The following is an 81,793-nucleotide window of genomic DNA, read 5'->3' as shown; positions in this document are numbered from 1 at the left end:
GCAGAGAAATCGGAACAAGTCTTCTGTAGCTGAACTCCACATACTGCGGAAACAGGAACACCCGCCCCGCTAACGCCGGCGGGTGTTTCTGTGCCCCGTAATCCATGCAAAGAATACAAGGGTAGGTATATGAGACGCGCAAAAATTGTGGCTACGTTTGGCCCGGCAATTTCCAGCTATGAAAACACCCTGGCTGTGCTGGAAGCCGGTGTAGACGTCGCCCGCATGAACATGAGCCAGGCGACTACACCGTGCACGACGACACCTACGAGAACGTTCGGAAGGCAGCAGCCGAGCTGACCAGGGCTGTGGCCATCATGGCTGACCTGCAGGGTCCAAGATCCGCCTGGGCCGGTTCGTTGACGGTCCGCACGCCTTGGCCGTGGGCGACATCTTCACCATCACCACCGAGGACGTTCCCGGCACCCAGGAAATCTGCTCCACCACCCTGAAGAGCCTCACCGAGGACGTCAAGGTAGGGGACGCGCTGCTGATCGACGACGGCAAGGTGGCACTGCGCGCCATTGAGGTTGACAACGTCAAGGTGGTTACCGAGGTGACCGTCGGCGGCATGGTGTCCAACAACAAGGGCATCAACCTTCCCGGCGTCGCCATCAACGTTCCCGCCCTGAGCGAAAAGGATGAGGACGACCTCCGCTGGGCGATGCGCCGCGGCGTGGACCTGGTGGCCCTCTCCTTCGTCCGCGACGCGTCCGACATCAAGCGCGTGCACGAGATCATGGACGAGGAAGGCCGCCGCGTGCCGGTCATCGCCAAGATCGAAAAGCCGCAGGCTGTCGAGCAGCTGCCCGAGATCATCGACGCGTTCGATGCCATCATGGTGGCCCGTGGCGACCTCGGTGTGGAGCTTCCGCTGGAGGAAGTGCCGATCGTGCAGAAGCGCGCCATTGAGCTGGCACGCCGCTGGGCCAAGCCGAGCGCGCACACGTTCTGCCATTACCCAGGAGTGCCGGGGGCAGTCGGGCTTGGGTTCACCTCCGAGGAGAACGTCAGTCATCTAGAGAGCGGTATTGGAAGTTGCGGAAGCGCGCGTGCCCTGTGCCAGCCACGTACAGGGCTGGTCGAAGGCTGAGGAGCTCGTCGGCTGTGTTCGTGTTGAATCCGGTCACGTCGTAACGGAGGCCGTGTCTGGTCCATGTGGTTCCGTCGGTGCTGTAGTACTGGGTCACGATGTGTTCGTCGTTCACGATACGGAGATGAACGACATTCGTGGATGGTGCGGGTTCCTGCCAATAGGGAACTGGCCGGCCTGCCCGGTAGCTTGTCATGCGGTCACCGTCGTGGCCCATGCCGCAGAACAGGCGGTCGCTGTAGTAGAGCAGTAAGCCGGCCTGTGCGCCGCCTAGTAGTTCCATCTCGACGCTGATTTCATAGCGCCGGTCGCCGACGATGCAGGTCAGGGGTGAGCTGTCCGATGGGCTGGTTCCGCGGGCCTGGAGAACGAGCCCATCGTCCAGCGAGGCACGGAGATACTCGTCCTTTGATGGTGCGTGGAAGGACCACTGGATACCGAAGCGCTCCTCCGTGAAGTCGTCGGATAGAGGGATTCCGTGGGACCGCTCCCCTGATGGTTCAGTAGGCGCAGGCAAGGGCCTTGAGAGGTCGCTTCCGGCTGCCCGGGGCCAGCCGTCGTCGTCCCATTCGATGGGCTCCAGGAGCGTCTGCCGGCCCAGGGTCGTGAAGCCGTTTTCGTATCCGTGGTAGATGCTCCACCACTGTCCGTTTGGCCCTTCAAACAAGGTGGCGTGGCCCTTGCTCCACCATGGCTCGCTGGCGTCCCAGGTGCGGATGATCGGGTTGGCCGGGCAATCCTCCCACGGTCCGTGGACTGATCGTGAGCGGGCGACGGTGACCATGTGCCCTGTTGGAGGACCCGCAGTGCCGCCGACTGCCGTCGTGAGGTAGAACCAATCTGCTCGGCGGGTGAGTTTGGGTCCCTCGAGGGCATAGGCTTCCGTAACCCAGTCATCGGGGTAACGCCAGCCGTCGTACACATGCTCCACTGGACCGTCCGTGGCGAGACCGTCGGCGCTCAACCGTACACGGCTGACGCCACTGAGGAATAGGTAGCGGTGCCCGTCCTCGCCCACGACATGTCCGGGATCAATATGCCCGGCTATCCCAAGGTTGATTGGTTCACTCCATGGGCCCTGCATGCTTTCGGCATGGATGACGTAGATCTGCGGTGGTGCTGATGGATCCGGGGAAACGGCTGTCGGAATGATCGGGACGTAGATAAAGTACCGGCCGTCGACTTTGCACATGTCAACTGCAAAGACGTTTCCGATGGGTTCCGGCAGGGCGGGGCCCAGCGGTTTCCAGTTGAGCAGGTCCCGCGAGTGCCAGATGATGAGGCCGGGTGTCGATTCGAAGGAGGAGAACGTCAGGTAGTAGTCGTTTCCGTCTCGCAGAATTGCCGGGTCTGGATGGTCTCCGGCGAAGACAGGGTTGATAAATGTCCCGTTGCCAAGATCGGCTTTGCGCTGGCCCTCAATCCCCCTTGCCGACCTGACGGTGCTCGTGGCTTTTAATTCGGTGCTCATACGGTGGCCTTTCCTTTTGCCAAATATTTTCTTGAAAAGTGCAGTCTCGTCTCGTCCAAGGTCGGTTGCGACAGGTTCTGCCGCCGACACCATTCCTCTGGCTGCCATGACACCTCCCCCGGGCAGCGTCCTCTGGTAGGCGGCGAGTCACATCAACAGCGGTTATCTGATCGGAGTCGCCGCGCCATAAGCGTCAGGGCTTCGTTTACAGGCGCAAAATCTTTGGAGAGGTTCAGGAAGCCATGGAGGACTCCGCGCACCATGATCTGCTTGATGTCGACGCCGGCGGCGGCAAGCGAGGCGCTGAACGCCTCACCGGACGCACGTAAGTCGTCGTATTCTGCATTGAGTACCAGTGTTGGCCCCAACCCTGTTAGGTCGGCACCCCCGGGCATGGCGTACGGGGAATCTTGCGGGCCCGTATCACCCAAATAGTTCTCCCTCGTGGAGCGGTGAAATTCCGGAGGTATTTTCAGGCAAGGCGGCAACTCCGCGCGTGCAGCCTGGAGCGATTTCGACGGGGCCGGGAGGTCAAAGTGCACGTTTGGATATACCAGTATTAGGTGCTCGGGCAGCCAGTCATCTTCGTCCCGGAGGCGCAATGCCGCGGATGCGGCCAGGTGGCCGCCGGCGCTGGCGCCTCCCAGAGAGACGGAACGAATGCCCAGATACTCCAGATTGTTTCGGACCCAGTGAACAGCCGCGACCACATCGTCCAGGGGGATGGGGTAAGTGATCCCGTCAACGGCGAGCCTGTAGTCCACGCTCACCACCACTGCTCCTGCACGGGCGGCTAATTCCCTGGCCGTCCAGTCCGCTTCGTTCATGTCGAGGTCGCCGAACTTGAAAGCGCCCCCGTGGACCCACACAAACCCTGTGCGACGCGCCGATGGCTCATCGTCAGGCCAGTAGATCCGGACCGGGACCGGGCCATGCGGCCCCGGAATGCTTACCTCATCAGTAGCCACCTGGGGCGGCTGCGTGGCATCAGGATATGCATCGAACGCATGCAAACGGGCGAGCAATTCGGGGTCTTCCAAGGCCTGCGCTATTGAGGGGATCCCGTTCAGCAGCGGGAGACGGGAGGCGATCTCCGGGTGAAAAGGCACTCAATTTCCTTTCGTCAGCGGGCTTAAGGCCGCAGAATTTCGTATGTCCCGCAGCGGCACTGGTTCCGCCCGAACCGGATCACGGCAGTTGCGTCTTGAATGGCAACGCCGGGATGCCGGCTTCGTTGCAGAGGTCGACCTGATAGTAGCTAGTCCATGCAAAGCTCAGTTCTGACCCGGGAGGTACGGGGGCGGTGAGTAGCAGCCGGTTGGAGGATACTGCCACTTCGTGGACCGGTATGTTTTCCCCCTGAGGTGATCGAATCTCCAATGGGAGGGGATTCCCGCCCCAGGTGAGTTCTTCTACATTATGGAACGTGATTTCTACGCCGGTGTCGGTTCGTTTGGCACTGTCGAGGGCGGGAGCGTCAGCAGTGACTGTTTGTCCATAGACATGGCGCTGTGCGAGCAAGGCGAGGCGGGTCCCTACCGGTTTCTTATTTTTGGGGTGGATGTCGCGTTCGGCACCGGCGTCCGACGTGCTGGCCATCCAGACCTGATCTATTGTGTCCGCGACTTTTGCTTGCTGCTCACGGATAACGGGCACGTGGTTGGCGTCACCGTAGGGCGAGCCGCCGAAGGGTGCGAGCTGGGTTATCAGAAAGGGAAGATCCGGTGTTTCCCACGCCTCCCGCCAGCTATCGATCGTGCTCGCCAAGACGGCTGAATAGAGGTCGGGGTGGGGTTTGTCGGACTCGCCTTGATACCAGATCACCCCTTGGACGGGGTAGGGGGCGATCCGGCTCACCATCGTTCCGAACAGCCCGCCTGGCCGGTTGGGGTGCAGCGTACCCATCGTGGGCATCTGCTTGGCAATGAAGACGGGAATCAGCTCCCGCTCTTCTTCTTCGCTCATCCCATCGCGCATAACGCGGTACAACACGGCGTCCGCGAAGGGGTCGGTCCTGTCGCTCATCTTGTGGGCCCGGAAAAGCTCGGCCTCCTCGTCTGGATCAAACTGCGTGAGGCCGCGTTCATAGTCCTCTATCCATGCTGATCCGGGGCCTTCCGCAAGTTTCTCCGGATCTGTCCACGTGCAGGCGGGTGTACCACCCCAATTGCAGCCCACGATGCCAACGGGTACCTGGAGTGCTTTCTGCAGTTGTTCTGCGAAGTAGTAGCCCACGGCAGAAAAGTAGCGAAGGTCCTCCGGTGTGCAGGTCCGCCACTTACCGAAAAGTTTGTAGTCGTGCTCGTTTTCCTGTCCCGCATAGGAGAGTTTGGGAACGTCGAAGAATCGGATGTCCGGGTTCATTGGGCCCGTAAACACCTGTTCGCGGTCCGCGTCGAACTCAAGATTGAATTCCATGTTCGACTGTCCTCCTGCGACCCATACCTCGCCGATCGCGACGTCATGGATCTCTAGGCTCTCCATGCCGTCGGACAGGGTAAGGGTCAGGCCTCGGGCTGCCTCTTGGCCGTCCAGCCGGAGCACCCAATTACCGTCCCGGTCCGTTTTGGTGCTGCCGGAGGTGAGAGCGCCAAGGGTAGCGACTACGTTGGCACTGGGCTGGCCGGTCCCCCAGATGAGGAGCGGACGACGGCGTTGCAATACCATGTGGTCTTGAAAAATTTGTGCTGCCTGCATAGGGCTACATTTGACTTTCTGGGGATCGGAACCCCTGAGGGCCGCCGTCTCCGTAGGAGGGCGGGGTGGAACTTATTCGAACATGTCGGCCATCTGTCTTCTCCACGCACTGTCGAAGCTGGACCCCGTCCTGTCGTAACCAAAGAACGTCACCGTCGGTGGTCGTGGCGTCAACAGTTCCCCGGGCGAAGAGCTTGTCCCTGTCGTAAATGTCGACGACCAAGCCCTCAAGCCGGGTCCAGTCGTCAGCCGGTTGCCAGGGGGTGTTTCCATCCATCAGATTGGGCGTTACGGGGATTCCAAGTGCGTCAGCTCTTGATGCCACCGGCGTATCCCTGCATCAGCTTCTTCTGCGCAAAGGCGTAGAAGGCCAGCACGGGTGCCATGGCGATCAGCACCACTGCGAAGCTGAGGTTCCACTGTGAGACGAGGCTGCCCACGAAGTTATAGACGACCACCGGCAAGGTCATGTAGGGGGAACCGTTGAGGAAGATGACGGCTGTGAAAAAGTCATTCCAGACAAGGAGCCCGGACAGTATGGCAACCGTGCCGGTGGCAGGGCCCATGAGAGGGAAAATTACCCGCGTGAAGATCTGGAAGCGGCTGGCGCCGTCCAGCGTGGCAGCCTCCTCGTAGTCTCTTGGCAGCCGGCGGAAGAACCCGGAGTAGAGGAACACGGAAAAAGGCATGGTCATGGCCGTGTAAATGACGATCATTCCCCAGGGGCTGCCGACGAGTCCCAGGCTGCGTGCTCCGATATAGAGCGGGAGGATCCCGAGCTGGGTTGGCAGGACGATCGCAATAAGGAAAATTCTGAAGATCCTGTCGGAGAGCTTCCGGGTGCTGCGGGCGAAGACGTATGCTGCGGCAGAAGAGAGCGCGATGAGCAGGAGTACGGTGCCGGTGGTAATAACCAGGCTGCTGAACAAACCCTGGTACACATTGCCGGACTGGCTGCCGGCGGGTGAGAGGAGCTGGATGAAATTGTCGAGTGTCGGGGCCGGGGGAAAGGAAAAAGCCGACGTGGTAACGACTTGGTCAGTCGTTTTCAGAGCGGTGCTGATCAAAATCCAGAAGGGAAGCAGGAGAATAATGGCAGCACAAACTACGAGGACTTCTCTGAAGAGCGACCATTTAGTATAGCGATGCATTTTAGTCTTCCCTAACTGCACGGTCACGCGCGACGAATTGCTGGATGAGGGCGAGAATCAGGATAAAGACCGTCAGGACGAGTGCCGCGGCTGCGCCTAAACCGAATCCTCCATAGATAAATGTCTGTGAATACACCTGGGTCGCCAGTGTCTGGGTCGCATCCCCTGGCCCACCGCCGGTCAAGGTCAAGACCTCGTCGAAAACGGTGAGCCCTTGGATGAGGGTCAGTACCGTTGCGATGGTTACCGATGGCTGGATGGTGGGAAGCGTGATGTTTCTGAACGTTTGCCATATTCCAGCTCCGTCCAGGGCTGCGGCTTCTTCCAATTCCACCGGTACCGTGGCGAGACCGGCCAAATAGATCACCATGACAAATCCGATGCTCCGCCACACCATGACGGCCAAAATACACCACAGCGCCAGGGCGGGGTTGGCCAGCCAGTCCTGCTTCAGACTTCCCAACCCCATGGAGTTCAGAAATTGGTTGAGCGGTCCGTCGTAAGCGAAGATAAATTTCCAGATGAACGAGACAGCGACTGAACTTAGGACCACGGGCATAAAAATCAGGGCGCGCAGAAAGTAGCGGCACTTCAGCGTGCGGTTCAGCGCCAAGGCGAACGATAACCCGAGGAGGTTGGTGAAGACCACAAAACCTGCGGCCAACAACAACGTATTGCGCACGGAGCCCAGGAGTGCCTGGTCGCGGAACACGTGGATGAAGTTGTCGAACCCAACAAAGTTGAAATCGCCCAGTCCGGTCCAGTCGGTAAAGGCGTAGAACGCTCCCACCGCCGTCGTCAGGTAGGTGACGACGAGCGTCAGGGCGACGGCTGGAAGTGCCCACCACCAGCGGCCGAAACCGACCCCGGCCGTACCCGTCCGCTTGGCTGCGATGGGTTCGTCAGCGTTGGTTTCAGGGGGTTTTAGTGTTCCGTTGGTAATAGTCACTGTCTTATCTTCCTTGTTCTTGCGTGAGGTGGGAGGTGCCGGCCAAATGATCTTGGCCGGCACCTGTCCGTTAGTTGCCCCAGGCTGCGTCCATGTCCTTCAACACGTCGTCCGGCGATTTCTGTCCGGTAATCATGGCCGTGATGCCCTTCCCGAGGCTGTCGTAAACCTTTCCGGAAGGCCACTCGTTGTACCCCAGCGGGCGGACGGTGTCTTGCTTATAGAAGTCGGCAATTGGCGCGTAACCTGATGGCAGCTGGTAGTCGCCGAGGTTGACGGGAATCGCGCCCAGACCCTTCGCCAAGCCTTCAGCGCCTTCTTTTGTCGTCAGGGACTTGAGGAACTTTTTCACGAGGTTCGGGCTCTTGGTCTTGGCGTTGCCCGCCAGGGCAAGCTCGGACGTGGTGCCCAGGTATGTCTGTGATGCACCCGGGGCCGGCATGGGAAGGATCACAGGATTTACGGCACCCTTTGTGGCGTTGGCGATAGCCGTGGTGGCCGCGCCTGGTGCGAAGAATCCGAGCGCCTTGCCCTGGCCCATCCCGCTGTTCAAGGCATCGAAACCTGCCCCGGCTGCACCCTCCTGGAAGCATCCCGCATCAAACATCTGCTTGACGCCTCCGACAGCTTGCTGCCAACCTTTGTCCCCCGCGAACGTTGTCTTTCCCGCGATACGGTCAGCATTCCACTCAGGGTTGGGGCCGTAGACCGTTGACGAGGCGAGTGCCATGGTGAGGATTCCAGGGTTTCCGGGGACGGTGCCCGCCAGTGCCGTGAGAGTCACGCCCTTATCACGGGCGACAGTGCACTGTTTCAGTAAATCATCGAAGGAGGACGTCGCATCCAGCTTCACGCCGATTTCTTGTGCCTTGGCTTGATTGAAAATCAGGCCGGCCGGCATGTTGGCAACGGGAACTGCATACACTTTGTCGTTGTATTTGAAGAGCTTCTCAATGCTTTTTGGAAGCGTTGTGCTGAACTCGGGGTCGTTGAGCTCCAGAAGGAGGTTTGCTTTCGCGAAGCCGGTCATGGATCCGGTTTGGCCTTGTCCCGAGAATATGCTCAGGACATCAGCCGCGCTTCCGCCTTGCAGCTGGGTCGTGATTGTCTGCGGCGCGGTCTCCGTGGGCAGCTTGACCAGTTCAATTTTGGTTCCCGGGTTGGCTTTCTCGAAGTTTGCAGCAGCATCCTGGAAGAAGGTGTCCGTGGGGTTGATCTGGGAAAAGGCAAATTTGATTGTCTGGGGTTCGTTCTCCGGGGAAGCTGTTTGGCTCGAACTTCCACAGCCGGACAAGACAATGGTTGCTGCGACGGCCGTCGCTCCGACTGCGAGCCATCCCCGCGGGGAGTTGGACACGAATGACATGGGTAACCTTTCAAGACATCGTTGTCGAGGGGCGACCTCGCGGAAACGCAAGCCCTCTGTGGTTCAGCAGCTCGTTTCGATGGAGCGCTTTTCTAGTAAATCCAAGTAGACCCAAGATCGCCGGGCCCGTCCACGCGACTTTGCTTATGGTCCTCATTGACGGAAATGATGGGACGGCTCGGCCAGAACTCATGGTGAGGCCGTCCTCGATCAGAAGGCCGGGAGCCGGAGCCCCACGGGCCTTATCATCAGCGTTCGCGGGACTACGACGGCGCCCTTTGCTGCCTACGTCGAAGCGGACAACATCCCGTTGAGCGGAATTCGCTCCCTCGACAGGCCTTGACACGGCTGATCGGAGGGACCGGTGGCGCGGGCTGAACAGTTCGGTCTCAATGGTGCTGCCGGCGACGAAGTCGTTGTTTCAGGAACTCCTGGGTACCCACAGACTTTGGGTCCGGTATGGGAACGGGGTGGCCCGGAGGGTAGTTCCTTGGCTCGGCTCGGTGTCCCGCGCCCCGCTGCCGGGGCCTTTCTCCCGCTGCCACCGCCCAAGGGGGAGGTGTTACCCGAGGGGGTTGAGCCGGGATGCTATCCGGTTCAAGGCCTCATCAACCGGTGCCAGTGCTTTTGGCAGATTCAAGAACCCGTGGAAAACTCCCCGGATCATGACCTGTTCGACGTCAACACCGGCGGCCGCGAGGGAGGCGCTGAAAGCCTCACCGGAGGCCCGCAGATCGTCGTATTCTGCGTTCAGCACAAGTGTTGGACCCAGCCGGTCCAACGCTGCTGCGCCTGGGGTTGCATAGCCTGGCGGGTTTGACCTGACAGCCCCCAGATAGTGGTCCCAGGCTGATTCGAACATCTGCCCTGAGGGGCGCATGGCTGGAACGATCTCCCTCAGTGCACGGGTAAGTGACGCGGAAGGGGCAGGGAGATCCGGGTGCATGAAGGGGTAGGCCAGAACCAGATTCTCCGGAGTCCAGCCGTCCTCGTCTTGGAGACGCAAGGTTGCGCCGGTGGCCAGGTTGGCACCTGCACTCGCGCCGCCGATTGAGACAGCATCAATGCCCAAATCCTCAGCATTTGCCCTGACCCAGCGTACGGCTGCCGTCACGTCGTCCAGGGGAACCGGGTAACTGATGCCGTTCCCTGCCAGGCGATAGTCGACGCTGATAATTACAGCGGATGCACGGTGGGCAAGCTCGCGGGCGGTCCAGTCCGCTTCATGCATGTCCAAATCACCAAACATGAAGGCACCGCCGTGCATCCAGACAAATGCGCGCCGCTTCTGCCCCGGTTCGCCAGGGTGGGAGTAAATGCGTACCGGAATAGTGCCGTGGGGTCCGGGAAGCAGCACGTCCCTGGTCGGAACCATGGGGGGCAGTGACGCATCGGGGTAGGCCCCGAACTCCTCCAGTTTGGCCCGCATTTCGGGGTTTGAGATGGCGTCGTCCAGGGATGGTATTCCGGCTAGAAGCGGGAGCCTGGATTCAATGTCGGGGTGAAGCGGCATGGATGTTCCTCAGTTGTGTCGTGGCGTGTGGGGTAAGGGCACCCATTTGTCATTGGGTTAGCCGCAGGACGTGGTGGGCGGTGTCGTCCAGTCCACCGCCGACGTAAATATCGAATTCGCCGGCCTCGACGAGGTATGAGCCTTCGTTGTCCCAGAATCCCAGGTCTTCCCAGCCCAGGGAGAACTCGAGGGTCTTGGTCTGGCCGGGGTCGAGGCTGGTGCGGGTGAACGCCCGCAGCCGCCGTACCGGCTGGGCCAGCGATGCAGTTCGGTCATGGATGAAGAGGAGTGTAACTTCGTCTCCGGTTCGGTTGCCGGTGTTGGTCAGCTGGATTTTCAGCGATACCTTCTTCCCGCTGTGCAGAGCCTCCAGGGGTAGCTCGTCCGTGGCCAGCTGGAGCTGGCCGTAGCTGAAGGTTGTGTAGCTCAGGCCGTGGCCAAAGGAAAACTGCGGCCCGAGCGGAAGGTCTTTGTACTTCGACGTGAAGACGTCACCCAAGTTGTCCGGCCCCATCAGCCCCACATCAATGTCGCCCTCATCGAGGGTCGCCGAAATGCTTGCGGGGCGCCCGGTATTTTCGTGGTCGTAGTAAATGGGGACCTGACCCGATGACCGCGGGAAGCTCATGGGAAGGCGGCCACCGGGGTTTGCTGCTCCGGTGAGAGTCCTGGCTACGGCAGCGGGCCCTTCCAGACCGAGATGCCAGGCTTCCAAGACAGAGGGTGCCAGGTCGATCCAGGCGCTGGTGACCAGGGGTCGGCCGTTGAACAGTATGACAGCGAAGGGCTTGCCGGTGCCGGCGATCGCGGCGATGAGTGCTTCCTGTCCTCCAGGGAGCCTTAGGTCGCTGCGGGAGCTTGCCTCCCCCGTCAGGGCGCTGGGTTCACCGGCAGCAACGATCACGACATCGTGCTCGGCTGCTGCTGCAACTGCCGCGTCGAGGAGGGCCGGATCCGATTGGAAGAAGGGACTGCCCTCCATCACCGTTACCGACCAGTCGGGGCACTCAGCGCGGATAGCCTCTGCAAGGGTTCCGGCAGGCTCGGCGAATGACTGCACCCATGCTCCCAGATGGTCCGAGCTCGCCGCATAGGGGCCGACGAGGAGGACGCGTTTCGGTGCCGGATCCAGGGGAAGCAGCGCATCCTCGTTTTTGAGCAGCACGATGCTTTTTTCGGCAGCGTGGCGGGCGGCTGCCCTGCTTTGACCGGACGGGGCGAAAATTTCCAACGCCTCGTCGCGATATGGATTGCTGAACAAGCCAAGTGAGTGCTTAAGTCGTAGGACCCTGCGCACAGCATCGTCGACTCGTTGAAGGGGAACCTCAGCGGGACTGAGTGGTGTGTTGCCATCAGCGTCGACAACGTTGCCGCCCATTTCGACGTCGAGTCCAGCGCGGAAGGATTGGCCGAGGCCGTCGGCAATATCAGTTGCCACCCCGTGGGCCATGAGGTTTTGGACGCCATCGGCATCCCCGACCACCACACCTTCAAAGCCCCATTCTTCTTTCAGGATCTTCGTCAACAGGTCTTCGTTCACGTGTGCCGGCCTCCCGGAAACTGTGTTGAAGGCCGCCATAACACTCGCCGCGCCCGCATCTACTGCGGCCCGGAAGGGTTCCAGATATACGTTTCGGAGCCGCTGGACGGACACATCCACGGTGTTGTAATCCCGTCCACCCTCAGCCTGGCCGTAGGCCACAAAATGTTTGGCACAGGCAAGAATGGAATTGTCGTCGGCAAGTGAGTCCCCTTGATAGCCGCGGATCTTTGCGGCCCCGAAGACGCTGTTCAGCCGGGTATCCTCCCCAAATCCTTCCACAACGCGGCCCCACCGGGGGTCGCGCGAGACGTCGATCATCGGGGAGAAGGTCCAGTTGACGCCGCCGGAGGCGGCTTCCATTGCCGAAATCCGGGCGTCCGTCTCGGCTATACCGGGTTCAAAGCTCGCAGCCTGCGCCAGCGGCACCGGGAAGGTGGTGCGTTGGCCATGGATCACGTCCAATCCGATGAGCAGCGGAATACCATGCGGCGTCTCCTCCACGGCCGCGCGTTGGAGTTCGTTGGCGGCGGCGGCGCTCCGGGGCCAAAAAACACCTCCGATGCCCGCGCGCACCAGTTCCTTGGCCTCTTCAAGCCGCGGGCGGTAGCCGATCTGGAGCTGGGCGAGCTTCTGCTCCCAGGTCATGGATGCGAGGAGCCTTTCGACGACTGCTTCGCGGGATTCGACGTCGTCGTCCCGTTCCGCTGTCTTTGAACCCGTAGCCATTCATTCCTCCTGCGTTGTTTCCTACACAAAAATTCGTGCTGCCGGTAGGGCGTGCCAGGGTGGACAAGTGCAGCACAGCAGCTTGGCACCATGGCTGGTCTCCCCTGCCGGTTCTATTAAGAAAGGAGGTCGAGTCGCCACGCGTTACCAGGTATCCGGCGCCAGTGACGGCCGGCGCAAATCCAACCTACCGGCAGCAGCAAGACACTGGCAGTGCCTGCATGATCAGCAAAGTGAATGCACCTCATCCGGACTTCGAATGGATGCTGGCTATGAGCCGGCGCACGGGTGGCAGCCGCCTGTATTCCCTGGCGGTCTGCGGTCACCACAGGCTGGCCCTGGATTGCGGGCCCGGTCTTCCCCTGCTGCTGGGAAGGCGCAGTCTCCCTGTGCCCAAAAGCGCCTTGCAGCCATCGTCCGAGGGCCCGGTAGGGGGGAAATTCCAGCCGGTTACTTTGTCGGGTCCGCCTCGGACAGCCGCTGCTCGGGCATAAAGACGGACAACAAAACGCCGGCTCCGAAGATGCAGGCCAGGAGGGCGAAGACGGGAAGGAATGCGTTTGAGTAAATGACTGAAACACCAGCCTGCAGTTCTGCCGGCAAGCCGGCGACTGTTACAGGATCAGTGATGGCTGTAACCGGGAGGTTGAGCTGGTTGGCAGAAGCGCCCTGGGCCAGTTGCGCGGCGAAAAGACCGCCGAAAACAGCGGTGCCCACTGTCACCCCGAGTTCGCGCAGGTAGCCCAAGGATGCAGTCACTCCGCCCACCATCGACTGCGGCATGGCGTTCTGTGCAGCGACCACTGTCAGTTGCATAAAGCTGCCCACGGCCAGACCCAAAACTGCCAGCAGGACTCCCACGACCACCAAAGGGGTGTCCGGATGCAGCAAACGAAGGCAGACGGCCACAGCCCCCGCCAGGGCCGAACCGGCGAGCGGGAATACCTTGTACCGGCCTGTGCGGGTAACAAGCAACCCACTGAGGTTGCTCGATGCCATCAAGCCCAGCACCAAGGGAAGCAGGATGAGCCCTGCCGCCGAGGCCGACGTCGCGTAAACCATCTGGACGTAGCTGGGCAGGTAAGCCACCACGCTGAAGAGTCCGGCACCGACGACGAGGCCCAAGCCTGCAGCATTGACTACCGGCCAGCGCCGAAACATTCCCATCGGTATCAATGGATGCCTGGAACGCACTTCAACCACCACAAAGAAAACAGCGGACACAGCTGTGACGGCTCCGAAAACCAGGAGCAGCTCCGACTGCGCGCCCGTTTCGGTCGATAGGGAAACAAGTGCCACCAACGAACACGTGAAGATGACCATCAGCACGGCGCCGGGCCAGTCAATGCCACCGCTGCCGCGGACCGTACGCAGGCGTCGTAGCGAGAACGCCATAGCCAGCGCCAGCAGGCCAACGGGAAGGTTGATCCAAAACACCCAACGCCAGCCCACGGTGTCGGTGATCGCACCGCCAACCAAAGGACTGACAACGGTAGCGATGCCAAAGACCGAACCAAGCGGTCCCAGGTACTTCGGTCTTTGCCTCGGCGGCACCAGGTCGGCGATGATGGCTGCGGGCAGCACGGCAAGCCCTGCCCCGCCAAGACCCTGGACAGCGCGGAAGATCGAGAGCTGGACCATGTCCTGGGCGAAACCGCACAGGATGGAGGCGCCGAGGAACACCACCAGCGCGACCATCATCATGGGCGCCCGTCCGAACCGGTCGCCCAGCCGGCCGTAGACCGGCATGCCGATGGTCATGGCCAGGGTGTAGGCGGTGACGATCCATGCCATGTGGCTGGCTCCGTCAAGCTCCCCCACCACCGCGGGCAGCGCCGTGGCAACGATCGTATGGTCCAAGGCGCCCAGCAACACAATAATCAGCAGCGCAGCGTATGTACGGCCGATGCGGACGGCCGGGAAACCCGCGGCGTTCTTTCCAGATCCGTTGGAAGCATCCTGGACGTGGGGAATATCAGTTTGGAACAAGTTTGAACGGCGCACCGCGACCTCGCTTAGGCAGAGCCGGAAGACCGGCTCGACACCGGCCAGGTGCGCGTCCGGGGGAACGTCCACCCCGCACGACGGGCCCTTTAAAGCCCCAGCGTCCCCATGACGCTACCACTGCGGAAACGCCCGGGGTCAACGTAAGGGGCATCGTAAATACCGATGAGCCACATACCGCAGAACTATTTCCATCGAGCTCCGAAAACACCGTTTACTGGACAAAACTCAACGAAGAGGAGAGCTCCCGATGGCACAGATCATCCCTGCTTCCACTGATCAATCGCAGGAAACACGTCCTGACAACGCGGCATGGTTCCGGTACGTCCTGGGCCAATACCCCACAGGCGTCACGCTCATCACCGCAACCCCCGATGGTGGTGATGACCCGGTAGGAATGGTGGTGGGAACCTTTAGTTCGGTGTCCCTGGACCCCCCGCTGGTGTCCTTTATGCCCGATGTGCGTTCCACCAGTTGGCCCAAGATCCGCGCGGCCGGATCATTCTGCGCCAACATTCTGACTGCCGGTCAGCAGGATGTCTGCAGGGCGTTCTCCAGAAAGGCCGCAGACCGCTTTACCGCCAACAGTTGGGCAGACACCCCTTCGGGCAGCCCTCGACTGGACGGAGCCGCCGCCTGGGTGGACTGCGAGATTGTGGATGTAATCCGCGCCGGCGATCATGACATTGTGATCGGCAGGGTCAACGCCTTGGGCGTCGGTTCATCGAAGGAACTTCCACTGCTGTTTCTCCGCGGAGGCTACGGCTCCTTCAGCATTCCGTCGATTTTTTCCCCGGCCACTGCGCTCACCCGACACGTAAAAGCTGCCGACGCCGCGCGCCCGGAGATTGAGTCTCTCGCTCAGGAGCTCAGGCTCGAGGTCCTCGTCAGTGGCGTGGTGGATGATTCCGTTGTGGTGCTGACCGCGGCAGGTGTTGACAGCTCTCCGGGCGGTTCACCGTCCCGGGTCGGCGTGTCCTTTGGCCTCGCCGCCCCTCTGGCTCCCCTTCATGTTGCCTGGGCCGGAGAAGGGGCCGAAGCGCGCTGGATCGCCAACGCTCGGGAAGTGGTCGGAGATATTGATCCGGATCTTGCCCACGCTGAACTTGCCAACGTCCGGCGGGCAGGTTACGCGGTTTCCGTGGACGTGGGGGCAGCCGCGGAGTTTGAACGGATGGTGCAGGTCCCCAGTGATACGGCCGCCCCGGACCTCAGCGGGGTTCTTCCCAAGCTGCTCGCGCACATGGCCGCATCAGGCCCTCCTTCCATCGATGACCCGTCAGGAGTCACTTCGCTCCACGCGCCCGTTTTCGACCCGGAAGGACGTGTGGCAGTAACCCTGACTCTCAACGGCTTCTCGGGTTCCGAGACTGCACTACACATTGCTGATTGCCGGGACCGCTTGTTGGCGGCCGCTCGCGCGATCACCAAGGAAATAGGAGGTCACTCCCCCATCTAGCCAGAGGACGCGGCCAAGCAGCATGTTGACCCCGACTGTGATCTGGCCCATAATTAGGATCAGTATTCTAATTCGTGTTCGGGTCGATGGCGCCTTCGGGAGTCTGCATCCGACGACTCTGGAGGCGACTCATGGTCAACTTGTTGACAGCCGATCTCAATTTGCTGGTGGCATTGGACGCCCTGCTTGCCGAGCGCAACGTGACAAGGGCAGGAGCCCGGATCGGGATCAGTCAGCCCGCCATGAGTTCTTCCCTGCAGCGGCTCCGCCGACAGTTCGACGACGATTTATTGACGCGGGTAGGTTCGGTTTACGAGCTGACTCCGCTGGGACAGGTCCTCAAAGATGACGTGGCGGATATCCTGCGCCTGGTGGAACGCACCTTCGACGCGCAGGCAGTTTTTGATCCGGCTTCCTCCACGAGGAGCTTCCGCGTAGTCACTTCCGACTACTGCCTGACGGTGCTCTCACAGACGCTGATGTCCATGCTGCAGGAGGAAGCTCCCTCGGTGCAGGTTCACTTTGATGCGGTTACCCCGCCGGCGGTGGAGCGCATCAAGGACACGCTTCAGGCCTCGGATCTCATGCTCATCCCCAAGGGGCATTTCTCTGGCTTTCCGCACACCGAGCTGTTCACGGACAACTGGGTATGCGTCAGCGGAGCTGACTCGCCACAGCGGGATCTGACGATCGAAGAATTGAGGGCCGCACGCTGGGTACGGCTTTTCGGAGCCGAATCGGATTCAACGCTGGCGGACCGCAAGGTCAATGACCTTCAGCTCGGCGAACGGACAGACGTCATTGTCGACACGTTCGTCATGCTCCCCTTCGCCGTTGCCGGGACGGACAGGCTGGCCCTTGTACAGGAACGCCTGGCCCGCAAATTCGCCGATGTCGCAGGGGTCCGCATCATGCAGCTGCCGATCAACCTACCCACCCTCGTGGAGTGTGCCTGGTGGCACCCGTCCAAGTCCGCGGATCCAGGGCACCAGTGGTTCCGCCGCCTCGTCGCCAAGGCGGCAGCCCAGCTCGAACCAGATATTCAACGAACCCTTCTTCACACCAACTGAACCGGAACCCACGCTGCCACAAGCTGACGCGGCCGAACCGGTTCCGCACCAACCCATCCCAGGAGTTTTCATGCATTTTTCCCTGTTCCTCACTTCCCGTTCCCGCGGCCCGGAAGAAGACCGCCCGGTCATGGAAGCCATGGTCGAGCACGCCACAGATGCCGAGCAAAAAGGCTTCGACGCCGTCTTCCTCCCCGACCACCACTTCACCGGCTATGCACCACCGGCCAGTGATCCCTTCGTGTTCGCCGCATACCTCGCCGGCAGGCTGGAGCGGATGCACTTCGGTTTCTCGGTCCAGACCCTCGCCCTGCACCACCCGGTGCGGTTTGCAGAGCGGCTGGCCCTGCTGGACCAGCTGACTGACGGCAAACTCCTCGTGGGCGTGGGCAGCGGCACCACCCCGGAAGAAATGATTGGCTTCGGCGTCAAATACCAGGACAGTTCCCGCCTCGCCAACGAAAACCTCGAAATCGCCGAAAGGCTGTGGGCGAAAAAGCCGGGCGACGAGCCGGTCATCTTCGACAACGGCCACTACAGCGGCGCGGTGGTCTCACGGATCGTTCCGACGCCCTACACCAGGCCCGAACCACGGGTCATGTCCGTCGCCGCCCGACCCACCAGCGTGGAGCGGGCGGCCAAGAAGGCCCAGCCGGCTTTCATCCTCGGCTTCACCCCGCCAGTGATTGACAGCGGAAACGCATATGAGCAGGTGAAAAAGAATTTCGCCACCTACCGCACCGCCCTGGAGGCCGCCGGCCATTCAGACGAAACAGTTGCAGCGGCCTTGGAATGGACCACACACTCCTACCAGCACGTTCACATCGCCGAAACAGACGAGCAGGCAGCCGCCGAAATGGACATCATTTTGGAGCAATACCAGGAAACCGTCGAACATGAGTACGCGGCTAACAAGGCTGCCGAAGCCATCAGTGGTGTGGATCTTCGCCCCACACCGGATGCGCGGACAGAGGGCTACAAAGGGACGTGGTGCCTTTACGGCAGCCCCGAAACAGTCGCAGCTGAATTGCAGAAATACGCGGACCTCGGCATCGGCAATGTGCTCATGGCCTTCATGGGCGGTCCACTGACTGAAGAGCGCCGCCGCTTCACCCGGCAATCCATGCAGTTGTTTTCTGAACGGGTCCTCCCCCTGATGGCAGCCGCGGGTGAAACCGCAGAAGCCGAAAAGGCGGCAGTACTGTGACGAGGGGCCCGGCAGCGGAGGCTTCCACGGCCGGAGAGGAAGTCGGCAGTACCGAGTTTTCCGGGGCGGAGCTGACTGGAGGGCTCAATGGCTGGAGCACCACGGCGAGCCCGGACCTCGGGGTTGCGGAGATGGTTCTGCTCGACGGTCCCCTGGGAATCGTCAGTAAAGCCATGGACGAGCGGGACACCTCCCTCATGATGCCCTCCGGCACCGCACTCGGGGCCACCTGGAACCTCGACCTGGTAACCGAGATTGGTGAGCTGATCGGACAACAGGGGCTGGAACGAGGCGTATCGGCGATCTTGGGACCAAACCTGAACCTGCCCCGTTCACCACTGACCGGGCGCGGCTTCGAGATGTTTTCTGAAGACCCCTACCTGACAGGTGTACTCGGTGCAGCCTGGGTCAACGGGCTGCAATCCCAGGGCGTTGGTTCCTGCACGAAGCACGTCGTCGCGAATGACACAGAGACGGAACGACGGCGGATGAACTCCAAAGTCGACCCCGTGTCGCTGCGCGAAACATACCTGCGCCCCTTCGAAGCCACTGTCCGCCAGGCGAATCCATGGATGCTGATGATGGCATACAACCGGGTGAACGGAACGCACTGTTCCCAGCACGGAGAACTGATCGGCATCCTCAAGGACGAATGGAAGTACGACGGGGTCGTCGTGTCTGACTGGTACGGCGTGGACAGTACCGTAGCTGCCGCCCGCGCCGGGCTGGATCTGGAAATGCCGGGACCTGCAACGTTCCTCGGCACCCGTTTCGCTGATGCTGTTGCCGAAGGTACTGTCCCCGAATCACGGCTGCACGACGCGGTGAAACGCGTTACCCGGCTTGCCGAACGAACGGGACGGCGCACCGGTTGGCATGCCCCTGTCCCTGCCCGCCTCCGCACCCCAAGCGAGCAGCGGGACCTGCTGGCACGGGCCGCGGCTGAATCCTTCGTGCTCCTGGAGAACAGGGACGAGGTGCTTCCCCTGAACCCTTCAACGCTCCGGACACTGGCCATCGTGGGCCCGAATGCAACCAAACCCTGCTTCCAAGGCGGGACGTTTGCCACCGTCCGACCGGAAGGGGAACTGGTGACACCACTGGAAGCCCTCCGGAGTGCCTTTGGTCCAGATGTTGAGGTTCTCTACGAGCCTGGAACCAGAAGCTCATCGCCGCAGCCGCTGACAGAAATCGGATCCACCACCCCAGACGGCACACCAGGTGTTCTCTTGGAGATTCTTCCTCCCGCCTCGGCCGAAACCGAGGAAATTCTCTACCGTGAGGTCAGGCAGGCCTCCTCGTTCGTATGGTTTGGTCCTGTTCCCGGCCTCGGCGCCGGCGTCCCCGGCCGGGCCAGGATCACCGCCCGGCTGCGGCTGTCTGCTGCCGGGCGGTGGCAGCTGGGCGCCGGCGGTACCGGTTTGACATCCCTTCGCGTCGACGGGAAAGGGGTCCTGGACGTTCCACCGCCGGCCCCTGATGACGTGATGGGCGTCGTAGCCCGCGCCGAAACCCAACAGGTCGTCCTTGACCTGCCGGCCGGCGACATCGAGGTGGTCGTCGAAATGGCCTTCGAACCGGGCAGGGTCCAGGCCATCACCGCTGTTGCAGCTCCCGAAAGCACGCACGACCCTCTGGAAAAAGCCGTAGACCTGGCTGCACGTGCTGATGCCGTTGTGGTGATCGTCGGGGACGAGCAGAGCTCGTCAAGGGAAAGCGCTGACCGGACGACCGCGGCACTTGAACCATCGGCCGACCGGCTGGTTGAAGCAGTGGCTAACGTCAATCCGGAGACTGTCGTGGTGGTGAATGCATCACGGGCGGTACTGCTTCCATGGGCCGACAAAGTCAAAGCCCTGCTGATGGCCTGGTTCCCAGGCCAGGAATTCGGGCGGGCCCTTGCATCCGTACTCACCGGTAACGCGGCACCCACGGGGAGGCTCCCTGTGACGTTCCCCCAACGGAACGAGGACATTCCTGGCTGGGGAACAAGCCTGGACGCCGACCTGACATTGGACTATTCCGCAGGCGAACCCATCGGGTACCGGCATTTCCAGGCATCCCGGCAGGCGCCTCGTTACCCCTTCGGCTACGGACTTGGATACTCCCGGTTCGAAGTGCTCGAAGCCGCCGTTGCTGCCGCGGATCCCAGGGTTAGTGGGCCCGAGGAGGGCGTCAGTGGCGTCGCGGCCCACGTGATACTGAGCAACAGCGGTGACACCCCAGGCCGGGACGTGGTGCAAATCTACGGCAGGGCTGACGGAGAGCCGGAATCGCGGCTCATGGGATTCGCTGCCGTGCACCTCGAACCCGGACAACAGCGGGAAGTCCAGATTGCAGTTGATCCATTCGGATTCCGCCGCTGGAACACCGCAACCTCATCCTGGACGGTGCCCAAGGGGGATTGGGAGCTGCGCGTCGCCCGCCATGCCGCTGATCCTGGCATCCTTTGTAGGATCAGGTTGTGACGCCAGCAGAAACCACGCATCGGGAGCCGAAGCAGGCCAGGAGCCGTCAATCGTTTGAGAAAACGATCGAGGCGGCCCTGGCACTGCTCCAGGAATACGGCAGCGATGAATTTACCCTCGCCGATGTCAGCACCCGGGCAGGAGTTTCGATCGGTTCCATCTACGCACGTTTCGAAGGCAAGGACGAACTGCTCCGGGTGGCTCACGGGCGGAAGATGGACGACATCGACGCCGTCACCGAGCATTTGTTCAAGTCATTGCCCCGGCATCCTGAGGCAGGCCTTCGCTCCGTTGCCCGGGAGGCCATAGATCAGATCATCGAGGTTCTGTGCCGCTACGCAGACATCCTCCGGCCCTTCATGCTGCGTGGATCCAACGACGAAACACTCTCCCAGCGCGGTACCGCTTCCTATGGTGCACTTGCCGATCACTTCACCACGGTTCTGCGACAATGGCCAGGAGAAGATCTAGAGCAGGCGGACATCGACTGGTGCTTCAACGTTGTCTACAGCGTCGTCGCCCGCCGGCTCGGTTTGGGCAGCACCGTCGAAGGCAGCGGCAACCTGCCCTGGCCAGAAATAGCAGCGAATCTGGCGGGTATGGTGGCCTCATACCTCCACGCTTCCCTGCAACAATCCAACTGATCTCTTACTCGCCATCCATACCGTCGATACCGCCTATCAACAAACTCGCCTTCCGGCAGGTGCCGACTCTGGGCATAGTTGAACCAGCAAAGCGTGGCACGAGTTCGTAGGAGATCAAGAGATGCAGGTACGGGTCAGTCCGGGGTCAGTAGCGTTGGACGAGCCGGATGACTGCAGCAGCTTCAAGCTGTTGTTGGCGAAGGAAGCCCGAACAAACCTGCCCGCCCTCCTCCAGACTGCTTCGGCCGGAAAGCTCGACCACGAGGACGTCCTCGTCTCAGTCGACTGGATCAGGAGTGAGTGCACCGGCCGCATCGGCATGGGCTGGAACTATCGCTTTGCCAACATGCTTGTGTACGCCGCCGGAAAGGGCTGGCTCAGTGATGACGGCACGCATGTACGGGCCCACATCGAGACAGACTCCGGGGAACCAGCGGACTCGTAGCCTAAGAGCGGTGGTGCGCAAACTACCGTGAAGCGCCGTATGCCGGGGGCGTTAATTCTCAGTGTGGTCTCTGCTGCTTATTGCTGGTTCACCTAATAAGTTTTGATTTGACGACGAATTTCATCCAGCGTGTCAAAGATCCGTGCAGTCTCGTCCAGGCTGTGGAGAGCGTGTTCGCGTTTACCATCAAGGATTGCCGCAGTCACCTCGCGGAGCATTGGTACGTAGGCGTTCCCCTCCCGCTTGGTCTGAAAGGTCTCAGTCGTCTCACCCGTTTCGATACTGAAACGGTGCACCGTGAACTGCGATGCGAACCAGAACCCTGCGTCCATCGTGATCCAACCCGTAGTTCCCGACAGAGATGCTGACTGGTCCAGGAAGTTAACCATGGAACTGGCGCCATGGGCGAAAGTTCCACTGCGATAGTCGAGCGTGAAGTTTGCACTCACATCAATCCCGTTTTCGCGCCTTAGGCCGGCTGCCGTGATCGTTGACGGGGTACCAAGGAACATGTGACTAAGGGTTACGGGGTAGATGCCCTGGTCCAGCAATGAGCTACCCCCGGGCTTCCAGCGGCTTGAGTCATCTTCAGGGAATGGCGCGCCGAAGGAAGCCCTAATACCCCGGACCTCGCCGATCGCTCCGCCACCGATGACTTCCTGAAGCCGGAGGTAGAGGGGATTGAATTTCATCCACATCGCCTCCATCAAAAAAACTCCCGACTTCGCGGCGATTCCGGCAAGTTCCCTGACCTCAACCGCGTTCAATCCCATCGGTTTCTCGCACAAGACGTGGCGGCCCCGGGAGAGGGCCTCGCGGGCATACTCAAAATGGGTTACCTGTGGCGTGCCGATGTAAACAGCATCAATGTCAGAGTCGAGCATGCTGAGGTAGTCATCACCATGAGCGGGGATGCTGAAAGTCCGGGCAAATTTTTGGGCAGTTTCCGCATGGCGGCTGGAGACAGCGGCGATGGTTGCGTTGCTGACCAAGGAGAGGTCCGCGGCGACCTGCTGAGAAATCCCGCCCGTCCCGGCAATGCCCCACCGCAACCGTGTTTGCAAAGAAATAGGCCTCGGGCCCGATGAGCCAGGCCTGGGAGCCGGACTTATGCCACCGACCGCATCCAGGGGCGGTGTTCCCGTGCCGCTGCTGCCACAGCCGCTGGATGACCCTTCACTACGGTGCATAAGAATGGCCCTTCTTCATTGATTTGGGATGCCCCGCAAGCGAGGTAGCCGGCGGACCAGCCTCCACCACACGGACGTGTGGAAAGGGCCGACGGAATGATGCCCTCGGCCCTTGGCTACCGGTCCGTGCCTTGAAGCCAGTCCCCCCGGAGATCGTCCCGGATTTCGGAGCCGGGGTTGTCACCACAACCTTCTCTGTTAGTACATCTCGCGCGGAAGACATGGCGGCGCTGAAGTCAGGCAGCAGTTTCAGGCCATGTTCTTCATCCGCACAGGGTTGTCCGGGACCGGTTACCGCCCGCCGGCCCGGGACAATGCGGGAGCATATGCGAGGACCAACAGGTTCTGTGAAGCGTCCGGATGGGGAAAGCAGGTGTGGATCATTCCACTTTCCGGGCATAGAAGCGGTCCGTGGCGTGGCTCCTCGTCAAGGAGCTTCGTCTAGTGAATCGATCAGTTTCAGACCGCGCTGTGCCCACTCTATTTCCGTCTGCGCGCGGGCGATCAAGCCCTCATAAGTGAAGATCTTGTAAGCGGTAGTGCGCTGCCGGTCCGACTCCGGCGTCTTGGCGAGGCGCTTACTTAGCATCACATTGGTGCCGGTCCGCAGTTCGTTGATCATGGCCGCCCACTGCTCCCGGCGGAGGGTGTGGTAGTCGATGTGGGCCTGCATGTGTGCCCGCGCAGCCTTCGGGTCGGCCAGCTCGAGGTACGCCGCCTTCAGATGCACCGGATCCCGCTCCCGGGAGTATTCCAGCGGGGTGTTCATCCACTCGCGGAGTGCTGCGATGCCTGCTGCAGTTATCCGATACTGCGTCTTCCTGCTGTTCGGGCCCCAAGGTATTTCCTCCCCGGTTAGAAGCCCGTCCCTCTCCATCCGCCTCAACTCGGGGTAAATCTGCGAATCAGGTGCATGCCATACATAGGCGACGGAAGATTCAAAGCGTTTGGACAGGTCATAGCCCGTCATGGGTTCCACTGTCAACAGCGCCAGCAACGCATACCGAAGACTCACACAACCTCTTTCACTCCGACTGTTGCCAATAACTATATCGATAGATATTCTGTGACCCACAATACTAACTATCGTGATAGTTATTTCGGCTTGCTGTCTCCTCTGCCCGGTTTGCGGTAGTGCAGCTGAAGCCCTTTTACATCTAAGGAAAACCATGACGGCTGTCAGCGCCCAAAGTTCCACAACGAATAAGGTCCTCGGTTACCCCCTGAATGTCTGGTACGTCGCCGCATGGGACAAGGAAGTCACACGCAACCCCCTGTCGCGTAAAGTCGCCGGCCGCCCCCTGGCGCTTTACCGCACTGAGGACGGCAAGGCCGCGGCACTTGCCGACGCCTGCTGGCACAGGCTCGCACCGCTATCCCTCGGCAAGACGGTCGGCAAGGATGGCATCCAGTGTCCGTACCACGGCATCGTGTACAACTCAGCCGGACGCTGCGTCTCCATGCCGGCCCAGGAAACCATCAACCCAAGCGCTACTGTTCCATCCTTTCCCGTGGTGGAGCGCTACCGCTACGTCTGGGTCTGGCTCGGGGACCCAACATTGGCTGACCCTGACCTGGTTCCCGACATGCACCAGCTGGATTCTCCTCAGTGGGCAGGGGACGGTGAAACGATCTACGCACCGTGCAACTTCCAGCTGGTGCTGGACAACCTTATGGACCTCACGCACGAGGAATTCATCCACTCCTCTTCCATCGGACAGGATGAGCTGAGCGAGTCTGAATTCGTGGTTACACACGACGACCACACCGTCACCGTCACACGCTGGATGTTCAACATCGACGCACCGCCGTTCTGGCTTAAGAACATGCGGGACAAATTTCCGGGTTTCGAAGGGAAGGTGGATCGCTGGCAAATCATCACCTATCGATCCCCATCAGTTATCAACATCGACGTAGGAGTGGCCAAAGCCGGCACAGGAGCCTTTGAGGGCGACAGAAGCCAGGGAGTCAACGGATTCGTCATGAATGCCATCACACCGGAAAGCGATAAGTCCTGCCACTACTTCTGGGCTTTCATGCGGAACTACCGCCTGGACAGCCAGCTGATTACCACTCAGCTGCGGCAGGGCGTCCATGGCGTGTTCGGGGAGGATGAAGCAATGCTCACGGCCCAACAGGCTGCCATCGATGCCAACCCCGACTACGAGTTCTACAACCTGAACATCGACGCAGGCGGCATGTGGGTTCGCCGCCTGATCGAGCGCCAGCTCGAATCCGAAGGCCGTCTCGTCCCCCTCGCCTAACGCGAGGCAGGCAAGAATTGAACAGGTGAAATAGACATGGCAGCAACAAACACAGAGGTCTGGCAATACGGGACGGTTGTTGAGGTGGGCAGCGTCGCTACCAACATCCAGCGGATTGTGCTCGCGCCGGAGCTCCCTGTAAACGCGGAACCTGGTTCACATATCGACGTGAGGGTCCGCATCGACGGCCGTGAAGACAGGCGATCCTACTCGGTCGTGGAGTCAAACGAGGGTGGCAGGCGCCTCGCTATCAGCGTCCTGAAGACGCCTCTGTCCCGCGGCGGCTCGATTTTTATGCACACCCTTCAGCCCGGGGACCAACTGGAGATCACACAACCGTTGCAAAACTTCCCACTTCGGGTAGGAGCTGCGCGGTACATCCTGCTGGCCGGAGGTATTGGCATCACCGCCATGATTAACATGGCAAGGATCCTGAAAAACCTGCGTCTGGACTACACCCTTGTATACGCTGGCCGCAGCCGTGCCGCGATGGCGTATTTGGACGAGCTGCAGCAACTCCATGGTGAGAATCTGGTTGTTCATGTCGACGATGAGGGAACACCCCTGAATGTAAGGCAGCTCGTCGCCAGCGCCACGACCGACACTGAGCTGTACATGTGCGGCCCGATCCGGCTTATGGACGCCGTCCGCCGTGCCTGGACCGAAGCCAGACTCAACTACCCCAACCTGCGCTATGAAACCTTCGGCAACAGCGGCTGGTACCAGCCTGAAGAATTCATCGTCAAGGTCCCCACATTAGGACTGGAAATCAGAGTGGGACAGGACAACTCCATGCTTGAAGCCTTAGAGGATGCCGGTGCGGACATGATGTTCGGCTGCCGCAAGGGCGAATGCGGACTCTGCGAGGTCCGGATCCTCGAGCTTGACGGCACCATAGACCACCGGGACGTCTTCTACAGCACTCGCCAGCAGACCGCCACTACGAAGATGGCCTGCTGCGTTTCCCGCGCCGTTACCTCGAAAAATCTCCTCACAAGCGATCCGCCCACCGCTCCAGCGGTAGTGACCATAGCAGTCCCCTGACGCAAGGATGGCTCGATAGCAGGCCGGGCAGAGGCCTATGCTCCACCCGTGCCTTCCCGTAGCCGCCTTCGCCAGAGATCTCATCGAGGGCCATCGTCGAATCGGGCTAGTTGACGGCAAAAACTTTGATCGCCGCCAGAAAGTCGTCCCGGCAGGGCATGCCCATACAAGACGGCCGGTCAACTCGTGCTGACCTTTTCTTTGGAGAGAAGCCTGGTACTCAGGCTGGCAGGACGAGGGTTGCGTCGCCGGTGGGGACCACGTATCGGGTACGTGTGTGTCAGCACTTTCAGACCAGAACGTCCCCTGCACGTGAGGCGGCTTGGCCTAAAAACGCTGGTGTTCGAGAGCCTCGCGGCGTTTCCTGGCGGAGCGGCCGGAACGGTGCCGCTGTGCGAACGTGGTTGCGGCTGGGAAATCTCTCCGAACCAGGGTTGCGACGAATAAAAACGAGTTCTCCGCCGGTGTGCACAACCAGGCAATGAAACGTGGAGAGACCCGTTCTGGGTTCCAAAATCTGAATCAACAATGAGGATCCTTGCATCTCAGTCCATCGCGAACGACTGCCTTTACCATCCACGGCGCGTATGGCCGCTATAGAAAAAGTCGTCTTCCCCTGGATATCTGAGGTGTCGCACTGTGGTTACAGGACCTGCACCAATCAGACCGCAGCCAGTAACCAAAAGGACTTCACCGTGGAAACTCCCCTCTCCCATCTTGCCCACCTCGAGATCACCACCCCGGACGTCGAAGCGTCGGCACGGTTCTACGAGGAAAAGTTCGGCATGCGCATCATCGACCGAGTGGACGGCAACGTCTACCTGCGCTGCTGGGGCGACTACTACCGCTACAGCCTGGTAATCACCGAAGGCCCCGAAGCGTCCCTGGGCCGGATGGCCTGGCGCACCAACTCCCAGGCAGCCCTCGAAGCCGCAGCCCAGCGCGTTGAAACGACCGGCGTGCAGGGCACCTGGACCGCCGGCGGCCACGGCTACGGCAAGGCCTACGAATTCACCGGCCCCTACGGCCACCACATGCGCCTCTTCTACGACGTGGAAAAATTCGTGGCCGAACCCGGCTTCGAATCCACCTACCCGGACCGCCCGGAACGCCGCAGCAGCCACGCCGCCGCCCCCCGCTTCCTGGACCACGTCACCGTAGCGTCCTCCGACGTCCGCGGCTTCGCCAAGTGGTACAACGAAGCCCTGGGCTTCCGCGTCATGGCCTTCACCGACCTGGACGAAGCACCCATCACCGTGTTCTCCGTCCTCACCACCAACGAAAAGTCCCACGACCTCGGCGTTGTCCTGGACACCTCCAAGCGCGCCGGCCGCGTCAACCACATCGCCTTCTGGGTAGATTCGCACGAGGATCTGCTCCGCACCGCGGATGTGCTCATGGAAAACGGGACCCCGATGGAATACGGCCCCTCCATCCACGGCATCGGCGAGCAGAACTTCCTCTACTTCCGCGACCCCTCCGGCCTGCGCGTGGAGCTCAACTCCGGCGGCTACCGGAACTACGTCCCGGACTGGGAAGCCAACACCTGGAAGCCGTCCGAAGGTTCGAACAACTTCTACAAGAACGGCGCCATGCCGCACTCCATGACCGAATCCTTCCCGCCCGCCGAGGGCTTCACCGCCACCGAAGAAGGCGCATCACCGGAAATGAAGGAAGCGCTCCTGAACCCGTACGCCAAGCAGGGCCGGGGCTGAGGACACCATGGCCGAGACGCACTACGCACTGGTCCGCTTCCAGGAAGCCGGCGACAGCAAGGCCCACGCGGGCCTGCTGGTCGAGGACCGGGTCCTGCCGCTGGACGGGGACATCAACTCCCTGATCGAGCACTGGGACACCACCGAACCCCAACTGGACAGCCTGGCCGCCTCGGCGGGCGAGGACACCGGCCTGGCGCGTGCCGCCGTCGAGATCCTTGCTCCGGTGGAGCCCGCGCAGGTCCTGCAGACCGGGGCGAACTACCGCAAGCACGTGATCGATCTTGCCGCAGCCCACCGCGAACCCGGCGAGGACGAGGAGGAAGTGCGCGCCAAGACCGCCGCCATGATGGACAAGCGCGCAGGTCAGGGCACGCCGTACTTCTTCATCGGCCTTCCGACGGTGATCGCCTCCGCCACGGACGACCTCACCCTGCCGTCCTACTCCACGTCCCATGACTGGGAGCTGGAACTGGCGGCGGTGATCGGAAAGACGGCGTTCCGGGTCACCCCGGAGGAGGCCCTGGAGTACGTCTTCGGCTACACCATGGTCAATGACATCACCACCCGCGAATACGTTTTCCGCAAGGATATGCCCGCCATCGGTTCGGACTGGTACCGCGCCAAGAACGCCCCGGGCTTCCTGCCCACCGGGCCGCTGCTGGTGCCCGCCAAGTTCTTCGGCGACCCGCAGGACGTCCAGGTCACCCTGAAGCTCAACGGCCAGTCCATGCAGGACGAGTCCACGCAGGACATGATCTTCGGTGTGGCCAAGCTGGTCAGCGAAGCGTCGCAGATCATGCCCCTGCGCCCCGGCGACCTGGTGCTCACCGGCAGCCCTGCAGGCAACGGCCAGCACTGGGGCCGCCTGCTCCAGGACGGGGACGTTATGGAGGGCACCATCACGGGCCTGGGCACCCAACTCATCCACTGCAAGGACGAAACCACAAGAGAAGGCGTCCGGTGACCACCCAGGACACTGCATTGACCACCGGCACCGGGGAATCAACTGATTCCCCGGTCATCCGGCGTGAAGACCCGCTCGGCAGCATCCGGGCCATGGCGCAGGCACACAACAACTGGGGCCGCTGGGGCCAGGACGACGTCCTGGGCACCCTGAACTACATCGACGCCGGCAAGCGAATTGAAGCCGCGGCACTGGTGAAGACGGGCGAGGCGTTCTCGCTGTCCCAGCCGTTCGACACCAACGGCCCGCAGAAGGGCTGGCGCCGCCGCACCAACCCCGTCCACACCATGACGGACACCGGGGTGGACGCCGAACGCGGCAACCAGGGCTTCCCGCACGGCATCGGAGGCGCGGACGACTTCATCGCCATGCCACTGCAGTGCTCCACCCAGTGGGACGGCCTGGGCCACATCTTCGACCAGGGCAAGGCCTGGAACGGCCGCGCCGCCGGCGACGTGGTCACCTCGGAGGGCGACCTGGTGACCGGCATCGAGACCGCCGCCGCCAAGATCGTCACGCGCGGCGTGCTGCTCGACGTCGGCCGGGCGCTCGGCCCCGAACTGGGAAGGAACGACGGCGAACTGCCGGACGGATTCGCCATCACCCCGGAACACCTCCAGCGGACCATCGACCTCCAGGGCCCCAGCTCAATAGTGGGCCGCGGTGACATCGTGATAATCCGCACCGGCCAGTACACGCGGGTCCGCCGCGACGGCTGGGGAGACTACGCCGGCGGGTCGGCCCCGGGGCTGTCCTTCACTACTGCACCCTGGCTGCACCGCAACGAAATCGCCGGAATCGCCACCGACACCTGGGGTTTCGAGGTCCGTCCGAACGAATTCGACGCCGCCTTCCAGCCCCTGCACCAGATCGCGATCCCCAACCTTGGCCTGTTCCTGGGCGAGATGTGGGACCCGGACGGGCTGGCCGAGGCATGCGCGGCGGACGGCAGGTACGACTTCCTGCTCACCGCAGCCCCGCTCCCGATCACCGGGGCAGTCGGATCACCCGTCAACCCGATCGCCGTCCGATGAAGGAGCCAGCATGAGCATCGATTCTGTTCACGTCGCCACCGTTGACGTCCACGCCCACATCCTGCTTCCGGCCCTGCAGCAGCTCGTGGCCGAGGCGGATCCCGACGGCTTCGGCGCCCAGCAGGCCCTGGAACTGCGGCGCAACGGGCCGGAGTCCATGGCAGCGTCGGGCAGGATGATCAAGGAACGCTGGCCCCAGCTGACGGACCTGGATCGCCGGCTCGCAGACATGGACGCCCAAGGGGTGGACGTTCAGCTGGTCTCCCCGTCGCCGTCGCACTTCTACTACTTCGCAGGGGAAGAGCTGGCCCTCAAACTGGCGAAGGCCGCCAACCAAGCGGTGCGGGAGTTTGTGGACCGCGCGCCGGAGCGGCTCAACGGCCTGGGCCTGGTCCCGCTCCAGCACCCCGCCCTGATGGTGGAAACCCTGGAGCACGCCGTGCTGGAATGCGGACTGCTCGGCGTCGAAATCGGCTCGTTCGCCGCCACCCCCGGGGATCCCGGGCGCAGCACCGTGGAACTGTCCGATCCCCGGCTGGAACCGTTCTGGGGCCGCGCCGAGGAACTGGGCGCCCTGGTGTTCCTGCACCCGTTCGGCTGCTCGCTGGACGAGCGGCTGGACCGCTTCTACCTAGCCAACACCGTTTCCCAGCCCGCCGAAAATGCGGTGGCCCTGTCCCACCTGATCTTCAGCGGCGTCCTGGACCGCCACCCGGAGCTCAAGGTTGTGGCAGCGCACGGCGGCGGCTATCTTCCCACCACCCTGGGCCGCTCGGACCACGCGTGGAAGGTCCGGCCCGAGGCACACGGCTGCGCCCAGCCGCCGTCGTCCTACCTGAAGAAGCTCTATTTCGACTCGCTCGTCCACAGCCCCGCTGAACTGCAGGCTCTCGTGGCCGCCGCTGGTCCGGAGCAGGTGATGCTCGGCTCGGACTACCCGTTCGACATGGGCTCGGACCTCCCGGTGGACGAGGTGCAGGCCGCCGGGCTCCCGGCCGACGACGAAACCCGGGTTTTGGGCGGCAACGCCCGCACGCTGGGTATCACCGCGGCAGCCGCCCTGGCTGCCCGACGCAACGCTTAAGGAACACGTACATGGTCAAGATTGCCCGGTGGAATCGCGACGGCGGGACGCTGTCCGGCTTTGTGGACGGCGGAAACTGCTTTGCCCTGCCGGCAGGGCAGTCCGTCCAGACGCTGCTTGATGCCGGACTCGAGGAGACGCTGGCACTTGCCGGTGAGGTCATTGGTTCCGCTGTTGCCGTTCCGTTGGGGGGTGTGCGCCTGCTCGCCCCGCTGGTGCCCGCTACCATCCGGGACTTCGTGGCGTTCGAGGAACACGTCGAAGGCGTGCGGAAGAGCATCGACGGTGTGGCGGGCGTGGTGCCGGAATGGTACGAGGCGCCCACCTTCTATTTCACTAACCCGCATACGGTGACGGGCACCGGTGAGGTGATCGGGATTCCGGCGGCTTGCGTGGACCTGGACTTTGAAACGGAGATGGCTGCCGTCGTCGGACGTGTTCCCGGCAGCGACGGGCGGAACCTGGGCGCGGAGGAGGCTCACCGGCACATCTTCGGCTACACGGTGCTCAATGACTGGTCGGCGCGGGACCTGCAGCGCCGGGAGATGAAGGTCAGCCTGGGCCCGTGCAAGGGCAAGGATTTCGCCAATACGCTGGGCCCGTGGATTGTCACGGCGGACGAGTTCGAGGACCGGCATGACGCCGAGGGGTTCCTGCCGATCTCGATGGCTGTCGAAGTCAACGGGGAAGCGATCGGCCAGGACCTGCTCTCCAACATGGGCTGGCCGTTCGCAGAGCTGGTGGCCTATGCCTCGCAGGACTCGGTGGTGCGGCCAGGAGACGTGCTGGGCTCCGGCACCTGCGGCAGCGGCTGCCTGGCCGAACTCTGGGGACGCAACGGCGCCCAGACTCCCCCGCCGCTGAAAACCGGAGACGTGGTGAAGATGACAGTGGAAGGGATCGGAACCATCGAGAACACGGTGGGCGCCCGGCGCGAGGCCGTGACCCGGGTTCCCGCCCGGACCCGTCCGCGCAACCGGGTCGCCGCTGCTGCTCCGTCCGGAACCTAGGGTGGTTTCCCTCCAGCTCGAGGGCCGGACGGTAGTGGTGTGTCGTCCGGTTGAACCACATGGATTGCCGACGAGAAACCAGGACCGAGCTACACGCTGCTGTGTCTTGGTGTGCTCGGCAAGCTCACGCAAGGAAGCCTGACTAGCTGGTCAACGAACAGCGACGGCAGTCTGAATCAAGTATTTATCCTGGAGACTCGTTGCAAAATACAGCTCGCATGACAGATGTCGCTGCCGCAGCATACGTCTCGGTGGCGACCGTTTCCAACGTTCTCCGCAATCCGGACATTGTCGCTCCCCACACCCGCCTGAAGGTGTGGGACGCCATCCGGGCCTTGGAATATTCGCCGAGTCCTCAGGTGACACCTCTCTCTAAGTCGAAGCAGGGGACGAGCCGTCGCAAACGCGATACTGCGGCTACGACGGGGGAAGCAAAGCGGCGACCTACCAAGGCGAAATCGATTGCGCACATCAACCCATACTTCACTCCAGATCAGGCGGCCCAAATTCGTGCCGCACTTCAGGCCGTTGGTCCGGGGGAGGGTTATGTCTCCCTGTCTGATTTAGTGGTGGCGGCGACTATGGAGGAAGTCAAGCGATTGCAACAGAAGTACAACGGGGGACGGAGTTGGCCGGGCGTACCTGCCGGCATGATTCGTCGCGGTCGCCCTACCCGTGGCCAAGAAGCCGTACGCGAGGACTTGCCGTAACCGTGTAAAAGGTAATGCCGAACGGGAGTTCCGAGCGATCAGATGAGGTACACCCGAACCTGACGTCAAGGCGTCTGATAAGGGCAGACGTCGCCTAGGCCGGGGGCTTAAGACTTGTTCTACGGAGCCCGCGAGTCACAACAGATGACATCACCACCGCACACCCCAAGCAGACCTCAATCGGTCCAGGTTCCTTGGATTATGTCGACGTATCTCAAGGCACGCACCTTGGTTTCGTCTCCCTCTGACTGTCAGGGTGGGGTCTGAGAAGCTCACGAGCAGGTGTCAATAATGCGGAAATCATCATCATTCTGACGCCATTCCGCGAAGTAGGAACTCGAATGCTAGGTGTGCTTTGACGGGGAAATCGGATGCGAGGGGCTGTCGTCAGGCGTCGGCGAGGCGGGCCAGAAGTTCAGCGTCGTGGACCAGGACGTATTTGAGCCCCTCGTCGATAGTTCGACGCCGCGATACGTTCTGACTTCCGGGGCCCGGTTCGTTGTCCTGGCGGTACTCTTTGCCGGGGTTTTGCCGTGAGTGATCCGGGCCCTCGCGTGCCGGATCTGGTCTCTTCGTGGCCATACCTAATGGTAGGTCAGCCTCTCTGCTGACTACGGGTTCGCGGGGGCGTAGCCTGTCCTCGTGGCCAGCATCATTACCCGCGTCCGTTGGGATGGGACTCCTGCTTTCTCGGTGCGGTGGCGGGACTACAGGTCCGGTCATCAACGCCGTCTGACCGTGAGGTCGGAGCAGGAAGCCCTCGACCTTCTGCGCTACCTGAATGACAACGGGCAGATGCCGAAGTCATCTGAGCCTGCGGGCCCGCTGGGGAAACAGGGCGGTCCCACCGTCGCGGAAGTTGTTCAGGAACATATCGACTTGCTGGTGCGTCCCTCCCCCGGGACTATCGGCACGTATCAGCGGATTCTCGACCTGCGAATTCGGAACACGATCGGTCAGATACCGGTTGACGAGTTCGGGTACCGGGACGTCACGCGTTGGGTCAAAGGCCTTGCCGTCGACGGTGTCGCACCGAAAAGCATCAAGAACATGCATGGGCTGCTCTCGGCTGCAATGAAGACCGCCCAGTTGCTCGGGTACATCTCCCGGAATCCCTGCCGGGGCGTCCCCCTCCCTACAGTTGAAAGGGCAGAGGACGATGCTCTGTTCCTCTCCCATGCCGAGTTCAGCTTGCTCGCTGGATGCATGCACGCTCAGTACAAGACTTTGGTGCAATTCCTGGTCATGACGGGGGCCAGGTTCGGGGAGGCAACCGCACTCAAGGTCGCCGATATCGATCTGCTCTCTAAACCGCCGACCGCTCGCATCAACAAAGCGTGGAAACGCGACGGGCAATCCCGCTATTACCTGGGCCCGACCAAAACCAGGGCAGGAAAGCGCAGTGCCGGGCTCAATCCCGCCCTGGTAGACCTGCTCATTCCTTTAGTGGCAGACCGGCCGGGCAGCGAGCTGCTGTTCACAACGCCGGACGGCCAGCGAATCGCTCACAAACCCTTCTGGCAACACCACTGGGTGCCAGCTGTCGACGCTGCACAAGCGCAGGGCCTGGCGAAGTCCCCGCGAATCCACGACTTGCGGCACACCCATGCCTCCTGGCTTATCCAAGACGGTGGGATTTCCCTTTTCGCCTTATCAAGACGTTTGGGTCATGCATCCGTTCGGACTACCGAGCAGGTGTACGGACATCTCATGCCTCAGGCGCTGCAGGATGGCGCCGACGCGACCGAACGGTCCGTCAGAGGCCTCATGCTCTAACTCTGGGTGGTCCATTTTTGGTCTGCTCTACCGAGCCCGGCGCTATTCCCTGCTTAAGGCGACTCCGCGTCAAGGTCGCCTCCGCACGCGGATGGCGGACCCTACTCCAGCCTCGGGAACAATCTGTGGGAATTCCTCGGAGGAGGTATCTTCGCGGCAGTTAGCCCCCAGATTTCCGAGTGCGGAAGACACTATTGGTATGAGTGGGCTTCCCTGGAGCCCACACGTCAGTAGCGCACTATGATGGATTTATCCGACATGGAAGTGTGATTGACGTGAAGAGAATCCAGGACGCGCAGGAACTTGGCGAGCAGGTGAAAAGTCACCGGCTCCATGCCGGCCTGTCACAGGAAATACTTGCCCGTACCACCGGTATCAGCCGTTCAACCCTCATTGATCTCGAGCAGGGCAGGAACGTCTCCATCAGCACTGCGCTGAAGGTTCTCGCGCAGCTGGGAACCGGGCTGGCCATTGAGGAGGCCCCCCGGGATCCGCAACTTTACTGGACCGCGGAAACCGCAGCCCGTGAGATCAGACGGGAGCTGCGCAACGGCGATCCGGATTTCGCCATGCGGGTACTGTCCATGGCCGCCAGCTATTTCGACCATCTCAATTCCACTGACCGCCGGCAGTTCCTTCGCGCCCGGCCCGCGTCGACCGGTCGCAAGCGCTGGGATGCCCTGCTGGCCAGGACTTTCGCCTACAAGTGCCACCAGCACGGACTGAAAGAGCCGGACTGGACAAGTACTCCCCCGCTGGAGTCTAAATGGTATGCCACCCCCCGCAAGCACGTCTCCCCTGCCTGGAAGCAACGAATGGCAGAACGGACACCCGTTGAATTCGCCGAAGCGAACATCGTCTTCGATGCCGCGAACCTGGCCGCAGCATGAGAGCAGGACGCCGCGCATTTTACGGGTCGGATGACATCCGGGAGCTTCTCGTAGAACTGTCCCGCCGACTCCATGCCGGGGGCGCGGGCGCCGATATCTATCTCGTCGGCGGTGCGGCGATCGCCATCGAGTTCGACTCCCGACGCTCTACAACAGACATCGATGCCGTGTACCAACCGGAGCAGACGGTGCAGGACGTAGCCACGGACATGGCACAAGAAATGGGCTTGGACCCGCGGTGGCTGAACAACGCCGCCCGGGCCTACATCCCGGACGGACAGGACACGGAAGCGGCCGAAGTGACGATCGCCGACAACCTCGTGCTGCGCGTCGCCTCACCACGGTTCCTCCTAGCCATGAAGCTCGCGGCCGGGCGGGACCGTGACATCCCCGATATCGCGGTGCTCTGCCGCGCACTGGACATTCGCACCGCCGAAGCGGCGGTAGACATAGCCGTTGAGCTTTACGGTGAGCACTCAATGCAACTCAGTAACCGCGACGACTTGCTCCTCGTCGCCCAAGAAGCCCTGGACAGCACCAACAACTGAACCTCGCCCCGACCGACTATCCCGAGCTACAACCCGTATGAACAGTAGCTTCGGGCATCAGCTGCCTCCGATGAGGCAGGCGCCCAGCTTTACAGAATCTTTATTATCGGCTTTTGAGTGGGACGAGTAGAAGTAGATGAGAGAACTGGTCCCGCAGTGCCTTCGGCTGTTTGTGCAGGTCAAACGGGTGCAGTGCGACATCCGCGCCGATCAACATGAATGAGTCGATGTGCAGGATGCTGCGACGCAGCAACGTAGTCTCTCATTAGATGAGAGATTTCGCGTACAGTTTGGTCTGTGAGTATCGAACCTGGGCGGATTCCGGCCTTTCTGACCAACGTGAATGTCGGGCTGCTGCGGGCCGAGGATCGCGTTTTCGAGGCGATGCTGGATGGCTGGCGTGCGCAGATGCTGGCGCGCGGCCTGTCGACGTCGTACATCAAGAGCTCCTGCGGGACGGTCCAGCGGTTCCAGGAGCACGCCAACGAGTATCCGTGGAGGTGGTCGGCGCATCACGTGGACGAATTCCTCGCGGACCGGCGCAGCTCGGAGAAAGGCTTGGCGTTATCAACCCTGAGGGCCAATTCCGGAGCCATCAGGGCGTTCTGCTCCTACCTGACGGACGGACGCTACGGCTGGGCGTCGTTCTGCGAACGGGTCTTTTCCGACATCCCGGTGCAGGTCGTCTTTGAGTGGAACTCACCCCGGCACACGACGGACGATGCCGTGCCGGCACGGCGCCGGGCGTTCACGCGGACGGAACTGCAGTCGTTCTTTGACGCCGCCGACGACCTGGTCGACGCCGAATTCGCCAAGGGTTCAAAGCGCTGGCTGCCGGCACTGAGGGACTCGACGGCATTCAAGGTCGCCTACGCCTACGGACTGCGTCGGCGGGAACTGGTAATGCTCGAGTACGTCGATTTCGGCCCCAACCCGCACGTCGAACAGTTCGGCCGCTTCGGGGCGCTCCAGGTGCGCTGGGCCAAGGGAACCAAGGGCTCAGGCCCCCGCCGCCGCACCGTTCTGACCGTCCCGGAATTCGACTGGGTAGTGGGGCTCCTTGAGGACTGGCTCTCCCCTGACGGCCGCAAACGATTCCCTACCGCTGACCGGTCCGCCAGCCTCTGGCCATCGGAGCGCTCCGGCTCGACTGTTCACCGCAACTTCGACCGTTCTTTCCAGCGGGTGCGGAAAATCGCCGGGCTCCCGGAAGAACTGACCCTGCACACGCTGAGGCACTCGTATGTCACGCATCTGATCGAGGCCGGCTACGACCCCCTGTTCATCCAGCAGCAGGTCGGGCACAGCTACTCCTCCACCACGGCCCTCTATACTTCCGTGTCGGCGGACTTTAAACAGAAGACTATCCAGAAAATGATCGCCCAGCGGCTACGCAAGGGCGACGGCGAGGGGAACAGCCATGGCTGAACAGCGACGGATCGGCTACCGCTGGAACCTCCGGCAGCTGATGGCCCAACGAAACCTCTGGAAGACTACCGAGCTGCTGCCCCTGCTCAAGGCCCGGGGCATCAACCTCTCCAACGCCCAGGTCCACCGCCTCGTCACCGGAACACCCGAGCGCATTCCCGCCCAGACCTTCGCAGCACTCTGCGACATCCTCGAATGCACGCCTAACGACCTATTTGAACCCTTCGTGCAGATGCGCGCCGCCAAGACCGCCAATGCCCCGAAGCGGCCAGAAGACCTCGGCATCACACCCGGAGCGCCGATCGCCCGCCGGATCCGAGTGCTGCCGCCGGACGAAGATGACTAGACCCCGTAAAGCCGGCGACTCCCAAAAATGGCCGGAAGCCTGTGGGCGCTGCGCCGAACACCACAAGATCGCGGTCCGTTGGCCCGACGGCGGAATCTGCGGCTACTGCTACCAGCAAGCCAAACGAACCCGCGGCACCTGCGCCTGCGGCCACGAAGGCGTGCTACCTGGCCGCGTCGACAGCCTGCCGGCGTGCCGGAGATGCTCCGGCGTCCGCCTCAACGTCGACTGCATCGGATGCGGCAAAGAAGACGAACTCCATTCCGGCAGCCGGTGCTGGTCATGCATCCTTGCCCTGACCGTTGACCGGATCCTCAGCCCGCCGGACAACCAGCCGCCCTCCCCCGAACTCCAGGCAGTCGGCACCGCTCTGAAGTCCATGAAACGCGCCAACAGCGGCCTCACCTGGATCCAGCAGCCACACGTCACCGAGTTCCTCCAACAACTCGCCACCGAGCCTGTGATCACCCACGCCCGCCTTGACGAACTACCGGCATCGCGCACCCGCGAATATGTCCGCGGACTACTCGTTGAACACAATGCACTACCGCGACGCGATGAACTCAGCGCTAGGTTCAGCGACTGGGCCGAGCAAGCCCTCGACCGGATCACCAGCCCGAGCCACCGCGAAATCACCCGCCGATACATCCGTTGGCACCACCAGCGCCGCATGAACCAGATGGACGAAGTTACCCGAGGAACGTTCCTGCGGGCCAAACAGGCAGTTACCGTCGCCATCGAACTGCAGAACTGGCTTAGCGATCAAGGAACCGAACTCGCCGAAGTGAACCAGGCGCACCTGGACCGATGGCAGGCAGAAGGCCCGACGACACGAAGCATCGCCTCACGGTTCCTCGACTGGGCAATCAGGACCAACCTCATCGACCCGTCCCTGAAACTGCAGCCCCACCGCCGCGGCACCAGTCGGCGGCTCGACGCCGCAGCTCAGTCCGAGCTCGTTGCCAACCTCAGCCAGAGGGCCGAGATCAACCCGAGAGACCGCGCAGCAGCGATCCTCGTCCTGGTCTTCGGCCAGCAAGTCTCCGACATCGTCCAACTAACCTGGGACAAAGTCACCGTGACGGAGGAACTCGTCACCATCACCCTCGGAACCGTCGAAATCGCACTTACGTCGCCGATCGATGAGCCTTGGCGCGAACTCGTAGCCGCGCCAACCCATCACCAGACAGCAGCGCATCCCAACAGCAACTGGGTATTTCGCGGCGGCTCACCCGGCCGGCACATCCAAGCATCAACCCTCACTCAACGGCTGAGCACTGCCTTCAGCAGTCGGGCGGCCAGGCTCGGAACCCTCCACGAACTCACCAAACTCGCCCCCGTGGCAATCATCGCCGAAGCCCTCGGCTACTCCCCGGCAACAATCGATCGCCATGCCCTGGCATCCTCGGCAAACTACATGGAATACATAGAGACTCTTCGCAAGGTGAGTGCACGCTAGAGCAAACGGTCACATCATGACCGATATCTGCGGCGGCTATAGATCACCATTGCAACGCCAACCAGAACGTTGAATAAAGGGGATAAGTACTGCCACCAGTTTTTCGGAGGATCAGACAGAACGAAAAGAACGTTGGCAACGGCCAGGACCAGCAGGACAAGACCAATCCAAAAGAAGGCCCTCCACAGCTTGAGGTCCGCTCTTCTACCCGCTTCGTCCCAATCCATACGGATAGTGACTCATGATTCCGTCAGCATGGAAACCCTACAAAACCCAAAAGGCAACTCGTCCCACATCAAGACGTCCCGCTACCAGTCAAGAATGGGCGGGGGAGGGCCGGTAGAAGGGGCTGTTTCCCGGCATAGTGCGTGACGTTTTCCCGACAGACACGGGAAGTCAGAACTGCTTAGCCAGCGCCCGGTTCACGGCCGGGATGTCCAGAAGGGCCGGGTCGAATGGTTCGGCAGATCCGGTTATGTCGGCCACCCATGCAGCGTGTTCGGCGTGATCAGGATGCGATGGATCGGCCAAGGCATCCATGATGTCCTCGTAACCCGGCAAACCTCCGGAGTCTTCCAGCGGGCCGCGCCGGGCGCCGTCGATCAGGCGGGCCGATGGACTGTTTCCGTCTGCGGGCCGGCGGGAAACGAGCTCGAGCCGGTGAAGCCAGCTGTCACCGAAGTCGTACTCGTAGAACGCCTCGCCCGACCCCAGCGCGAGCAGCTGATCCAGGGAGCAATCCTCCTCAGGCCTGTCGCCGGGTTCTTCACACTGCTGCCTTGGAAGCCACTGCGGGACTTCCGGGAAGTCGCCGTCGACCGGCTGCAGCGGCGCGAACGGGTCGCTTGTTACAAACCTGTGCAGGTGCGCGTCCTCCCAGCCAAATGCTGCCTGCAGGACCTGATGTACCTGACCTAAAGTCAGGGAGCCCCGGAGCTCGAATCGACGCCAAATCTCAGGCACACTGTCGACCAGCGCCACACGAACCTCCAGGACGAAGTCCTGTCCCATACCCGTCCCGGTCTCAAATTTGTCCATGGCCCCCATTTTTACAGGCCCCACGGCCCCGCCTGTAAAAGGCAGGACCCCTTCCCCAGCCTCGGCCGTTAACTTGACGAAAGCTTTGTTTGAAAGGCCCATTTCCTAGGCGGTGGATGCGTCAGGGCTGGGCTTAGTGAGTTCTGACGTTTCGGTGCGATGGTGCTAGCCGAGCAGCCCAAGATACTTGGGTCGACATTTCATTGCATGGATGATTTCCTCGCGTCCATCGTCCCAGACCAGCACCACGAGCTCCAGCAGCCGGCTATGGGTGTCAAAACCGAGGCGGAGGAATCTGCGCGGGTCGTCATCGTCCAAGGGGACTGATATCAGCGGCCACGTTGCTGCCTCGATTATGTCAGCGGAGTTGATCCCGTGCTTTTGTGCGGAGCGGCGGACGATCACGCCGCGTGCGACCAAGCGGCCAGGGCGGCGCGGATCGCTTCGGAACGGTTGAGGTGCTCGCGCTCGGCCCGCGCCATCACCGCCGCAAGCTCGTCAACCGTCAGGCGTACGGGAATGACTTGAGACGCTTCCGCGCCCCGGGCAGGGCGCCCCATCCGCGCCTTCAGCTCTTCAAGGTCGTAACCGGCTTCGGCTTCCTCGACCCACCCGTCAATTTCGGCTTCAGAGACCGTCCGTCCGTTCATCTTGCGTTCCATGCAGATAATCGTAATACGATTCTGTGTCGGTGACCAGAAAATCGGGTTGACTGTGCAATCGGCTGGTATCTGAAGTGAGGCGGCGACTTCGCAACGCATGTCACCCTCCCTCACACTGCGGCTTGGCCCGCGATTACGGAATCAGCAGGGAAACGGTCTACCAGTACCTCCGTCAAGCAGCGTTGAAGTAACACCCTCCACTCCCCGCGTTTCCAGCCAACCCCAAGGTTTACCCTGCAGGGTTGTTCATGGAACTTCGGCCAACCGCTATTTGGCCGGAGTTTCGCCAATTCCAGGGCCTTCGGCCAACGCCGGCATCGCCTTACTACCCGCGGGCACGGTGTCACCGTTTGAACGGCGGGACGGAGGCCTCTTCATCGCTGAGGTTGAAGCAGAGAAGACTTCATCCGATCAAGGAGATCAGCAGTCCAAGAGCGCGTTCCAGACGGTCAGTCTGACCCCGAATGGATGAACAGCGCCTCTCCCCTATCTGCGCCACCACGACTTGACGAAATATCCACTATCGGCTCTTGAAATTGGCTGGGGGAGTGTTGGTTCAAGGCTTTCTGGGCTGCCCTTGAGGTTCGTGACGAGCGGCTTCTGCCGTATGTCGGCATCCGTGGCACTCGTGGATTCTCCAGCACTGATCCGTTGTGAGCCGGAGTCCACTGATTGGCCCAGGCTGGCGACTCGGGCTGCCGGAAGCAACGTTGAGTCAGTTCCTACTGCGGAGTAACATTCCGGGTCTTTCGGCTCTAACGTGAAGCGCCGCGCCAGGTGGACGTTGGAATCGTGCATTCCATACTGTTCAACCTGCCCGCCGCGTATCGGAGGCAGGTGCCGTGAGAGAGGCTTACTGCCCGGCGTGCGGCGCGCCGGTCATCACCAGGACCCTAGAGAAGCACACCGTGGATGAGGGGCTCGAACTCGTGGAGGTTCCACACCGGTGCAGCTGCCCCACGTGCCTTTATTACCAGGGGCCGTTTCCGTATGGCGCCTTTAGGGCACGGGACCACCAGGAGTAGCCGGCCGCTCTATTCTTGACGCATGGAGACCTGTCGGCTGGCATAAACGAACGGCGCTGAGGTAAAGAGCTTGATGCAGCTGACACCGAGGAGGCCGTGTCCGTTGCCGATGAGTTCGACAGTCGCCACGGCAGCAGCAGTACTACCCCGTGGATTCTGCGTAGCGGCGGGAGCTCGGCTGCTGTGGAGCGGACACGCTAAAGCGGCAGAGGCCCCCAAATAGGTCCCTCTGCCGCGCAGAAACACCCACTGCAAGGGCAGTTCCTGGCTCATCTTAACCAACGGATCTGACAAGCAGAAGACCCCGAGTCCTTGGGGGGTGGCTCGGGGTCTTGCTGGCTTCTCCAGACACCGGTAATAGGTGCCGTACTCGGCCTCAATCAGGTTACCGCTGAGTACCCTCTTCAGCAACATGCATATTTCGTACGATGTACCTCCGGGTGCGGTGCCCTTGCGGGCTGGATATGGAGCCTCCGCGGAGGCAAATGGATCCCACCACGGGGTGGAAGCGCAGGCTCCTGTGGGCTGACAGTGAATGGGGACCTTTCCCCTATTTGACCCTTCCCACGACCGGGGTGGCATTTGTAAATATTGAGCCAATCTTAATGGTTTGTCCCCGTGCACCTTGATGTGTGCCTTCGAGGATGAGTCCGCGGCTCCCATTCGGGGCCGGTGGATGACTCTGGAAGGAAGACATGGCGCCCGCGGCACTGCCTGCGTTAAAGATTGTGGTGCTGGTTCCGGCCTACAACGAGGAAGGATCCATTGGCGCGACCCTAGAGGGCGTCATGGGTCAGTCCCGTCCGGCGGATCTTGTCGTGGTGATCCCCAACGGCTGCAGCGACGGGACCGCGGAGCGGGCCCGGCAGTTCCCGGTCACCGTGCTGGAACTCCCCCGCTTGGAGCACCGCAAGTCTGAGGCGTTGAACCGGGCGTGGCGCGAATTCGCGTACGACGCCGACGTGGTGGTCTGTCTGGACGCGGACACTGTTCTTCCGCCCAATGCCCTGGCAGCGTGGGAGCGCGAATTCCAAGGTCGGCGCGGTGCCCGGCTGGGCGGGTCGTCGTCGAAATTCACCATGCAGGACCCCGGATTGCTGAGCCGGCTGCAGAAAGCCGAGTTCGCGACTTGGACGGATACATCTTTGCGGCGGGGCCGCACCAGCGTCCTGGCCGGGACTGGCTGCGCGATCAACAACGCCGTCCTGCGGCAGATCGCGTCCCGGGACGACCGGGAAGGACCGTGGGTCTACACCTCCCAGGTGGAGGACTTTGAGCTGACCTACCGGATCCGGGAACAGGGTTACATCTGCCAGGTCTCCCCTGACGTGCGCGCCTACACGGATTCGATGAAGACGCTCAAGGCCCTGTGGGGTCAGCGGATGAAGTGGCAGGTTGGCACCGTCGAGGATCTCTTAGATCTGGGGCTGAACCGGCTAACTCTGCGTGACTGGGGGCAGCAGGCGATGGGCCTGCTCGGGGTTTTCCTGAAGCTGTTGTGGCTCGCCGTGATCGTCGGCGCCTTGTCTTTGGGGGTCTTCCACGTCGTGCTCTTCTGGTGGCTGGTCCCGATCCTGTTCGTGACCCTGGACATCAAACGCGCGCTGCGGATCCCGCACCGCGACTGGAAGGACGTCGCTCTCGCTGCGACCTTCTTTCCGCAGGAACTTTTTATGTGGCTGCGCTCCGGGTGGTTCCTTGCCTCCTGGTGGGCCGTTGCCGCCAGCAAAGTCACCCGGCGGCGTGTTGACCGTTGGGAAGCCCAATACACAGCAGAGGAAATCAACTGATCATGTACGGAATGAACACAGCAGTCCCGGCCAGCGGCGCCGCCCTGGCCTACACCGGCTTGAACGTCGGCGCCGGACTGCTCACCGCCCTGGGCATCATGCTGATCGGCGTGGCACTGCTTGCCCTGGTCCGCCGCGGCGGCAAGGTACGCCCATAGAGCTGGGGCAGACGCCATGAGTCCGGTGGCGCGTTGCAGCAGAGAGACGCTGCTGTAACGCCCCCTCAGCTGCCGTTGTCAGTCCGCAGGTTTTTGATTCTGCATGCTGGCGGACCTGTCGCGAAGCACCTGCTGCACCAAGTCCCAGCCACGAAACCTCAAGGGAAATATGAACGAGATCAGCAGCACACCATACCGGCTTACCGTCCCCGCGGAGATGCCTGTCCCGCCGCAGCGCGGGAATGCCGGCCGACCTCTGGTGGACAAATCCGTATTGGACCGGTTGCGGGAGGATCTGGACAATGACACGGGCCTGGTCACTGCGTTCATCGCCGATTATGCTCTGTACCTTCCACGGCGGATCCAGCGGCTGCGGGCAGCGCTGGTCACGGGGAACTTTGACGATGCCGTGGACGCGGTCCTCAGCCTTAAATCCTCCAGCCTGATGGTCGGCGCGACGCAGCTGGCCGGCCTGGCCGTGGACCTGGAATCCCGGATCCACGTGAACGCAAGACCGGACCCCGCAGTGACACTGCTCCGTGCGGCCGATATCTTCCTTGGGCCGATCAGTGACTGCGGCAGACACACCCTCAACTGGCTCATGTCCTACTCCCTCACGGAACCACCACGGGCCGATTCGCGGGGGTGGGCCGCTGGCTAGCACGCGGTTTCAACCTCGGCGTCCGTTTTTCTTCAGGGCGTGCGCCGGGCTTGCAGTGCGGACTTGAATGCTGCGGCCGAGGCGGCGCTGCTGTTGATCCGCCAGTCAGTTTCCTTCTGTATATGGAACCAGACGAAGCCCATCACATCAGGTTGCGCGGCCAGGTAGGAGATCAGTTGCGTGTTCCACGCCGCCTTGTCCCCGCCAGCTTCACTGGATGCGGTCTCGGCGATGAGGATGGGAAGCCCCGGTGCCAGGGAACGAAGCTGGGCGATTCCCGGTGCGAAGAGATCCTGCGGCGAAATCCATGTGCTCCAGGAAGCGGAGGTTCCCCAGTTGTAGCCGTCCAAAGCGACGACGTCGACATAACCGGCCCCCGGATAGAGACCGGCGAGGTCCGTCGATCCGTAATACGGGACGTTCGGGCTCCATACCCAGGACACGTTGGTCGCGCCCTGCGCCGAGACCAGGTCGTGAACATGCCGCCACGCCCTGACATAGTCTCCGGGCTGGTTGCCGTTGACGCTTTCGGCCCACGGGTACCAGTCACCGTTCATTTCGTGGGCGAACCGCAACTGGACAGGGTAACCCCAGGACGCCAGTGCCTGCCCCCATTGGATAATGTGCGCATCGAAGTCCCCTGCGGTGATTCTGTTCAGCGCGTACGCGGGTTGATTGGCGTCCCCGCCCCAAGCCCAGGGCTCCCAGGTGACCAGAGGAACGGCTCCACGGGCACGGATCGCGTTCATCTCGGCAATGGGCGTGGGCTGGAGGAAGTCCTCATAGAACAACACGCTCGAGGGGGCCTCCCCGGCCAGCACGGAGACATCATCCAACTCGGTACTGGCCAGTGGACCACCGGGGGTCGCGACCCCGAAACGGAGCCTGGCCGTACTGACGCCCGGCACCGCAGGTGCCGCCGGAGCGGCGACCGTGAACGCTGCCGAAGCCTGCACGGACGAGGTTTTCGCGGTCACCGTGACTTTGCCGGTAGCGGTTGCGGGGATGGTGGCCGGGGCGCTGAACGCCCCGGATGCCGTCGTTTTCAAGGCAAACGTAGCGGACCCTACGATCAGTGTTCCCGTGGTGGAGGCTTTGAAGCCGCTGCCGGTCACCGTGATCGAGGAGCCGGCCGGCCCCGTCGCCGGGCTCAGGGTAATCTGCGCGGTGGCCGCCTGCGCGGCCGCGGGCTGGACCACCGTCATGGCCAGCGCCAGACCCAGACCTGCCGCAATGGCGGTCAGGTATGTCTTTATGGATTTCAACACGGCGATCGTTCCCCAGAATCGTCATGGCAGCAACGTTTGCTGTCGGCCAGATGCGCCGGGCGGCACATGCCTGATCGTAAAGGTCCTGCGCTGAGGTTGATCAGGACTTGATCGAATGCTGCGGGAAAACTGTGCCTCTCCCCGGAGTCTAGGCCGGCGGCACCCGTCTTGCCGGTCATCGTCTGGAACCGAGCGCACCGTTGGCGACGCCATTCATCACCGGGCTTTGCCGCGCCGGCTACGGAAAATGTGAAACCCAGGCAAACCACCTCTTCCTGTATCGGCGTAAAGTTGAACTCGGCCGGCGACGGACGGCCGGCTGGCGTCCCCCACGTCAGCGGCCCAGTTTCCGTCGTCGGTCCGCTACGCGTGGCAAAGCTTCATTGAACCGGGCCATAAGCGTGAACGAGATACTCCTGCGTCGCAGCTTTAGGTTGACGAAAGTTCAACTTGCGGCGTTTGGATTCCGCTCCCCCAGGTGACGAAACGTCCAGCACCGGGGGGTGAGCTGGGTTCCCGTTCAAGTGACGTCTGGTCGCCGCAGATGTTCCTCGAGCAGTACCCCGGTTAGTTCCGCGCAGGAGTGGAGCTGGCGAAATAGGGGCAGGCGGAACATAGCGATCACGTGATCAACGGGCGAGGAACCCAAGAGTGCCATACGCGAGATGCTGGATGGATCGGGAAAGACTTTTCGAGCGGCAGCCGAGTGGGTCACACCCTGAATTTCGACCAGCATCGGCAACCTGGCGCCTTGGCCCATGGTGGAGATGGCTTCAAGGGCTGCGTTGGCTACGTCAATGCCGACGTAAGCTCCTTGCTTCCAGCGCAAGTGAAGGATTCCACCGGACAACTCCATCGTGCCTTTGCCCTTGATGTCCAGCTTGCTAATACCGTCCCCTCTCGCGAAAGCCAAACTATTTTTGACCGTGTGACCCAATGGCCTCACCCTGCCCTAAGGCCCGGTGGATCTCCTAGGTGTTCTGGTTGTCTCTTTGCGACGCTGTCAGTCGGGCGGAAGTTCCGGCGTCCCGGCTTATTTGCTCGGGTAGTTGTGGATTCTGCTCCCGCTGCCACGTGTGCGGGCGCTTCTCAAGGTGCTGCGGCCAGGTTTCCGAGGGTGACGTGCAGGGTCTGCGGTGTTGATCCGCGCTGCACCACGATGTCGACCTGCTGTCCGGGGTCCTGTTTCCTGAGTGCCACGAGCAGGTCTGTAACGTTTCCGATCTGCGTTTGGGCGAATTTGGTGATGATGTCGCCTGCTTTCATGCCGGCATTGTCCGCTGGGCTGCCTTGGGAAACGTTGACGATCAATGCTCCGGCAGTGGCGGGCAGAGAGAACCGTTGAGCTAGTTGCGGTGTGATGTCGGTGGGGACGACACCGAGTGCTGCGTGTTTCACCGCTCCGCTGGCCAGGAGTTGGTCGGCAACGCTGGTAACCGTGGACGATGGCGTCACAAACCCGATGGCAACTGCTCCGGAGCTGGGTGGCAGGTACGCCTCGGACAGTCCGATGACCTGTCCGGTTGAGTCTGCTACTGCGCCGCCGGAGTTACCGGGAGAAATGGGGGCATCGGTTTGCAGTAGGTCGATGGCGCCGTGCGGTGATTCCTTGGAAGGCGGCATATTCCGGTGCAGGCTGGATACGATTCCTGCGGTGACTGTTTCCTCCAACCCTAAGGGGCTTCCGATCACGACGGTCATAGAGCCCACTTCCGGATCGGAAGAAGCGAATTTGGCTGCCGGAAGGCCATTACGGTCGACCTTGATTACGCCAACGTCCGTGACGTCGTCCACGCCTAGGACGGTACCTTGGGACTGGGAGCCGTCGGCGAACTGGACCTGAACGTTCTTGAAGGGCTGTTTTTGCTCGTTCTCAACGACGTGGGCGTCGGTGACGATGGATCCGTCGCTGTGGTAGATGACTCCGCTGCCGAGGCCTATATTTGTGCGGATCGTCACGACTGACGGTTCGACTTCCTTGACCACGCCCGGAACCGCTGGCAGTCCCCCACCTACGACCGGGGCAGCCACCGAAGCGGAAACCGTCGGTGATGCTGCGGGGGGACTGGATGTTGGCGCGGGATTCCCGGTGCACCCAGCCAGAGCGAGTGCTGCTGCCGTGACTGCAGCTGCCGGGTACATCCTGAAGTATTTCATGGGGTTACTCCTTTTTGAAAGCCCCCAAGGAAGCGGGGCCCTTGCGCCTCTGAAACTGTTCCGCCCCGCACCGTCCTGACTGGTGAGCTGGTGAGAAGCGTTCCTGCCCCGTCCGCCTCGCTTTTCCGGGTGGCCGGGAACAACTATCGCACCGTGGTTTTATTCAACCGCACTAATTGCGTAAACGCAACGGTCACCCGTCTAACCCCCAGGATGAAATCTCCCCGCTCGCAAGGCGGTGGAAGTTGCTTTTCTGTGGTTCGCATCTTGGTGAGTGCTTGTTGGGGGGGTGCTCGGCGCTCCGCGGCGCCGCGGTCGATGAGTCCTTTATGGGCTGACTGGTACAGGCCTTTAGGGTTAGCTGGATGGGCTTGGTGATGGAATGTATGGCCGGTACTGGTCAAAGGTTCCGTTCTGGATGGGCACGTTGATTGTGGCCTGTTGCCCTTTCACTGTTACCTGTAGATCGGTGCGGGCGCCGGGCGGCTCCTGCGTGCTGTTGAAGATCAGAGGTGACTGGTCAAACTCGACGTGTCCCAGAGCGGGGATCTTGACTGGATGTTGTTCATCGGAGTCGGCAAGGACCATTTGTATGTCTGTAGCGGTGGTGTTGAAGATCGTTCCCAGGACGCGTCCGGGTTCGTTTTGGCCGGACGTCACGATCAGGACGCTCCGCAATTGCAGTCCCGAGAAATTTAGGTCCGCGCCGAGGGCAATCGGGTCGCGGTCTCCTTCAGAGGGGTTGTAGCAGCCGGTCAACACAGCCGCTGATATCGCCAGGGCCGGGATCAAGTGGAAGGACTTTGTGATGCTATGGGCGGGTTTCATGGGAGGTCCTTATCGTGGTGCTGTGAATTGATCGGCTGATCAAACCTGAAGCCGCAGGCGCAACTGTAGGTGATGACAACGTCGTGGACGGGGCTGGTGTGGCTTTCCCCAAGGGGTCCCTGGCGCGAGGTCGTCATTGGCTCACCGCAGTGGGTGTGTGTTGTGAGCATCCGTAGAAGCTGTGGATCGGTGGACATTGCTTTGACGCCTTCCGGCACCCGGCGTTGTTTCATGACTCCTCACGGCCTGTTTTGATCTCGTCGCCGGTAGTGAATTTTGTATTCATAGTGGTCTCTCTTCGTGAGGTGTCGGTGGTGGGTGCCGCCCCTCATTGACCGGTAGAGCCTGGCCTGTCAAGCAGTCGATCGTCTAATTACGCCTGGGGGAAAGCACGGGCTCGCCCGTTCTCCGGTCAGCTGTCTCGTCCTCGAGATGCCAGCGCCCGTCATGGCATCCAAATAGTGTTTGATGCCTGCTGATGATTCCGTGACCAGCCCGTACAGCCGATGGAAGTCGTCGTCGTGGTTCTCTGTGCTCATGGTCCCTAACCCAAAAGGTATGGCTGCAGATTCGGCACCGGTCTCATCTCAGGCTGCGCTCGTGGCGGGAACCGGCTCGGTGGATTTTTGCCAGGGCCACCGGCCGGTGATTTCCAACTCCAGGGAGAAGCTTAGGAATGTCCGGATGACAACGATCACGGCCAGGACTCCGACACTGGTAAAAGTGGACGTCACGGCCACGGTGCGGATGATGTCAGCGGCGACGAGGAGTTCAAGGCCAAGAAGGATGGACCGTCCGAGCAACTGCCGGTATTCCCGGTAGAGCGACCGGTTTGGGGGACGGCTGCCTTCTCCGAGGTTTCGGCGGCGTATGGCCAGCGGCACCGAGACCACGGCGCCGACGACCATGACCGCCACTCCGGCGAAGTCCAGGTACCGCCCGGTGGTTTCAATAATGAGTCGCAATCCACGTCTGTCTCCCTGCAAGCCGCGTATCGCCCGTCATCCCGACAGGCCGCAGCCTTTTCGACTGGTCCTGAAAAGTCTGTTCCCTAGTGAAGGGGCCTTCACGTCAGTCTGACGCATCACTTGCGAACAAGCAATGAACTGTCAGAGCCCTGATCACTCCTCTGCAGGATTGTTGCGCTCCTGTAACCGTGCACGGCATCGGCACTAGGAACGGGGCGATAAAGTTATTTGCTAATTGGTAACTATTCGAAAAGTGTCATCCTCAACCGCGGCGGCGTTTCGACCGCCTCCTGGCATGCCCGGGCAGGGCTTAATAGGCTTACCTCTGGCGTGCGGCACGAACGAAGGAAGTCCTGCATGCTGATCAAAGAGACTCTGTGGAGAAACGCCGCGGCCTTCATCGCCGCCGGCGTTATTGGCGGCTTCCTGGTCGCCAGGCTCCTGGCCCCGGCCGCGGCGTTGAGTTCGACGGCGGCAGGGGCATCTATTAGGTTCTTTGATCAACTCCCCTCGAACCTGGACCTGGAGCCGCCGTCCAGGACATCCCAGGTCCTGGCGAAAGACGGGTCGGTCATCGCCACTTTTTACGCCCAGAACCGGGCTCCGGTGAACCTGGAACAGATGTCACCGTTCATCCGCGACGGGATCGTGGCGATCGAGGACGCCCGTTTCTACGACCACGGCGGGGTCGACCCCGCCGGTATCCTCCGCGCGCTCTACGTGAACGCCCGGGGCGGAAGGCAGGGCGCATCGACAATCACCCAGCAGTACATCAAGAACGTCCTCATCCTGTCACCAGCAACCGGCGGCAGCAGCCCAGACGTCGCCACGACCGACGCCTCCCGAAGCATCGGCGACAAGCTTCGGGAAATGAAGCTTGCCATCGGGCTTGAGGAGAAATACTCCAAAGACCAGATCCTGCAGGGTTACCTGAACCTCGTCTATTTTGGCAACGGGGCCTACGGCGTTCAGGCGGCAGCGAAATCATATTTCGGAGTGCCCGCCAACGCGCTGACCCTTTCCCAGGCGGCAGCACTGGCAGGGGTGGTGAACAGGCCGGCTTACTACGATCCCCTCACACAGCCAGACCATGTGGTGGCCCGCCGGAATGAAGTTCTGGACAAAATGCTTCAGCAGGGATATATCTCCCCCACGCAGCACGACGAGGCTACGGCATCACCCTTGGCCCTGGACGTCCAGCACACCCCACAGGGCTGCGCCGCTGCGACCGCACCCTATTTCTGTGACTACATCCAACGGCTGATCCTCAACGATCCCGCCTTCGGTACAGACGAGGCAGCCCGGCACAAGCTCCTCTACCAAGGCGGACTGACCATCCGCACCACGCTGGACCCGGACCTGCAAAAGACCGCCCAGGAACAGGTAAATGCCTCACTGCCGGCAACAGACCCCCTGCAACGCGGCGCCGCCCTTGTCAGCGTTGAGCCCGGCACCGGCAAAATCCTGACCATGGCCCAAAACACCATCTACGACCCGACCCCAGGACCTGGACACTACACGGGCAACCTCACCCTTCCCGAAAAGGACAGCAACGGCAATCCGCTTCACGGAGCGGGCGGCTTCCAGATCGGCTCCACCATGAAACCGTTCGTGTTCGCTGAGTGGCTCAACTCCGGCCGGTCCATGGCTACAAAACTGGACGGCTCGGTCCGCATCTACAAAGCCGACTATCCGTGGAAAAACAGCTGCGGCACGACAACGGGCTCCTACGATCCAGCCCTGGGCCAAACTCCCCTGCCCAACGACGACCCCTACCACTACTACCGAATGAGTGTACTTCAGGGCCTGTACCACTCAATCAACACCATCACGTTCCAGTCGGCGGCCCGGTTGGACTTCTGCAACATCCAAAAAATGACCACGACGGCCGGAATCAAGAACGGCCACACCAACAAGCCCTACGACCTCTCCAGCATCGCGAGCCTTATCGGTACCCAGGACGTCGCACCACTGGACATGGCGAACGCTTATGCCACGTTCGCCGCAAATGGAGTCCACTGCAACCCGATAGCACTGGAATCGGCCACCGGCCCCGACGGCCGCGACTATCCGATGCCGGCAGCCGACTGCCGGCGGACCATCGAGTCGGACGTCGCCGCAGGCGTCACCTATGCCCTCAAACCCGTGCTCACCAAGGGCTCCGGCTACAACATTCCCGTGGGCAAGGAACAGGATATCTTCGCCAAAACCGGGACCACCGATGGCCACACCCAGACATGGACGGTAGGGGCTACCACGGGCATCTCGACCGCCTCCTGGTTCGGCAGCTACAAGGGATTCGGACCAAAGTGGGCGAACGAGAACATCACCATCAACGGAACGTACTACACCGGACTGGACGGGGCTAACATCGCCGGCACGCAATGGGCCCACCTGATGAACGCGGCAGCCCCGCAATACCCGGGGCACCGGTTCCCTGCACCGCCGCCATCAATGTTGCGCTGAAGCCTGATGTGGGCAGCACCCAGAACGACTGGGGCGACAGGGCCCGGCGAAAAGGTCCTAGTCAACGCCTTCGGTGACCTGAGGATAGGGAACGGCGGGATCCACGAGTGCCTGCACCCCTCCGGGGACGAAACGCACGTGAACGCCATGTTCCTGCGTGGCTGCCGATTGTTCCAGCACCGGCGATACTGTCGCGGTGAAGGCAGGATCCTTGTCGGATAGGTACGCGACGTACGATTCCGGCAGCCGGGACAGAAGATCATGGCGGTCCACATTGCCTGAAGGCCCGGACACGTCACCAGGCTTAGCAGGGACACGCTCCGCCAGGGCCCGCCTGCCAAGGACGTTGCCCAGGACAGCGCCGTAGAGCAGATGGGCGGCCAACATCGTCAGCGCCCTGCCGGTCTTGTCCCGGTGTGCAGGGGGCAGTATTCCCATCGCCGGCAGCCAACCCTCGTACCCCACCACCCACACAAATACACCGTAGGCTATGCCCGCGGCCCGGGTGGACTGCTTCCTGCGTGCCACGGCATAAAGACATCCACCGGCCACTCCATACCCAAAATGGGCAAGGACAGCAGCGGCATCCCTGAGCGGAAGCGGAAACCGGGGAAAGAACTTATCGATGATCTTCCGTGGAGGCTCGTAATTCATCACGCCGGTGACGTCGGCGGCAACGAGCAGAGCGCTCATCGCGGCCGTAGCGACCAGCCCCGCCAAACCGCCGCCGACAACAGTTTCGGAAGTTAGTTCACTGCGATGGGTATCCATTCCTTCATAGAACCGTGATATTTGTGTAAACGCAAGCAAGCTCCTAACTAGACTTGCTTTCCCCATCCACTGCAGCTGACAACTTGAGTCGCGTTGGATACGGCAAACTTTAGAAGTCAACGCGCTTGCGCGGGTTGCGAAACCCTGCCCCGACAGCCCATTATCGGAATTTTTCCCGGAGAGAGGGGTTGCGGGAGACAGTCGGGTCATTGCGGACCGGCAACTGTTGCGCTACACTTCCTATCACGTCCGCTGAAAGCCCGAGGAGAGATACAGGTGAAAACAGCGCGCCTTTGGGCGGCAGTGACCCTGTTGCATTCCTGGCCAGGGGTAAGGGAGGACTTGCCCGAATGCGGCGCTGCGGCGGCCCTGAGTCGAAAGGATGCACCGTGAGACCTTTGGAAGTGGTCAGGGCAGCATATGGTACCGCGGAGCTTCTGGCTCCTGGAGCGGCGGAATGCTTTTTCATCGCACGCGCCCCCGATGCCCACGGCCGCACGTTCATCCGTGTCCTGGGGGAACGGCACCTGTTGCAGGCCACCGCCACTGCCATCTTCGGCGGTGGGGCTCCCCTGCACTGGATCAGTGCCGGGGCCGATGCCCTTCATGCCTTGACGATGTTGGGCCTGGCCGCGGTAGACCGGCGACGGCGGCACGCCGCGGTCGCCAATGCGTGCATCGCCTTGGCGTTCGCCGCCGGGGAACTTCGATCAGGGACCCCCAGACGCCGTCCGCAGCTAGACGGGCACCGCGCCGGCATTACCGGGCAGGCGGCGGGCGACGATCGAGTAGATGCGCCGGTCAGCGGCGCGAGTCATACAAGGATGGGACCATGACTACTGATCCAAGCAGTGGCGAAGGGGGCGGCTTCTTCACCAGGTTCACCTCCAGGACGGCAAAGGTTCTGGGCCACGCCTGGATCTTCGCTGCGGCCGTCGCTGTTCTGGTGCTGTGGGCCTGCACCGGGCCACTGCTGGGTTTCTCCAATACCTGGCAGCTGGTGATCAACACGGGCACGACGATCGTGACGTTTTTGATGGTGTTCATCATCCAGAACACGCAGAACCGGGACTCCGCGGCGTTGCACCTCAAACTTGATGCCATAATGCACGAGCTTCGGGTCACCAACTCCAAACTCTACGAAGCTGAAGACGAGGGCGAAGACGAAATCGAGCGTCAGCGCAAGCACATCGAAGCACAATCCGAAGAGCCGCCCGGCAAAGAAGAGCGGCACGTCAACCAGGAGAACAAAAACGAGAAGAAATGAGTACCCGCCATGGCCAGCGATTACGACGAAGTCCGCCCTGAGGTAAAAGAGTCCCAGGAAAGTTCCTTGGAGGCGCTCCGGACAGAAAGCACCCCTGACGCACGCAGCGTCGTGAGGGAACTCGACGAGGCCGACACCGTCGACGGAGTCGACCTGCCCGGCGACTTCATCGCCGAAGAGCTCATCGTGGAAGTCGTCCCCCAAAAGAAGGATGAATTCGTCTGCTCCTCCTGCTTCCTGGTCCACCACCGGTCCCGGCTGGCCAAGGAGAAAGACGGACACGTCTACTGCATTGAATGCGAGGGATGAAGCAGTGACGGTCCTGAGAGCACCTGACCACAGCCATGGGACCTTCGGGGGCCTGGGCCTGCCACCCCAGCAGCTTGATCAATCCGTCCAATGAGCGGCGGTCATGGGCCTGTCGAGCAGAGCGGACGAAAACGTTTCCACTTAGGCGATGGCAAAAGGGTATCCACAGGCCGGTTCCTGGTTCTTCATGCGGTGTCGCTAAGCCTTTTCCTGGCCGGTATGTCCTCGTTTGTACTGACCCTTGGGGACGTGCTGAACGGCAGCGGGCTCGCCAGCGTCGACGGACCTCTGACTGACTGGTTTATCCATCACCGCACGGGTACAGCCACACTTGTGCTGGCCGGATTCGCTTTCGTTTTCGGACCCGCGGCGCTTCCCGTGATCACTTTAGTAGCCGTCGTTGCGTGGGCCTTGGTGACCCGTCGTCTGTGGCGCCCTATATTGCTGGCCGGGGCGATGATCACCGGGGTGGTCCTCACGGAGGTCATCGCCCACATGGTGGGACGCCCCCGGCCCCCGGCCGAATATATGATGCTCGGCGCCGACGCCACATCATCCTTTCCCTCCGGACACGTCGTGGGTGCCTCGAATTTCCTGCTCGTCGGGGCCTATCTGGTCTTCTCACGTTCCTCCCGCAGAACCGCCCTGATCGCTGCTTTCGGTGCCGCTGCCGTTGGCCTGACAGTGGAGGCAGCAAGCCGTATCTACCTTGGCTACCACTAGTTCACCGACACGGTAGCCTCCGCTTCCCTCTCCACCGTTCTCCTCGCAGTCGTGATCCTGCTGGACGTTACCCAGGGTGTGCGGCCAGGTCCCGAACCCACAGAGTGAACTCTCCCTGGGCGCTAATCCACACTTACCGGCCGCCGGAACGCCTACGGGAGGTGACCCGGACGGTCCTGTGGTTCCGAGCGCTTCTCGGCTGCCTGGACAAGGAGCCTCGCCGGGTGGCACAGGATCTCAGGGACCGGGAGAACGCTGCGGCGGGGCGAAATGCAGTTTGTCAGTGGAAACAGGTGAAGGTGCCGGGCCGACAACAAGCCTTCCCGGAACTCCCACTGCCCCAACTGAAGTGCTTGGGGAGCCCAGACCTGCTTAGGTCCTGTCTACGGCAGGGCCCTCCCGGAAGCTGTATATTCCCCGGAGATCGGCGTCCGCGCCGGATTTCTTCTTCCTCCTGCCGCGCAGTTTGTCGCTCTTCTTTGTGTCCCTCGGCGGCAACTGGATAGTTACTTGGGCCTTGAAGCCGCCTTGCAATTCCCTGCCCCGCTCTGTCTCGGCATCGAACTCGGCTCCGAAAAGCAGTGAAACATTCAGAATCCACAGCCACAGCAGCATGATGACTACGCCTCCGATGGCGCCATAGGTCTTGTTGTAATTGCCGAAGTTGGCGATGTAGGCCAGCACGAAGGCCACCAGCGCGATGAAGGACCCCGTGCTCAACCAGCGGAACCGAGGCTGGCGCACGTTTGGGGTGACGTAGTAAAGCACCGCGACGATGACGATAGCCAGCAAGATAATGACTGGCCACTGAGCAATATTCCACATGGCCAGGAACAGGCCGCCAAGACCCAGCAGACGGCCCGCGGCCTCGGCTACAGGGCCACTGAGAACGAGCGGGGCCGCGAGCATCGCAACGATAACCACGGCAAGAATCGTTACGCCCAGCATCGTGGCCCGGAACCTGATCAAGCCCCTGCCCTCGTCGACTTCATAGATCCGGTTCATGGCACGAGCGAAAGCGCTCACGTAGCCCGAAGCGGTCCAGAAGGCCCCTGCGGTGCCGATCGCGAGGGTGAAGCCTGCGGTCTGTGATGTTGTCAGTTCCTCAATCGGCCCGCGAATCACGTTCACTGTGGAGCCGGGGGCAATGCCGCGCAGAATATCGAGAAGCGCCGGAGTGGTCCCATCTGCCTGACCGACGATACCCAGCAGAGAAACCATGGCAAGCAGCGCCGGGAAAAGAGACAGCACAGCGTAGTAGGTCAGTCCGGCAGCGAGGTCGGGGCATTGATCCCGGCTGAACTCCCGCAAAGTCCTCCTCGCGATGTATTTCCAGAACGGCTTGGTGACATCCCCGGGCCTCTCCGGTTTACGGCCGTCATCGGGTGCCGGAGCATGCCGCACCGTAGCGGCACGGGATTCGGAAGCGTCATCTAAAGCCATGCCCGTATCTCCTTGTTGAGCAGAATCCCACCTACGGCGGGACTTCTTCATATTCTTATCCGCCAGGCTCGGGCCCGGCCGGGAAGCCGCAACGGGGATGAGCCGGCATAAGGGCTGTACGTGGCGGAAAGTGAGCCTGCTGCAGCAAATTGGTCCGTCACCTAGGCCAGCGGCTTGACTGTCCAATGCCCCATCCCGGGAATCAGCTGGCCCCTTCATATCCCATACTGTTGCACAAGCGCAACTAGTGCGGGAAGCTTAGCAATGAACCGTTTTTGATTTGAGGAGAAGAAGTAATGCGTGCGTTGACAGTTACTCCCGGGGAAAAAGATTCACTTAAACTGCGCGATGTTCCGGAGCCGGCCACCGGGGAGGGCGAGGTGCTGGTGGAGGCCCTGGCCGTGGGCCTGTGTGGGACCGACAGCGAAATCATCGGCGCCGAGTACGGGGAAGCACCGCCGGGCCAGGATTACCTGGTGCTGGGGCACGAGAACCTGGGCCGGGTGTTGGACGCGGCGCCGGCTTCCGGCTTGGCCAAGGGTGACCTGGTGGTGGGCATCGTCCGCAGGCCCGACCCTGAGCCATGCAAAGCCTGCGCCGCCGGGGAATGGGACATGTGCCTCAACGGGAACTACACCGAACATGGCATCAAAGGCCTCGACGGCTTCGCCAGGGAACGCTGGCGGGCAGACGGTGAGGCGATGGTGAAAGTGGACCCCGGTCTGGAGGATGTGGGTGTCCTGCTGGAGCCCACCACCATCGTGGCCAAAGCCTGGGAGCAGATCAACCGGATCGGGCAGCGGGCATTTTTCGACCCCCACACCGCCGTCGTGACCGGCGCGGGCCCCGTTGGCCTGCTTGCGGCGCTGCTGGGAGTACAGCAAGGCCTGGACGTGCACGTCTTCGACATCGTCACGGACGGGCCCAAGCCGGACCTTGTCCATGACCTGGGCGCGACTTACCACAGTGAGCCCCTGCCGGAGTCAGGCATCAAGCCCAATATCCTGGTCGAATGCACCGGTGTCACCCCCGTGGTCCTGGACGCGCTCAAGTGCCGGGCCCAGGACGCCGTCACCTGCCTGACCGGGGTTTCCGGAACCGGAAAACAGACAAAGGTGGACGTGGGCGCACTGAACCGCGAGGAGGTGCTCATGAACGGTGTGGTTTTTGGCAGCGTCAACGCCAACCGCCGCCACTACGACGCCGGCGCACAGGCGCTGGCCAAGGCGGACCGTGACTGGCTGCGCCGCCTCATCAACCGCCGGCTCCCGCTGGCTAACTTTGCTGAGGCCTTCAAACGCCAGACCGACGATGTCAAAGTCGTCCTCGATGTCACCCGTGGCACGGACGGAAACCCCAGCCATGAGTGACAGGACCCCGTGGGACGGCGGGACCGGCCATTGCCTCCCCTCGGGACGTCAGTATGAAATCTCTTTTGAACGACAAACAGCCGTGGTGACCGAAGTCGGGGGCGCCTTGCGGGATTACCTGCTGGACGGCCGGCCCCTGCTGGACGGTTATGGGCCCGAGGAGATGTGCACGGGCGCCCGGGGCCAATCCCTGATTCCATGGCCCAACCGCATCCAGGGCGGCAGCTACGAGTGGGAAGGCCAGCGGCTGCAGCTTGACCTGAGCGAGCCGGACAAGGGCGGGGCCATCCACGGGCTCACGCGGTGGCGGAACTGGGGGACCCCGGCTGTGGAACACACTGAGGACTCCATTTCCTTCACCTACACGCTCCACTCTTGCCAGGGCTGGCCGTGGGTGCTCGACTGCCGCCTTGACTACCATCTGGGCCCGGGAGGGCTGACCGTGCGGACCACGGCGATGAACCGAAGTGCGTCACGGTGCCCCTACGGGACGGGGGCGCATCCTTACCTCAGCACCGGAGTCAACACTCCCGGGGCCATCAATGCCGCGTTGGTCCAGGTGCCAGGGCGCACCTTCCTGCCCGTGGACGAGCGTGGCATACCCACCGGACATAAGGGGGTTGAGGGCACCGGGTACGACCTGCGGGAACTCCAACAACTTGGCGGGCGGCACATCGACGTCGCCTACACTGACCTGGTCCGTGACGCTGACGGGCGGGCCCGGGTGAAACTCCTGCGCCCGGATGATTCCGGAGGGGTTGAGCTGTGGGTGGACGGGTCCTATCCGTACCTGGAAATCTTCACCGGTGACACACTCCCCCAGCCGGACCGGCAGCGGAGCGGGCTGGGGGTTGAACCAATGACGTGTGCCCCGGACGCCTTTAACTCCGGCGAGGGCTTGATAACCCTTGAACCCGGGCAATCCCACAGCGGCGAGTGGGGGATCACGCCGCTCTGACCGGACTGCTGTGTCCGCGCAGCGTAGAGAGAATTGGCGCCAGCAGAGTGCCAACTATTGCGTAAACGCAAACATTGAGGTTGAATGAAGACATGGCTTGCGGCACCAGGACTTCGTCACTTCACGTGTTGGCTCCCAGGGTAAAGCGGCCGTCAGTGGTGCCTTGGACACCGGCGGCGGCCGCAAAAGCCTCCAGGGCCGCAGCCAGGGCCGGGCGTCGACCCAATGGCATCCTCAGAATGACCTCCGCGATGGCTTGCCGCCGGTGCTCGAGCACGGAGTTCACCAGAGCTTTCCCTTTTGTGGTCAGTTCGAGCCGGATGTATCGCCGGTCTGCCGGGTCTTCCCGCCGCTCGAGCAGGTCAGCAGCGACCAGCCGGTCGCAGATGCGCGTGGCGTTGGAGGCATGCACACCCAGTTCCGCGGCCACGCCGCCCAAATTTTGCGGTCCCCGGGTGTGGATGAGGACCAGGACCCGCAGTTGCGGAGTGTTCACCACGTCCTCCACCTCGGCAACGGAGCGGGACACGACGCGCAAAAGGGTATCCGCGGCACGCATTACCGCTTCAACTTCCCGGCTCGAAGGTTCCGGGACTAATTCAGATCCACCAGCTGTATCCATGAGTACCAGTTTCCTCCGATAGTTGCTTTCCCGCAAAGTTTGAAGATTCCAGAGCAGCAGTACGGGACATCCCCGCCGGATAAGGAGAAATTGTGGGAACACACCAGGCAAAAGGAGCCTTGGCGGAAACCGTCGATGGGATCGACCCGCTCATCAGGAAGATTCAAACCGGCGAGTTTGAGCGGTCCCTTTCGGCACTGACCGCCGTGGAGATTTTCCTTGGGCATCACAAAGCAATAAGGGGGTGCGGCCACTGGTGGCCCCCGGCCCTATCGGAGCAGTGCGCGGCGGTGGCGGAAGCCCTGCCTCCGCACGGCCAAGAACAGTGCTTCCTTTGGAGGTCGACAAATATCGGGCTCGCCACATGCTGACATCAATGGAAAGGACTCATCCTGTGAAAAACCTGCTTACCGAACCGACACCTTGCCTCCTGGCGGGGGTAGTGTAATGCCCGCATGGTTGCTGGCATGGATGTGGGGCACCATCGCCGGCGGCGCACTAGTCGTGGGGTGCGGCTTGGCGTGGAAGTGGAAAATCCCGTCCAAGGTCGTGTCATCGGTGATGTCCTTTGGCGCCGGCGTACTGATATCGGCCCTCGCGTTTGGGCTGGTTCAGGAGGCAGTGAACGGCGGTGGGCTGTGGCCGACGGTCGGAGGCTTCGCCACCGGCGCTGTGGTCTACGTGGCCGCCAACGCCCTGCTGGCCAGCAAAGGGGCCAAGCACCGGAAGCGGTCAGGCGGGAAACAACCCTCGGAGCAGCAAAAGCCGGGCAGCGGGACCGCCATCGCGATCGGGGCCCTCCTGGACGGTATCCCGGAGTCGGTCGTCCTGGGCGTGGGTTTGGTGACCGCCGGTGCAGTCAGCCCGGCCATGCTGGCGGCCGTGTTCATCTCCAACGTCCCCGAGGGCCTCTCCAGCACTGCGGGCATGAAAAAGGCCGGCCGGAGTGCCAAATATGTGTTTGGGGTGTGGGTGGGAATTGCTGTCATTTCGGGCCTGGCAGCCTTGGTTGGCTTCCTGGTCCTGCAGGACGCACCCGCGGAAGTTGTCGCCTTCATCACGGCCGTGGCCGCCGGAGCGATCCTTGCCATGCTCGCCGACACGATGATCCCGGAAGCCTTCGAAGAACACCACCTGCTCACCGGCCTCATCGCCGCCGTCGGATTCCTGGCCGCATTCACCGTTGACCAGGTCGGCGGCTGAACCATGACTGAAAGAAAACCCATGAGCTCCAATCCAGACAAGGCCGCCCGCGCCATCCCTGAGCCGCTGAATCCTGACCCCACTGGCCAGGACCCCAGCGCCACAGACCCAGCCGCGGATGCCAAACTGCAACTCCAGCTGGCCATCTTCGACGTCACCAGGGACGCCCAGGGCAAAAGCCTGCAAGAGATCCTGGAAAGGCTGCGGTCCGCCTTCGCAGCCCACGGCGTTCAGACACCGCCGGGCACCTGGCTTGAGTCCGTGGCTTCCTCGGCGTTCTACGGTGAGCCCTACATTATCGACCTCCCCGCGGCTGTGGCGGCCGACAATACCCTGCCCGCCCCAAGCACAGATGTGCGTCGCAGGCTTGCAATCCGACGCCGGCTGCGGCAGGAGAAGCTACCGGCGGGGACCTTCCCCTCCCCAACCTCCTGGGATGTACCGGCCAACGAGATCACCCACCACCGCAGGTCCGGGCACGTCCACCCGATTACCATCTCCCGGTCAGCAAGAGGGACCCGTATGGTCCTGGCGGCTGTCGGGGCGGTAATGGCGGTGCTTCTGGCCATCCGGGCTGTTCGGGAGCCCAAACACGCCCCAGCGCTGCCGCTCCAAGCACTCGAGGGTGCGGGCTGGAAGGATAACAATGCCTGAAATCAGTGATTACGCGATTGTCGGTGACCTGCACACGGCCGCGTTGATCAGCACCAGCGGGTCAATCGACTGGATGTGCCTGCCCAACTTCGACTCCCCCGCCTGCTTCGCTGCCTTGCTGGATACCCCTGCCGCTGGGCGCTGGCTCCTGGCACCTGCCGGGGAAGAAAAGTGCACCCGCCGCCGGTACCGCCCCGGCACACTCATCCTCGAAACCGAATGGGAGACTCCCGATGGAAGCGTCCGGGTTACCGATTTCATGCCGGTCCGCGACGACGCCGCCGACCTGGTTCGGATCGTCGAAGGGCTCAGCGGCGCCGTACAGATGTACGGGGAACTCTGCCTGCGCTTCGATTACGGCCACATCGTGCCGTGGGTGCGGCGCAAAGACCGCGGCCTCAGCGCTGTCGCGGGCCCGGACGCCGCTTACCTGACCACCGAGGCCCCACTCGAAGGACGGGACATGCGCACGATCAGTGAATTCACGGTGCGGGCCGGCGAAAAGGTGCCCTTCGTGCTGTCCTGGGTCCCCAGCAGCAAACCAGCCCCGCGCCAAACAGACCCCGGCAGTGCGCTCAGGGTAACGGAGGACTTCTGGCAGGACTGGATCAGCCGGAGCAAGATGGAGGGAAAGTACAAGGACGCTGTAGAACGTTCCTTGATCACCCTCAAAGGGCTCATTTACGCTCCAACGGGTGGCATCGTCGCAGCTCCCACCACTTCCCTGCCGGAGGACCCGGGTGGATCCAGGAACTGGGACTACAGGTTCTGCTGGCTTCGCGATGCGACCCTGACGTTGCAGTCACTGCTCGCCGGGGGCTACACCGACGAAGCTGCCGCCTGGCGGGAATGGCTGCTCCGCGCCGTCGCCGGCGACCCCGCCGACCTGCAAATCATGTACGGAATCGACGGCACCCGCCGCCTCCCCGAGACGGAACTGCCCTGGCTGTCAGGATTCGAAAACTCCAAACCTGTCCGGATAGGAAACGCTGCCGCTCCCCAGCTGCAGCTGGATGTATGGGGCGAGGTTCTGGATGGTCTCTCCCTGACCCGTGCGGCCTTTCCGGATACGGTTGATGATTCCTGGGACATCCAGGTAGCACTCATGGAATACCTCGAAGGGGCATGGGACAAACCAGACAACGGGCTCTGGGAGATGCGCGGCCCCCGGCGCCAGAACACCCACTCAAAAGTCATGGCCTGGGTCGCCGCAGACCGCATGGTCAAAGGCATCCGGCAATCCGGGCTTCCCGGCCCCGAAGACCGCTGGGCCGCCTTGCGGGATACCATCCACGCTGACGTCATGACCCACGGCTTCGACACCGACCGCAACACCTTCGTCCAGTCCTACGGAACCAAGGAACTGGACGCGAGCCTCCTGCTAATCCCGCGCGTCGGGTTCCTGCCCCACGACCATCCCCGCGTCATCGGTACCGTGGACGCCATCCAGCAGCACCTCACCGATGACGGCTTCGTCCTCCGCTACCACCCACAAGCCAGCAACGACGGCCTGCCGGGAACCGAAGGCGTCTTCCTCGCCTGCTCCTTCTGGCTTGTCGACGCCCTACTGGGGATCAACCGGCGCCGCGAGGCCGAGGAACTTTTCGAGCGCCTCCTTAGCCTCCGCAACGACGTCGGCCTGCTCAGCGAAGAATGGGACCCCAGGAACCAGCGCCAACTGGGCAACACCCCACAGGCATTCAGCCACTTCCCCCTCATCCACTGCGCCCTGCAACTGCACCAGGGGAGTGCCAGGCAGAGCGACACGCCGCTGCGGAGCCCCACAACGGCGACCACGGCCGGCCCTACGGGCACGAAGACTCCCTCAGTGGAAGGGCAACGTGAAGGCTGACGCCGTAGTGGTGGGGGCCGGACCCAACGGGCTCGCTGCTGCCGTAACCTTGGCGCGGGCCGGGCTAAAGGTAAGGGTGATTGAGGGAGCACAGACGGTCGGGGGTGGAGCCCGGACGACAGAGCTGACGTTGCCCGGGTTCCGCCATGACGTTTGTTCAGCTGTCCACCCCATGGCCCTTGCCAGCCCTTTTTTCCGGGCCTTTGAACTTGAAAAGCGCATTGAGCTGCGCGTGCCGGAAATCTCCTACGCCCATGCAGTGGACGTAGCCACAGCCGGGATCGCATACCGCAGCCTCGCCCGAACCGCTGAGGACCTGGGCCCTGACGGGGAACGGTACCTCCGGCTGTTCCAACCCCTCGTTGAACGGGTCGACGGGATTACTGATCTCACCATGCACCAACTGCTGCGTATCCCCCGGGACCGCCTCGGATCGCTCCTCTACGCGGCCAGGACCCTTGAACAGGGCGGGCCCTGGTGGAACGCACGGTTCAAAGGAGACATCGCGCCCGCCATGGTCACTGGTGTCAGCGCCCACTGCATCGGGTCACTGCCCGGGCTGGCGACCAGCGGCACGGCGATGTTGTTGGGCGCGCTGGCCCATGCCGGCGGCTGGCCGGTCCCCGTCGGCGGATCCCAATCGATCGCCAATGCCATGGCGGAGGACCTGCTGAACCATGGCGGTGAGATAGTCCTCGGCTCTCCGATCACCGACTTGGCTGATGTCCGCGACGTTTCGCGGCCAGCGGCCATCCTTTTGGACCTCTCTGCAGCGGGGCTTGCCCAAGTCGCCGGAGCCGAACTCCCCACAAGCTACCTGCGCAAACTTGCCTCCTTCCGGTATGGGAACGCGGTCAGCAAGGTCGATTTCGCTCTCTCAGGGCCCGTACCGTGGGCCAATCCTTCCCTTGGCGCAGCCCCCACCGTCCACTTGGGCGGAAGCAGGGCAGAGATGTCGCGGGCGGAGGCTGAGGTAGCGTCCGGAGGGTATCCCCGACGGCCCTTTGTCCTTGCCTGCCAACCATCGACCCTGGACAGCGGCCGTGCCCCCTCCGGAAACCACATCCTGTGGACCTACACCCACGTCCCTGCGGGGTCAAGCGTGGACTCGACAGAAACGATCATCCGACGGGTCGAACAATTCGCGCCGGGCTTCCGGGACGTCATCCTCGCTACGCACTCGATCACAGCCCACCAATACAGCGAGTACAACCCGAACTACGTTGGAGGCGACTTCTCCGCAGGTGCACTGTCGGCCCGCCAACTGCTCAAACGGCCGGTTATCTCATCCGACCCTTGGCGGACACCGGCAAAAGGTGTCTACCTGTGTTCATCCTCAACGCCACCGGGACCCTCGGTCCATGGCCTGTGCGGGTGGTACGCCGCCCAGTCCGCCCTTAAACGAGAATTTGGACTGTCCTCACCGGAACTGACGTACCGGACGTAGCCGCCGGGTAAGCAGGCACTGGTACCGGGCAAGTTGGCGTGTTGAAGACCTGGATGCGCACCAGCGGCGGCAGTTCATCGCCCGGACGCTTGTCCTCGTGATTGCCAGCTGCGGTTCTTGGCCTACTGCGCTCCCTGAAACCTGGAAGAGGGAACAGCAGAGCGCTCGGCTGCCGGCGGTAAGGGGACAGTACAAAACATTTCCTTTGCGTTCCCGCAATGGTAGCGTAGTGGCAAGGAACCCCAAACCCTGCAACATGCCGGCAAAATGCCGCCTTTCAGGAAAGGGAAGATCATGAATCAAGGTTCAACAGCCTTAATCCAGTGGTTGTGCTGGATAGTTGCGGTCATCAGCGCTGTCGCCGCACTGGTTCGGGCCGGTGTGGCTTCCACCGCTGGGGTCGTTCGGCAGAAAAGCGGACAGATAGGCGTGCTCTGGATCCTGTGCGCCGCTTCTGTTCTCACCGGCTTTATCCTCGCAGCAGCCGCTGTCCGGAGCGGCAGCTGAACAACGCCCGGTTGCGCGCCGGTGGTCCTCAGCGAGGCCCCGAGTGGTCACGATTCCCGTTCAGCCAACACCAATACCAGGAGGAAGAACCATGGCAACTGTCAGCGACTTTGTGGTCCAACGCGTGAGGGATTGGGGGGTCAGCCGCATCTTCGCTTTTCCCGGCGACGGCATCGGCGAATTCGACGGTGCTTTGGAGAAAGCCCAACGCGCTGACGTGGGCCTGAAGTATGTGCGCCCCACACATGAGGAGATCTGCTCGCTGATGGCCACGGCGCACGCCAAGTTTACCGGTGAAGTCGGCGTGTGCGTCGCGACCTCCAGCCCGGGTGCTTTCCACATGCTCAACGGACTCTATGACGCCCAGATGGACAACCAGCCAGTCGTAGCTATCGTGGGCCAGCAGGGGCTCAACGCGCTGGGCACCTTCACGCAGCAGGAGAGCAACCTCGAACGCACCCTTGCGGACGTCGCCGTCTATGTCCAGACGATCGTCTCCCCTGAACAGGCCCAGGCCGTCGTTGACACAGCTTTCCGTACCGCCAAAGTCCGGCTGGGACCGGCCGTGATCATCTTTCCTCACGACGTGCAGGGAATGAAGATGCCCGAGCTTTCGCCCCAGAACTGGGTATCGCGCTCCAGCGCCGTCGCCCCGTCCATCTCAATCGTCCCCTTACAAAGCGAGATCGAGAAGGCAGCAGCAATCATCAACGCGGGCAGTAAAGTCACGTTCATCGTCGGCCACGGGGCGAACGGGGCCACGGATGAGGTCCTTAGAGCCGCAGAACTCTGCGGGGCCGGCCTGATTACGGCCTTACGCGCGAAACAGGTAGTTCCCTCCGACGTGCCGCACCATTCCCAGCAGCTCGGACTCCTGGGTTCCCTGCCCAGCGCGCACCAAATGAGCGGTTGCGACACTCTGGTATTGCTCGGGACGAACTACCCCTACAGCCAATTCCTGCCCAAAAGCGGGCAGGCGCGGGCCATCCAGATCGATCTCAAACCCGAGCAGATGGGGCTGCGCTACCCCACCGAACTCAACCTGTGGGGAGACGTGAGAGCAACCCTCACCGCGCTTATCCCGCATCTGGACTCGAAAACCGACCTCTCCTGGCAGAATACGGTCGCCGAGGAGATGCTGGAATGGGAAAGGGAGATGGACGCACAGGCAATGCTGTCCTACGAAGACGGCGTCAACCCCCGCCGGGTCTACCACGAATTGAACAAACGCCTGCCCCCACGCGCCATAGTCACCGCGGACGCCGGCTCCACGGCGGACTGGTACGGACACCACATCAGGCTCCGCCGCGGCATGCTCGGGGACCTTTCCGGACGCCTGGCCAGCATGCTCGCCGCCATGCCGTACGCGACAGCAGCCAAGTTCGCCTACTCCGACCGGTCAGTTATCTGCACCATCGGCGACGGCGCCTTCCAGATGCTCGGCATGAACGAACTGATAACCATCAAGAAATACCTGCAGGAATGGGAGAACCCGCAGCTGATCATCATGGTTCTGCACAACAACGACCTCACGCAAGTGTCCTGGGAGATGCGCACCGAGGACGCAAACCCCGTTTGGTCCACCTCCCAGGACGTTCAGTCGATTGACTACGCCGGATGGGCGGAATTGCTCGGCTTCACCGGAATCCGTGTCAAGACCGACGACGAGGTCGCCGCCGCTTGGGACACGGCATTCGCGCACCAGGGAATCACCCTCATTGACGCCTACACCAGCAAAAACGTACCGCCCCTCCCCCCGCACATCACCCTCGAGTTCGCCAAGCACACCGCAGAAGCGCTGCTCAAGAAAGACCCTGACGGGGTCGATGTCGTACGCGACTCCGCCAAAGCCCTCCTCACCGAAGGAATTGGACGCGTCAAGGGAAAACTGCATCTTGGCCAGGACCACGACGACAAAGAACACTAACAGGAGCACCAACGAAGGCCGGGAGTTGGAGAACCGCTCTAGTCGGACCATTTATGACCTTTCATCGCTCAGGCGTTGTGGCCGAAACGCGTGGGATTACCGCAGGCTTCAATCCAGGCTGGCCGATGAAGGTCAAGGACACTCAAAAGGCGAGGCATTTCATCTTGCGATGAAGCAACAATTGCGTGAAAATAAGAGTTAGGGTTCGCGGGTGGTGCCTACCTCTCAGTCGGCTGGGGGTGTGTTCCAGTGTTCGCGGCTCCACATGTTAAGAGTCCTGCTCGTTCCGCCGGTCGGGCGGAAAGTGGCCTACGGGTCCACGGGAGAGCAATCGGCGTACTGGGGCGCGGTCTCATCGGCCATATTGCGAAGGAGCATTTCCGATGGCACAGAAAGTAACGGCATCACCGGCAGTGGGTAATGCGCGGTGGAAGCGGCTGATTCCCGTCGCAATCATTGTCTACATCATCTCGTTCATGGACAGAACCAATATCGGGTTCGCCCTCAACGGACTCCACCAGGACCTGGGCATCGACGCCGCCCAGCAGGGACTGGCGGCCGGCATCTTCTTCATTGGGTATCTCGTCCTGCAGATCCCCGGGGGCCATCTTGCCGAGCACTGGAGTGCGAAGAAATTCGTTGGCATCATGGTACTCATTTGGGGCGTGTTGGCCGTCCTCTCCGGATTCATCCAGGACTTCACCCAACTGCTCGTGGTGCGCTTCTTCCTCGGCGTCGCCGAAGCCGGGATCTGGCCTGCCATCCTTGTTCTGATCAGCCACTGGTTCCCCGCGGCCGAACGCGCCCGGGCATACGCGTTCTGGATGATGAACATTGCCATCGCTTCCATCATCACTGCGCCCCTCTCCGGCTGGATCCTCTCCTTCTCGGACTGGCGGTGGCTGTTCATCATCGAAGGCATCTTCCCGTTCGTCATCGCCGCGCCCCTGTGGTGGGCCCTGATCGCCGACCACCCCCGGGAGGCCAAGTGGTGCTCCGTCCAGGAGCGTGAATACATCGAAAAGGGCCTTGCTGCTGATGCCGCGGCCCATCCCCAGCAGGAAAAGCTCGGCCTGCGCCATGTCCTGTCCAACGCAGTGGTGTGGCGGCTGACCCTGGTGTACTTCCTCATCCAGATTGGCTTCTACGGCATCAACATTTGGTTGCCCCATGTGATCAAGACGATCACCTCCGGATCTTCCCTCGAGGTCGGCTTTGTCACCGCGATCCCGTACGTGTTGGCGATGTTCGGCCTTTGGTACAACGCCAAGGCAGCCGACCGTTCCGGCCGCTACTCCACCCACGTGCTGCTGTCCATGGCCATCGGTGCTGTTGCCCTGGTCATCTCGGTGGCAACCGGGGATAACCTTCCGTTCCTGGCCGTCACCCTCATCAGCATCGCGGTCGCCGGGGCCCTGGCTTACGATGGCCCCTTCTGGGCCTCGGCGTCCCGTGCCATGCCGGTGGCCGTCGCCGGCACCGCGATGGGGTTGATCAACGCAGTTGGCAACCTCGGCGGATTCGTCGGACCCTACGTGGGTGGTTACCTGCAGGACGTGACGCACGGCAGCTTCCTCGCCACATCCTTCTTCCTGGCGGCATGTTTGCTGGCTGCCGGCCTGGTGATGCTGACTCTCCGGCGTGGCGGTGACAGGCCGGTGCATGGCCGGCTTCCTAAGGATCATTCCCGCAGGCCGGACGCCCAGAAGCCTATGAAGAAGACTCCTTGAGAGTAGGGGCCCTCGCTCACGCCTGAGCGGAGGTGCAATGTTATTCGACCTTCTGGGCGCTCAGATCACCGGCCGTCGTTTGGCCGGTGATCTGAGAGCGATTGACGACCGTTCGGGAGGATGAGCTTCCCAGGGGCTGCCTGGGTGTTCCGGTCAAACCACAGCGCGGGGAAGACGGCAATTTGTCGTTACCTCTCCGATGACGTACGCCTGGATTTGATCGGCCACACACACCGTGAAGCACTGTCAGGCTCGCCTCCGAGGGGAGCCGCCCTGAAAGCTGCTGACACGCTGACTGGTACCACCGACAGATCCGCACGGGCCTTTCGTGAGGCATGGAGTTATCCGTCTAACCGGTCACCGTGGGCGCCGCTGAGTAAGTACCTGCGGTCGGCACGTGTCTGCCGGGTTTGTCTAAGCCACCCGGTACTTGTCGACGGCGGAGCTGCGAAGGGACAGCCCGTTGCCTGGGGAGTCTGAATTGGGTGCGATCGTGCCGCCGCTGGGATCCAGGGTCCCTTCAAAGAATGTCCGTTCGATCCGGACGTGGTCGTGGAACCACTCCAGATGGCGAAAGTTTTCTGTCGCGGCGGCGGCGGGAGCGCTCAGGTTCGGTGCGCAGTGGCCGGACACCTGAAGTCCATATGCGGCCACCGCAGCTGCTATCCGCAGCCACTGGGTGATGCCGCCGCAGCGTGAGACGTCCAGTTGCACGCAGTCCACAGCTTCGGCTTGGCATAACCGCTGGAAGTAGAACAAGTCGGTACCGTATTCCCCCGCGGCAACGTCGGCAGTTATTGCCTCCTTGACGGTCCGCAGTCCGAGCAGGTGGTCGGAGGACACGGGCTCTTCAAACCACGCAAGCCGGGATTCCCGAGCCGCTTCGAAAACCCTTATGGCTTGTTTTGCCGTGTAGGCGCCGTTGGCGTCGACGAAAAGTTCTGCGCCATCCCCAATGATGGTGCGTGCCTCATGAATGCGCTGCAGGTCCCGTGGGATGTCATTTCCGTTGTCCTGACCGATCTTTATTTTCACCCGGGGGATCTGCTGGCCGTGGACCCAGCCGGCAAGCTGGTCCTCCAGCTGTTGACGGGAGTAGGTGGTGAACCCGCCGCTGCCGTAAATGTTGACCGTGTCGCGCGCCGCTCCCAGGAGGCGGTCCAGGGGAAGGCCAAGCAAGCGTGCCTTCAGATCCCATAAGGCACAGTCCACCGCGGAGATGGCGTAGCCGGCGAGCCCGCTCCGACCGGTGTTGCGAACGGCCCTCAGCATCGATAGGGCTGCGCCTGTGGTGTCCCAGGCACACCGACCGGAAATTGCCGGTTCGAGCAGTTCTGTGATCAGCTTTGAGCAGGAGGCAGGTGCATACGTCCAGCCGATCCCTTCGCAGTCGGCGGCCCGGGCACGGACCACCACAACCGTGGTGGAATCCCAGGCGAATGTGCCGTCTGCCTCCGGGCTATCGGTGGGGATTGTGTACGTGCCGACGTCCAGACCGGTGAGGGCCGGATCTGATGTAGTTCGCGTGGCGGGCATGGTCAGCCTTTCTTGTTTGTGAGGGTTTCTGCACTTCTGCTTTGGCTCCCCCTTCAGCCGTTAGCACCAACTACTGGAGGCTTCCCCGCAGCTCCTTTGCGACCTCTTCAAAGGAAGTAGCGGACGTCCGGATCCCTTGTGCCTTTTCATAAGCGGTGGCTGGAGTCAAAAGCCGGGAAGGCTGGACGTGTGCGGGCTGTGCGGGTCAGGTGGGTTTGCTGGCACCGCCGGCGATCAATCGATCCGCGGCGCGGGCTGCGACGGCCATGATGGTTAGTGCCGGGTTGGCACTTCCCTGGGTCGGCAATACGCTTCCGTCTGTGATGTAGAGGTTGGGTACGGCGAAGCTGCGGCAATCCGCGTCGACAACGCCGTGCTGTTCGTCCGCGGCCATTCGCGCTCCGCCGACAAGGTGGGCAAAGCGTCTAATGGTGATGACTTCCTCGGCGCCCGCCCCGTGCAGGATCTTCTCCATGGCTCCCTGGGCCGCCTGCATCAGCTGGCGGTCATTGTCGCATTGGGAGTAGTGGAAGTGGGCTACTGGCATTGAATTTCTGTCCTTTTCCGAAGCAAGAGTTACGCGGTTTTCGGCTTGCGGCAAGAACTCGCAGAGCGCTCCCAGACAGGCCCAGTGCACGTAGTCGGTCATGTATTCACGCAGCTTTCCCCCCCAATGACCCTGGGCAGCGACGTGCTCTGCCCAGGTGATGGGCAGCGGCGATACCGTCTGTATGGAGAACCCGCGCTTGTACGGCTTGGACGGATCAGTTTCGTAGAAGTCCTCAGAGCTGACTTCCGGCGGTGGGGCCTTCCACATGCGTACCTCTGATTCGAATCTGCCGGCCGTCTGGGGTGCCCCCTGGACCATTAGGTACCGCCCCACCTGGTCGAAGTCATTGCATAGCCCCTCGGGGAATCGTTTGCAGGCGGAGTTGAGCAGCAGGCGTGGGGTCTCGATTGAATAACCGGCGACGGCGACGATCCGGGCGCGTTGGAAGCGGGCCCGTCCGTGCCGGATGTAGTGCACTCCGGTGGCCTTGCCTGTTTTGTCGTCTATTTCGATCCTGGTGACCATCGAGTCGGCCCGAACTTCCGCACCATGGTGCAGGGCGTCGGGGATATGGGTGATCAGGGGTGATGCTTTGGCGTTGACCTTGCAACCCTGAAGGCAGAACCCACGGTAAATGCAGTGCGGCCGGTTGCCGAAGCGGCCATTGGAGATCGCGACCGGGCCGACCTTGGCCGTTATGCCGGAGGCCAGCGCACCCCGCAGGAACAATTCGCCGTTGCCCGAAACGGGGTGCGGGCTGTGGGGATATGAGTGGGGGTCGCCCCACGGCCAGTGCTCGCCGGCTACGGGCAGTTCTCCCTCGATGTCCTCGTAGTAGGACTTGAGGTCCCCATACTCCAACGGCCAGTCGGCGCCCACGCCATCGGCGCTGTAGGTATGAAAGTCGCTGGGATGGAACCTGGGCGTGTAGCCGGCGTAGTGCACCATGGAGCCGCCCACTCCCCTCCCGGAGTTATTCGAACCGAGCGGTACCGGGTCGTCTCCGGAAATGATCCGGGGTTCGGTCCAGTACAGATGATGCGAGCCTGCTTCGTCGCTCACCCAGTCACGTTCGGGGTCCCAAAACGGGCCCGCGTCCAAGGCCACAGCCTTCCAGCCTGCGCGGGCCAGGCGCTGCAGCAGGGTTGAGCCGCCGGCACCACAGCCGACGATCGCTATGTCGACCTCTTCCTCGTCGCGAAACTGGGCCATGTCGGTACGCATGGCACGATTTGTTCCGGGCACGGGAGGCAGCAACCAGGCGGAGGCGTTGCGGTCTTTTACCGAAGCCATCAGCGTTGTCTTCCTGTTTGGGACTTGGCCGTATGTGCTGCAGGATCCTGGGCCGGGCGCGCGTCTGCCACCTCGAAAGGTTCGCGGGCGTTGAGACCGAGATTTTTGTATCCCCGGGGATAGGCGGGCCCGGCGAAACCTATCTCATCCCAGGCCAGGGGGTGCGAGTAGAAGGCCGTGCATGCGTACCGCGTCCACAGGCTCCAGACCCTCGACGTCTGTCGGCCCCGCCACATTTCCGCTGCCTGAATGTCGGTCAGGAGCAGTGCTTGTTTTTCCCAGGAAAGCTCGGCGAATGCCCTTTCGTGGCGTTCACGGGCCTCGGCGTCCAGCTCAGCCAGGGTGCTGCGCCAGGCAGCCGGGTCCGGCTCCATGTCGTCGTAGTGCCAGCCGTCGGTCTGGTCCTCAGCGAGGCGGGTATCGACCATGTTCACCACTGGAACCCGGGGCTCTTGGCGCTGGTCAAGCAACTGATCAAACAGGGCCCTCGCGGCCGCCTCTTCCGCTACGGTAAAAAACCGCAGGTCTGTGGGCCGTCCCAGGCGGGCCAGCACCACGCCCTGGGTCACCCGGTCCCAATGCGGGGATTGTCCTTGCACGTCGATGCCGGGAAAGCGGCCGCCGCCGTCTTTGGGGTCAAGCGGGAGTACTGTCACTTTTCCCTCCTCAGTACTGCGGCAAGCAAGCCCATCCCACCGACCAGCGTCACCAGGAGCGGTGCCAGTAACGGTGGTCCCATCTCCATGTTGTAGGTCAGGTTGGAGAATCCTCCGGGTTTTTGGGCGATGCCCCGCGCGTGCAGGTACGTTCCCTGCAAGCCGTTGGCGATGATGGCCGCGGAAGCCAGGGGAAGCGCTGTCTTAGCCATCCTCTTGCTAAAGATTCCGGCGATCCCGGCAGCCGCTCCGACCGGACCGAGGGCGACCGGGAGCCACATGAGTTTGTTGCCGAAGCTTGCCTTGTCGTGTTCAAAGTATATTTCCGCCGCGGTAACCAGGGCCCCGGCCGCAGTGAGGCCGGAAAGTGATCGCTCAAATCGGCCGGTTTCCACATTCCGGATCATGCGGTCTATCCCGTGAATGGTTGCCTTGGTTGGAACTGGTGTTTTCATTCCGCTCCCCGTTCTCACGCTGCTTCTTTTATTCCGCAAATTGTTCCTGTGCTACAAACCTGGCGCTGATCCCTTGTGGCCCACTCGGCACTGCATCATCCGCGCCAACGCGGCGTCATCCGCGCCAACGTGGCGTCATCCGCGCCAGCGTGGCGCCGGAGCGGGAGAGCCCCTTTGGCGCCGTCCGGCGGCCGCGAATTCCATGCCTGCGAACAAGCCGGCGATCACGGCGTCCAGGGCGGCTGGCCTGCGGCGCCGACGGTCGGCGATGGCCAGGGCAATCATGCTGACGGAATGCAGTGAGTCCACCACGCCGGCACCCACGCGGACCGTACCTGAGGCTGGGGCTGCCCCGACGGCTATGGCTTGAATGAGGTGTCTGGCACCCAGAATCCGCATTACGGCCCGGACACGTGCATCCGGTTGTTGGCCTACCGCAACACGGTAAACCGGCGCCGGGAACGCCACCTGGCATAGGCCGTAAGCTCCCCGGGTGATCTCCAGGGCCCTCATCACTGCCGCCTCTTTCCCAGCAGCATAGGGAACAACGTCAACAATGCGGCCGCTGCTCCGCTCACGGCGAGAAGGGCGCCGTGGTGCTGGGATGCCCACAATTGGACGCTTCGGTCTGCTGAGCGGGCATCGAATGCGCCGTGGGTGCCGAAGTCCCGCTCTTCGTCGGTCGGTTTCCACAGGTTGACGGGTTGTTCGGGGTCGCGCGGTTGTGGCCTTTGCTGGGATTTGAATCCTGTCCGGGCAAGGTACCTGTCGAGCAGTCCGGGGGCGACGGCATTGGCCACCAGGGTGCCCATGGTGCTTCCGCCCACCCAGTACTCCCGGCGCTGCGGGTGCGCGGCGGCGTAAAGGACGCCACGCGCTGCGACTTCGGGCTGGTAGATGGGCGGCACCGGCTGGGCTTTGTTCGGCAGGCGGGAAAGCACCCAGCTGAACTGTGGGGTGTTGACAGCCGGCATCTGCACCATGGTGGTCCTGATCGGGCTTCGATCGTGAAGCAGTTCGCACCGAAGGGATTCGTTGAAGCCCTGGATGGCGTGCTTTGCACCGCAGTAGGCGGACTGGAGCGGGATTCCCCGATAGGCAAGAGCCGAGCCTACCTGGACAATGGTGCCCTGCCCCTGCTTCTTCATCCGGTCCAGAGCGATCATTGTTCCGTAGACGTAGCCAAGATAGCTGACCTCCGTGACCCGCTTGTATTCCTCGGGTTTAATCTGGTCAAAGGGGGCGAAGACTGAGGTGAAAGCTACGTTGACCCAGATGTCGATTGGGCCCAGTTCCCGCTCGACCCGCGTGGCGGCCTTGTCGAGGGCATCATGGTCGGCGGTGTCCACCGCGACCGTCAGTGCCCGTCCCCCTGCCGCTTCCACTTCCCTTGCGGCACCGGCCAGCCCTGCTTCACCGCGGGCGAGCAGGGCGACTGAGGCCCCTTGCTGGCCGAAGCCGACAGCCGTGGCCCGGCCGATACCACCGCTCGCGCCCGTTACAACGACTGTCCTGTCTTTGAAGGTGTTCATGCGTGCTCCTCGTCGTGCCTCGGTTACTTCGCCAAATAGCTGATCGGTAGTGCCCGCTGCTAGGAATTCAGTCCCCGCCACGGGGGCGGAGGATCCGCCAGCCGGCGCGAGGTCTCGAGCATGGCGGCGTGTACAAAGGCCTGTGGGAAATTCCCCCGGAGTTGGCGTTGCTCGACGTCATACTCCTCCGTAAAGAGGCCGGGAGAGCCGCAGGCAGCCCGGTTTCTTTCGAACCAGCGGGCCGCTTCGGTGGTCTCTCCGCTTTGATGGAGGGCCATGGCCATGTCGAAGCCGCACAGCAGGAAAGCTCCCTCCGACTTGGCCAGAGCCCGTCCGTCCTGGCGGAAGCGATACAGGTATCTATCACGGGCCAGGGTGTCTTGCACCGTCTTGAGAGTGGCTACCGACCGGGGGTCATCGGGCGGAAGAGCACCCCGGATCACCGGAAGAAGCAGGGACGCGTCGACGCGGTCATCATCCGGTGCGCGTTGCCACCGCCCGCTGGGGTGCAGGCAGTCGTTGGCCACGTCAGTAATCAGGGTGTCAGCCTGGGAGGTCCACTTCGCTCCCTGCTGCGGCGGTGCATTACGGCCAATGGCTCGCAGGCCTGCAGCGCAGATGAGGCGGGAGTGGGCCCACTTGCGGTTGTCGAGTTCCCACATGCCCGCGTCAGGTTCCTGCCACCGCGCCATGATCGCATCCGCGCAGATTTCTGCCGCCTTCCAGTGCTCAAGGTCCAGCCGGTCATTCTCGGCAGCGGCGGCGAACAGCAGCAGGGACTCCCCGAACGCGTCCAACTGGAATTGGTCATTGACCCAGTTGCCGGCCCGGCCGGCCCCACCCGGGTACCCGGGCAGCCCAACGTCCCATTCATCCGGGACCTTCCCGCCCTCGGTGGTGTAAGCCGGGCGCATGCCCGGTCCGTCAGTGAGCAGTCTGGAGGCAACAAAACCCACCGCATCATCCAGAAGTGGAAACATCTTGCAAGCCGCGACTGCCTGGCCGACATAACACTGGTCCCGGATCCACGCGTACCGGTAGTCGTAATTCCTCTTTTGCTCGGCCCGCTCAGGCAAGCCCATGGTGGACGCGGCCACCATCGCTCCCCCCACCCCCGTCATTCCGCGCAGAACCGCATACGACTGTCTGCAGTCGTCGGCAGATATCGTGTTATCAAACTGGGGAACCACCGAATGCCAGGCATTTTCTGTTGCGCTCCAGGCCGGCCCCGGCTCCACCGGCTCCACGGGCAGTTGGTGATCGGAGATTTCCAGCACCAGATCGTGATAGTCGCCTTCCGCCAGCTCAAAAACCGCTTCAAGACCATGTTCTCCGGACTTCGCCCCTGACGCACCGACCAGACGCACTTTGAGATTCCCGGAGCTCGCTGTCCAAACACCGTCGTGGCAGGAAAGCCGCGCCATCTTGTGCTTGCCGAAGTTCGCCCGTGCGTCCAGAATCATCCGCACCGACGCGGGACCCAGAACAGCAGAAATCCGGCGCAGCAGCACCGCCCGGGTTGGGTCCCCGGGATATGCCAGCGCTTCCCGGCATTCGATGATCCCCGCCCCCGTTACCCAACGGCTCACCCAAATCAGTGTTCCGTCCTCATACTGTCCGCCCCATACATAACGCGGATCAGTCGGACTTACGGCGAACGCTCCCGGACCACCCAGAAGACCCGAGAAAACGGCATCGTCATGCCAGCGCGGCGCGCACATCCACACCACGTCCCCCCGGGGACCTATCAAAGCAGCCCGGGCACCGTCAGCAACCATCGCATACTCCCGCAACACATGTGGGGGAAAGTCTGCCAAGGCGTCGAACATACCACCGAGTCTAGAGGTAATAGTTGCCTAAGCGCAATGGAAAACCGCAGATTGGCCAGCCGCACACCGAGGTCCACCGCTTTCCCTTCAAGGCCTTGATAGCACGGTGGATGCGTCACCTGCACCCATGGGTTCTTCTCCTGCCCCAAGACCCACAGGTGGAAAAATTCCCTCTTTCAATTGCGGGGGCGCAATGATACGTTATGTGCAATTAGATGCGGGAGTTCTAGCCCGGCCAGGAACTGGAAGAGCCGGAATGGAAGAAACCGCCGCACGTCAACTCCTCGCGGCGGCTAGCCCGGCACGGTTCACTTTCCATTGATCCGACGCCAAACGAAGACAGGATTAAAGGGAGGGACTGGCGATGGCTGGGTTTGTAGGCGAGATGCGCCGGAGCGGCAACGGCCTGCTGCTGCGTGCCTCGGTTATCGCGGCAGTAGGCGGCTTACTGTTCGGTTACGATACGGGGGTAATTTCGGGGGCGCTGCTCTTCATCAAAAGCGATCTGAACGCCAGTGCAGTCGCCCAGGAATGGATTGTGTCCTCCCTGTTGCTTGGTGCCATGCTTGGTGCCCTGATCTCCGGGTATCTCGCGGACAAGATCAGCCGGAAATGGACCAAGGTGATTTCCGGCTCCCTCTATGTCGTCGGCGCTTTGGGATGCGCCCTTTCGATTAGCGTTCCCATGCTGATCGGCTTCAGGTTCCTGCTGGGGGTATCAGTGGGCACGGCATCCTTTGTGGCGCCGTTATACATTTCCGAGGTAAGTCCGCCACGCGTCCGGGGTGGGCTGGTGTCCTTCAACCAACTCGCGGTCACCGCAGGAATCCTGCTGGCCTACATAGTGAACTTCGTGTTCCAGGGCTTCACTAACAATTGGCGCTGGATGCTCGGCTTCGGTGTCATCCCCGGCGCCGTGCTGGCCATCGGTATGCTGACCGTCCCCCACACCCCTCGCTGGCTTGTGCAGCAGGGACGTGGAGATGAGGCGCACAAGGTACTGGAGCGCTTGCGCGAGGGTGTTAAAGGTGCGCAGGTGGAACAGGAAATCCAAGACATAAAAGAGGCCAACGACGCTGAATCCGCAACGAAGGTTCGGGACCTGCTGAGGCCCGAAATACGTCCGCTGCTGTTGATCGGTCTAGGTTTAGCCGTTTTCCAGCAGTTCGTCGGCATCAACACGGTTATTTACTATGCTCCGACAATCCTCTCCGACACCGGACTGACAAAGAGCACCTCCATCACACAGACCCTGTTCGTCGGACTGACCAACCTGATATTCACTGTTATCGCAGTGCTTCTGATCGACCGACTGGGCCGGCGCAAACTGCTGCTCACCGGGACGGTGGGGCTTACGTTGTCCTTGGTACTGTTGGGCGTCTACTTCAGCTCCGGTGCCCTCCAGCAACACGCCGGCTACCTCGCCCTGGTGGGTCTGCTGCTTTACATCGCTTCTTTCGCCATTGGACTGGGCCCGGTCTTCTGGCTAATGATCTCCGAGATATACCCCACGGGCATCCGCAGCAAGGCCATGTCCGTGGCAACCCTGGTGAACTGGGGCGCCAACTTCCTGGTTGCCGCCACTTTCCTGAGCCTCGGCCAGGTGATCACCCGCCAGGGTACGTTCTACCTCTATGCCGGCCTTGGTGTCCTCGCGTTCCTGTTTTTCCTGAAGAAGGTTCCGGAGACAAAGGACCGGTCCTTGGAAAACATCCAGTCCGACCTGATGGCGAAGGACTCCCCCGGGACTAACCCCTGCTCCCCCAATGACGCCAGCCGGCACTTTTGGTCCCTTTGAAGGAAGCCCCTGAGACTTACCCACTACCCGAGGCTGGAATGACCAGCAGAAAGAGGACGGCATGCACCACTTGTTTGACCCTCGGGCAAGCCAGAGATCCTCGGCGCACGAACAGTTGTATGCCGCTATCGAGCTCACCTACACCGTGGTCGATTTCGCCGCTGCCGGCCTTTTTATCATCGGCAGCATCCTGTTCTTTTCTCCGGATGCCACGGACCCGGCGCTCTGGTGCTTCCTCATCGGGTCCATTTGTTTCGCCCTTAAGCCGACGCTGCGCCTCATCCGGCAGTTCCGCTACCTCAAGCTGGACAAGATCGACTCACTGGCCCGGGACGAACAAAGCCACCGGTGAGGGGACCATCTGATGCGGACGTCACCCCTGGGTGTTTATTCAGCGTCTCGGTCTGGACAGCTACGGCGCACCGGGCCCGGGCCTCCTCCGACTCCGTGTCTTGCGGAGCAACCAGTTCGCCAGGAGAGCCAAACCACCGGCCGCAGCAATAGCGATGGAAAGTCCGCCCAGGTGTTCCAGGCTGCGGGATGAACTGAACTCCATCTCGGTTCGTGCCTGGTGTGCCTGATCCGCCACGGATTCCAACGCTACCGGGGTTGGGAGTTTCCCGAGCCACTGGCGGTCCCGGGTGTGCCGGCTAATTTCGCCGGGGCTCGCGCCCGGGCCCCGTCCATCCAGAAGCGCGGCGCGCATGCGGGCAAGTTCTTGTTGGACTGTGTCGGTGCCGTAACTGGCCATACCCAACAGTGTGCTCCGTGTCCTTCTTTTCGGCCAGTGGAGTCCGCGAGGGCAGGCCTTCCAAACATTGAATCGCAGCGGCGGGGCGTCCAATTGTCATCGCCGGGTATTGAGGAGGACGTATGCCTGAATTTTTTCCCGCGTGGGTGGTGATAACCCATTTTTTGAATCTTGCCTTGATGTTGATGCTCTTCCGGTCCGGCATAGAGGTTCTGTCAGCCTTCCCCAAGTTGTACTGGCATGATGACTGCCCGCCCGGACGTCAATGGCTGCGGTTGTCGAAGAAAAGTTTCGGGGCCGACTCGCGTAAACCATGGACGTCTCTGGACGAGGAGGAGTCCTGGTCACCGGTGGTTGCCCTGCCGGGCAGAAAAAACCTCGGTCTGGGCCGGCACTGGCACTTCATGACCGTCGAATTCTGGATACTCACCGGCATCGTGTATGTCGCCACCATGTTTGCCACCGGCTATTGGCAGTACATCGTTCCCACCCATTGGTCGATCATCCCCGATTCGCTGAAGGCAGTCGGAACCTACCTGCAATTCGAGTTTCCAGCCAAGATCCCCGGTCAACCGTTCGAACCGGCCCAAAAACTTGCCTACTTCGTGGTGATCTTCATTCTGGCACCACTGCAGATCCTGACCGGTGCAGCAATGTCACCTTCCGTGCTTGCCCGCTTCCCCCGCTACGGCAAGCTGTTCGGCGGCAAGCAGGGAGCACGCAGCCTCCACTTCCTGATCATGTGTGCTTTCGCGGCGTTCACCGTCGTACACGTGTTCATGGTCATCATCCATGGCCTTCCGCAGGGATTCGCCGCCATCGTTCTCGGAAACCCCAATGGCGACCGCCGGCTGGCCACGGGCATCGGACTCGCCGGGCTCCTGGCAATCGTGATTTTCCATGTGGTCATCACCTGGTTCTCGCTGCGTTACCGCCGCCGCACGCAACGACTTCTGGGCAGGATAGTCAATCCATTTGAACGGGTCATATCCCGGGCCGGCACTTCACGCCAGCGTTTCTCTCGAAGCGACATCTCCCCCTATTTCCGTGTCAACGGTTACCCACCGCCCAGCAAGGCCTATGAGCAGATGGCAACCAACGATTTCCGTGACTACCGCCTGGCCGTCGGCGGCCTGGTTGCAGAACCCATATCATTCTCGCTGCAGGAATTGCGGGAGCTCGGCGATCAACGGCAGATCACCAAGCACAACTGCATTCAAGGATGGACAGCCATTGCTGAATGGGCAGGGATTCCCCTGTCCGACATCATGCAAAAAGTCAAACCCCACCCCGACGCCAAGCATGTGGTGTTCTACGGCATGGACGACAAAGGCCTGACCGAAGGGGAAGGCCGGTACGGCTTCTACTACGCATCCATCCCTATATACCTAGCTTCGCAGCCACAAGCACTCCTAGCCCTGGAGATGAACGGGGCACCACTGCCCATCGAACACGGAGCACCCCTGCGGCTCAGGCTTGAGACTCAACTCGGATACAAAATGATCAAATGGATCCAGGGCATCGAATTCGTCACCGACGTCAAGGACATCGGAATGGGAATGGGCGGGTGGCGCGAAGACCAGCAGTTCTACGCCAACGCCGCCGGAATTTAGCACTGCTGGAACCATGGCCTGATGAATATCAGGAACCAGCAAGCTGTTTTCGCCCTCATTTCTTGATGTTTCTCCCGAACAAGGCCCAGGACCAGAAAGAACACACCCTCAGCGTGTGGCTGCACGCCCAACGCATCGACTACGGAGCCGGGAAACTCATCCCGGCCAAGAAATCACAATTGAACAAAGTCATGCTGGGCTGGCGGCAAGGCAGACCGCGACGCGGTCCGAACAGTCGAACGGTCGCCAAGAACCTTGGACATGCCCGAATAACGGACTCCTAGGCTCTCAGGTCAAAGTCCAGGTCCTCGAAGGCTCCCAGTTCCGGTCAAGTGGGGCCCACGAACAGGACTAGCAGGTGAACTCGTCGTCAGCCGGGGGATGACCCGGACCACGAGCTCTTAGGCGATGAACTCCCCAACAGGGTTCAGCCCGTCGAGGACATCAGCCTCGTCCAGCTAAAGAACGACAGCCTTCGTATCTGGGCCTTGCCGGATTTCAGGGCCTCCAGGGAGTTCTCGTGGGATTCCTTGAGGTCAGTGCACAGCTCATCGTGGTCCGTTGGCACGGAGATGCAACTCTTTCTTCTCGATTCCTTTGTCGGTTTCCGGCCTTCATCAGGCTGACAGAATCGCCATTATCGGCTCTTCGGCTTTGCCTGCTGGAAGGGGGGCCGGCGTCCCTTGTTTAGATGGCCTGCTTCAG

Annotated in this window: 68 protein-coding genes and 1 pseudogene; 40 read left to right on the top strand and 29 right to left on the bottom strand. The window is 61.9% G+C overall.

The features are described from left to right. Window positions 1–129: 129 nt before the first annotated feature. Window positions 130–937 (top strand): annotated as a pseudogene (pyk, locus tag QRN53_RS12195) (pyruvate kinase); the annotation flags it as partial. A gap of 73 nt (window positions 938–1,010) precedes the next feature. Here pyk and QRN53_RS12190 read toward each other — a convergent pair. The 9 genes from QRN53_RS12190 to QRN53_RS12150 form a co-directional block, all read right to left on the bottom strand. Next, window positions 1,011–2,564 carry a family 43 glycosylhydrolase gene (locus tag QRN53_RS12190; RefSeq protein ID WP_285244104.1) on the bottom strand — a complete coding sequence of 518 codons (1,554 nt, stop codon included), beginning with the start codon at window positions 2,562–2,564 and terminating at the stop codon, window positions 1,011–1,013. Between the two features lie 152 nt (window positions 2,565–2,716). Continuing rightward, complete coding sequence (locus QRN53_RS12185; RefSeq protein WP_285244103.1) at window positions 2,717–3,673, bottom strand: alpha/beta hydrolase; 957 nt, start codon at window positions 3,671–3,673, stop codon at window positions 2,717–2,719. A 79-nt stretch (window positions 3,674–3,752) separates the two neighbouring features. Then, window positions 3,753–5,261, bottom strand: coding sequence for a sialate O-acetylesterase (locus tag QRN53_RS12180; RefSeq protein ID WP_285244102.1), 1,509 nt, complete (start codon window positions 5,259–5,261; stop codon window positions 3,753–3,755). A 308-nt stretch (window positions 5,262–5,569) separates the two neighbouring features. Further along, on the bottom strand, window positions 5,570–6,439 hold the full coding sequence (locus tag QRN53_RS12175; RefSeq protein WP_285244101.1) for a carbohydrate ABC transporter permease: 870 nt from the start codon (window positions 6,437–6,439) through the stop codon (window positions 5,570–5,572). Then, complete coding sequence (locus QRN53_RS12170) at window positions 6,414–7,361, bottom strand: carbohydrate ABC transporter permease (protein WP_285244100.1); 948 nt, start codon at window positions 7,359–7,361, stop codon at window positions 6,414–6,416. Before QRN53_RS12170 ends, QRN53_RS12175 begins: the two co-directional genes overlap by 26 nt. A 70-nt stretch (window positions 7,362–7,431) precedes the next feature. Continuing rightward, window positions 7,432–8,655 (bottom strand): ABC transporter substrate-binding protein, encoded by a 1,224-nt coding sequence (locus QRN53_RS12165; RefSeq protein ID WP_285244099.1) that lies wholly within the window; start codon window positions 8,653–8,655, stop codon window positions 7,432–7,434. A gap of 634 nt (window positions 8,656–9,289) precedes the next feature. Continuing rightward, entirely contained in the window at window positions 9,290–10,240 is a 951-nt protein-coding gene (locus QRN53_RS12160) for an alpha/beta hydrolase (protein WP_285244098.1), read from the bottom strand. A gap of 49 nt (window positions 10,241–10,289) precedes the next feature. Next, window positions 10,290–12,509, bottom strand: a complete 2,220-nt coding sequence (locus QRN53_RS12155) for a glycoside hydrolase family 3 N-terminal domain-containing protein (RefSeq protein ID WP_285244097.1) — start codon at window positions 12,507–12,509, stop codon at window positions 10,290–10,292. A gap of 450 nt (window positions 12,510–12,959) precedes the next feature. After that, window positions 12,960–14,498, bottom strand: coding sequence for an MDR family MFS transporter (locus QRN53_RS12150; protein WP_285244096.1), 1,539 nt, complete (start codon window positions 14,496–14,498; stop codon window positions 12,960–12,962). Window positions 14,499–14,763: 265 nt separating this feature from the next. Between QRN53_RS12150 and QRN53_RS12145 the strand changes: the two genes are divergently transcribed. The 6 genes from QRN53_RS12145 to QRN53_RS12120 all read left to right on the top strand — a co-directional run bounded on the left by QRN53_RS12145 (window position 14,764) and on the right by QRN53_RS12120 (window position 21,806). Then, window positions 14,764–15,972 carry a flavin reductase family protein gene (locus QRN53_RS12145; protein WP_285244095.1) on the top strand — a complete coding sequence of 403 codons (1,209 nt, stop codon included), beginning with the start codon at window positions 14,764–14,766 and terminating at the stop codon, window positions 15,970–15,972. Window positions 15,973–16,103: 131 nt separating this feature from the next. After that, a complete protein-coding gene (locus QRN53_RS12140) occupies window positions 16,104–17,042 on the top strand; it encodes a LysR family transcriptional regulator (protein ID WP_285244094.1) in 939 nt (312 codons plus the stop codon). 70 nt (window positions 17,043–17,112) lie between these two features. After that, window positions 17,113–18,249, top strand: coding sequence for an LLM class flavin-dependent oxidoreductase (locus QRN53_RS12135; RefSeq protein ID WP_285244093.1), 1,137 nt, complete (start codon window positions 17,113–17,115; stop codon window positions 18,247–18,249). Further along, window positions 18,246–20,717, top strand: coding sequence for a beta-glucosidase (locus QRN53_RS12130; protein WP_285244092.1), 2,472 nt, complete (start codon window positions 18,246–18,248; stop codon window positions 20,715–20,717). The genes QRN53_RS12135 and QRN53_RS12130 overlap by 4 nt, the downstream gene beginning before the upstream one ends. After that, complete coding sequence (locus QRN53_RS12125; RefSeq protein WP_285244091.1) at window positions 20,714–21,361, top strand: TetR/AcrR family transcriptional regulator; 648 nt, start codon at window positions 20,714–20,716, stop codon at window positions 21,359–21,361. Before QRN53_RS12130 ends, QRN53_RS12125 begins: the two co-directional genes overlap by 4 nt. Before the next feature lie 121 nt (window positions 21,362–21,482). Next, a complete protein-coding gene (locus QRN53_RS12120) occupies window positions 21,483–21,806 on the top strand; it encodes a hypothetical protein (protein ID WP_285244090.1) in 324 nt (107 codons plus the stop codon). Between the two features lie 92 nt (window positions 21,807–21,898). Here the strand turns inward: QRN53_RS12120 and QRN53_RS12115 are convergent, their stop codons facing one another. Both QRN53_RS12115 and QRN53_RS12110 read right to left on the bottom strand, forming a co-directional pair. Beyond that, window positions 21,899–22,858 carry a Gfo/Idh/MocA family protein gene (locus tag QRN53_RS12115; protein ID WP_285244089.1) on the bottom strand — a complete coding sequence of 320 codons (960 nt, stop codon included), beginning with the start codon at window positions 22,856–22,858 and terminating at the stop codon, window positions 21,899–21,901. A gap of 565 nt (window positions 22,859–23,423) precedes the next feature. Continuing rightward, window positions 23,424–24,011: a PadR family transcriptional regulator gene (locus tag QRN53_RS12110; protein WP_285244088.1), complete on the bottom strand. Its 588-nt coding sequence runs from the start codon at window positions 24,009–24,011 to the stop codon at window positions 23,424–23,426. A gap of 154 nt (window positions 24,012–24,165) precedes the next feature. On the opposite strand from QRN53_RS12110, the gene QRN53_RS12105 reads away from it, so the two are divergent. The 8 genes from QRN53_RS12105 (at window position 24,166) to QRN53_RS21785 (ending at window position 32,824) form a co-directional block, all read left to right on the top strand. Then, window positions 24,166–25,260, top strand: a complete 1,095-nt coding sequence (locus tag QRN53_RS12105) for an aromatic ring-hydroxylating oxygenase subunit alpha (RefSeq protein WP_285244087.1) — start codon at window positions 24,166–24,168, stop codon at window positions 25,258–25,260. 36 nt (window positions 25,261–25,296) lie between these two features. After that, window positions 25,297–26,304 carry a PDR/VanB family oxidoreductase gene (locus QRN53_RS12100; protein WP_285244086.1) on the top strand — a complete coding sequence of 336 codons (1,008 nt, stop codon included), beginning with the start codon at window positions 25,297–25,299 and terminating at the stop codon, window positions 26,302–26,304. Between the two features lie 695 nt (window positions 26,305–26,999). Further along, complete coding sequence (locus tag QRN53_RS12095; RefSeq protein WP_285244085.1) at window positions 27,000–28,019, top strand: VOC family protein; 1,020 nt, start codon at window positions 27,000–27,002, stop codon at window positions 28,017–28,019. Window positions 28,020–28,026: 7 nt separating this feature from the next. Then, the gene (locus QRN53_RS12090) at window positions 28,027–28,986 is read left to right on the top strand and encodes a fumarylacetoacetate hydrolase family protein (protein WP_285244084.1); all 960 of its coding nucleotides are present in this window, start codon (window positions 28,027–28,029) and stop codon (window positions 28,984–28,986) included. Then, the gene (locus QRN53_RS12085; RefSeq protein ID WP_285244083.1) at window positions 28,983–30,020 is read left to right on the top strand and encodes a cyclase family protein; all 1,038 of its coding nucleotides are present in this window, start codon (window positions 28,983–28,985) and stop codon (window positions 30,018–30,020) included. The genes QRN53_RS12090 and QRN53_RS12085 overlap by 4 nt, the downstream gene beginning before the upstream one ends. Before the next feature lie 10 nt (window positions 30,021–30,030). Continuing rightward, a complete protein-coding gene (locus QRN53_RS12080) occupies window positions 30,031–31,104 on the top strand; it encodes an amidohydrolase family protein (protein ID WP_285244082.1) in 1,074 nt (357 codons plus the stop codon). 11 nt (window positions 31,105–31,115) lie between these two features. Beyond that, window positions 31,116–32,114, top strand: coding sequence for a fumarylacetoacetate hydrolase family protein (locus tag QRN53_RS12075; protein WP_285244081.1), 999 nt, complete (start codon window positions 31,116–31,118; stop codon window positions 32,112–32,114). A gap of 218 nt (window positions 32,115–32,332) precedes the next feature. Beyond that, window positions 32,333–32,824 carry a ParB family protein gene (locus QRN53_RS21785; RefSeq protein ID WP_350224166.1) on the top strand — a complete coding sequence of 164 codons (492 nt, stop codon included), beginning with the start codon at window positions 32,333–32,335 and terminating at the stop codon, window positions 32,822–32,824. A gap of 387 nt (window positions 32,825–33,211) precedes the next feature. Here the strand turns inward: QRN53_RS21785 and QRN53_RS12060 are convergent, their stop codons facing one another. Beyond that, window positions 33,212–33,406 carry a hypothetical protein gene (locus tag QRN53_RS12060; RefSeq protein WP_285244080.1) on the bottom strand — a complete coding sequence of 65 codons (195 nt, stop codon included), beginning with the start codon at window positions 33,404–33,406 and terminating at the stop codon, window positions 33,212–33,214. A gap of 60 nt (window positions 33,407–33,466) precedes the next feature. Here QRN53_RS12060 and QRN53_RS12055 point away from each other — a divergent pair, with 60 nt between their 5' ends. The 6 genes from QRN53_RS12055 (at window position 33,467) to QRN53_RS12030 (ending at window position 39,271) form a co-directional block, all read left to right on the top strand. Beyond that, a complete protein-coding gene (locus QRN53_RS12055; protein WP_285244079.1) occupies window positions 33,467–34,600 on the top strand; it encodes a tyrosine-type recombinase/integrase in 1,134 nt (377 codons plus the stop codon). A 275-nt stretch (window positions 34,601–34,875) separates the two neighbouring features. Further along, entirely contained in the window at window positions 34,876–35,490 is a 615-nt protein-coding gene (locus QRN53_RS12050) for a helix-turn-helix domain-containing protein (protein ID WP_285244078.1), read from the top strand. Continuing rightward, window positions 35,487–36,038, top strand: coding sequence for a DUF6036 family nucleotidyltransferase (locus QRN53_RS12045; RefSeq protein ID WP_285244077.1), 552 nt, complete (start codon window positions 35,487–35,489; stop codon window positions 36,036–36,038). The genes QRN53_RS12050 and QRN53_RS12045 overlap by 4 nt, the downstream gene beginning before the upstream one ends. Before the next feature lie 297 nt (window positions 36,039–36,335). Next, window positions 36,336–37,466 carry a tyrosine-type recombinase/integrase gene (locus tag QRN53_RS12040; protein WP_285244076.1) on the top strand — a complete coding sequence of 377 codons (1,131 nt, stop codon included), beginning with the start codon at window positions 36,336–36,338 and terminating at the stop codon, window positions 37,464–37,466. Next, on the top strand, window positions 37,459–37,812 hold the full coding sequence (locus QRN53_RS12035; protein WP_201433288.1) for a helix-turn-helix domain-containing protein: 354 nt from the start codon (window positions 37,459–37,461) through the stop codon (window positions 37,810–37,812). The genes QRN53_RS12040 and QRN53_RS12035 overlap by 8 nt, the downstream gene beginning before the upstream one ends. After that, window positions 37,805–39,271: a tyrosine-type recombinase/integrase gene (locus tag QRN53_RS12030; protein ID WP_285244075.1), complete on the top strand. Its 1,467-nt coding sequence runs from the start codon at window positions 37,805–37,807 to the stop codon at window positions 39,269–39,271. Before QRN53_RS12035 ends, QRN53_RS12030 begins: the two co-directional genes overlap by 8 nt. Window positions 39,272–39,667: 396 nt before the next feature. Here the strand turns inward: QRN53_RS12030 and QRN53_RS12025 are convergent, their stop codons facing one another. Both QRN53_RS12025 and QRN53_RS12015 read right to left on the bottom strand, forming a co-directional pair. Continuing rightward, window positions 39,668–40,252 (bottom strand): plasmid pRiA4b ORF-3 family protein, encoded by a 585-nt coding sequence (locus QRN53_RS12025; RefSeq protein ID WP_285244074.1) that lies wholly within the window; start codon window positions 40,250–40,252, stop codon window positions 39,668–39,670. Between the two features lie 458 nt (window positions 40,253–40,710). Then, on the bottom strand, window positions 40,711–40,971 hold the full coding sequence (locus QRN53_RS12015) for a ribbon-helix-helix protein, CopG family (protein WP_285244073.1): 261 nt from the start codon (window positions 40,969–40,971) through the stop codon (window positions 40,711–40,713). A gap of 1,720 nt (window positions 40,972–42,691) precedes the next feature. Between QRN53_RS12015 and QRN53_RS12010 the strand changes: the two genes are divergently transcribed. The 3 genes from QRN53_RS12010 (at window position 42,692) to QRN53_RS12000 (ending at window position 44,605) form a co-directional block, all read left to right on the top strand. After that, window positions 42,692–43,786, top strand: a complete 1,095-nt coding sequence (locus QRN53_RS12010; protein ID WP_285244072.1) for a glycosyltransferase family 2 protein — start codon at window positions 42,692–42,694, stop codon at window positions 43,784–43,786. An 11-nt stretch (window positions 43,787–43,797) separates the two neighbouring features. Continuing rightward, window positions 43,798–43,944, top strand: coding sequence for a hypothetical protein (locus tag QRN53_RS12005; RefSeq protein ID WP_285244071.1), 147 nt, complete (start codon window positions 43,798–43,800; stop codon window positions 43,942–43,944). Window positions 43,945–44,113: 169 nt separating this feature from the next. Then, window positions 44,114–44,605: an Hpt domain-containing protein gene (locus QRN53_RS12000; RefSeq protein WP_285244070.1), complete on the top strand. Its 492-nt coding sequence runs from the start codon at window positions 44,114–44,116 to the stop codon at window positions 44,603–44,605. Window positions 44,606–44,637: 32 nt separating this feature from the next. Here QRN53_RS12000 and QRN53_RS11995 read toward each other — a convergent pair whose 3' ends face one another. The 5 genes from QRN53_RS11995 to QRN53_RS11975 form a co-directional block, all read right to left on the bottom strand. Beyond that, the gene (locus QRN53_RS11995) at window positions 44,638–45,873 is read right to left on the bottom strand and encodes a glycoside hydrolase family 26 protein (protein WP_285244069.1); all 1,236 of its coding nucleotides are present in this window, start codon (window positions 45,871–45,873) and stop codon (window positions 44,638–44,640) included. A 520-nt stretch (window positions 45,874–46,393) separates the two neighbouring features. Beyond that, window positions 46,394–46,810, bottom strand: a complete 417-nt coding sequence (locus QRN53_RS11990) for a DUF7793 family protein (RefSeq protein ID WP_285244068.1) — start codon at window positions 46,808–46,810, stop codon at window positions 46,394–46,396. Window positions 46,811–46,962: 152 nt separating this feature from the next. Next, a complete protein-coding gene (locus QRN53_RS11985; RefSeq protein ID WP_285244067.1) occupies window positions 46,963–47,832 on the bottom strand; it encodes a S1C family serine protease in 870 nt (289 codons plus the stop codon). A 555-nt stretch (window positions 47,833–48,387) separates the two neighbouring features. Then, entirely contained in the window at window positions 48,388–48,858 is a 471-nt protein-coding gene (locus QRN53_RS11980; RefSeq protein WP_285244066.1) for a hypothetical protein, read from the bottom strand. A 587-nt stretch (window positions 48,859–49,445) separates the two neighbouring features. Beyond that, window positions 49,446–49,766, bottom strand: coding sequence for a DUF1622 domain-containing protein (locus tag QRN53_RS11975; RefSeq protein ID WP_285244105.1), 321 nt, complete (start codon window positions 49,764–49,766; stop codon window positions 49,446–49,448). 417 nt (window positions 49,767–50,183) lie between these two features. Between QRN53_RS11975 and QRN53_RS11970 the strand changes: the two genes are divergently transcribed. Beyond that, window positions 50,184–52,292, top strand: coding sequence for a transglycosylase domain-containing protein (locus QRN53_RS11970; protein ID WP_285244065.1), 2,109 nt, complete (start codon window positions 50,184–50,186; stop codon window positions 52,290–52,292). Window positions 52,293–52,349: 57 nt separating this feature from the next. On the opposite strand, the gene QRN53_RS11965 is transcribed toward QRN53_RS11970, so the two are convergent. After that, window positions 52,350–53,063, bottom strand: coding sequence for a DUF6789 family protein (locus QRN53_RS11965; protein WP_285244064.1), 714 nt, complete (start codon window positions 53,061–53,063; stop codon window positions 52,350–52,352). 389 nt (window positions 53,064–53,452) lie between these two features. Here QRN53_RS11965 and QRN53_RS11960 point away from each other — a divergent pair, with 389 nt between their 5' ends. The 4 genes from QRN53_RS11960 to QRN53_RS11945 all read left to right on the top strand — a co-directional run bounded on the left by QRN53_RS11960 (window position 53,453) and on the right by QRN53_RS11945 (window position 55,362). Beyond that, on the top strand, window positions 53,453–53,899 hold the full coding sequence (locus QRN53_RS11960; protein ID WP_285244063.1) for a hypothetical protein: 447 nt from the start codon (window positions 53,453–53,455) through the stop codon (window positions 53,897–53,899). Continuing rightward, the gene (locus QRN53_RS11955; protein WP_285244062.1) at window positions 53,896–54,330 is read left to right on the top strand and encodes a low affinity iron permease family protein; all 435 of its coding nucleotides are present in this window, start codon (window positions 53,896–53,898) and stop codon (window positions 54,328–54,330) included. Before QRN53_RS11960 ends, QRN53_RS11955 begins: the two co-directional genes overlap by 4 nt. 9 nt (window positions 54,331–54,339) lie before the next feature. Further along, the gene (locus tag QRN53_RS11950) at window positions 54,340–54,639 is read left to right on the top strand and encodes a DUF4193 domain-containing protein (RefSeq protein WP_285244061.1); all 300 of its coding nucleotides are present in this window, start codon (window positions 54,340–54,342) and stop codon (window positions 54,637–54,639) included. Between the two features lie 219 nt (window positions 54,640–54,858). Further along, window positions 54,859–55,362 carry a phosphatase PAP2 family protein gene (locus QRN53_RS11945; RefSeq protein WP_285244060.1) on the top strand — a complete coding sequence of 168 codons (504 nt, stop codon included), beginning with the start codon at window positions 54,859–54,861 and terminating at the stop codon, window positions 55,360–55,362. 372 nt (window positions 55,363–55,734) lie between these two features. On the opposite strand, the gene QRN53_RS11940 is transcribed toward QRN53_RS11945, so the two are convergent. Then, window positions 55,735–56,805 (bottom strand): YihY/virulence factor BrkB family protein, encoded by a 1,071-nt coding sequence (locus QRN53_RS11940; RefSeq protein ID WP_285244059.1) that lies wholly within the window; start codon window positions 56,803–56,805, stop codon window positions 55,735–55,737. Between the two features lie 296 nt (window positions 56,806–57,101). Between QRN53_RS11940 and QRN53_RS11935 the strand changes: the two genes are divergently transcribed. Both QRN53_RS11935 and QRN53_RS11930 read left to right on the top strand, forming a co-directional pair. Continuing rightward, a complete protein-coding gene (locus QRN53_RS11935; protein ID WP_285244058.1) occupies window positions 57,102–58,175 on the top strand; it encodes a glucose 1-dehydrogenase in 1,074 nt (357 codons plus the stop codon). Continuing rightward, complete coding sequence (locus QRN53_RS11930; protein ID WP_350224165.1) at window positions 58,117–59,133, top strand: aldose 1-epimerase family protein; 1,017 nt, start codon at window positions 58,117–58,119, stop codon at window positions 59,131–59,133. The genes QRN53_RS11935 and QRN53_RS11930 overlap by 59 nt, the downstream gene beginning before the upstream one ends. A gap of 121 nt (window positions 59,134–59,254) precedes the next feature. Here the strand turns inward: QRN53_RS11930 and QRN53_RS11925 are convergent, their stop codons facing one another. Beyond that, entirely contained in the window at window positions 59,255–59,662 is a 408-nt protein-coding gene (locus tag QRN53_RS11925) for a MarR family transcriptional regulator (protein WP_285244056.1), read from the bottom strand. A 540-nt stretch (window positions 59,663–60,202) separates the two neighbouring features. On the opposite strand from QRN53_RS11925, the gene QRN53_RS11920 reads away from it, so the two are divergent. The 6 genes from QRN53_RS11920 (at window position 60,203) to QRN53_RS11895 (ending at window position 69,075) form a co-directional block, all read left to right on the top strand. Further along, window positions 60,203–60,958 carry a ZIP family metal transporter gene (locus QRN53_RS11920; protein ID WP_285244055.1) on the top strand — a complete coding sequence of 252 codons (756 nt, stop codon included), beginning with the start codon at window positions 60,203–60,205 and terminating at the stop codon, window positions 60,956–60,958. 21 nt (window positions 60,959–60,979) lie between these two features. Continuing rightward, window positions 60,980–61,612 (top strand): hypothetical protein, encoded by a 633-nt coding sequence (locus QRN53_RS11915; protein WP_285244054.1) that lies wholly within the window; start codon window positions 60,980–60,982, stop codon window positions 61,610–61,612. Continuing rightward, the gene (locus QRN53_RS11910; RefSeq protein ID WP_285244053.1) at window positions 61,605–63,464 is read left to right on the top strand and encodes a glycoside hydrolase family 15 protein; all 1,860 of its coding nucleotides are present in this window, start codon (window positions 61,605–61,607) and stop codon (window positions 63,462–63,464) included. The genes QRN53_RS11915 and QRN53_RS11910 overlap by 8 nt, the downstream gene beginning before the upstream one ends. Next, window positions 63,454–64,911 carry a phytoene desaturase family protein gene (locus QRN53_RS11905; protein WP_285244052.1) on the top strand — a complete coding sequence of 486 codons (1,458 nt, stop codon included), beginning with the start codon at window positions 63,454–63,456 and terminating at the stop codon, window positions 64,909–64,911. Before QRN53_RS11910 ends, QRN53_RS11905 begins: the two co-directional genes overlap by 11 nt. Before the next feature lie 598 nt (window positions 64,912–65,509). Next, the gene (locus tag QRN53_RS11900; protein WP_285244051.1) at window positions 65,510–67,345 is read left to right on the top strand and encodes a thiamine pyrophosphate-requiring protein; all 1,836 of its coding nucleotides are present in this window, start codon (window positions 65,510–65,512) and stop codon (window positions 67,343–67,345) included. A 383-nt stretch (window positions 67,346–67,728) separates the two neighbouring features. After that, window positions 67,729–69,075 (top strand): MFS transporter, encoded by a 1,347-nt coding sequence (locus tag QRN53_RS11895; RefSeq protein WP_285244050.1) that lies wholly within the window; start codon window positions 67,729–67,731, stop codon window positions 69,073–69,075. A gap of 414 nt (window positions 69,076–69,489) precedes the next feature. On the opposite strand, the gene QRN53_RS11890 is transcribed toward QRN53_RS11895, so the two are convergent. The 7 genes from QRN53_RS11890 to QRN53_RS11860 all read right to left on the bottom strand — a co-directional run bounded on the left by QRN53_RS11890 (window position 69,490) and on the right by QRN53_RS11860 (window position 76,926). Beyond that, window positions 69,490–70,611: an enolase C-terminal domain-like protein gene (locus QRN53_RS11890; protein WP_285244049.1), complete on the bottom strand. Its 1,122-nt coding sequence runs from the start codon at window positions 70,609–70,611 to the stop codon at window positions 69,490–69,492. Between the two features lie 205 nt (window positions 70,612–70,816). After that, window positions 70,817–72,385, bottom strand: coding sequence for a GMC family oxidoreductase (locus QRN53_RS11885; RefSeq protein ID WP_285244048.1), 1,569 nt, complete (start codon window positions 72,383–72,385; stop codon window positions 70,817–70,819). 68 nt (window positions 72,386–72,453) lie between these two features. Next, on the bottom strand, window positions 72,454–73,110 hold the full coding sequence (locus tag QRN53_RS11880; RefSeq protein WP_285244047.1) for a gluconate 2-dehydrogenase subunit 3 family protein: 657 nt from the start codon (window positions 73,108–73,110) through the stop codon (window positions 72,454–72,456). Then, entirely contained in the window at window positions 73,107–73,517 is a 411-nt protein-coding gene (locus QRN53_RS11875) for a hypothetical protein (protein ID WP_285244046.1), read from the bottom strand. Before QRN53_RS11875 ends, QRN53_RS11880 begins: the two co-directional genes overlap by 4 nt. A 183-nt stretch (window positions 73,518–73,700) precedes the next feature. Beyond that, window positions 73,701–73,889, bottom strand: coding sequence for a hypothetical protein (locus QRN53_RS11870; protein ID WP_285244045.1), 189 nt, complete (start codon window positions 73,887–73,889; stop codon window positions 73,701–73,703). Between the two features lie 188 nt (window positions 73,890–74,077). Then, the gene (locus tag QRN53_RS11865; RefSeq protein ID WP_285244044.1) at window positions 74,078–75,097 is read right to left on the bottom strand and encodes an SDR family oxidoreductase; all 1,020 of its coding nucleotides are present in this window, start codon (window positions 75,095–75,097) and stop codon (window positions 74,078–74,080) included. 59 nt (window positions 75,098–75,156) lie between these two features. Beyond that, a complete protein-coding gene (locus QRN53_RS11860) occupies window positions 75,157–76,926 on the bottom strand; it encodes a glycoside hydrolase family 15 protein (protein WP_285244043.1) in 1,770 nt (589 codons plus the stop codon). 364 nt (window positions 76,927–77,290) lie between these two features. Between QRN53_RS11860 and QRN53_RS11855 the strand changes: the two genes are divergently transcribed. The 3 genes from QRN53_RS11855 to QRN53_RS11845 all read left to right on the top strand — a co-directional run bounded on the left by QRN53_RS11855 (window position 77,291) and on the right by QRN53_RS11845 (window position 81,088). Beyond that, window positions 77,291–78,724, top strand: coding sequence for a sugar porter family MFS transporter (locus tag QRN53_RS11855; RefSeq protein WP_285244042.1), 1,434 nt, complete (start codon window positions 77,291–77,293; stop codon window positions 78,722–78,724). A gap of 61 nt (window positions 78,725–78,785) precedes the next feature. Further along, complete coding sequence (locus tag QRN53_RS11850) at window positions 78,786–79,076, top strand: YrhK family protein (protein ID WP_285244041.1); 291 nt, start codon at window positions 78,786–78,788, stop codon at window positions 79,074–79,076. A gap of 521 nt (window positions 79,077–79,597) precedes the next feature. Continuing rightward, window positions 79,598–81,088, top strand: a complete 1,491-nt coding sequence (locus QRN53_RS11845) for a molybdopterin-dependent oxidoreductase (RefSeq protein ID WP_285244040.1) — start codon at window positions 79,598–79,600, stop codon at window positions 81,086–81,088. Window positions 81,089–81,793 lie beyond the last annotated feature (705 nt).

Origin of the sequence: Pseudarthrobacter sp. fls2-241-R2A-127 (genome assembly GCF_030209355.1) — a bacterium.
Lineage (GTDB): Bacteria > Actinomycetota > Actinomycetes > Actinomycetales > Micrococcaceae > Arthrobacter.
This window is presented reverse-complemented; position numbering and strand designations above follow the sequence as displayed.

Coding starts and splice junctions, on each gene's coding strand:
- QRN53_RS12190 (WP_285244104.1), bottom strand. CDS start 2,564: ATGAGCACCGAATTAAAAGCCACGAGCACCGTCAGGTCGGCAAGGGGG.
- QRN53_RS12180 (WP_285244102.1), bottom strand. CDS start 5,261: ATGCAGGCAGCACAAATTTTTCAAGACCACATGGTATTGCAACGCCGT.
- QRN53_RS12160 (WP_285244098.1), bottom strand. CDS start 10,240: ATGCCGCTTCACCCCGACATTGAATCCAGGCTCCCGCTTCTAGCCGGA.
- QRN53_RS12155 (WP_285244097.1), bottom strand. CDS start 12,509: ATGGCTACGGGTTCAAAGACAGCGGAACGGGACGACGACGTCGAATCC.
- QRN53_RS12145 (WP_285244095.1), top strand. CDS start 14,764: ATGGCACAGATCATCCCTGCTTCCACTGATCAATCGCAGGAAACACGT.
- QRN53_RS12140 (WP_285244094.1), top strand. CDS start 16,104: ATGGTCAACTTGTTGACAGCCGATCTCAATTTGCTGGTGGCATTGGAC.
- QRN53_RS12135 (WP_285244093.1), top strand. CDS start 17,113: ATGCATTTTTCCCTGTTCCTCACTTCCCGTTCCCGCGGCCCGGAAGAA.
- QRN53_RS12120 (WP_285244090.1), top strand. CDS start 21,483: ATGCAGGTACGGGTCAGTCCGGGGTCAGTAGCGTTGGACGAGCCGGAT.
- QRN53_RS12105 (WP_285244087.1), top strand. CDS start 24,166: ATGACGGCTGTCAGCGCCCAAAGTTCCACAACGAATAAGGTCCTCGGT.
- QRN53_RS12100 (WP_285244086.1), top strand. CDS start 25,297: ATGGCAGCAACAAACACAGAGGTCTGGCAATACGGGACGGTTGTTGAG.
- QRN53_RS12090 (WP_285244084.1), top strand. CDS start 28,027: ATGGCCGAGACGCACTACGCACTGGTCCGCTTCCAGGAAGCCGGCGAC.
- QRN53_RS12080 (WP_285244082.1), top strand. CDS start 30,031: ATGAGCATCGATTCTGTTCACGTCGCCACCGTTGACGTCCACGCCCAC.
- QRN53_RS12075 (WP_285244081.1), top strand. CDS start 31,116: ATGGTCAAGATTGCCCGGTGGAATCGCGACGGCGGGACGCTGTCCGGC.
- QRN53_RS21785 (WP_350224166.1), top strand. CDS start 32,333: ATGACAGATGTCGCTGCCGCAGCATACGTCTCGGTGGCGACCGTTTCC.
- QRN53_RS12060 (WP_285244080.1), bottom strand. CDS start 33,406: ATGGCCACGAAGAGACCAGATCCGGCACGCGAGGGCCCGGATCACTCA.
- QRN53_RS12045 (WP_285244077.1), top strand. CDS start 35,487: ATGAGAGCAGGACGCCGCGCATTTTACGGGTCGGATGACATCCGGGAG.
- QRN53_RS12035 (WP_201433288.1), top strand. CDS start 37,459: ATGGCTGAACAGCGACGGATCGGCTACCGCTGGAACCTCCGGCAGCTG.
- QRN53_RS12030 (WP_285244075.1), top strand. CDS start 37,805: ATGACTAGACCCCGTAAAGCCGGCGACTCCCAAAAATGGCCGGAAGCC.
- QRN53_RS12015 (WP_285244073.1), bottom strand. CDS start 40,971: ATGGAACGCAAGATGAACGGACGGACGGTCTCTGAAGCCGAAATTGAC.
- QRN53_RS12010 (WP_285244072.1), top strand. CDS start 42,692: ATGGCGCCCGCGGCACTGCCTGCGTTAAAGATTGTGGTGCTGGTTCCG.
- QRN53_RS12005 (WP_285244071.1), top strand. CDS start 43,798: ATGAACACAGCAGTCCCGGCCAGCGGCGCCGCCCTGGCCTACACCGGC.
- QRN53_RS12000 (WP_285244070.1), top strand. CDS start 44,114: ATGAACGAGATCAGCAGCACACCATACCGGCTTACCGTCCCCGCGGAG.
- QRN53_RS11980 (WP_285244066.1), bottom strand. CDS start 48,858: ATGAAACCCGCCCATAGCATCACAAAGTCCTTCCACTTGATCCCGGCC.
- QRN53_RS11975 (WP_285244105.1), bottom strand. CDS start 49,766: ATGGTCGTCGGCGCCGTGGTCTCGGTGCCGCTGGCCATACGCCGCCGA.
- QRN53_RS11970 (WP_285244065.1), top strand. CDS start 50,184: ATGCTGATCAAAGAGACTCTGTGGAGAAACGCCGCGGCCTTCATCGCC.
- QRN53_RS11965 (WP_285244064.1), bottom strand. CDS start 53,063: ATGGATACCCATCGCAGTGAACTAACTTCCGAAACTGTTGTCGGCGGC.
- QRN53_RS11955 (WP_285244062.1), top strand. CDS start 53,896: ATGACTACTGATCCAAGCAGTGGCGAAGGGGGCGGCTTCTTCACCAGG.
- QRN53_RS11950 (WP_285244061.1), top strand. CDS start 54,340: ATGGCCAGCGATTACGACGAAGTCCGCCCTGAGGTAAAAGAGTCCCAG.
- QRN53_RS11945 (WP_285244060.1), top strand. CDS start 54,859: ATGTCCTCGTTTGTACTGACCCTTGGGGACGTGCTGAACGGCAGCGGG.
- QRN53_RS11940 (WP_285244059.1), bottom strand. CDS start 56,805: ATGGCTTTAGATGACGCTTCCGAATCCCGTGCCGCTACGGTGCGGCAT.
- QRN53_RS11935 (WP_285244058.1), top strand. CDS start 57,102: ATGCGTGCGTTGACAGTTACTCCCGGGGAAAAAGATTCACTTAAACTG.
- QRN53_RS11930 (WP_350224165.1), top strand. CDS start 58,117: ATGTCAAAGTCGTCCTCGATGTCACCCGTGGCACGGACGGAAACCCCA.
- QRN53_RS11920 (WP_285244055.1), top strand. CDS start 60,203: ATGCCCGCATGGTTGCTGGCATGGATGTGGGGCACCATCGCCGGCGGC.
- QRN53_RS11915 (WP_285244054.1), top strand. CDS start 60,980: ATGAGCTCCAATCCAGACAAGGCCGCCCGCGCCATCCCTGAGCCGCTG.
- QRN53_RS11910 (WP_285244053.1), top strand. CDS start 61,605: ATGCCTGAAATCAGTGATTACGCGATTGTCGGTGACCTGCACACGGCC.
- QRN53_RS11900 (WP_285244051.1), top strand. CDS start 65,510: ATGGCAACTGTCAGCGACTTTGTGGTCCAACGCGTGAGGGATTGGGGG.
- QRN53_RS11895 (WP_285244050.1), top strand. CDS start 67,729: ATGGCACAGAAAGTAACGGCATCACCGGCAGTGGGTAATGCGCGGTGG.
- QRN53_RS11890 (WP_285244049.1), bottom strand. CDS start 70,611: ATGCCCGCCACGCGAACTACATCAGATCCGGCCCTCACCGGTCTGGAC.
- QRN53_RS11885 (WP_285244048.1), bottom strand. CDS start 72,385: ATGCGTACCGACATGGCCCAGTTTCGCGACGAGGAAGAGGTCGACATA.
- QRN53_RS11875 (WP_285244046.1), bottom strand. CDS start 73,517: ATGATCCGGAATGTGGAAACCGGCCGATTTGAGCGATCACTTTCCGGC.
- QRN53_RS11865 (WP_285244044.1), bottom strand. CDS start 75,097: ATGAACACCTTCAAAGACAGGACAGTCGTTGTAACGGGCGCGAGCGGT.
- QRN53_RS11860 (WP_285244043.1), bottom strand. CDS start 76,926: ATGTTCGACGCCTTGGCAGACTTTCCCCCACATGTGTTGCGGGAGTAT.
- QRN53_RS11855 (WP_285244042.1), top strand. CDS start 77,291: ATGGCTGGGTTTGTAGGCGAGATGCGCCGGAGCGGCAACGGCCTGCTG.
- QRN53_RS11850 (WP_285244041.1), top strand. CDS start 78,786: ATGCACCACTTGTTTGACCCTCGGGCAAGCCAGAGATCCTCGGCGCAC.
- QRN53_RS11845 (WP_285244040.1), top strand. CDS start 79,598: ATGCCTGAATTTTTTCCCGCGTGGGTGGTGATAACCCATTTTTTGAAT.